Below are 115343 nucleotides of genomic sequence, written 5' to 3'. Positions count from 1 at the left end.
CGGGCCCAGCTGCGGGAAGCGGTCGCCGTCGACGACGCGCCGACCCTCGTCCGCTTCCCGAAGGAGTCGGTCGGACCGGAGATCCCCGCGATCGACCACGTGGGCGGCCTCGACGTCCTGCACCGCGCCACGGAGACCCCCGAGGTGCTCCTCGTCGCCGTCGGTGTGATGGCGCCGGTCTGCCTCCAGGCCGCCGAACTCCTCCAAGCGCGGGGCATCAACTGCACGGTCGTGGACCCCCGTTGGGTCAAACCCGTCGACCCGGCGCTCCCCGGCCTCGCCGCCGGGCACCGCCTCGTCGCCGTCGTGGAGGACAACAGCCGCGCCTCCGGAGTCGGCGCCGCCGTGGCGCTGGCGCTCGGGGACGCCGAAGTCGACGTACCCGTACGGCGGTTCGGCATCCCGGAGCAGTTCCTCGCACACGCCAAACGCGGGGAGGTGCTCGCCGACATCGGCCTCACACCCGTCGAGATCGCCGGACGGATCAGCGCAAGCCTGGCGGTCAGGGACACGAACGCCGGCACAGCCAAGGAGAAACCCGAATGACCAAGGAGTTCGACCTCACCGCGCTGCTGGCCGAGCGCGGAGCCGAGCGCTACGAGCTGCACGCCAAGTACCTCAACCACCAGCTCCCGCGCATGCTCCACACCATCGGCTTCGACAAGGTCTACGAGCGGGGCGAGGGCGCCTACTTCTGGGACGCCGAGGGCCACGACTACCTCGACATGCTCGCCGGATTCGGAGTGATGGGCCTGGGCCGCCACCACCCCGTCGTCCGCAAGGCGGTGCACGACGTCCTCGACGCCCAGCTCGCCGACCTCACCCGCTTCGACTGCCAGCCGCTGCCCGGCCTGCTCGCCGAGCGACTCCTCACCCACAGCCCGCATCTGGACCGGGTGTTCTTCGGCAACAGCGGTACGGAGGCGGTCGAGACCGCGCTCAAGTTCGCCCGCTACGCCACCGGGAAACCCCGCGTGCTGTACTGCGACCACGCCTTCCACGGCCTGACCACCGGCTCGCTGTCGGTCAACGGCGAGGACGGCTTCCGTGACGGCTTCGCCCCGCTGCTGCCCGACACGGCCGTACCGCTCGGCGATCTCGACGCCCTGGCGCGGGAGTTGAAGAAGGGCGACGTCGCCGCCCTCGTCGTCGAGCCGATCCAGGGCAAGGGCGTCCACGAGGCACCGCCCGGCTATCTGCGCGCCGCGCAGGAACTCCTGCGTCAGCACAAGGCGTTGCTCATCGCCGACGAGGTGCAGACCGGCCTCGGGCGCACCGGCGACTTCTACGCCTACCAGCACGAGGAGGGCGTGGAACCGGACCTGGTCTGCGTGGCCAAGGCGCTGTCCGGCGGGTATGTGCCCGTCGGCGCGACGCTGGGCAAGGACTGGATCTTCAAGAAGGTCTACTCGTCCATGGACCGGGTGCTGGTCCACTCGGCGAGCTTCGGGGCCAACGCCCAGGCCATGGCGGCCGGCCTCGCCGTGCTGTCCGTCATGGAGAACGAGCAGATCGTCGCCAACGCCCGTGCCACCGGGGACCTGTTGAGGACCCGGCTCGCCGCGCTGGTCGACACGTACGAACTGCTCGCCGACGTCCGCGGCCGGGGTCTGATGATCGGCATCGAGTTCGGCAGGCCCAAGTCGCTGAAGCTGCGCAGTCGTTGGACCATGCTGCAGGCGGCGCGCAAGGGCCTGTTCGCGCAGATGGTGGTCGTACCGCTGCTCCAGCGGCACCGGATCCTCACGCAGGTCTCCGGCGACCACCTGGAGGTCATCAAGCTGATCCCGCCGCTCGTCATCGGTGAGCGCGAGGTGGACCGGTTCGTGGACGCGTTCACCGCCGTGATGGACGACGCGCACAGCGGCGGCGGGCTGATGTGGGACTTCAGCAAGACCCTGGTGAAGCAGGCGGTGGCCAACCGGTAGGAGGCGCTGCCCGGCGAGGCACTGCCCGGCGCCGAGGGCGGGCCGCGAAGGTTTTTGCCCCTGAGGCAAGAAATTTGCCGCAGGGGCAAAAGTCGGGCTGAATGGAGGACATGAGCTCCTCCGAGACGTGGCCGGAACCGCCGGCCGGGCCGGCCGACGACCTGCCGGCCACCGTCGCACCACAGCTCCGCGCGCTGCGCCGCCGCGCCTCCCTCACCCTGGAGGCCGCCGCCCGCTCCGCCGGGCTCTCGCCCGCCCATCTCTCCCGTCTGGAGACCGGGCAGCGCCAGCCCTCGCTGCCGATGCTGCTCGCGCTCGCCCGTATCTACGGTACGACAGTCTCGGATCTGCTCGGCGAGACGGCCACCGACCGGGACTCCGTCGTCCGCGCCGCCGACATGGAACCGACCCGCGCGGGCGGCTGGACCTACTGGCAGGCCGGCGCCCCCGGCCGCGGGATGCAGTCCCTGCGCGTCCGTATCCCGCACGGTTCCCAGGGCGACATCGTGCGTGTCCACCCCGGTGAGGAGTGGCTCCACGTCCTGGCCGGCCGGCTGCGGCTGCGCCTCGGCGACACCGCGCACATCCTCGCGCCGGGCGACAGCGCCCACTTCGACTCGCTGACCCCGCACCGCCTCGCCGCCGCCGACGAGGACGGCGTCGAGGTCCTGTTCGTCCACACCCTGCTGCAGAGCCCCACGGCCACCCTGTGCCTGGGCCCGATCACCGGAGAGACGCCATGAGCGGCAACAACATCGAGGACAAGTTCCCGCGCGCCCTGTGGATCCGGCTCATCATCTACATCGCCGTCGGCCACCTCTTCGCGGCCTTCATCTACCTGCTGTTCTCGGTGGGCGCCAAGTAGCCCGCGGCGGCGGCCTGTCGAGCCGGCTCGGCCGCCGCGGCCGGTTCAGTCGAGCAGCCGCTCGCGCAGCCGCTCCCGGATCTCCGGGGTGATCCCGAGTCCCCGCTCCAGGTACGTGTCCACGTCGCCCCAGGTCTCCTCGACGGTCTCGAAGGCCGCCGTCAGATACTCGGCGCGGGCGTCGAAGAGCGGGCTGAGGAGCTCCATCACCTCGGGGGCGTAGGCCGCGGCGGAGGAGCCGCTGCGGTGCACCTTGTAGCGACGGTGCTTCGCGTTCGACTCCAGGTAGTCGGCCACGATCGCGTCCCGCTCCACGCCGACGGCGAGCAGGGTCACGGCTATCGACAGACCCGCGCGGTCCTTGCCCGCCGCGCAGTGCATCAGCGCGGGGACACTGTCCTCCGCGAGGGAGCGCAGCACCTGGGAGTGCTCGGCGGTGCGCTCCGTGACGATCGTGCGGTACGACGCGATCATCCGGGCGGCGGCCTTGCCGTCGCCGAGGATCTCGCGCAACTGCTCCATCTCGCCGTCGCGGACCATCTTCCAGAACTCGGAGCCGTCCGCCGGGTCGGTCAGCGGCAGGTTCACATTGCGCACACCCGGCAGCTCGACGTCGGGACCCTCCAGCTTCTGGTCCGACGCGTTGCGGAAGTCGAAGATCGTGTGCAGGCCCAGCGAGCCGAGGAACGCGGCGTCCTCCTCGGTCGCGTGCGCGAGATGGCCGCTGCGGAACAGCACCCCGTGCCGCACCCGGCGACCGTCCACCGTCGGAAGTCCGCCCACGTCCCGGAAATTGCGCACTCCGGACAACTCCGGCTCGGTCGACGGAATCTGCTGCGTCACGAGGACTCCTCCCACTCGGCCCGGCGGCGCGGCTCACCGGCGGGCACGTTCTCGACGATACGACATGAATTCCCCAGGCAATCAGTTGTCCACAGGCGTTGCCTCGCAGGCCCCGCGCCGTTGATGATGTTGGTGCTTGAGTGGACTTGTTCGAATCTGTGAGGGACTTGATGTTGGAGATCGCCGAGAACGGCCGTACATGGGTGCTGTCGGGCCCGACGAGCAGCTACGCCGTCCATCTCACCGAGCAGGACGAGCTGCTCCACCTGCACTGGGGCCCCTCGATCGCGCTGGCCGACGCCGAGGAGCTGGCGGCCCGCCCGCTGCCCGACGCCTCCTCCTTCGAGTCCCGGCTCGACGGCCGCGAGGAGTACCCCGTCGAGGGCGGCCCCCGCTTCGCCCGCCCCGCCCTCTCCGTGCGCACGCCCGAGCGACGCGGCACGGAGTGGGCCTTCGAGCGCCACGACACCGAGGGCGACGAACTGCGGCTGCGCTTCCGGGACGGCGGTCTCGTGATCACGCTGCACTACCGGACGCGCGGCGACGTCGTCGAGCGCTGGACGACCCTCGACAACGACGGCGCCGAGCCCCTGGAGCTGCTGCGCGCCGACTCCGCGACCTGGACGCTGCCCGAGCGCGAGGGCTGGCGGCTGTCGCAGCTGCACGGCCGGTGGGCCGCCGAGTCCCGGCTGGTGCGCTCCGACCTCACCTACGGGGAGAAGGTCATCGGCAGCCGCCGCGGCCACACCGGACACCAGCACCTGCCCTGGGTCGCCCTCGACACCGACGCGACCGAGGAGCGCGGCGAGGTCTACGGCTGCGCCCTCGGCTGGTCGGGGTCCTGGCGGCTCGCCGTGGCCCAACTCCCCGACGCGCGCGTGCAGATCACCGGCGGCGCCGGGTACGACGACTCCGGGCTGCTGCTCCTGGCGCCGGGGGAGTCGTTCACCACCCCGGTCTTCGCCGGCCTGTGGACCGACACCGGCCACGGCGGCGCCAGCCGCATCTGGCACGCGTACCAGCGGACGTACGTCATCCCGGACGCGGACCAGGACCGGCCGGTGCTCTACAACTCCTGGGAGGCCACCCAGTTCGACATCTCCGAGGACCAGCAGGAGGTGCTCGCGCGGCGGGCGGCGGCGATGGGTGTCGAGCTGTTCGTGGTCGACGACGGCTGGTTCGGCGCCCGCACCGGCGACCGCGCCGGGCTCGGCGACTGGACGCCCAACCCGGACCGCTTCCCCGCCGGCCTCAAGCCCCTCGCGGACCGCGTGCACGCCCTGGGCATGCAGTTCGGCATCTGGGTCGAGCCCGAGATGGTCAACGCGGACAGCGACCTGTACCGCGCACACCCCGACTGGGTGCAGTACCAGGAGGGGCGGAAGCGGACGGAGTTCCGCAACCAGCTCGTCCTGAACCTCGCGCGCGAGGACGTCCAGGAATACCTCTGGGAACAGCTCCACGGCCTGCTCTCCAGCGCCCCGATCGACTACGTGAAGTGGGACTTCAACCGCTGCTTCACCGACGCGGGCTGGCCGGGCGAGGGCTACCCGCAGCGCCTCTGGGTCGACCATGTGCGCGCCCTGTACGGCCTGTTGGACCGGTTGCGGGCGGCCCACCCGGGCGTCGCCTTCGAGTCCTGCTCGGGCGGCGGCGGCCGGATCGACCTCGGTGTCATGAGCCGCACGGACCAGGTGTGGACCTCGGACAACACCGACCCGCTGGACCGGCTCGCCATCCAGCACGGCTTCAGCCAGATCCACCCCGCGCGCGTGATGGCCGCCTGGGTCACCGACAGCCCCAACACCCAGCTCAACGGCCGCGTCAGCAGCCTGCGCTTCCGGTTCGTGAGCGCCATGGCCGGTGTGCTCGGCGTGGGCGGCGACCTCTCGGAGTGGACCGAGGAGGAGCTCGCCGAGGCCCGCCGCTGGGTGGACCTCTACAAGGAGATCCGGCCCCTGGTGCAGCACGGCGACCTCCACCGGCTCCGCCCGCCGACGGGCGGACTCAGCGCCGTGCAGTACGTCCGCGGCGACGAGACCGTCGTCCTCGCCCTCCTTCAGGCACAGCACTACGGCGAGCCCCTCCTGGCGCTCCGGCTGCGCGGGCTCGACCCGACGGCGTCGTACGAATGCCTCGAAACGGGCGAAGTCCACCGGGGTGCCGTGCTGTTGCACCACGGACTGCGGACCGGTCTGCGCGGTGACCTGGATGCGACGGTTCTCCGACTGCGTCGCATCTGATCCTTCTGTCCCAATTGCAGCCTTCGTTCCAACTCGCTCTGGAATAAAGGAACCTGGGGTTCGTGTACGTGAGCAGCGTCATATCCGTGACCGTGCGTCGTTAGTCATGTTCACGTAATTGACAAGCTTCCGCTGGGGAATTGAAGAGCGGAGTCCCGGGGGAATTCACGGAGGGTGACGGTGAATTCCTCCGGCGGATCACAAGAAACGCATATCCGTGGAACCTCCTGCTTGTCCCTTTGCGTCTTCCTCGCTTACGTTCGCCACCAATCCGGACGGACGCCCAGTCCTGCCGCCGACCGGACTTCGCATCCACTCACCCGTATGCGGCAGGAGCGGGGGACCCACAGGCAAGACGCCTGTTCCGGTCTCCGGAACGGGCTCGGGGTTAAGCCGCGTCCCGTGCGCGGCCGGGCATCTCCAGCCCGAACCCGACAGCTCACCTCGCAGGCGCCGGAGAGGAATTCGCCATGCCCGCGAAGGGTAAGCACCGCCGCCCGAAGCCCCAGCGCTTCACCCGCTCGATAGCCGTCGCCGGAACCGGCGGCGCGGCACTCGCCCTTCCGCTCATGGGTGCCACCGGCGCCCATGCGGCGACCACGACGTCCGCTCCGGAAAAGGCGGTTCAGTCCGTTCCGGCGGCCGAGAAGACGGCGGCCGAGAAGTCCACCTCCGCCAAGTCGGCGCGCGTCACGACGTATTCGGTGAAGTCGGGCGACTATCTCTCGAAGATCGCCGAGGAGCAGGACGTCACCGGCGGCTGGAAGAAGATCTACCGCGACAACCGCGAGGCCATCGGCGGCAACCCGTCGATGATCCACCCGGGCCTGAAGCTCTCCCTCGGCGAGAAGGCCACGACGAGCGGGACGGACACGGCCAAGTCGTCGACGCCGTCCGGCACTTCGTCGTCGTCCTCGTCTTCCTCGTCGTCCTCCGCTTCTTCCTCCTCGAAGGAGTCGTCGGCCACGCAGAGCTCCGACACCAGCACCTCCACCGGCTACGGCCTGCCCGTGGCCGGCGGCACCATCGGTACCGGCTACCGCGTCGCCGGCAGCATGTGGTCCAGCGGCTACCACACGGGCGTCGACTTCGTCGTCCCGACCGGCACCACCATCAAGGCGGTCGCCGCGGGCACGGTCGTCTCGGCGGCCTACGACGGCGCCTACGGCAACGAGGTCGTCATCCGCCACGCGGACGGCGAGTACTCGCAGTACGCCCACATGTCGCAGCTGTCCGTCTCGGCCGGCCAGACCGTCACCGAGGGCCAGCAGATCGGCCTCTCCGGCGCGACCGGCAACGTGACGGGACCGCACCTGCACTTCGAGATCCGGACCACGCCGTACTACGGCTCGGACGTGGACCCGGTCGCGTATCTCCGCTCGCACGGCGTCACCGTCGGCTGACATCGGGCCCGGCACGGGCACCCCACATCACCGAAGGCCGGACCCCGATCCCCGGGTCCGGCCTTCGGCGTATGGCAGTTCCGGCATCAACGCCCCTGGTCAGAGAGTTATTCCGACTTTGGACAACCCTTTACGAGTGGCTTATCTCACCGTCCGTCAACCCCTAAATACGATCGCGTAGGTCACAGGCGAGGGTGAATTATGGTTGCCGTGGCTAACGATTCGAAGAGTGACAGCAGAACAGTGATCGGGTCGTACGTGGCGGTGGGGGACAGCTTCACCGAAGGCGTCGGCGACCCCGGGCCCGACGGTGCGATGGTCGGCTGGGCCGACCGGTTCGCGGTACTGCTCGCGGATCGCCGGCCCGAGGGCGACTTCGCGTACACCAACCTCGCCGTGCGCGGGAAGCTGCTCGACCAGATCGTGGCCGACCAGCTCACCCGGGCCAAGGAGATCGGCCCCGACCTGGTCTCCTTCTGCGCCGGCGGCAACGACATCATCCGCCCCGGCACCGACCCGGACGAGGTCGCCGAGCGCTTCGAGCGCGCGGTCGCCGACCTCACCGGCGCCGTCGGCACCGTCATGGTGACGACCGGCTTCGACACCCGGGGCGTGCCCGTGCTCAAGCACCTGCGCGGCAAGATCGCCACCTACAACGGACATGTGCGCGCCATCGCCGACCGTTACGGCTGCCCGGTGCTCGACCTGTGGTCCCTGAAGACGATCCAGGACCGGCGAGCCTGGGACGGCGACCGGCTGCACCTCTCTCCCGAGGGGCACACGCGCGTGGCGCTCCGTGCCGGACAGGTCCTCGGCGTGGAGGTCCCGGCCGACCCGGACCAGCCCTGGCCCCCGCTGCCGCCGCGCGGCCCGCTCGACATCCGGCGCGACGACGTCCACTGGGCGCGCGAGTACCTGGTGCCGTGGATCGGACGCCGCCTGCGCGGCGAGTCCTCGGGCGACCACGCGGAGGCGAAGGGCGCGCTGTCTCCCGACGCCATCAAGATGCGGATCGAGGCGGTGGCCTGAGGCGAGGCCAGGGGAGAGGTCGATCAGGACGTCGTCAACGCGGCCCGGTCGAGCCCCAGTTCACGGGCGAGCGCCTCGTCGACCCACTCCAGGGCACGCGCCCGGGACACCGTTCCGGCGTACGCCGTCATCTGTACGGCGAGGCCGTCGAGGAGGGCCGTGAGGCGCAGCGCCGCACCGCTCGGGTCCGGGCAGTGGAACTCGCCCGCGGTCACCCCCTCGGCGACGACCTCGGCGAGGGCCCGCTTCCACTGCCGGTCGAGATCACGCGTGACGTCCAGGAGAGCGGGTTCGCGCAGCGCCGCCGCCCAGCCCTCTATCCACAGCCGCCACCCCTTGGCCTGCCCGGTCGGCGCGTACCAGCGCACCGCTGCCCGCAGCCGGCGCACCGCGGTCGTACGGCGGCCGAGGAGCTTGCGCAGATGCGCGAGGTCGTCCTCGGCGGCGAAGGCGAACGCGGCGGCGACCAGTTTCTCCTTGGTCGAGAAGTGATAGAGCACCAGCGCGTTGCTCACCCCGAGCGCAGAGGCCACGTCGGCGATCCTGACCGCCGCCACGCCCCGCTCCTCGATCTGCTCCACGGCGGCACGCAGCAACTCCGCCCGCCGCTCCGCCACGCCCAACCGCACTCTCGCCACGCGGTCACCCTAATCCGTCGCCCACTGGGGTATCGCCCCGTACGTCACCGGTACCAGCCGAACCGCTCCGCGATGACCGGCAGCCGGTCCGCGACGATCGCGTGCGCGGCGGCGCGCGGAGTCGTCCGGTCGGCCTCCGCGCGGGCCAGCATCAGGTCGATCAGGGCGCGCATCGACCGCCGGGTGTGGGCGAACGCCTCGTCCGCGTCGGCGCCGATGTCGCCGAAGAGGGTCCACCACCACCAGGCGTTCGTCCCGGAGTTCACGACGACGTCCGGCAGCACGACGACCCCGCGCGCGGAGAGCAGTTCCTCCGCCTCCGGGAGGACCGGCATGTTGGCGGCCTCGACGATCCAGCGGGCGGTGACTCCCCGCTGGTTGGTGGTGTCGACCGCGTACGACACCGCCGCCGGGACCAGGACCTCCGCGTCCACCGACAGCCAGTCCTCACCGGGCAGTTCGAGGTCGCCGGGGCGCAGCACGGCACGGTCCACGGTGCCGTACGCGTCCCGGGCCGAGAGCAGCGCGTCGATGTCCAGCCCGCCCGGGTTCACGATCGTGCCCTTGATGTCGGCGACGGCGACGAGCGTCAGCCCCGCGCGCGTGAGGAACCGCGCCGTGGCCCCGCCCATGGTGCCCAGGCCCTGCACGGCGACCCGCGTCCCCGTGTACGGCACGCCCGCCCGGTCCAGCGCCGCGAGCACCGACTCGGCGACCCCGCAGCCACCGACCAGTTCGTCCAGACCGATGCCGTCCACCTCGACCGCGAAGGCGTCGGCGAGCCGCCGCCGTGCCTCCGTCTCGTCGTCGAGCAGCGGATACACGGCCTGGATCGACGACACGAGCCCCGCCTCCGCGGCGGCCCGCTCGACCAGGTCCTGGGTGAGCCCGAGATCCTCACCCGTCGTCCAGAAGCTCTCGATGTACGGCCGCATGGCGCGCAGGTACCGCACGAGGACGCCGTACGACTCCGGGTCCTGGGGATCGCAGTCGATGCCCCCCTTGGCGCCGCCCAGCGGGACGTAGCGGCCCTCCGGGTCGTAGTGCAGAGCCTCTTTCATGGTCATGCCCCGGGCGAGCCCGGTGACCTCGGCGAGGGTGCAGCCCGGCCGCATCCGCAGGCCCCCGCTGGACACCCCGCGCACCAGCCGGTCGACGACCAGGAAGCCCTGGCGGCCGGTGACGTGGTCGGTCCAGGTGAGCGACATCAAGGGGGCGGTCATACGAGCTCCTCGGGGCACCGGCCGGCAGGACGCGTGCCGAAGCGGTCGACCGGACAGCGGTTACTGAACGGCGAGTCAGTATCGGAAGCGGTGTCCGGTCCTGTCAACGCGGGACCGGATCGCTCCGGAGCGGGGTCAGGCCCCTTCCGTACGAGGTCGAGCCCCTTCCGTACGAGGCCGGGTCCCCGCCCGCCGTGTCGTCCCCCGGCGCGGAACTTTGGGCTTTCTTTGGAAAGCGGGCTCCGTGAAGCCGATGCGACGGCGTTGTCACAGGGGTCGACCATAATGGAAAGCCTGACCGACTCCACCTGGAGGAACCGTGACCGGAATCCGTACCCTCAGCTCCGGGCTCCGCGCGCTGCAGCCCGAGGCCTTCGGCGCGGACCCGAGCGGCGAGCGCCTGGCACGCATCCGTAGATCCCCCCATTTCAAGGACGGGGTCTTCCAGAACCCCGGCGGCAACACGAGCGTCCGCCCCTCCGGCGGCGCCATGCGCGGGATGGGCAAGTCCTACCTCGACAAGGAGGAGCGCGCCCGCCGCGCCCCCACCGGCATCCTGCCCGTGCACGCCACCACCCTCGCCGACCTGGCCAAACCCGCGGCGACCGGCCTGCGGCTGACCTGGATGGGCCACTCCAGCGTGCTCGCGGAGATCGACGGCCACCGGGTCCTCTTCGACCCGGTCTGGGGCGAGCGCTGCTCCCCGTTCCCGTTCGCGGGACCCAAGCGGCTGCACCCGGTGCCCCTCCCGCTGGCCGCGCTCGGCCCGGTCGACGTCGTCGTCATCTCGCACGACCACTACGACCACCTGGACATGCCCACGATCAAGGCGCTGGCCGGCACGGACACCCTGTTCGCCGTCCCGCTGGGCGTCGGCGCGCACCTGGAGCACTGGGGCGTGTCCCCGGACCGGCTGCGCGAGCTGGACTGGCACGAGGAGACCAAGGTCGGCGGCCTCACCCTGACCGCGACCCCGGCCCGCCACTTCTGCGGGCGCGGGCTGCGCAACACCCAGCACACCCTCTGGGCCTCCTGGGTGGTCGCCGGTGACGAGCACCGGATCTACCACAGCGGTGACACCGGCTACTTCGACGGCTTCAAGGACATCGGCGCCGCGCACGGCCCGTTCGACGCCACGATGATCCAGATCGGCGCGTACAGCGAGTTCTGGCCCGACATCCACATGACCCCGGCGGAGGGCCTGCGCGCCCACCTCGACCTCCAGGGCGGTCAGCCGCACGGGGTGCTGCTGCCGATCCACTGGGGCACGTTCAACCTGGCGCTGCACCCATGGGCCGAGCCCGGGGAGTGGACCGCGGACGCGGGGGAGTCGGCGGGCCAGGCCGTGGCCACACCGAGGCCCGGCGAGCCGTTCGAGCCGGGCGGCACCCTGACGACGGACCCGTGGTGGCGCCCCTTCGGAGGCAGGGTCGACCGGCACTGGCACACCGCGACCCCGGCCGGGCCGGAGGCGGAGCAGTCGGCGACCCCGGCGGAGCTGGACCTCGCGAGCGAGCGCTGACCCCAGCCGGTCCGAGCCGGGAAAGCTCGCCCCGTCATCACTTTCCGTGATGTTCGGGGGTGTGACTGCGGGGGCCGAGCCCTCAGGGAAAGCCCCTCGCGATCCGGTCGCGGGTGGGTGGGACACGAACGTCAGGGGCCGGTGGGCGGCAATGCCCACCGGCCCCTGACGTTTTTTCATGACCGGTTCCGATCAGGCACGATCGGTTCTTTGTCCTTCTTCGGCATGTCGTCGAGGAGGTAATCGGTCTGTCGTCCGAGTCCTCATACCAGAGCGGGACGGTCTCCGGAGGAGTTTGTCAACTGCCCATCGCACCTGATGCGTTGGCGACTACTGTGAGTGTCCGTCGGGCGACACGGGGCCGAATTCTTCGGCTCCCTCGACCGGCACCGCGATGGCGTACGCCCGAATCGCGCACCCCGCGCGAACAAACCGGCCCGACGCACCACGTACGAGGACGCCGATGTCTCAACTCCGTGCACCGGCCGCACGCGCAGACCGCCGTGAGGGCGGCCGGCACGGGCGACCGGCCGCCCGCCCCGTGCCCGCACTGCCCGATACCCACATACGTCCCCAACTCCTGCGCCTGGCCGTGCTGCCGCCCGTCGCGGTCGCGCTGAGCGCCAGCGCGGCCGTGCTGTTCACCGTCCGATCCACCGGAGCACGGACCAGCCTCACCCTCTGGGGCGTCCTCGCCGGCGCCACGTCCGTGACCTTCGCCGGCATCCTGATCGCCGCCGTGGCCGCGGGCCGCGCCGCGAGTTCCGTCAGCGACCGCATCGGCGCCCTGCGCCGCAGCAGCGCGCGCGGCGAGGCCGACCTGCGCGACCTCGTCGAGGCACTCCGCCGAGGCGAGGGCCCGCCGGAGCGCACGCCGCGCGGCAGGCCCCCCGGGGACGCGGACGACTTCGACCTCCTCGCCGCCGACCTGGCACACGCGCACGACGGCGCCGTCACCGCCGTCGTCGCGGCCGCCCAGCTCTCCAGTCAGGCGGGCAGCGAACAGAAGGTCGAGGTCTTCGTCAACCTCGCCCGGCGCCTGCAGTCCCTGGTGCACCGGGAGATCTCCCTCCTCGACGAGCTGGAGAACGAGATCGAGGACCCCGACCTGCTCAAGGGCCTCTTCCACGTCGACCACCTCGCCACCCGCATCCGCCGCCACGCGGAGAACCTCGCCGTCCTCGGCGGCGCCGTCTCCCGCAGGCAGTGGAGCAACCCGGTCTCCATGACCGAGGTGCTGCGCTCCGCCATCGCCGAGGTCGAGCAGTACTCCCGGGTGAAACTCGTGCCGCCGATCGACGGCACCCTGCGCGGCCACGCCGTGGCCGACGTGATCCACCTGCTGGCCGAACTCGTCGAGAACGCCACGGTGTTCTCCGCCCCGCACACCCAGGTGCTGCTCCGCGTCAACCTCGTCACCTCGGGCCTCGCCGTCGAGGTGGAGGACCGGGGCCTCGGCATGCCCGCCGGTGAACAGAGCCGTATGAACGCCCTGTTGACCGACCCCGACCAGGTCAACGTCGCCAGCCTGTTGGCCGACGGCCGCATCGGTCTGTTCGTGGTCTCCCAGCTCGCCCGCCGCCACGGCATCCACGTCCGCCTGCAGACCAACATCTACGGCGGGACGCAGGCCGTCCTCGTCGTCCCGCAGGCCCTGCTGGGTACGGCGGCGGGCGCCCCCGGAGCCGTGGGGCAGCCGCAGGACACCCTGGGCGGAGGGCAGCAGCTCGTGCCGCCGCAGCAGGTTCCGCAGATTCCGCGTGGCGCTGCGCAGGGCGAAGCGCGGGGTGGGACCGAGGGCGGTGCTCGACAGGCCGTCTCTCAGGGCGCCCGGGGGCGGCATCAGCGTGAGGCCGGGTCACCGGGACGGCACCAGCGGCGGGACTCCGCACCGTCCGCCGCACCCGCATCCGCACCTGCACCCGCACCCGCGCCGAACGGTGGCGGACCGGTGCCGCTGCCCGTGCGCGGTGCCCACGCGGAGCGCCCGAACCCCTTGGAGGCCGTGCCCGGGATCCGCGCCGACGACCGGCGGACCGTGGCGGAGAACGTGACCGCGGCGCCCGTGCCGCGCGGCGGAGCCGTTCGCGGCACGATGGGCAAGCCGCCCCAACTGCCGCGCCGCCGTGCCCAGGAGCACATCGTGCCCCAACTCCGCGACGGCCCGGCCCCCCGTCAGGACACCGAGAACCCGGCCGGCCACGACCCGGGTCTGATGGCCGCGTTCCAGCGCGGGATCGGCCTCGCGGAGGCGCAGCAGCACATGGAGGCGGCGGAAGCCGCGGAGGCCGCGGGCGGGGCCGTGCCGCTGGACCGCCTGGACGGCGTCGAGGTGGCCGCATCGCACCTGGCGGCGGACCACATGCCGTCGGACCACATGGCCGCGAACCACATGGCCGCGAACCCCATGGCGGTCGACCATACGGCGGCGGCCCCCATGGAGAGCGGGCACATCAACGGGGCCGACACGACCGGCGGCGTCCACACCGGCGGTGTCTACATGAACGCGCTCCACGCGGAATCCTCCGCCCTGGACGCGCACACCCCCATGGACCCGTCGCACATGTCGGCCACCCACATGGGTTCCGGCTATATGGACACCGCGCTCCACCGCTACACGTCCCACGCGGCGACAGCGCACACCGAGACGGACCGGTTCACCCTCGCCCCCCACAGGGACGCGGCCCCCACGCCCGAAGCGCACAGCCATGTGTCCGGGCACGACCACGACCTCACCGTCCGGCACGACGGGAGCGCATCAGCCGGATGACCCCGCAGGCGCGTACCCCCACGCCCCCTCCTACCCACACCCCCACGCCCACCCACACCCCCACCCGCGCTCCCGCGGACCTTCGGACCCCAAGGAGTCGATCCACCATGGCGAGCGATGCGCCGACCGGCCAGCCGACCGGCCATGTATCCGATCTCGACTGGCTGATGAGCGGCCTCGTGCAGCGCGTGCCGCACACCACCAGCGCGGTCCTGCTCTCCTGCGACGGGCTCGTGAAGTCGGTTCACGGGCTCGACCCCGACAGCGCCGACCACATGGCGGCCCTGGCCTCCGGGCTGTACTCCCTCGGCCGGAGCGCGGGCGTCCGCTTCGGTGACGGCGGAGACGTCCGGCAGGTCGTCGTCGAACTCGACTCGACGCTCCTCTTCGTCACCACCGCGGGATCGGGCACCTGTCTCGCCGTGCTGGCCGGCCGCGAGGCCGACGCGGCCGTCCTCGGCTACGAGATGGCGATGCTGGTCAAGAGCGTCCGCCCCTACCTCGTGACCGCGCCCCGGCAGCACGCCGTCGATTCCCCTGCGATGAGGCCTTGAGCGTGGCGACGGCCGGCGACGGGCCTTGGTTGGACGACGCGGCCGGACGTCTTGTGCGCCCCTTCACGGTCAGCAACGGCCGTACCCGGCCCTCCGTCGCGCTCGACCTCCTGTCGCAGGTGATGGCCACCGGAGCCACCCCCCTCGGCTATCTCGGACCCGAGCACGCACAGGCCCTCGACCTGTGCCGCGCGCCCGTCTCGGTGGCCGAGGTCGCCGCCCATCTGAAGCTTCCGGCCGCGGTCACCAAGGTGCTGCTGTCGGACCTCGTCGACTGCGGGGCGCTGACCACCAAGCCACCCGAGTTCCACCACAACCCCACTGACCGGTCTCTTCTGGAGGCAGTGCTCGATGGACTACGACGACAGCTCTGACTACGAGAGCGGCCACGATCCCTTCCCCACCGCGCTGAAGATCCTGGTGGCGGGCGGCTTCGGCGTCGGCAAGACGACCTTCGTCGGCGCGGTGAGCGAGATCGCGCCGCTCAGCACGGAGGAGCTGCTCACCACGGTCAGTGCCGCGACCGACGATCTGGAAGGGATCGAGAACAAGGTCGAGACGACCGTGGCGATGGACTTCGGCCGGATCACCCTCGACCCGGAACACGTGCTCTACCTGTTCGGTACGCCGGGACAGGAGCGGTTCTGGTTCATGTGGGACGAGCTGTCCGAGGGCGCCCTCGGCGCGGTCATCCTCGCCGACACCCGCCGCCTGGAGGAGTGCTTCGCGGCCGTCGACTTCTTCGAGCAGCGCGGCCTCGGCTTCATCGTCGCGATCAACGAGTTCGACGGCTCCTACCGCTACGACCCCGAGGAGGTGCGCGCCGCCATCGATCTCGACCCCGGCATCCCCGTCGTGCGCTGCGACGCGCGGATCTCCAGTTCGGGCGTCCAGACCCTGCTGACCCTCGTACGCCATCTCATCGCCCACGCCCCGGCCCATGCGCCCAGCCATGGTGCCCATATGTGATCCCCGCACACCGCCACGGAGGTCCTCTATGACATACGTCCCCATGGACGGAGTTCGCCCATGAGCTACGACCCGCCGCGTCCGGCCGGTCGACTGCTGCTCACGCCGGAGGACAAGGAGGCTCCTCAACGGCGGCGCAGGCTGCGCGGGTTGGGCCTCGGGGCGCGTCCGGACCCGGCGCTCGACGCCTTCGCGGACCACCTCGCCGACCTGACCGGTGCGCCGTACGCGATGGTCAACTTCATCGACGAGAACCGGCAGTTCTTCGCCGGTCTGCACACTCCAGGCGGCGCCGGACTGCCCCGGCCCGGGTCGGGAGGGGAGCACGCCAAGCCGGAGGTGGGGCGGCAGCTGGCGCGTGACTATGGGTTCTGCCCCCATGTGGTGGTCCGACGCAAGGCATTGGTGCTGGAGGACGTCTGCGACTATCCGCGGTTCGCGGGCAATCCGGTCGTCGACGAGTTCGGCATCCGCTCCTATCTGGGGGCGCCCCTGCTCGACTCCACGGGGATGGTGCTGGGCACCGTGTGTGTCGTCGACACGGAGCCGCGGCCGTGGGGGAAGCCGGGTCTGGAGACGATCAAGTCGACGGCGGCGGAGCTGGTGGCCCGGCTCGAACTGCTCGGCGGGGGATAGTCCGCGAGTTCAGCGACCGGTGGACCGTACTTCCCGGGCGGGCGCGGACTGTCGTACCGCCATCGGTCGACGGCGGGGGAAGCCGAGCCGCAGGACGGCGGCGGCGACGGCCGCGGCGAGGACCACGGCGGCGGCCAGGAGCAGGGCCGGGCGGTAGCCGTCGTGCAGGAGCGGGGCCACGGCGAGCGGGCCGAGGATCTGGCCGACGGAGTAGCCGGCCGTCAACAGGGCCACGGAGCGCGGGAACCGCAGCTCCGCCCCGGCGGCCAGGGCGAGCGTGCTCACCCCGATGAAGGTCGCCCCGAACAGCACCGCCGAGACCAGGGCCGCCGCCACTCCGCCGACCAGCGCGGGCAGCGCGATCCCGACCGCCTGGATCACCAGCGCCGCGCACAGCAGACCGGGCCGCGACCGACGGCGCCCGAGCCGCGCCCACACCGCGGACGACGGTACGGCGGCCAGCCCCACGAGCACCCACGCGCCGCCGCCGATCCAGCCCGGGGCGCTCTGCCCGATCGCGGCGACGAGGAAGGTGCCGGCGACGATGTAGCCGACGCCCTCCAGCGTGTAGCTCGCGAACAGCGCGCCGAACCACGGGTCGACCACCGCGTCGGGGGCGCCGGCCGAGGGTGCGGGCACGGCCTCGGGCGACAGCTTCCACGCGGCGGTCGCGAGCACTGCGGCGAGGGCCGCCGAGGACCACCACGCGACCTGCCAGTCCGCCGCGGAGCGCACGGCGAGGACCAGCAGTCCGGACAGCGCGATACCGGCGCCCACGCCTCCGAAACCCCAGCCGGGCATGTGGGCGGGGTGGTCGCGCAGCCGGCCGAGGAGCGAGCTGACCGCGACCACGAAGATCAGCGCGCTCGCCACCCCCGCCAGCAGACGGAGGGCGATCCACACCGCGGTGCTGTGGGTGGCGGGCATCGCGGCCAGCGTGCCGACCAGCAGGACGAACGAGCCGCGCAGGACCGCGCGGGAGCGGACCAGGGCGGGCAGGAGGGTGCCCGCGAGGGCGCCGACGAGGTAGCCGGCGTAGTTGGCGGTGGCCAGGTGGGCACCGGCGCCGGTGGAGAGCCCGGCCTGTGTGTGCATCAGCGGGAGGATCGGGGTGTAGACGAAGCGGCCGACACCCATGCCCGCCGCGAGGGCAGCGGCGACCCGCGTGACGTGGGTCCAGGGAGACAGGAGGGGGCCGCCTCCCGCCCGGGGCGCGGGAACCGGGGCGTCATGGCTCATCGTGATGAAGTCCCTTATGGGTAGGGGGATTTACTCCGTGTGGCCCGGGTCGTTCGGGTGCGGTTCCAGAGGGGTGACGGCGAAGGTCATCCACGCGTGGAGGGGCAGGGTGCCGAGCACCTTCTCGTGGAGTTCCTCCTCGTCGGCGGCGCGCCACACGCCGATGCTGCGCCGTTCACCGACCGGGCGCCACAGCCGGACGAGACGGCCGGTCGCGGCCAGCTCGCGGGCGCGCTCGGCCTCGGCGGCGCGGCGGCGGCCGACCTCCTCCTCAGGGGTGCCCTCGGGGACCGTGGTGGTGATCTCGACCAGGAACTCTCGCAGCATGATCTCGCTCCGTTCGGGGCTCCACGGCGGGGCGCCGGATGTCCGTGCCCTCATCGTGGCCCGGGACCGGCCCGGCCGCCACGACGGGCTCGCTCCCTGCTGAGAGGCCCGGCCTCCCAGCCCGCGTAGCATGACGGACGTGGAGCTGCGCCAGCTGAGGTACTTCGTCGCCGTCGCCGAGGAGCTGAACTTCGGCCGGGCCGCCGACCGCCTCCTGATCGCCGGGCCCTCCCTCTCCCAGCAGATCAAGGCCCTCGAACGCGACCTGGGCGTACGGCTCTTCGACCGCGACCGCCGCTCGGTCGCCCTCACCCCGGCCGGCGCCGACCTGCTCCCGCACACCCGCGCCCTGCTGGAGCGGGCCGACGACCTCAGGCGCCGCGCCGGACGGCTCGCGGGCTCCGAGGCGGTCCGGCTCGGCTACGTCAACTGGCTTCCCGCGGACCTGGCGACGCGTACCGCCGGGGTGGCGCAGGTGCATGTCGACGCGTGGGTCGCGCCCTCGCACACACAGGCCGCCCGGGTCGCGGACGGCAGCCTCGACCTCGCCGTGTGCTGGGTGCGGGACGCGGACCTGGAACGGCACGGACTGAGCGCCCGGCTGCTCGGCGCCGACCGGCTGTACGCGGTGTCCACGGCCACCGGCACCGGCACCGGTGACGTGCGGGCCCGCGACACCACCGTCCTCCTCGACGACGACACCCATTCCTGGTCGTCCTGGAACGACTACGCCGAGCGGCTCGCCCACGACACCGGGGCGCACGCCGTGCCCATCTCCGACGGCGGGATCACCGGCCCCGCGTTCTTCGACCACGTCCGCCGCAGCCGCCGCCCGATCGTCAACTCGCCCAAGGGGCAGACCGCTTCGCTCCCGTCCGACCTGGTGCGCCGCGAGATCACGGAGCCGTCCGTGCACTGGACCTGGTCGCTGGTGCGGCGCGGGAGCGAGACCCGTGCCGCCGTGCTTGCTGCCGTGGACGCGCTCTGCGACGGCGTCGGCGACCTCGGGCTGCGCGCCCCCGACGCCTGGCTGCCCGAGGGCGACCCGCACCGCTGACGTGGGGCCGGCCGGCGGGCGGGATCGACCGGGAGCACATCCTCCACCGCCAGGCGTCACGCCTCCGAAGGCTGTGAAGGAAAGCTGCGGCACGGCTTAAGAAATCCTCGATGGACCCGGGCGCTCGGGTGGGGCAGATTGCTCACAGAATCCACCCCACCCCCGGAACGGGCCCGTTCGGCGTGCCCGCGCCCGGGACTCACCCTCAGGAGCCGTTGCGTTGAAGGCGCTGGTCAAGGAGAAGGCGGAGCCCGGGCTGTGGCTCGCGGACGTCCCGGAGCCCGCCGTCGGAACCGGCGACGTACTGATCAAGGTCCTGCGGACCGGTATCTGCGGCACCGACCTGCACATCCGGAACTGGGACGGCTGGGCGCAGCAGACGATCCGCACGCCGCTGGTGCTCGGCCACGAGTTCGTGGGCGAGGTCGTGGCGACGGGCCGGGACGTCGCCGACATCGCCGTCGGTGAACTGGTCAGCGGCGAGGGCCACTTGGTGTGCGGCAAGTGCCGCAACTGCCTCGCCGGGCGCCGCCATCTGTGCCGCGCCACGGTCGGGCTCGGCGTCGGACGGGACGGGGCCTTCGCGGAGTACGTCGCGCTGCCCGCCGCCAACGTGTGGGTGCACCGCGTCCCCGTCGACCTCGATGTCGCCGCGATCTTCGACCCGTTCGGCAACGCCGTGCACACCGCGCTGTCCTTCCCGCTCGTCGGCGAGGACGTCCTGATCACCGGCGCGGGCCCGATCGGCCTGATGGCGGCGGCCGTCGCCCGGCACGCCGGTGCCCGGAACGTCGTCGTGACCGATGTGAGCGAGGAACGCCTCGCCCTCGCCCGCAAGATAGGCGTGAGCCTCGCGCTGAACGTGACGGACGCTCAGATCGCCGACGGACAGAGCGAGTTGGGGCTCCGTGAGGGCTTCGACATCGGCCTGGAGATGTCCGGTCGCCCCGAGGCGATGCGCGACATGATCGCCAACATGACGCACGGCGGCCGGATCGCCATGCTCGGCCTCCCAGCCGAGGAGTTCCCGGTCGACTGGTCCCGCATCGTCACCTCGATGCTCACCATCAAGGGCATCTACGGCCGTGAGATGTTCGAGACGTGGTACGCCATGTCGGTCCTGCTGGAGGGCGGCCTCGACCTCGCGCCCGTGATCACCGGCCGCTACGGGCACCGCGACTTCGAGGCGGCGTTCGCGGACGCCGCGAGCGGCAGGGGCGGCAAGGTCATCCTGGACTGGACCGCGTAGATCCCTCCGGACGCGCAGATCCCCTCCGGGCCGCGCAACTCCCTTTCGGCGAAGGAACTTTAGGAGCTTCCCCCATGTTCGACTCCGTGCGCGACGACCTCCGCACCACCCTCGACGAGATCCGCGCCGCCGGGCTCCACAAGCCCGAGCGCGTGATCGGCTCACCGCAGTCCGCGACCGTGAACGTCACCGCGGGCGGCCGTCCCGGCGAGGTCCTCAACTTCTGCGCCAACAACTACCTCGGACTCGCCGACCACCCCGACGTCGTCGCCGCCGCACACGCGGCCCTCGACCGCTGGGGCTACGGCATGGCGTCCGTGCGGTTCATCTGCGGGACCCAGGAGGTGCACAAGGAACTGGAAGCCCGGCTGTCCGCGTTCCTCGGCCAGGAGGACACGATCCTCTACTCCTCCTGCTTCGACGCCAACGGCGGTGTCTTCGAAACCCTGCTGGGCCCGGAGGACGCGGTCATCTCCGACGCCCTCAACCACGCCTCGATCATCGACGGCATCCGCCTCTCCAAGGCCCGCCGGCTGCGCTACGCCAACCGCGACATGGCCGATCTGGAACAGCAGCTGAAGGAGGCGTCCGGCGCCCGCCGCAAGCTGATCGTCACCGACGGCGTCTTCTCCATGGACGGCTACGTCGCCCCGCTCCGCGACATCTGCGACCTCGCCGACCGCTACGGCGCGATGGTCATGGTCGACGACTCCCACGCCGTCGGCTTCGTCGGCCCCGGCGGCCGGGGCACCCCGGAACTGCACGGCGTCATGGACCGCGTCGACATCATCACCGGCACGCTCGGCAAGGCCCTCGGCGGCGCCTCCGGCGGCTACGTCGCCGCCCGCGCGGAGATCGTCGCGCTGCTGCGCCAGCGCTCCCGGCCGTACCTCTTCTCGAACACCCTCGCCCCGGTGATCGCCGCGGCCTCCCTCAAGGTGCTCGACCTGCTGGAGTCCGCGGACGACCTGCGCGTCCAACTCGCCGAGAACACCGCGCTGTTCCGCCGGAGGATGACGGAGGAAGGGTTCGACATCCTCCCCGGGGACCACGCCATCGCCCCCGTGATGATCGGCGACGCGGCGGTGGCCGGACGGATGGCGGAGCTGCTGCTGGAGCGGGGCGTGTACGTGATCGGGTTCTCGTACCCGGTGGTGCCGCAGGGGGCGGCCCGCATCCGGGTCCAGCTCTCGGCGGCGCACTCCACGGAGGACGTGAACCGGGCGGTGGACGCGTTCGTCTCCGCGCGGGCCGAACTGGCGGGGTGAGGTCGGGCCTCCGGCCCCTCCACCCCGGCCGCGCCCACACCCTCGGACATATTGCGATAATCGGTCCCATGATCGAAGCGCGGCGGCTCCACATCCTCCGTGCGGTGGCCGACCACCGCACCGTGACGGCGGCGGCCGCCGCGTTGTACCTCACCCCCTCGGCGGTCTCGCAGCAGCTCGCCGCGCTGGAGCAGGAGACCGGACACCGGCTGGTCGAGCGCGGCGCCAAGGGCGTACGGCTGACCCCGGCCGGCGAGATCCTGCTCAGTCACACCAACGTGGTCCTGGCCCAGCTGGAGCGGGCCGAGGCGGAGCTCGCCGCGTACGGCTCGGGCGCGGCCGGCACGGTGACCGTCGCCGCGTTCGCGACCGGTATCGCGGAGGTCGTGGCGCCCGCGGTGACCCACCTCTCCCGGCTGGCCCCCGGAATCCGCCTCCGCGTCCAGGACGCCGAGGGGGACGCCAGCCTGCCGATGGTGCTGGACCGCCAGGTGGACGTCGCCGTCGCCGTCGAGTACCGCGGCGCCCCGCCCGCCGACGACCCGCGCCTGACGCACCTCCCGCTCTACGCCGAGCCGTTCGACGCGGTCGTCCCGGTCACCCACCGCCTCGCCGACGCCGACGAGGTCCCCCTCGCCGAACTGGCCAAGGACCCCTGGATCGGCCCCTACCCCGGCAACCCCTGCCACGAGGTCGTCGTCCTGGCCTGCGAGAACGCCGGGTTCCAGCCCCGCCTCGAACACTCCTCGGACGACTTCCGCGCGGTGGTCGCCCTCGCCGCGGCCGACGCGGGCGTGGCCCTCGTCCCCCGCTCGGCCCTGCGCGGCACGGACCTGACGGGAGTCGTCGTCCGCCCTGTCGACGGGGTCGCCCCGACCCGCCGCGTCTTCGCCGCCGTACGCCGCGGCGCGGAGGAGCACCCGCTGATCCGCCCGGTACTGGACGCACTGGAGGAAGTGGCCCGGACGTAACCTGGATGTTTCATATCTGGGATACCGTCCCGGATATGAAACAGCACGAGGCGGAGACCGCCGTAGACCCCATGGATGCCCGGCTCGGCGCCCGGCTGGCTGCCCTGCGGGCCGAACGCGGCTGGTCCCTGGGTGAGTTGGCGGAGCGCAGCGGGGTGAGCCGGTCGACGCTCTCGCGTGCCGAACGCGCCGAGATCAGCCCCACCGCCTCCCTCCTCAACCGCCTCTGCGGCGTCTACGGCCGCACCATGTCCCACCTCCTCAGCGAGGTGGAGGCCGAACCCGCCCTGCTGGTCCGGGCCGCCGGTCAACCGGTGTGGGAGGACCGCACCGCCGGTTTCGTACGACGGACCGTGTCGCCCCCGCACGCCGGGCTGCGTGGCGAACTCGTCGAGGGACGGCTTCGCGCGGGCGCCGACATCGCCTACGACCGGCCGCCCGTGCCCGGCCTGGAACAGCACATCTGGGTCCTGGAGGGCGCCCTCCAGGTGACGGCGGCGGACGCCGAGCACGCGCTGGACACCGGTGACTGCCTGCGGCTGCGGGTGTGGGGGCCGACGCGGTTCCGGTGCCCGGGACCCGACGACGTGCGCTACGTCCTGGCGGTGGTGCTGCCGTGAAGACGACCGTACGGCGCCTCGACGCGCCCCAAGTCCTCGCTGCCGCCGATGAGTTGGCCGATCTACTGACCGACACCGTGGCCGACGGCGCCTCGATCGGGTTCCTCGCGCCCCTCGCGCGCACGGCTGCCGTCGACTGGTGGCGGGAGCGCGCCGACGCCCTGGCCGTCGGTCACCTCGCCGTCTGGGCGGCGCTGGGCGGGGACCGGATCGTCGGCACGGTGAGCCTGGCCTTCCCCGGCCGGCCCAACAGCCGCCACCGCGCCGAACTGGTCAAGCTGATGGTGCACCGGGACGCCAGGGGCGCCGGCCTCGGCCGCCGTCTCCTGACCGTCGCGGAGGACGCGGCCGTCGCCGCCGGCATCACCCTGCTCCACCTCGACACCGAGACCGACAGCCCCGCCGAACACCTCTACCGCTCCGCGGGCTGGACCCGGGCCGGCGTGATCCCGGACTACGCGGCGAGCCCGGCCGGGGTGCTGCGGCCGACGACGCTCTACTACAAGCGGGTGGGGACGGGCGCGGGGGCGGACGGTCGGCCGGCGCCGATGGACGGCCCCTCCGCGTGAGGGCGGCCACGCTCACCAGGTGATTGTCAGTGGCAGCCGCTATCTTGCGACGCATGCCGGATGCCGAAGACGTACGCCGTATCGCCCTCTCCCTCCCGGACACGACGGAGAAGATCGCCTGGAGCATGCCCACGTTCCGGGTCGCCGGGAAGATGTTCGTCACGCTGCCCGAGGAGGAGACCTCCATCGCGGTGCGCTGCCCCAAGGAGGAGCGCGACGAACTGGTCCTGGCGGAGCCGAAGAAGTTCTGGGTCGCCGATCACGAGGCGGCCTTCGCCTGGGTGCGGGCCTACCTCGCCGGGCTGGACGGCGAGGAGGAACTCCGTGACATCCTCGCCGACTCCTGGCGCCAGGCGGCCCCGCCCCGACTCCTGGAGGCCTACCCCGAGTTGGGTCTGCCGTCCGGCGAGTGACCTTCTCTCGGGCGTTGTCAGTGGCGCATGGCATCATCCGGAAGCGGGAGTGGGAGCCGGGACGGAGGGGGATCCGGCTCCCACCCGTACGGAGTTCATGAACACCGGCGGGGCGCCGCGGGGGCGGCGGTCGGGGGAGGGGGCGGTGCGGGATGACGGGGACGTCGTCGAATCCGGCAGACGAGGTGCCGGGCGGGGTGGTCGGCGGAGGCGGTGACATCGTTGCCGACGCGCTGCCCCGGCTGGTGCAGAAGAGCGACGGAGTTCGCGAACGGCCCGTCTGGTCAAGGGACTTCGCCCTGTTCTTCGTGGCCCGCGCCGTCGCCCGGCTCGGCGACACCATGCTGCCCGTGGCCCTCGCCGCCGGCCTGCTGGAACACGGGTACGGCGCGGGCGCGGTCGGCCTCGCCATGGCCTCGACGGCCGCCGCCTTCGCGGGACTCGTCGTCTTCGGCGGTGTGATCGCGGACCGCTTCAGCACCCGCAGGCTGATGATCGGCGCCGACCTGGTGCGCCTCGGCACCCAGTCCCTCGCCGCCGCGCTCTTCTTCACCGGCCACGTCGTGCTCTGGGAGATCTGCGCGATCGGCTTCGTCAACGGCGTGGCGGGCGCGGTCTTCCAGCCCGGCGTGGCGAGCACCGTGCCGAGACTCGCCTCCGACATCCAGGGCGCGAACGGCGCGATACGCATCGCCGAGTCCTCCGCCCAGCTCGCGGGTCCCGCCGTGGCGGGCGTACTCGTCGGACTCACCTCGCCCGGCGGCGTGTTCGCGGCCCACGCGGCCACCTACGCGGTCAGCGCCCTGTGCCTCCTACTGCTCCGGCTGCCCCCGCTCGCACCGGGCAGCCGCGAACCCGGCCACGGCTCGGGCGCCTTCAAGGCCGATCTGGCCGAGGGCTGGCGGGAGTTCAGGGCGCGCAGCTGGCTCTGGGGAGTCATCGCCGTCTGGTGCCTCTACATGATCGCCGTCTGGGGCCCGACCGTCCCGCTCGTGGCGACCCAGGTCGTACAACAGCACGGCCCACGCGCCTACGGCCTGGTCAACTCCGCCCTCGGCGCGGGCACCGTCGTGGGCGGTCTCCTCGCCCTGCGACTGCGTCCGCGCCGGATGCTGCGCGCCGGGGCGGTGGCCCTGTTCGCCTTCGCGGGTTTCCCGGCGACGGTCGGGGCGGGGCTCGGCGTCCCGGCGATGGCGGCCGGAGCGGCGGTCGCCGGGGTGGGCATGTCCTTCTGGGGAGTGATGTGGGCGACGAGCGTCCAGACCCAGGTCCCACCGGACGTCCTCAACCGCATCCACGCGTACGACGTGGCGGGCTCCCTCGCGATGATGCCGGTCGGCCAGGCGTTGGCGGGCCCCGCCGCCTCGGCCCTCGGCACCGACCACGTCCTGCTCGCCGCGGGCGCGATGAGCTTCGTGGTGCCGACCACCCTGCTTCTGATACCTGCCGTCCGCGGACTGATACGCGCCGACGCGATCACGACCGGCGCGAGCGCCTCCGGCACCGCGGCGCCACGTGAACGGGCGTGCCCGCAGGAGAGTTGACGGCACCAACGGGGTCCGGGTGCAGGTGCGGGCGTGGCCGTACGCCGGGCGCCGGTCCTGCCGGCCAGCGGCCGCCGCGTCCCCGTCATCCGCCCAGAAAGCCGCCGATCCGTTCGCGCAGGGTCCGCGGGTCGAGGCCGTGGGCGGTCAGGTGCTCGGTGATCGTGCCGTAGCGGCGGAGTTCGGCGCGTCCCACCCCGAGGCCGAGGACGCGGTGGGGTACGTCGGCGAGCGCGTCGTTGGCCGCCGTCGTCGAGGTGCCCGCGAGGTACGGCTCGACGAGGACGACGTCCGTGCCGGCGGCCCGGGTGGCGGTGCGCACCGCGTCCGCGTCGAAGGGCCGTACGGTCGTGGCGTACAGGACGGTGACGTCGAGGCCCTCCGTCGCGGCGAGGACGTCGTCGAGCATCGGCCCCACGGCGACGACCACACCGGAGCGGCCCTCGCGGACGGTGTGGAAGCGGGCGCCGTCGACCGGGCGGGCCTCGGCGTTCGACTGGACGGAGAGTCGTACGTAGACCTTGTCGTCGCCTGCCGCGACCGCGTGCCGGAGCAGGGTCTCGGCCTCGTCGGGGTGGCCCGGGACGTGCACGGTCCAGCCGTCCAGGGTGTCGAGGAGGGCCACATCGCCCGGCGCCATGTGCGTGACCCCGCCGGCGGGCCAGTCGAAGGAGGCCGCCGCGCTCACCAGGACCGCGCCGACGCCCTGGTGTCCGAGGTCCAGCTTGACCTGCTCGAAGGGCCGCTCGACGAGGAAGCTGGCGAAGGTGTGCACGATCGGGCGCATGCCGGTCAGGGCGAGGCCCGCTCCCGCCCCGACGAGCAGCTGCTCGCGGATGCCGACGTTGATCACCCGCTCCGGATGCCGGAGCTGGGCGTCCGCGAAGCCGTCCCTGCCGATCTCGGCGAGGACGACCGCGACCCGCGGATCCTCGTCGAGCAGCCGGGAGACGACGGGGGCGAACCGGTCACGCATGGTGTCCATGGAGAGCCTTTCTCGATGTGCCGGTGAGGGGGAGGGAGGTCAGGCGGACTTCGGCTCGACCCGGGCCACGACCACATGCGGCCGGCCGGGGTGCGGTGCCGTGAAGGCGGCGTACAGCGCTTCGTGGTCACGGCCGTCGACCGTCACCGCGGACCAGCCCGCGGCCTCGAAGCGGGCGGCGATGCCGCCGGGGCGGGCGTGGCTGGCGGAGGAGTTGTCGACGACGACGGTGTGCAGCCGGTCCAGTCCGGCGGGTCCGGCGAAGGCGATGGCCTCGTGGTTGCTGCCCTCGTCCAGCTCCGCGTCCCCGACCAGCACCCAGACCCGCGGTGCGGTGCGCCCCTGGGCGCGCAGCCCCAGCGCCGTCCCGACGGCGATCGGCAGCCCGTGCCCCAGCGAGCCGCTGCCGATCTCGGCGCCGGGCACCAGGACCCGGTCGGGGTGGTGGCCGAGCGGCGAGTCGTAGGCGCCGAAGTCCGGGAGCCACTCGGCCGGGACGAATCCCTTGGCGGTCAGCACGGCGTAGTACGCCATCGGCCCGTGTCCCTTGGAGAGCAGGAACCGGTCCCGCTCGGGGTCGTCCATCCGTTCCGGGGTGACCCGCAGGACCCGGTCGTAGAGCACCCACAGCACGTCGAGTGTCGAGGTCGCCGCCGGGCCGTGCTTCTCGTCGCCGGTCATCAGCCCCATGAGGCGGGGCAGGTCGCCGTGTGTGTACGTGCGGCTGTGTTCCGTCGTGGTCGTCATGCGGACGATCGTGCAACCTCAACCAAACTTCAGGTCAAGCGGCGAGAAGGATGTCGCGTCGAGTCGGCCGGAAGCCGGTCCCGTCCCGAAGAAAGGCGTGCGCGATCACCGACGGGAGTGCGGTATTGTTTCCCTGCGCGTTCAGCCAGGGGAAACCCCAGGTCAGACGGGCATCGGGACGTGGCGCAGCTTGGTAGCGCACTTGACTGGGGGTCAAGGGGTCGCAGGTTCAAATCCTGTCGTCCCGACTGGAGACAGTCGTCGATCAGGGCCGCTTTCGGAGGCATCCGAAAGCGGCCCTCGGTCGTTGTGGGGGACCGGAAGCCCCTCCGGCCGGAGCGGATCCGGCAGTCCGGCGGGCGATGAACAGGGCCTTCCGTGTGCCGCCGCCCACCTGGCGTGAAGCGGTTAACCAGAGGTGAATTATTGATTGCCTCCAGGCGTACAACCCTTCGCCCCGTCCTCGCGTCGAACTGGCGTGCAACGGCGCGCCGCCGTCGCGGGAAGTCCTGTGGGGGGATCCCTTGTCCATGATCGTCCGTTGGTTGTGTGCCGCCCTGCGTGTTCGCGGGAGAGCCGACCTTCTGCTCGTGTTGCTGTTCGCCGCCGGCTTCGCCGCGCTGCCCGTCTTCGCACTGCTGCCGTCCCTGTGGGGCTTCGCCGCCGCGTCCGCCGTGAGCTACCTCGTGGACGAGGCCCTGCACGTCCGGGCGCCGCAGTTCGTGCGCAGGCTCGCGGCCCTGCAGCTCGACCGCACCCTGCGGTTCGCCTTCCGGACGCTGATGCTGCTCGCCCTCGCCGACCGGATGGAGGCCCCGGACCGGATCCTGGTCGCCGGACTCGCCGTCTTCGGCGCCCACTTCACGCTCGTGATGCTGTATTCGGCGGTGCATCACGCGATCAGCCGCCGGCGCGTGCTGCCGGTGGCCGTGCGCAACCTCGACATGAGCGGGGCCGGCATCCAGAAGACCCCGCCGGCGTTCCTCTACCGGCGGTTCCTGCGCAAGCTGCTGCACCTGGACCTGCCCGCCCACGCGGGGCTGCTGGTGGCCCTCGGGGCCGGGGCCTGGTATCCGGCCGTGATCGGCTACGCGCTGACGGCCGTGGCGGCGGTGGCCGCCGTGGCGGTTCTGCTGATGGAGTTCCGCCGGGCCCGCCGGATGCCGGCGAAGGACCGGATGATCGCCGAGGTCAACCGGCAACTCGCCGGCTACCGGCCGGAAGTGGCCCTCTACTTCAGCTTCGCCGCGGTCTCCCGGGACTTCATGTACCAGGTCAACATGTGGATCGAGACGCTGGAGAAGCTCGACCGGCGCCCCGTGATCATCCTGCGTGAGCAGGCCTCGTTCCGGTACCTGAGCCGTACCTGGATCCCGGTCCTGTGCGTACCCAAGGCCGACGACCTGGCCGAGCTGGAACTGCCGGACGTCCGGGTCGTCCTGTACCCGGGGAACGCGGGCAAGAACGTGCACATGCTGCGGGTCGCCGAGGCCAAGCACGTCTTCATCGGCCACGGCGACAGCGACAAGCTCGCCAGCAGCAACCGGGTCAGCAAGGTGTACGACGAGATCTGGGTGGCCGGACGGGCCGGGCGCGACCGCTACCAGCGGGTGCGGCACGCGATCAGCGACGGCGCGATCGTCGAGGTGGGCCGCCCGCAGCTGTCGTCGATCCGGCTGCACGCCGACCACGTACCGGGCCCGGTGCCGGTCGTGCTGTACGCCCCCACCTGGGAAGGATGGAGCGACGACGACTGCCACACCTCCCTCATCCCGATGGGCGTGCCCCTGATCGAGCGGCTCATCGCGCAGAACGTACGCATCATCTACAAGCCGCACCCGCTCACCGGCCGCCGCTCGCCCGAAGCCGCCGCGGCGGACCGTGCCGTCCGCGAACTGCTGACCGCCGACAACGAACGGCGCGGTGCCGCACGGGCGCTGACCACGGTCGCCGTCGGAGCGCGGCTGCGGGAGATCCAGGACCGCATCGACGAACTGGCCGGACGGCGCAGCGGCGACTACACCCAGCAGACCCGCGACGCACGCATCCCCGACCGCGGCGACACCGCCGAGTGGCACGCCCTGCACAGCGAATGGCACCGGCTCTTCTGGGAGAGCCACGAGCCGCTCCGGCACCACGCCATCCTCGGCCAACTGCCCACGCTCTACGAGTGCTTCAACCAGGCGGACATGCTCATCAGCGACGTCTCCTCGGTCGTCGCCGACTTCGTCGCCAGCCTCAAGCCCTACGCCCTGACCAACGCCCACGACCTCCCCGACGAGGAATTCCGCGCCGCCTACACCACGGCCGGCGGCGCCTACCTCCTCGACCGCGCCTGCACCCGCCTGCCGGAGATCCTGCGCTCGATCCGTGAGCCGCGCCACGATCCGATGGCTCCGCACCGCTCCGACTTCAAGGAGTACGTCCTGGGCACGGACCGGCCCACCTCCATGGAGCGCTTCAACACCGCGGTCAACACCCTGTCCGAGAAGGCCGCGGCGGAGCGGGGCGAGTACGTGACGCACCGGGACCAGCACGCTGTCAGGGAGTCGGCGTAGGGAGTCGGCTCAGGTCGCGTTCCCAGGAAGTCCTGGTCGCGAGCCCCGCGCCCTGCCCGGTGGACCCCACCGGGCAGGGCGCGGGGCTCGGTCGTTCCCGGGTCGCCCTCGCTCCCTCCGTGATCACCAAGAGCTGTTAAAGAAGCGTCAAGAACATGTAAGGTTCCGAAGGGCTCCGGGGAAGCGGATCAGCGATGGGGCGATCACCGGCCGGAGGTCAACGGGCCTGCGGAGCGCCCGGGATGCGGGCGGTACCGCCGTGCGAAACGGCCGCTGTCGGCCCGCGCGCGCCACCCGGCACCCCGCCGAACACCGGCCGCCGCGACCGTCCCGACCGACCCGGCGTCGCCGGGCCCGGGCCCGCTGCCGGGCGGCCCCGTGCCGCGGTGAGCGACCGCGCCGGGAACCGACAGAGAGGAAGCAGGAGACAGACATGGGTACTCCACGCGTGAGCAGTACACCGCTGCCGGGAATCGGTGTCCGCTACGACCTGACGACACGCGAGCAGCGCCGCCTGTCGGTGGTCGCGCACCGGGACGGAGAGCGGACGCTGAACGCGTACCGTTCGGACGATCCGGACGCCTGTGCCCTGTCCGTACGGTTGACGACGGGAGAGAGCGCGGCGCTCATCGACGCGCTCCTGCCCGAGCACCACAGCCCGAACCTGCTGTCCACGACCGAACTCGGACTGGTCGCCGAACGCGTGCAGTTGTCGGCGCTGTCGTACTGGAACGGCCGGCTGCTGGGGGAGACCCGGATGCGTACCGAGACCGGCGTCTCGATCGTGGCCGTGCTGCGCCGGGCCGAGGCCATCCCGTCCCCGACCCCCGACTTCCGGCTGGCCGGCGGCGACACGCTGATCGTGATCGGCACCCGCGAGGGCGTCGAGGCGGCCGCCGCGATACTCGGGCGGGAGTGATCCGATGCATTCGTCCGCGAGGTTCCTGATCGAGTTCGGCGCGATCATCCTGGCCCTGGGACTGCTGGGCCGGTTCGCCGCACGCTTCCAGTTCTCCCCCATCCCCCTCTACCTGCTCGCCGGGCTCGCCTTCGGCGAAGGCGGGCTGCTGCCGCTGGGCACCAGTGAGGAGTTCGTCGCCATCGGCGCCGAGATCGGCGTCATCCTGCTCCTGCTGATGCTCGGCCTGGAGTACACGGCGAGCGATCTCGTCTCCAACCTCAAGACCCAGTACACCGCGGGTCTCGTCGACGCTGCCCTCAACGCCCTGCCCGGAGCCGCCATGGCCCTGCTGCTCGGCTGGGGTCCGGTCGCCGCTGTGGTGCTGGCCGGGGTCACCTGGATCTCCTCGTCCGGAGTCATCGCCAAGGTCCTCGGAGACCTGGGCCGCCTCGGCAACCGCGAGACCCCCGTCATCCTGAGCGTCCTGGTCCTGGAAGACCTCTCCATGGCCGTCTACCTGCCGATCATCACCGCGCTGCTGGCCGGCACGGGCCTCGCGTCGGGCAGCATCACCCTGGTCGTCGCCCTCGGCGCCGCCGCCCTCGTCCTCCTCGTCGCGGTCCGCTACGGCCGCCACATCTCCCGTTTCGTCTCCAGCGACGACCCCGAGAAACTGCTGCTGGTCGTGCTGGGCCTGACCCTGCTGGTGGCCGGTCTCGCGCAGCAGCTCCAGGTCTCCGCCGCCGTCGGCGCGTTCCTGGTCGGAATCGCGCTGTCCGGCGAGGCCGCGGAGGGCGCCCACAACCTGCTCTCGCCGTTGCGGGACCTGTTCGCCGCCGTGTTCTTCGTCTTCTTCGGCCTGCACACCGACCCCGCCAGCATCCCGCCGGTCCTGCTGCCCGCGCTCGCCCTCGCCGTCGTCACCGCCGGCACGAAGATCGCCACCGGCTACTGGGCGGCCCGGCGCGCGGGCATCTCCGCCAAGGGCCGTTGGCGGGCGGGCGGCACGCTGGTCGCCCGCGGCGAGTTCTCCATCGTCATCGCCGGACTCGCCGTCACCGCGGGCATCGAACCCTCCCTCGGCCCGCTGGCCACCGCGTACGTGCTGATCCTGGTCATCCTCGGACCGCTCACCGCCCGCTACACGGAACCCCTGGCCACCTTCCTGACCGCACGGCGGCGGGGCGGTTCCGCCCCCTCGGCCGACGCGGAGGAAGTCCCCAACAGCACCGCCCAGGAACCCCACGAGGTGGCGTAGAGCCGCTGCGTCCACCGCCCCGGACCTGCCCGCGGCCTTCAACGCCCCATGGGCGGAAGGCGGTTGACGGGCGGGACCGGGGCGGCGTGCGTGCGGGGGACCGGGTGAGGGTGAGGTGGAGGTGCGGACGCGCCTGTCGTCCCGGCTCTCGAAGGTCCAGGCAAGAGGCCGTTTTCCCGGCGACGGGAAGGCGGCCTCCGTCGTGTCCGCGGGGTGATGGCCGCGGGCCGGTGCGGGGCCGGTTCGCGGAGGCGTCGAGAGCGGTGGCACCGGAATCGCAGCCGCCCGGCCGGGCCCGGCGTCGGCTCTCGCGCGCTCCGGGTGAGCGGCTGCGAACGAAGCCGGCGGCGTCGTAGGCGACTTGGCGGGTGTGGTGCGGGTGGCTCGCGTGGGGCGGTCGGAGCGGTTCTCGTGGTGTCTCCGCGCGTCCGCCTCACCTTTTTTCGCCGGATCGGACGGCTCGTGAGGTGTGCCGTACGGGCGTGGGAATCGGCCGCTTCGGCACGTGGTGCGGTTGGGGCAGGTGTCGAGTGGGCATCGGAGGCGGTCCGTTCGGCGCGCACGATCATGGAGCGGACGGCGACGGTCCGGCCGAGGTCGTCCTCGACGTCTGCCTGCGCAAACGGAGCGGCGAATACCAGTACCGGGTGCCGTCGATCAGTGCCGGGACGCCCCGGGCCGCCGGTGCCGTCGGTGCGGCGGACTGCCGCCATCGCGGGGCGCAAGGGACATTTTCCGTCACCGAAGCACCCGCGAAAGTTCATCGATCCATGGACTCGCCTTTCAAATCTTGAGCACAAAATCCACACAGACCTCTCTTCAGGCGGCCCAAGATGGTCTAGATTGACCGTGCTTTCGCAGGGTGTGACACCGGGCGACAAAAGATGATCTATGGGTCCGGCGTTGTGGACGGCCGCCGGCCGCGCCTCTCGCACCGGACGTGGGGGTGATCAGTTCTTGGAGTTCGAGGGGGACGTGCAAGTCCGCTGCCGCCGGGGTCGTTGACGCAACTCCGGGACAGCCGGGATGCCATACGCCGGGGCGGTGGCTTTCCGAGGGGGAACAGCGCTGAGGGGGCCTCTCGAGGGGGAGGCGCAGTGCGGAGGGCGGGGACCCTCCGTAGGGGGCGAAACAGTGTGAGGCGGCGACGCCGAACCACTGGGGACCTTGGGGGGTTCTGTGCGACAGGGGGGAATGGTCGACCCATTTCCGTCGGCGCGTGGGCGTCTGACGGACGGGGCGATCAGCAGTCCGGCGACCGACTGGGAACAGCGGTACCGCCGCACCGTCATCTTCAGCGACACGGTGGCCACCGCCTTCGTGGTGGCGGCGATCGGCGACTTCTTCGGGGCGAGGGACGCGGCCAACTGGCATGAGAAGTGGGGGATTCTCGCCTTCGGCACCCAGCTGCTGGTGCTGGGCGCGCTGGCGGTGAGCCGCTCGTGGTCGCCGGCCGTACTCGGCCAAGGCGCGGAGGAATTCCGCCGGTTGGGACGTTCGCTGTTCACGGCGACCGTCGTGCTGGCGCTCGGCGGGATCGCTCTGACCTCGCGCAACATCAAGCTCTGGATCTTCGTCGCGATCCCGGCGATCGCGCTCGTCACGATGACCGAGCGGTACGTGCTCCGTCTCTGGCTGCACCGGCAGCGCAACGAAGGACGATGCCTGAGACCGGTGCTCGCCGCCGGGAGCCCGGCGACCGTGCGCGATCTGATCAGCCGGACCCGCAAGTTCCCGCACCTCGGCTGGCGGGTGGAGGCGGTGTGCACGACAGACGGCCGAGGCATCGACGGCGACCAAGGCGGCCTCGACGGCGACCAGTTGGACGGGGTGCCGGTCATCGGCAGGCTGGAGGACGTCGCCAAGTACGTCCGCCACGACGGCTACCGGGTCGTCGCCGTCACACCGGATCCGCACTGGTCGCCGCAGCGGCTGCAGCGGCTGGCGTGGAACCTCGAGGGCAGCGACGCCGAGATGATCGTGGCGCCCGTGCTGATGGAGGTGGCCGGCCCGCGGCTGCACGTCGACGCGGTGCTCGGGATCCCGCTGCTGCGGGTCAGCATGCCGACCTTCACCGGGGGCCGCCGGGCGATCAAGGGGGTCGTCGATCGGCTTGGCGCAACGATTCTGCTGGTGCTGTTCGCGCCGCTGATGATCCTCGTAGGACTGCTCGTGCTGATGGACAGCCGGGGCGGGGCCTTCTACCGGCAGCGCAGGGTCGGCAAGGACGGCCGCGAGTTCACCATGCTCAAGTTCCGCACCATGGTGGCCAACGCCCACCAGGCGCGTGCCGAACTGGCCGACCGCAACGAGGGCGCGGGCCTGCTGTTCAAGCTCCGCCGGGATCCGCGGGTGACCCGGGTGGGCACGGTGCTGCGCCGGTACTCGATCGACGAACTCCCGCAGCTCTTCAACGTGCTCACCGGAGAGATGTCGCTCGTCGGACCGCGGCCCCCGCTGCCGGAGGAGTCCGCCGAGTACGGCCCGGACATCCGAAGACGGCTGCTGGTCAAGCCCGGCCTCACCGGCCTGTGGCAGATCAGCGGACGCAGCGATCTGCCGTGGGAGGAGGCGGTCCGCCTCGACCTGCGCTACGTGGAGGACTGGTCGCTCGCCCTGGACACGGTGATCCTGTGGAAGACACTCCGCGCCGTGCTCCACGGGCAGGGGGCCTACTGATGCGCGGGGGTCGTCCGACCGACGCGCGGACCGCAGGCCGAAGGGGCCTGCATGGGGGGAGAGACCGGTCATGAGAGTCAGCGTCTTCGGGCTCGGTTACGTGGGCTGTGTGTCGGCCGCGTGCCTGGCCAGCATGGGCCACGAGGTCATCGGGGTGGACGTCAACCAGGTGAAGGTCGACCTGGTCAACGACGGCAAGGCACCCGTGGTGGAGGAACGCATCGGCGAACTCATCGCCGAGGTCGTGCGCACCGGCGCGCTGCGCGCCACCCGTGACGTCCGCGAGGCGGTCGCGGACAGCGAGGTGTCGCTGATCTGCGTGGGCACCCCCTCGGAGCCCAACGGCAGCCTGTGCACCACCTACCTGGAGCGGGTCACCGAGGAGATCGGCGCCGCGCTCGCCGAGCGGGGCGGACGGCAGACCGTCGTGTTCCGCAGCACCATGCTCCCCGGCACCTGCCTGAACCTGCTGGTGCCGATCCTGGAGAAGCACGTCGGCGGCACCGCCGGCGTGGACATCGGGGTCGCGGTCAACCCGGAGTTCCTGCGCGAGGGCACCAGCGTCAAGGACTTCTTCGACCCGCCGAAGACCGTCATCGGCGAACTCGACCCGGCCAGCGGCGACGCCGTGGCCGCGCTCTACGAAGGCCTGCCCGGCGAGGTGTTCCGGGTGCCGATCCCGACCGCCGAGGCCATCAAGTACGCGGACAACGCCTTCCACGGCCTAAAGATCGGCTTCGCGAACGAACTGGGCGCCGTGTGCCAGGCCCTCGGCGTGGACTCGCACCAGGTGATGGACGTCTTCCTCGCCGACCGCAAGCTGAACATCAGCCCCGCCTATCTGCGCCCCGGCTTCGCCTTCGGCGGCTCCTGCCTGCCCAAGGACCTGCGCAGCCTCGTCTTCGCCGCACAGCGGGCCGACGTCTCCGTCCCCATCCTGTCGCACGTGCTGGCCTCCAACGCCGACCACCTCCAGCGCGCGGTCGACCTCGTCGAGCGCACGGGCCAGCGCAAGGTGGGCCTGTTCGGACTGTCCTTCAAGCCCGGCACCGACGACCTCCGCGAGAGCCCGCTCGTCGAACTGGCGGAACGGCTCTTCGGCAAGGGCTACGACCTCAAGATCTACGACGCCAACGTCAGCCTCTCCCGGCTGCTCGGCGCGAACCGCGAGTACATCGAGAGCCGCCTCCCGCATCTCGCACAGCTGCTCGCCGACTCCGTCGACGAGGTGCTGGAACACGCCGACGTCTGCCTGGTCGGAACCAGGGACCCGGCCGTGCTGTCGGCGCTGCCCCACACGGGCGGACCGGCGATCGTCGATCTCATCCATCTCCCCGACGCCGACGCGCGCCGGGCCGAGCCGGGGTACATGGGCCTTGCCTGGTGACACGAACAGCGGCGACGGGACGAACCGGCGCGCGCTGATCCTGGTGGAGAACCTGTCGGTCCCCTTCGACCGGCGGGTGTGGCAGGAGTGCACCACCCTGCGCGACGCGGGCTGGGAGGTGCACGTCATCTGCCCCCGGGGAGAGAAGCGGGACACGGAGGCGGAGGCCGTGATCGACGGGGTGCGGATCCACCGCTACCCGTTGCGCGCGGCCACCGGAGGACCGGCCGGCTATCTGCGGGAGTACGGATCGGCGCTGTGGCACACCGTCCGGCTGGCCCGCAAGGTCGGCCCGGTCGACGTCGTCCACGCCTGCAACCCGCCCGACCTGCTGTTCCTGCCCGCCCTCTGGATGAAGCGGCGCGGCGCGCGCTTCGTCTTCGACCAGCACGACCTGGTGCCCGAGCTGTACCTCTCCCGGTTCGACCGCGGCGAGGACCTGCTCTACCGCGCCGTGTGCGCGCTGGAGCGGCGCACCTACCGGGCCGCGGACATCGTGCTCGCCACGAACGAGAGCTACAAGGACGTCGCGCTGCGCCGCGGCGGCAAGCGGCCGGAGGACGTCTTCGTGGTGCGCAGCGCGCCCGCGACCGACCGCTTCCAACCCGTCCCGCCGGAGCCGGAGTTGAAGCGCGGCAAGCCCCATCTGCTGTGCTACCTCGGCGTCATGGGCCCCCAGGACGGCGTCGACTACGCCCTGCGGGCCCTGGCGAAACTGCGCGACGAGCTCGGACGGACCGACTGGCACGCGGTCTTCGTCGGCGGCGGCGACGCCTTCGACGCGATGGTCGAACTGTCCCGGCAGCTCGGCCTCTCCGACCAGGTGCAGTTCACCGGGCGCATCCCGGACGCCGACCTGGTGCGCTACCTGTGCACCGCGGACGTGTGCCTCTCGCCCGACCCGTGCAATCCGCTCAACGACGTGTCGACGATGAACAAGGTCCTGGAGTACATGGCGATGGGGCGGCCGATCGTCTCCTTCGACCTCCGGGAGGCGCGCGTCTCCGCCGGTGACGCCGCCGTCTACGCGCCCGACGACGACGAGTCCCAGTTCGCCAAACTCGTCGCACTGCTCCTCGACGATCCCGAGAAGCGGACCCGGATGGGGAAGACCGGCCAGGAGCGGATCAGCGGACCGCTGTCCTGGAAGAACTCGCAAGCGTCACTGCTCGCCGCCTATGCCGCCGCCTGCCGGGACCACGCCCCGGTGTCCGCGGATGGGCCGCTCCGTACGGGGAAGAGGCCGCACCATTGAATGACGACACGATCCGCCTGGTCACGATCGGACGGATTCTCCGCCGGCGATGGCGGCTGCTGGCCGTCGTCGCCGTAGTGGGCGCGCTCTTCGGCTACGGCACCTCGGTGCTGCTGCTCCCGCCGCGCTACACGGCACAGGCATCGGTCCTGCTGCCCGGCCAGTGGGAAGAGCGCGAACTCCTGACCCAGGTGGACATCGCCACCAGTTCGGCGGTGGTCGACCGGGCCGCCGCCGCGCTCGACTGGAAAGGCGTGAACGGCACCGAGCTGCAGAAGGACGTGAGCGCCAAGGCGGACGACGGGAACATCATCAAGGTCTCCGGCACGGCCGACACCCCCGAGCGCGCACAGCGGCTCTCCGACCAGCTGGCCCAGCAGTTCGTCACCTTCGCCACCCGCATCGCGGGCGGCAGCACCGACCCCGCCGCGGACACGGCGACGGAGGCGCTGCGCAAGCAGGTGGCCGAGACCAACCGCCGTATCACCGAGCTGGCCGACTCGGCGGATCCGGGGCAGACCGTGGAGGGCGTGCAGGCCCGCACCGAACTGGAAGGCCTGCGCACCGGACTCCAGGACGCCATGAAGAAGCTGGAGGAGGCCAATCCGGCCACCGCCAAGGCCAGTATGGTCGTCATGGGACCCGCCCCCCGGCCGACCGGCGCCGCCGCTCCCACGAGGACGCAGCTCATCGGCGCCGGAGCACTGCTGTTCCTGCTGATCGCCGTCATCGCGCATCTCGCCGCCGCCCGGGTGAGCCGTCGGCTGCGCACCGAACCGGAGATCGCCGCCGCGCTCGGCTCGCCGTTCCTCGGCACCGTCGACGTACCCGGCGAACGGCACCGGCGCGAGGCCGGGGGCCACGGCGCACGGGCCCGGCTCCGCCGACTGCTCGGCACCGACGTCCGGTGGGACCTCCCGGCCCTCCAGCGCTCCGGCGACGAGGCCGAGCGGCGCCTCCGCTACCGGCGGGTGTGCTCCCGCCTGCGGGACCAACTTCCCTCTCCCCGATACCTGTTGGTCGTCGTACCGGAAGGCGACGAGGTCGCGCGGCTGGCCGCGGGACAACTCGTCTCCGAGGCCAAGGGCGACCCCCGGCTGCGGATCGTGGAGGTCTCGGTGGACCGGCCGATCGTGCCGGACCGCGCGACCGAGTCCGGTGCCCTCGCCGTCCTCAGCGCGGGGAACTGGACCGCCGCCGAACTCGCCGGCGTCGCCGAGGCGTGCGCGGACGGCGGCCACGAACTGGTCGGCGTCGTCGTCGCCGGCACGGTCCGCACCGGACCGCCGGAGACCGCCGACCGACTTTCCGACGACGCCACTTTGACGTTCGCGGTCCATGGCCACGCGACAGGAGATCCAGCGTGACGACGAGCACGACTGCGGAGTCGTCGGCCGCGACCCCGCTCATCGACCTCCAGGCCCTGGTGGTCGCGGTGCGCAGGCGCCGCCGCCTGTGGGGCGCCATGGCGCTCCTCGGAATGCTGGCCGGCGCGGCCGTTGCGGTCCTGATGCCGCCGGCCCCGGCCGCCGTGACCAAGGTGCTGGTCGCGCACCAGGAGGACCAGCCGAACGACACCGGGACGCTGATCCGCACCGACGCCCAGCTGCTGGCGACCTCACGGATCGCCGGCCAGGCCCTGAAGACCCTCAAGTCCCCGGAGAAACCGGAGGACTTCATGAAGGACTACCGGGGCACCGGACTGACCAACAACGTCCTCCAGATCGATGTGACGGGCAAGACCGACGCGGAGGCGGTGGCCCGCGCCAAGGCGCTGGCCGACGCGTTCGTCGCGGACCACGCCCAGCGCATCCAGGCCATCGCCGATGCCAACGCCCAGGGCCTGCTCGACCAGCGCGACCGCATGGAGACGGAACTCGCCGACGTCAACAAGACGATCGGCGGCCGGTCGCCCGACACCGACCCCAAGGACGCCGCGAACCTGGAGTCGCTCTTCGCCCGGCGGGCCGAACTCACCTCGCAGATCTCCGACTTCGGCCAGCGCGCCGAGGAGGCCCGCGTCGGCGCACCCCAGCTCGTCGCCGGCACGCAGATCGTGGACGCCCCGCGCGCGGTGGTGCACTCCCTGCCCAAGGCCCTCGTCACCGACGCCGTGGTCGGACTCGTCCTCGGGCTCTTCCTCGGGCTCGCGCTGGCCGCCGTCGGCGTGGTCGTCGCCGACCGGCCCGTGCTGCGCCGGGACGTCGCGGCCAACCTCGGCGCCTCGGTCATCGCCGAACTGCCGCGCCGCTCCGGCAGGTTGTGGCAGCGCAAGCGGACCCGGGCGGCCCGCGAACGCCTCACCACCACCCTGGCCCGCACCGCGCGCGGAGCGCCGGAACCGCTGTCGCTGCTGGAACTCGGCTGCGCGCGCAGCACCGCCGTGATCGCCCTCGGTCTCGCCCGGGCCCTGGGCGAGGACGGGCCGGTGACCGTCGTCGACGGCCTCCCCGGCACCCAGCTCTCCGGCCACCGGCCGAAACCGGGAGACCCCACGGTGGTCGGCGGCGAGCGCGCGGCGGCCATGTCCTCGCAGGACCAGCGGATCGGCGTCGGCTCGGTGGCGCCCGGCACCGCGTGGACGGACCTCCAGTACCTCGGCACCCGCACCGTGCTCGTCGTACGCGCCGGACACGCCAGCGCCTCCTGGCTGCACACCGTGGCCCGGCAGCTCGCGGACCAGGGCATCCCGGTCGTCGGAGTGGTGCTGATCGCCCCCGACCCGCGCGACCGGACCGACGGCACGCTGTGGGACGGGCTGGCCAACGCCCTGCGCGGCCGGACCGAGCGCCCGACCTGGCACAAGGCCGGGGGCGCCTCCCACGCCGTCCAGACGGCGGGGGAGGGCCGGCGGCGGCTCACCGAACGGCAGCCGATACGGACCGCACGGGTCCCCGACAACGACCAGGAGGTGAGGTAGCACGTGTGCGGCATCGCGGGCACGTACCGATGGCCTGACGGCAAGGCCGTCACCGACCGGCTCACCGACACCCTCGCCCACCGCGGCCCGGACGGCTCGGGCCGCTACGGCCACCCCCTGGGCGACGGCGAAGTACAGCTGGGGCACCGCCGGTTGTCCATCATCGACCTGTCCGAGACCGGCGCCCAGCCGATGGTGTCGGACGGCCTCGCCCTGACGTACAACGGCGAGCTGTACAACGCGCCCGAACTCCGTGCCGAACTGGCGGCCACCGGAGTGCGCTTCCGCGGCACCTCCGACACCGAGGTGCTCCTGGAGGCCTGGCGGCGCTGGGGCACGGACTGCCTGCACCGGCTGCGCGGGATGTTCGCGTTCGGCGTCTTCGACGAGCGGACCGGTGAACTCGTGCTGGCCCGCGACCAGTTGGGCATCAAGCCGCTGTTCCTGCTGCGGCGCGGCGGAGGCCTGATGTTCGCCTCCGAGCTCAAGGCGCTCGCCGCCGCGACCGGCAGGACGCTGGAGGTGGACCACGCGGCGCTGGTCGCCTCCCTCCTCTACTACTGGGTGCCGGACTCCCGCTGCGCGTTCCGCGAGGCGGAGAAGCTGCCGCCCGGGAGCTGGCTCAGGTGCCGTCCCGACGGACAGGTGGAACGCGGCAGCTTCTGGAACCTGAAGGACGTCGCCGCCGAGGGCCGGGAGCGGGCCCTGGCCGGTGACCGGCCGGACCTCGACGCCGTCGTCGAGGAGTCGACCCGGCGCCACCTCCTGTCCGACGTACCCGTGGCGACCTTCCTCTCCGGCGGCCTCGACTCCAGCTACCTGACCGCCCTGGCCGCCCGCCACCAGCCCGGGATCTCCGCCTACACGATCGGATTCCGCGCCGCGGACGCCAAGTTCGAGGCGATGCCCGACGACCTGCGCTACGCCCGCCAGGTCGCCGAGCGGTTCGGCGTCGACCTCCACGAGATCGAGATCGCCCCGAACGTCCTCGACCTGCTGCCGCAGATGACGTACAGCCTGGACGAGCCGATCGGCGACCCCGCCGCGATCAACACCTACCTGATCTGCATGGCCGCCCGGGAGGCCGGGGTCAAGGTGATGCTCTCGGGCATGGGCGCGGACGAACTGTTCGCGGGCTACCGCAAGCACTTCGCCAACCTGCTCGCGCTGCGCTACCAGCGCGTCCCGCGCCCGCTGCGGCGCGGAGTGTCCGGGATCGTGGACCGGCTGCCCGTCGCCTCGGCCAGCCGCGGCTACCGCTCGGTGCGCTTCGCGAAGCGGTTCCTGTCCTTCGCCAGCCTGCCCGAGGAGACCGCGTTCCGGCGCAGCTACACCATGTACGACCAGGACGAGCTGCTCGCCCTGATCGACCCGGACCTGGCCGGGACGGTCGACGACGTGATCACCGAGCACACGGACGTCTACCAGGACAACGACCTGGACGACTTCGTCAACCGCATGTGCCTGACCGACGCCCGCATGTTCCTGCCGGGCCTGAACCTCGCCTACACGGACCGCTCCAGCATGGCCGCCTCGACCGAGGTCCGGGTGCCGTACGTGGACGTCGAGGTGGTCAGGGCGGCGTTCGCGGTGCCCGGCAGCCGCAAGATCGTCGGCCGCCAGGGCAAGGCCGTCCTCAAGGAGGCGGCCACCTCGATCCTGCCCAAGGAGATCGTGTACCGGCCCAAGGGCCTGTTCAGCGCCCCGCTGCGGGCCTGGATGAGCCGGGACCTGGCACCGCTGGTGCGCGAGGTGGTCAACGACGGCGAACTCGTCCGGTCCGGGCTGCTGCGCCGCGACGCGCTGGCCCGGATGGTCGCCGAGGACGCCGCCGGACAGGCGGACTACTCCAAGCACCTGTGGCACGTACTGACCCTCGAGTACTGGTACCGCGACGCGACCTCGGGCACCGCCCAGAGCGCTCGGACGACGGCTTAGAAAACAGGAGTTCCGGTGAAGCAGGTTGTACAGAACTACAAGAGCGGCGAGCTGGCGGTGCTCGACGTTCCGGTACCGGGGTGCAAGCCGGGCGGGGTGCTGGTGCGCAGCGCCTACTCGCTGATATCCACCGGCACCGAGCTGATGAAGGTCTCCGAGGCCGGCATGTCGATGCTGGGCAAGGCCCGCTCCCGCCCGGACCAGGTGGCCAAGGTCATGCAGAGCGTGGCCACCAACGGACTGCCCGCCACCTACCGCAAGGTGATGGGCAAGCTGGACTCCTACACACCGCTGGGCTACTCGCTGTGCGGGGTGGTCGAGCAGGTCGGCGCCGGCGTCGACGACGTGAAGGTCGGCGACCTGGTGGCCTGCGCGGGCAACGAGCACGCGCTGCACGCCGAGGTCAACTGGGTGCCGAAGAACCTCTACGCCCCGGTCCCCGAGGGCCTCGCGCCGCGGCACGCGGCCTTCGGCACCGTCGGCTCGATCGCCATGCAGGGCGTCCGCCAGGGCGAGCCGCAGCTCGGCGAGGTGGCCCTCGTCATCGGCCTCGGTCTGATCGGGCAGCTGGTGGTGCAGCTCCTCACCGCCGCGGGAGTCCGCGTGGTCGGCGCCGACCCGGACCCGGCGCGCTGCGAGCTGGCCGAGCGCCTGGGCGCCGCTGCCTGCGGCGACCCCGCCTCGGCCGCCGTGGAGGCGGCGGTCGCCGAACTCACCGACGGCCACGGCGTGGACCAGGTCTTCCTGGCCGCCGGCGGCGGCAGCAACCAGCCCGTCGAACTGGCCGCCCGGCTCGCCCGGGACCGCGGCCGGGTCGTCGACATCGGCAAGTGCCGCCTGGACCTGCCCTGGAACGCGTACTACGAGAAGGAACTCGACGTCCGCTTCTCGCGCTCCTACGGCCCCGGACGCTACGACCCGTCGTACGAGCTGGAGGGCCGCGACTACCCGATCGGCTACGTCCGCTGGACCGAGCGCCGCAACCTGGCCTGCTTCCTCGACCTGATGGCCCGCGGCCGGGTCGACGTGGAGCCCCTGGTCTCCCACATCGCCGACTTCGACGACGCCGTCGAGACGTACCAGCGGCTCAAGGACGGCGAACTCAAGGCCGTGGCCGTGCTGTTCCGCTACCCCGGGCAGACGGAGGAGGCGGCGGAGCCGGCCGCCCCGGTGGTGACCGTGCCCGCGGTCCGCCGCGCCGGGGGCACGTCCGCCCCGGCCCGGACCGCCACGACCCCGGTGCGGCTCGCGTTCGTCGGCGCGGGCAACTACGCCACGTCCATGCTGCTGCCGCACCTGGCCCGGCGCGAGGGCGTCGAGCTGTCGACCGTCGTCACCACGACGGCGCTCTCCGGGGCCAACGCGCAGCGGAAGTTCGGCTTCGCCCGGGCGACCACCGACCTCGACGCCGTCCTCGGCGACAAGTCCGTCGACGCCGTGTTCGTGGTCACCCGGCACAGTTCGCACGCCGAACTGACCCGGCAGGCACTGCTCGCCGGCAAGACCGTCTTCGTGGAGAAGCCCCTCGCCCTCACCGAGGACGAACTGGCCGGAGTGCTCGCCGCCGTCGAGGAATCCGGCAACGACCGCCTCCAGGTGGGCTTCAACCGCCGTTTCGCACCGCTGCTCCAGGAGGCCAAGGACCGCTTCGGCGCCCGGACCGGCCCGGCGAACCTGCGCTACCTCGTCAACGCGGGCAAGCTCCAGCACGGCAGCTGGTACCTCCAACAGGGCGCCGAGGGCTCGCGGTTCGCCGGGGAGGGCGGCCACTTCATCGACACGGCGAGCTGGCTCCTCGACGCGGACCCGGTCTCCGTGTACGCGACGGCCGCACCCGGCAACGAGGACCTCCAGGTCGTCCTGCGCTACCCGGACGGCTCCACCGCCACCATCGGCTACGTCACCACCGGCGCCCCCGGCTTCCCCAAGGAGACCCTGGACCTGGTCGCGGACGGCAAGGTGCTGCGGCTCGACGACTTCGTCCGCGCCTCCGTCCACGGCCCGAAGAAGTGGGTCAGCTCGCGGCTGCCCAAGGCCCGCGACAAGGGCCAGAACGCCGAACTGGCCGCGTTCGTCAAGGCGGTTCGGACCGGCGGACCGATGCCGGTGCCGCTGGAGTCGCTGGTCGCCACCACGGCGGCCACCCTCGCCGTGCACACCGGCCTGGCCGGCGGCGCGCCGGTGACGTTGGCGAGGACGCCATGACCGTGACCTCGGGGAGCCCGGGCTGGTACCTGCGCCGGCTCTCCCGCATGGGCCCGCGCGAGATCGCGGGCCGGGCGGGCGACACCCTGCGCAGACGGCGCTGGCGGGCGACACCGCCCGACTGCCCGGCGGTCACCGGCGCCCGGTTCACCTCCGTCCTGCCCGCGGGCACGGTTGCCGAGGTGCCGCCGGACGCCGTGAAACGGCTCGTCGCCGAGGCGGACCGGCTGATGGGCGGGCAGGCCGAGTTCTTCGGTGTGATCCGAAAGGACCTCACCGACCCGGACTGGTTTCTCGACCCGAAGACCGGGCGCCGGGCCCCCTCGGGCTACGCCTTCGACGTGCCGTACCGCGACGAGGACCTGGCCGGGGACATCAAGCAGATCTGGGAGCCGTCGAGGCACCAGTACCTCACCGTGCTCGCCGCCGCCCACGCGGTCACCGGGGACGAGCGGTACGCCGAGCGGGTCGCCGCGCACCTGCGGGCGTGGTGGGCGGCCAACCCGCCGCTGCGGGGCGTGCACTGGATCAGCGGCATCGAGCTGGGCATCCGGCTGCTGTCCTGGGTGTGGATCCGCCGCCTCCTCGACGGCTGGCCGGGCGCGGCCGAGCTGTTCGAGGACAACCCGGTGGCCCACCAGCAGATCTGGCACCACCAGCGCTGGCTGGCCGCGTTCCCCAGCCGGGGCTCCTCGGCGAACAACCACGTCATCGCCGAGACGGCCGGGCAGGCGGCCGCGGCCTGCGCGTTCGACTGGTTCCCCTCGTCGGCGCGTTGGCGCTCCGACGCCCTGCGCTCGCTGGAGCGGCAGCTGCGCGCCAACACCTTCGTCTCCGGCCTCAACCGCGAACTGGCCACCGAATACCACGGACTCGTGCTGGAACTCGGCCTGGCCGCGCTGGCCGAGGCCGACGCCGCGGGCGTGCCGGTGCCCGGGGCGCTGCGGCTGGTGCTGCTGCGGATGACCGACGCGCTGGCCGCCGTGGTGGACAACCGGCTGCGCCCGCCCCGCCAGGGAGACGCGGACGACGGACACGGCCTGATCCTGGACGGTGCGGGCACCGACCGCTGGGGTTCGCTGCTGGCCACCGGCGAGGCGGTGTTCGGCCGGCTCGACTGGTGGCCGGAGGTGACCGGCACCGATGTGCGCACCCCGCTGCTGACCGCGCTCGTCGAGCCGTACGCGAAGGACGCGACCGCCCGGCCGGCGACCAGGCCCGACCGCTTCGCCGACGCCGGGCTCACGGTCCTGCACGGTCCGGAGGAGATCTGGTGCCGCTGCGACGGTGGTCCGCACGGCTTCCTGTCCATCGCCGCGCACGCCCACGCGGACGCGCTGTCCGTGGAGGTCCGGCACGACGGGACCGACGTGCTCGCCGACCCGGGGACGTACTGCTACCACGGGCAGCCCGAGTGGCGGCGGTACTTCCGGTCGACCCTCGGTCACAACACGCTGGAACTGGACGGGGCCGACCAGTCTGTCTCCGGCGGCCCGTTCCTGTGGACCCGGCACGCCCGCACCCGCGTCCTGGACGTGGACGACTCCGGTGCGGGAGTGGCCCGTTGGGCCGCCGAGCACGACGGCTACCAGGGCTCGGTGCACCGCCGCCGGGTCGAACTGACCGCCGTGAGCCAGGAGTTGACGATCGTCGACGAGGTGACCGGCCCGCGCCGGGACGTCCGGCTCGCGTTCCATCTCGGTCCCGCGGTCGCCGCCGACCTGGTGGGAAACCGCGCGATGCTCACCTGGATCCGGGAGGGCGAGGGCCGGTCCGCGGTGCTCGACCTGCCGCCGCAGCTGTCCTGGCGGGCGCACCGCGGCGAGAGCGAACCGCCGCTGGGCTGGTACTCCGCCGGATTCGGGCGCAAGGAACCCACCACCACGCTGGTCGGCACCGGCTTCACCGACGGCACGGACGGGTTCACCACCGTGCTCCGGTTCCGGGCCCAGGGGGGCGTGTGCGGAACATGAGAGTGCACCGGGCGCTGGCGGTCCTGCCGCTGGCGCTGCTCCTGCTGACGGCGACCGGCTGCGACAGCACGTCGAGCGCCCCGGCCGCGACGAAGCCGGACGCCGCGCCGTCCACGGACACCGCCGCCGCCCGGTCCGTGGCCCGGGTGTGCGCCAACCCCGCCGCCGGACCGGCCAAGGCGCCCGCGGGCGCGGTGACCGTGGACCCCGGAGTGGTCGGCGACCTGGCGGCGAAGACCAAGAAGAGCCCCCCGAACACCACGTTCTGGCTCAAGCCCGGTACCCACCGGCTCGAACGGGACCGCTACGCCCAGGTCATCCCCAAGAAGGGGGACCACTACATCGGCGCGCCCGGCGCGGTGCTCGACGGCGGGAAGGTCAACCAGTACGCCTTCACCGGCAACGCCCCCGACGTCACCATCCGCTATCTCACCGTGCGGGGATTCGTCGCGCCGCAGGACGAGGGGGTCGTCAACCACGACTCGGCCGACGGATGGATCGTCGAACACTCGACGATCAAGGACAACTCCGGTGCCGGACTGATGGCCGGTGCCCGTCAACAGGTCCGCGCCGACTGCCTGCGCGACAACGGCCAGTACGGCATGAACGCCTACAAGGGCAACGGCCCCCTCACCGGCCTGGTGGTCCAGGGCAACGAGATCACCGGCAACAACACCGGTGACTGGGAGCGGAAGCAGAAGGGCTGCGGCTGCACCGGAGGCATCAAGTTCTGGGAGGTCGACGGCGCCGACATCAGCGGGAACTGGGTGCACGACAACCGCGGCACCGGGCTGTGGGCGGACACCAACAACAACGACTTCCTCATCGAGAACAACGTGATCGAGGCCAACGACGGTGCCGCACTGATCTACGAGACGAGCTACAACGCGGTCATCCGCGACAACACGATCCGGCGGAACAACTGGGTCGAGGGCCGCAAGGCCGCCGACAGCGGCGACACCTTCCCCTACGCGACGATCTATCTGTCCGAGTCCGGCGGCGAACCACGGATCAAGGCCCGCACCCACAAGATCGAGATCTACGGGAACGTGCTGGAGAACAACTGGTCCGGGATCACACTCTGGGAGAACGCCGACCGGTTCTGCAACAGCCCGGCCAACACCTCGTCCGGTGACTGCACCCTCCTGGTGAAGAAGACGAGCACCTGTGTGAGACCGGCGATCACCAAGGCGCCGCTCTACTCGGACTGCCGGTGGAAGACCCAGTGGGTGGACATCCACGACAACCGCTTCGTGCTCGACGAGTCCGTCGTCAAGTGCACGGAGATGTGCGACCGCATGGCGGTGCTGTCCAACTACGGCACCTACCCGGACTGGTCGCCGTACCACGGCGACGGGGTGGCCGACGCCATCACCGGCAAGCAGCACAACCGCTGGCACCACAACGTCTACATCGGGCCGTGGAAGTTCGTCGCCGAGGACCAGGGCAAGGTGCTCGACTTCGGACAGTGGCAGACGGCGCCCTACCAGCAGGACCAGGGCAGCACCCTCGATCTCCAGGCCGGTGGTTGAGATGGAGGAGAACCTGACCCGCGGACCCGACACCGCACGGACGCCGTCCGACACCGCAGCGCGCCCGGCCGGCCCACCGAGGACCGTCGGGATCGTCTGGGGACTGCTGGTCCTCAACACGCTGGGCTCCGCCGGGGCCAGGACCATCGTGCCGCTGCCGCGCTCCCTGATCCAGATGGTCACCATGGGCTCGCTGGTCGCCGCGTTCGGACTGGCACTCCTGGTCAACCAGCGGGTGCGCGTCCGGCCCAGCGCCTACGTACTGCTGCTCAGTCTGCTGCTGGTGTCCAGCGCGATCTCCAGCGCGAGCCTGCAGTCCGGGATGGGCGCGCTGTTCCGCTGCTTCCGGCTGGCCCTCTTCGTCGGCACCCTGTGGCTGCTCAGCCGCTGGTGGGACGGCAGCACCACGTTCGTCCGCTACCACATCCGGGCCTACTTCGCGGTCCTCGCCTCCGTCGCCCTCGGCCTGCTCGTCGCCCCGGGCAAGGCCCTGCCCGGCCTCTACGGCGGACGCCTCGTCGGCGCGCTGTGGCCCCTCACCCCGCCGCAGATCGGGCAGTACGCGGCGGTCATCATCGGGCTCACCGCGCTGCTCGTCATCGGCAGACGGACCGACCGGACCAGCGCCGTGCTGGTCATCGTGCCCTCGCTGGTGCTGCTCGCGCTGACCCACACCCGGACGGCCACGCTCGGCCTGCTCCTCGGGCTGGTGCTGGCCATCGGCTCGCTCGTCCTGACCAGTGCCGCGGCCCGCCGCTTCTTCAGCTGGTCGGTGCTGGTCTCGGTGGTGGCCGCGGTCGGCTTCGCCTCCGCGCTCCAGACCTGGTTCCTGCGCGGACAGAGCCAGGAGAACTTCTCCAGCCTCACCGGCCGGGCCAAGGTCTGGCACGCCCTGCTGACCGCGCCCCGGTCCACCGCCGAGAAGCTGTTCGGCGTCGGCCTGGGCGACAAGTCGTTCGGCGGGCTGCCGATCGACAACAGCTGGCTGGCCGTCTACAACGAGCAGGGACTCATCGGCGTCACCCTCGTCGCCGCGTTCCTCGCCGTGCTCGGCGGCGTCGCGCTGCTGCGGCCGCCGTCGCTGGAGAGGGCCTGCGCGATCTTCCTCATCAGCTACTGCGCCATCGCCTCGTACACCGAGGCCGGTCTGGGCGACGCCTCGCCGTATCTGCTCCATCTCGCCCTGGCCGCCTCGCTGTTGGCCGCACCGGCGGCCCAGGCCGCCCCGCTCGTGCTGCCGCAGGCCCCGCGACGGCACGTCCCGCGCTGGGCCCGTCGATCGGAGGCGAAGTGAGCATGCACGTCCTCGTGGTGCACAACCGCTACAACTCGGCGCAGCCGAGCGGGGAGAACAACGTCGTCGACCAGGAGGTCGGGCTGCTGCGCTCGGCCGGCCACCGGGTCGAGGTGTTCGAGCGGCGCAGCGACGACATCGGCGCCCGCTCCCTCCTCGGCAAGGCCGCGGTGCCGCTCCTCGTGCCGTGGAACCCGGCGGTGCGCACGGAACTCGCCGCCCGGCTGCGCGCCGACCGGCCGGACGTGGTGCACGTCCACAACGTGTTCCCCCTCCTGTCGCCCGCGGTGCTGGCCGCCTGCGCCGACGCCGGGGTGCCCGCCGTCGCCACGCTGCACAACTACACCCAGGTCTGCCCGCCCGGCACACTCCAGCGGGACGGCCGACCGTGCACCGAGTGCGTCGGGTCGACACCGCTGCCCGCCGTCCGGCACGGCTGCTACCGCAACTCCCGGCTGGCCACCGTGCCGCTCGCGGTCAGCCTGTCGGTCAACCGGCGGCGCTGGTGGTCCGGCGTGGAGCGCTTCCTGTGCATCTCCGCGGCGCAGCGCGACGTCCTGGTGCGCTCCGGCATGCCGGCCGAGCGGCTGGCGGTGAAGCACAACTTCGTTCCGGAGCCGGGCAGTCGGCGGTCGGGCGACGGCGAGTACGTGCTGTATCTGGGCCGGCTCGCGGAGGCCAAGGGCGTGCGGCTGCTCATGACCGCGTGGGACGAGATCACGGCGGGCGGCGGGATCGGCGTACCGCTGATGATCGCCGGCACCGGGCCGCTGGAACCGGAGGTGACCGCCTGGGCGGCGGGCCGGGACGACGTGCGCTACGTCGGGCTGTACGACCCGGAGCAGTGCCGGCGGGCCGTCGCGCGGGCGGTCGCCGTGGTGGCGCCCTCGACGTGGCTGGAGGCGTTCGGCCTGGTGGTCGTGGAAGCGATGGCGGCCGGCGTGCCGACCGTCGCCGCCGGTCACGGCGCCTTCGTCGAACTCGTCGAGGACGGCGTCACCGGACTGCTGCACCGGCCGGGCGAGGCCGCCTCGCTCGCGTCCGGCATCCGCCGGATCGCGGCCGACCCGGCCCGCAACCGGGAGATGGGGCAGGCGGCCCGGCGCCGCTACGAGCAGGGATTCAGCCCGGCCGTCGGCCTGGATCGCCTGCTGGAGGAGTACCGGACCGCGATCGCGGGCCGGTCGGCAATGACTCGCGGTGGGGACACCCGCGCGAGCAGGGGGGATGGGGACAGAGCATGACACGATGCCGACTCTGCGGCTCGGAAGCGACCACGAGCGTCGTCGACCTCGGGGCGACACCGCCGTGCGAGAGCTTTCTCGCCGCGGACCAACTGGACCGGCCGGAGCAGACGTACCCGCTGAACCTGCGGGTCTGCACCGACTGCTGGCTCGCGCAGATCCCTCCGCTGATCACGCCGGAGGAGACGTTCAAGGAGTACGCGTACTTCTCCTCGTTCTCGACCTCCTGGGTCGAGCACGCCCGCACCTTCGTCGACGGCGCCGCGCAGCGCCTCGCTCTGGGCTCCGACTCCTTCGTGGTCGAGGTCGCGAGCAACGACGGATACCTGCTGCGGCACGTCGTGGACCGCGGGATCCGCTGCCTCGGCATCGAGCCGTCGGTGAACGTCGGTGCCGCGGCACGCGAGGCGGGGGTTCCCACGCTCACCGAGTTCCTGAGCCCCGACACCGGCTCCGCCGTCCGCGCCGAGCACGGCCCGGCGGACCTGGTCGTGGCCAACAACGTGTACGCGCACATCCCCGACGTGATCGGCTTCACCCAGGGGCTGCGCGCGCTGGTCGCCGACGACGGCTGGGTCTCCATCGAGGTGCAGCACCTGCTGACCCTGATCGAGGAGAACCAGTACGACACGATCTACCACGAGCACTTCCAGTACTACACGGTCGCCTCCGCGATCCGGGCCCTCGCCAGCGGCGGACTCACGCTCGTGGACGTCGAGTTGCTGCCCACGCACGGCGGGTCCATCCGGCTGTGGTCCCGGCCGGCCGAGGTCGCCGGGGAGCCCTCGCAGCGGGTGGCCGACGTGCTGGCCCGCGAAAAGGCCGCCGGACTGCAGGAGTTGTCGGGCTACACCGAGTTCTCCGCCCGGGTGGCCAAGGTCCGCCGGGACCTGCTGCGGTTCCTCGTCGAGGCGGCCGAGCGCGGTGAGACGGTCGTCGGCTACGGCGCCCCCGGCAAGGGCAACACCCTGCTCAACCACTGCGGCATCCGGCCCGACCTGCTCGCCTACACGGTCGACCGCAATCCGTACAAGCACGGCAGGTTCACCCCGGGCACCCGCATCCCGATCCTGCCGCCCGAGCAGATAGCCGCCGACAGGCCGGACTACGTCCTGGTCCTGCCGTGGAACCTGCGGGCCGAACTGGCCGAGCAGCTGTCGTTCGTGCACGAGTGGGGCGGCCGGCTGGTCTTCCCGATCCCGGAACTGAGCATCGTCGAGGGCGTCCTGAAGGAGGTCACAGCATGAAGGTCGTCCTGTTCTGCGGTGGTTACGGCATGCGCATGCGCAACGGAACCTCCGACGACGTGCCCAAGCCGATGGCGATGGTCGGCCCACGCCCGCTGATCTGGCACGTCATGCGCTACTACGCGTACTTCGGGCACACGGAGTTCATCCTGTGCCTCGGGTACGGGGCCCACCACATCAAGGACTTCTTCCTCAACTACGAGGAGACGACGTCCAACGACTTCGTGCTGCGGGGCGGGCGCACCGAGCTGCTGTCCACCGACATCGCGGACTGGACGATCACGTTCGTGCAGACCGGCATCGAGTCACCGATCGGCGAGCGGCTGCGCCGGGTCAGACACCATCTGGACGGCGACGAGATGTTCCTCGCCAACTACGCCGACGTGCTCACCGACGCCCCGCTGCCGGAGATGATCGACCGGTTCGCCGAGCGCGACGCGGGCGCGTCGATGATGGTCGTACCGCCGCAGTCGTCCTTCCACTGCGTGGAGTTGGGCGAGGACGGCCTGGTGGGCGGCATCACCGCGGTGAGCGACATGCCGCTGTGGGAGAACGGCGGCTACTTCGTGCTCCGCCAGGAGGTCTTCGACCACATACCGGAGAACGGTGACCTGGTCGCCGACGGATGCGCCCAACTGGCCAAGCGCGGACGGCTGGTGGCGCACCAGCACCGCGGCTTCTGGAAGCCGACCGACACGGTGAAGGAACGGGCCGCGCTCGACGAGGCCTACACCCGGGGCGACCGTCCGTGGGCCGTGTGGGAGCGGGACAGCGCCGGAGCCAGGGCGTGATCCGGCTCGGGGCCGGCCCCCTGGACCGGATCGTCGCGGTGGGCGCCCACTGCGACGACATCGCCATCGGCGCCGGCGGCACGCTGCTGACGCTGTGCCAGGACCGGCCGGGCATCCGCGTCGACGCGCTGGTGCTCTCCGGCGGCGGCAGCGAGCGGGAGCAGGAGGAGCAGGCCGCGCTCGCCGCCTTCTGCCCGGGCGCCGACCTGCGGCTGACCGTGCTCAAACTGCCGGACGGCCGGCTGCCCACGCACTGGGACGAGGCCAAGGCCGCGGTCGAGGAACTGCGCGAGCGGACCGACCCCGACCTGATCCTGGCCCCGCGCACCGAGGACGCGCACCAGGACCACCGCGGCCTGGCGCGGCTGATACCCACCGCGTTCCGCGACCACCTCGTCCTCGGCTACGAGATCGTCAAGTGGGACGGCGATCTCGGCCGTATGACGGCCTACCAGCCGCTGTCGCCGGAGACCGCCGAACAGAAGGTGCGGCTGCTCCAGGAGCACTACGCCTCGCAGCGGCACCGGCCCTGGTACGACCGGGAGGCCTTCCTCGGCCTCGCCCGGATCCGCGGTATCGAATGCCACGCGCGCTACGCCGAGGCCTTCGCCGCCACCAAACTCACGCTCAACCTGGGGGGTTGAACACCTTGCGCGTACTGCTGACCGGACACCAGGGCTATCTGGGCACCGTGATGGCACCCGTCCTCACCGCCGCCGGACACGAGGTCGCGGGCCTCGACTCCGGACTGTTCGCCGACTCCGTCCTCGGCCCGCGGCCCGCCGACCCGCCCGGCACGCGGGTGGACCTGCGCGACGTCACCGCCGAGCACGTGGCCGGTTTCGACGCCGTCATCCACCTGGCCGCGCTCTCCAACGACCCGCTCGGCTCACTGGCCCCCGAACTCACCTACGACATCAACCACCACGCGTCCGTACGGCTGGCGAAGCTGGCCCGCGACGCCGGAGTCGGACGCTTCCTGTACGCCTCGACCTGCTCCGTCTACGGCGCCTCGGGCGGCGACGGCCTGGTCACCGAGGACGCCCCGCTGCGCCCGGTGACGCCGTACGCGGAGTCGAAGGTCCGGGTCGAGGACGACGTCCACGCGCTCGCCGACGACGACTTCACCCCGGTGTTCATGCGCAACGCCACCGCCTTCGGCTACTCGCCCCGGCTGCGCGCCGACATCGTGCTGAACAACCTGGTCGGCCACGCGCTCCTCTCCGGCGAGGTGCTGGTCCTCTCCGACGGCACTCCCTGGCGTCCGCTCGTGCACGCCGCCGACATCGCCCGCGCCTTCACGGCCGCGCTGACCGCGCCGCGCGAGGCGGTGCACGACCGGGCCTTCAACATCGGCAGCGAGACCAACAACGTCACCGTCGCCGAGATCGCCGACCAGGTCGCCGAGGCGGTGGCCGGCGCGAAGGTCGTCATCACCGGCGAGAACGGCGCCGACCCGCGCTCCTACCGGGTGGACTTCTCCCGCTTCCGCACCGCCGTCCCCGACTTCGACTGCGAGTGGACGGTGAAGCGGGGCGCGCTCGAACTCGCCGACGCCTACCGGAAGTTCGGCCTGACCCAGGAGGACTTCGAGCAGCGCTTCACCCGCCTTGCCGTGCTCAAGGCGGCCTCCGGGAACGGCACCGTCGACGACACCCTGCGGTGGCGCCGATGACCGCAGTGGGCGAGGAGATGCACGCACTGGTGGAGCGGCTCTACCCGCTCTGCCGGAGCATCACCGGTGACGGGGTGCGCGCCACCCTGGACATCGTCGGCGAGTACGTCCCGTTGCGGGTGCACGAGGTGCCGACCGGGACCCAGGTCCTCGACTGGACGGTTCCGCAGGAGTGGAACATCCGGGACGCCTACATCGCCGACAGCACGGGCAGGCGGGTCGTCGACTTCGCCGCGTCCAGCCTGCACGTGCTCGGCTACAGCGTCCCGGTGTCGCGGACCATGCCGCTCGCCGAGCTGCGCGCACACCTGCACACGCTGCCGGACCACCCGAACTGGGTTCCGTACCGCACGAGTTACTACAAGCCGGAGTGGGGCTTCTGCCTGGCCCAGGAGACCCTGGACGCGCTGCCCGACGGCGACTACGAGGTGCGGATCGACTCCACCCTCGCCGACGGCCACCTCACCTACGCCGAGCACGTCGTGCCCGGACAGGTGGCCGACGAGGTCATCGTCTCCTGCCACACCTGCCATCCGTCGCTGGCCAACGACAACCTGGCCGGCATCGCGGTCGCGACCTTCCTGGCCCGCGCGCTGGCGGAGCGGACGCCGTACCACACCTACCGGTTCATCTACGCGCCCGGCACCATCGGGGCGATCACCTGGCTGGCCCGCAACGCGGAGCGCGTCGACCGGGTCAGGCACGGACTCGTGCTGGCCTGCGCCGGGGACGCGGGACAGCTGACGTACAAGCAGAGCAGACGCGGCGACGCGGAGATCGACCGCGTGCTGCGGCACGTCCTGACCGCGTCCGAACGCCCGCACCACATCAACGAGTTCACGCCGTACGGCTACGACGAACGGCAGTACTGCTCACCCGGGTTCAACCTCGGCGTGGGCTCGCTCAGCCGGACCCCGTACGCCGGGTACCCCGAGTACCACACCTCGGCGGACAACCCGGACTTCGTCTCCCCGGAGGCGATGGCCGACACCCTCGCGGTCTGCCGCGAGGCGTTCACCGTTCTCGACCGCAACCGGCGCTACCTCAACCTCAGCCCGTACGGCGAACCCCAGTTGGGCCGGCGGGGGCTGTACGACGCGCTCGGCGGCCGCAGCGACACCAAGCAGGCGCAGATGGCCATGCTCTGGGTGCTCAACCTCTCCGACGGCGAGCACAGTCTGCTGGACGTCGCCGAGCGGTCCGGGCTCCCCTTCGACAGCGTCGCCACGGCGGCCGACGCCCTGCACGAGGCCGGACTGATCAAGACATGACATCGACGACCGCCGACGGGGAGAAGGCCATGAAGCCGGCCCGGTCCGCCCGACGGGCCCTCGTCGGCCGGCTCTCCTGGGGACTGGCCGACCAGGCGGCCTCCAGCATCAGCAACTTCGCCGTCGGCATCTACGTGGCCCGCTCCCTCGGGGTCACCGCCTTCGGCGTGTTCAGCCTCGCCTGGGTGACCTACGGCGTGGTGCTCAACGTCTCCCGCGGCCTGGCCACCGACCCGCTCGTGGTCCGCTTCAGCGGAGTGCCCGAAGCGTCCTGGCGCGCGGCGGTGGCCCGCTCGACGGGCACCGCGCTGGGCGTCGGCACGGCTCTCGGAGTGCTCTGCCTGGCGGCCGGACTCGGCCTCGGCGGCCGGGTCGGGCCCGCCTTCGCCGCCCTCGGCCTCATGATGCCGGGGCTGCTGCTCCAGGACGCCTGGCGGTTCTCGTTCTTCGCCGCGGGCGACGGACGCAAGGCGTTCGTCAACGACATCGTGTGGGGCGTCGCGCTGATCCCCGCCATGGTGGTGGCGGCCCATGTCGACACCGTGGCCGCCTTCGTGCTCGCCTGGGGCGCCTCCGCCGCGGTCGCGGCGGGATACGGCTCCGTCCAGTCCGGCATCCGGCCCCGGATGGCACAGGCCCGCGGCTGGCTGCGCGAACAGCGCGACCTCGGCTACCGGTACCTGGTCGAGAACGTCAGCCTCAGCGGCGCGAGCCAGCTCCGGGCCTACGGCCTCGGCGTGATCGTCGGAGTGGGCGCGGTGGGCGCGGTACGCGGCGCCGAACTTCTGATGGGCCCCTTCCTCGCCGTACTGATGGGGCTCTCGCTGGTCACCGTCCCCGAGGCCGCCCGCGTGCTGCGCCGGGCCCCGCACCGACTGGGCAGGTTCTGCCTCTACCTCGGCGGGGGACAGGCCACCGGAGCCCTGCTCTGGGGCTCGGCGCTGCTGCTGATGCCGGGCCGGCTCGGCGAGCTGGCGCTCGGCGACGTCTGGCACGCCTCCTCGCACCTCCTCGTACAGATCACCCTCAGCGTCGCCGGGGCGGGCCTCGGCACCGGCGCCGCGGCCGGACTGCGCGCGCTCGGCGCCGCCAGGCGCAGCCTGCGCTGCCAGCTGTTCGCCTCCGCCTGCTACGTCGGCGGCGGGCTCGGCGGCGCGGCCGTCGGCGGCACGTCCGGCTCGGCCTGGGGCGTCGCCGTCGCGACCATCAGCGGCTCGGCCGTGTGGTGGCTGCAACTGCGCTCCGCCCTGCGCGAGCACCACCGCGATCCCATCCCCGAAGTGAGGACCTCATGACCGACCGACCGCGGCTGAGCATCGGCCTGCCCGTGTACAACGGCGAGGAGTACCTGGCCGAGTCGTTCGACGCCCTCCTCGGCCAGACCTACGAGGACTTCGAACTGGTCGTCTCCGACAACGCCTCGACCGACGGCACCGAGGCCATCTGCCGCAAGTACGCCGCGCAGGACTCCCGCATCCGCTACCTCCGGCTGCCCCGCAACATCGGCGCCACCCCGAACCACAACCACGTGCTGGCCGAGTCCCGCGGCGAGCTGTTCAAGTGGGCCTCGCACGACGACCTCTACGGCCGCGACCTCCTCACGCGCTGCGTGGAGGCACTGGACGAGCACCCGGACGTCATCCTCGCCCACACCGACCAGGCCGTCATCGACGGCGACGGCCAGGTGACCGTGCCCTACGAGTACACGCTCGCCACCGGCTCCCCGAGCGCGCCGGAACGCTTCCGCAGCCTGCTGTTCGAACCCGGCGGCGACGACTTCTACGGCGTCATCCGCGCCGACGTGCTGCGCCGGGTGAAACCGATGGACAGCTACCACCACGCGGACCGCACCTACGTCGCCGAGATCACCCTGCACGGACGCTTCCACCAGGTCCCGGAACTGCTCTACTTCCGCCGCGACCACCCCACCCGCGCCGAACGCGCCAACCCCTCCAAGCGCGCCCGCTGCGTCAACCTCGACCCGCGCCGCGCGGGCGTCCTGCACCCGACGCCCCGGCTGCTCACCGAGTACCTCTGGGGCTTCACGTCCGCGATCCACCGGGCACCCGTGTCCCCGGCCGACCGGCGCGCCTGCTACCGCCACCTGGCGTCCTGGCTGACCAGCCGGGTCCGGCCGGGCGCCGGCGAGCGGGTCGAGGACCGCGCCCCGGTCGACCCGGCCCAGCTCACGGTCTCCGTCGACGCCCTCGTCGCCGGACGCGAGGGGAGGCACGGATGACGTCGGCCCGCCAACGGCCGGTACGCGTCGGGGTGTTCGGCCTGCTCGGCTCCGGAAACCTCGGCAACGACGGCTCGCTCGAAGCCGTCCTCGGCCACCTCCGCGCCGACCACCCCGACGCGGTCGTGGACGCCCTGTGCGGCGGACCGGAGGCCGTGACGGCCCGGTTCGGGATCCCCGCCACCCGGATGCACTGGAACCGTGCCGAGTACCGCACCGCGTCCCGGCTCGGCTCGATCGCGTCGAAGGGCCTCGGCAAGTTCGTCGACATCTTCCGCACCGCCGCCTGGGTACGCCGCCACGACGTGGTGATCGTGCCGGGCATGGGCGTCCTGGAAGCCACCCTGCCGCTCCGGCCCTGGGGCTTCCCGTACTCCCTGTTCCTGCTCTGCGCGAGCGGCCGGCTGACCCGCACCCGGGTCGCGCTGGTCTGCGTCGGCGCCGCCGAGATCCGCAACCGGCCCACCCGCGCCCTGGTCCGCTGGTCGGGACGGCTGGCCGCCTACCGGTCCTACCGGGACGACCGGTCCCGGGACGCGATGCGGGCGATGGGCGTGGACACCGCGCGCGACGAGGTCTACCCCGACCTGGCGTTCTCCCTCCCCTCCCCGCCCGCGAACGCGCCCTCGGACGTGCCGGGCACGGTCTGCGTCGGCGTCATGGACTTTCACGGCGGCAACGACGACCGCGCCCGCGCCGACGAGATCCACGCCCGCTATCTCGACGGAACGATCCGGTTCGTCCGCACCCTCGTCGAGGAGGGCAGACCGGTCCGGCTGCTCACCGGCGACCGGTGCGACGACACGGTGGTCGCCGCGATCCTCGAAGCGGTGGACTCCCCGCTGGTCACCGCCGCCGAACCGACGTCCCTCGACGACCTGATGCACGAGATGGTCACCGCCGACACCGTGGTGGCCGTCCGCTACCACAACCTGATCTGCGCGCTGAAGACCGGAACGCCGGCGCTCGCGCTCAGCTACGCGGCCAAGAGCGACGCCCTCATGGACCGGATGGGCCTCGGCGCGTTCTGCCACCCGGCGCGCGAGGTCGACGCCGACCGGTTGCTGGAGCAATTCCGGGCGCTGGAGAAGCAGGCGCCCGAACTGCGGGCGACCCTCGTCGAGCGGAACCAGGCCGCCGCCCGCCAACTCGACGACCAGTTCGCCTCGTTGACCGCGGCGGTGTTCCCCGCCACCCACCACACGCACGCACGGCAGGAGTCTCCATGAAAGCCACCGAGGTCCCGGAGATCGCCGGCGCCTATCTCTTCGAGCCGACGCCCCACGCGGACGAACGCGGTTTCTTCTGTCGCACGTTCGACGCCGACGTGGTCCGCTCCGTGGGCCTCGACCCGGACGCCTTCGTCCAGGACAGCCTGTCCCGCTCGGTGCGGGGCGTGGTGCGCGGCCTCCACCTGCGCTCCGGCGCGGGCGAGGCCAAGCTGGTGCGCTGCTCGTACGGGCGGATCTTCGACGTCGTCGTGGACCTGCGGCCGGATTCCCCGACCTACCGCCATTGGACTTCCTTTGAACTGACAGGAGAATCACAACCAACTCTTTACATTCCGGCGGGATGCGCGCACGGTTTTCAGGCACTGACCGAAACGGCCGACACCTCGTACCGCATCGACCGCCCGCACGATCCGGCCGAGGACGTGACCATCGCCTACGACGACCCGGAGCTGGCCATTCCCTGGCCGCTGCCGGCCGCACTGATGTCCCAACGGGACCGGGAGGCACCGAGCCTCGCCCAGGTCCTGAAGCACAGAGAAAGATGAGGTCCCCGTGGACACCGAAGTGCTTGACCTGCCCCTGTCGCGGACCGCCAACGAACGGCTGCACACCATGATCCCCGGGGGCGCTCACACCTACGCCAAGGGCGACGACCAGTACCCCGAGAACCTGGCCCCGGTCATCAGCCACGGCAACGGTGCCCACGTGTGGGACGTCGACGGCAACCGCTACATCGAGTACGGCTCCGGCCTGCGGTCGGTCAGCCTCGGCCACGCCCACCCACGTGTGCTGGAGGCGGTGCGGCGGGAACTCGACCGCGGCAGCAACTTCGTCCGGCCGTCCATCGTGGAGGTCCAGGCCGCCGAGCGCTTCCTCGCCACGGTGCCGACCGCCGAGATGGTGAAGTTCGCGAAGAACGGCTCCGACGCCACCACCGCCGCGGTGCGGCTGGCCCGCGCCGCCACCGGGCGCCCGCGGGTGGCCATCTGCGGCGACCATCCGTTCTTCTCCGTCGACGACTGGTTCATCGGCACCACGCCGATGTCCGACGGGATCCCGGCCGCGACCAACGAACTCACCGTCGCGTTCCCCTACGGCGACCTGGCCGCCACGGAGCAGATTCTCAGCCGGTACCAGGGCGAGATCGCCTGCCTGATCCTCGAACCCGCCACCCACAGCGAGCCCCCGCCCGGCTACCTCGCCGGCCTGCGCGACCTGGCCCACCGGCACGGCTGCGTCCTGGTCTTCGACGAGATGATCACCGGCTTCCGCTGGTCCGAGGCGGGCGCGCAGGGCCTGTACGACGTCGTCCCCGACCTCTCCACCTTCGGCAAGGCGCTGGGCAACGGGTTCGCCGTCTCCGCGCTGGCCGGGCGCCGCGATCTGATGGAGCGGGGCGGACTGCGTCACTCCGGCGACCGGGTGTTCCTGCTGTCCACCACGCACGGCGCGGAGACGCACTCCCTCGCGGCGGCGATGGCCGTCCAGGCCACCTACGTCGAAGAGGGCGTCACCGCGCGGCTGCACGCCCTCGGCGAGCGGCTGGCCGCCGGGGTGCGCGAGGCAGCGGCCGGCATGGGCGTCGGCGACCACGTCCTCGTCCGCGGCCGGGCCAGCAACCTGGTCTTCGCCACCCTCGACGAGAACGAGCAGCCGTCGCAGCCGTACCGCACGCTGTTCCTGCGGCGACTCCTCGCGGGCGGGGTGCTGGCCCCCTCCTTCGTGGTGAGCAGCGCGCTCTCCGACGAGGACATCGACCGCACCATCGACGTGGTGGCCGAGGCATGTGCGGTGTACCGCAAGGCACTTGACGCCGCCGACCCCACCCCCTGGCTGGCCGGGCGCCCCGTGAAGCCCGTCTTCCGCCGCACGGCGTGACAGGTGACGTGATCCGACGTCAGCGGTGGTCCCGCCGACCGGGCCCGGGCATCCGGTCGGTGATCCGGTCGACCAGCCACGCGGTCGCCGGAACCACCGCCAGCGCGGTGGACCAGCCGCCGAGGGCGTCGGTCGGGTAGTGCGCGCCCAGCCCGACCTCCGCCCAGCCCATGATCGCGCCCGCCACCACGCCCGCCGCGAGCACCAGTGACGTACCGGCTCTTCCGCCCAGGCCGAGCCGGTCCGTCGCGAACAGCGCCGCCATGACGGCGAGCGCGGTCGCGAAGGCGGTGTGACCGCTCGGGTAGGACAGGTTGCCGGGCCCGTGGATGGTCCGCCCCACCACATGCTTGAGCACCGTGGTGGCCCCCACGGTCACGCCGGCGCCGACGACGACCAGCACCGCCGCACGGGGCCGCCGGAGCACCAGACAGCCGGCCACACCGGCCGCGATCACCATCGCCGACCCCACGGGTTCCCCCAGGAAGTCCAGGGCCAGGGCGACTTGGTGCCACGGCGCCCGCACACTGTCCGCCGTCGGCGGACGGATCCACCGGTCCACCGCCCCGGGTGCGCTGTGCCCGGCGTACAGGATCCCGAGCACGACCACCACCAGCGCGGCGAGGACCGCGACCGGCCCGAGCGACGGGCGCAGCGACGCCGGCAGCACCGACGGCACCGGACGGCCGGTCACCTCTGCATCGCGTCCGGCCGGCCCGGGGCGATGACCTTGTTCCGCTGAACGCCCGCCGTGATCCACCCCGAGCCCCCGTCGCATCCGGTCCACCCTCCACCGGCCACCCCGTGACCGCCCCGCGGACATCCGCTCCTGGGCTGTATGTCTCGGTGTGATCCCTCAGCACCCTAGCCGTTCCGGTCGGCGGAAACGGCGGGGGTGAGGGTGACGGTCTTGTACTCGACGTACTGGCCGAGCCCCACCGCTCCGTACTCACGGCCGATCCCGCTCGCCTTGTAGCCGCCGAAGGGGCCGTCGAAGGCGATCGGGGCCCCGTTGACCGTGACCGTGCCGGTGCGCAGACGACGGGCGACGGCGAGCGCGCGGTCCTGGTCGGCCGACCACACTCCGCCCGAGAGGCCGTACTCCGAGTCGTTGGCGATCCGCACGGCGTCGTCCTCGTCCTCGTAGGGGATGACGACGAGGACCGGGCCGAAAATCTCCTCCTGGGCGATCCGCATCGCGTTGTCGACGTCGGCGAAGACGGTCGGGGTGACGTAGTTGCCGCCTTCGAGGCCGGGCGGCACCTGCGGGCCGCCGGTGACCAGACGGGCGCCTTCCTCGATGCCGAGTTCGATGTACTCGCGTACGCGCTGCTGCTGGTCGGGTCGCACCATCGGGCCGATGAAGGTCTCGGGGTCGGCCGGATCGCCGACCTTGAGCGACTCGACGAGGTCCTTGAGGGCGGTCACGACCTCTTCGTAACGGCTGCGGGGTGCGAGGACGCGTGTCTGCGCGATGCAGGCCTCGCCGTTGTTCAGGAGGGACGCGAACTTCAGCCCCTGTACGGCCAGTCGGACATCGGCGTCGTCCAGGACGACGGCGGCCGACTTGCCGCCCAGCTCCAGGCTGACACGCTTGAGCTGCTCACCCGCGAGGGACGCGATCCTGCGGCCGGCCCGGGTCGAGCCGGTGAACGCGACCTTGTCCACATCCGGGTGCGACACCAGGTACTCGCTGGTCTCGCGGTCGGCGGGCAGGACGCTGATCACGCCCTCCGGCAGGCCGACGCGCTCCAGCAGTTCGGCGAGGAGTCCCATGCTCAGCGAGTTCTCCGGGGACACCTTGAGGACGACCGTGTTCCCGGCCAGCAGCGCCGGGACGACCTTGGCCAGAGCCGCCGAGAACGGCGAGTTCCACGGAATGACCGCCGCTACGACACCGATGGGCTCGCGGCGGACCACGCTCCGGGTGGGGGAGCCGGGGTCGGACGGCGTCAGCGTCTCCTCCCAGCCGAACTCCTCGGCCGCCTTGAGATACGCGCCCGCCTGACGGCCGAGCCCCGGTTGGCCGGCCAGTGTGAACCAGCTCGCCGAACCGTTCTCCGCGGAGATGAGCGCGGCGATCCGCTCGGCGTCGGCCGCGCGCAACGCGTCGAGCCGCCGGACGACGGCGATGCGTTCCGCGGGTGCGGTACGGGGCCACGGCCCCTCGTCGAAGGCGGCGCGGGCGGCGGCGACGGACCGGTCCACGTCGGCGGGGAGGGCCTGCGCGGCCCGGCCGATCACCGTGCGGTCGTGGGGCGACCGGATGTCGAGCAGGTCGGGGCTGCTCGGAACGGTCCACGAACCCGCGATGAAGAGGCGGTCGTAGGTGATCATGTGCGCTCTCCTGAAGGGCTGAGCTGCTGAAGGGCTGAGGGATTGCGGGGCTGCGGGGTGATCGAGCTGGGGCGGCCGGACAAAGGGGCGACCGTCTCAATAACTGTCACTTCAATGTAGCACTTGTACGTTGGAAGGCCACTCCACTGGGGTGGTACCTAGGTCAGGCTCCACATCGCCGACTATGCTTCGGCGGGTGAGAGCCGACGCCGTACGCAATCTCGAAGCCGTCCTGACGACCGGAGCGCGCATGCTCGCCGCCGATCCGGGCGCGAGCATCGCCGCCATCGCCGCCGAGGCGGGCGTCGACCGCCGTACCGTCTACCGGAGGTTCGCCTCGCGCGAGGAACTGCTGGCCGCGATCTACCAGGCGCGGGTCGAGGCCATCGAGCGGGCCGTCGAGGACGCCAGGCTGCGCGAGGCTCCCGTCGCCGTGGCCCTGCACCGGTATGTCGAGGGGATCGTCGGCGTCAACCGCAAGTGGCCCGTGGAACTCACCCGCATGAAGGCCGACGAGACGATCCGCGGACGGCGCGACGCCGTGATCCGGGAGGTCGACACCTTCCTGGAACGTGCCACCGGTGAGGGGCTGCTGCGCGCCGACACCCCTACGGCATGGGCGAGTTCACTGCTGCCGGAGCTCATGCACCTGGCCTCGCGGCAACTGCCCGAACTCACCGACGCCCAGGCCGCCGACATGGTCGTCGACACCTTTCTCCGGGGGCTCGGAGGCCGATGACGCCGGTGGCGCGCGCCGACCCGACTTCTTGACCCCCGTTCTGCCCTCCCTGATGCTGTGTTGCGACACGCGCGAGGCGTGCCGTAATGAGCAACATCGTGCTCAGGTCTCGAACCAGCCGAGGAGTGGCCATGACGCATCAGGTCCGTGCTGTCGTCGCGCGAAGCAAGGGTGCCCCCGTCAGTCTGGAGACGATCCTCGTTCCCGACCCGGGCCCGGGCGAGGCGGTGGTGAAGGTGCAGGCGTGCGGGGTCTGTCACACGGATCTGCACTACAGGCAGGGTGGTATCAACGACGAGTTCCCGTTCCTGCTCGGTCATGAGGCTGCGGGTGTGGTGGAGTCGGTCGGCGAGGGTGTCACCGATGTTGCCCCGGGCGATTTCGTGATCCTCAACTGGCGTGCCGTGTGCGGCAACTGCCGGGCCTGTCTGCGCGGACGTCCGCAGTACTGCTTCGACACCCACAACGCCAGGCAGAGGATGACGCTCCTCGACGGCACCGAACTCTCTCCGGCTCTCGGTATCGGTGCTTTCGCGGACAAGACGCTGGTGGCCGCCGGGCAGTGCACGAAGGTCGATCCGGCTGTGTCTCCGGCGGTGGCGGGGTTGCTGGGGTGCGGGGTGATGGCCGGTATCGGTGCGGCCATCAACACCGGGAACGTCGGTCGGGGTGACACGGTCGCCGTCATCGGGTGTGGTGGGGTCGGTGACGCGGCGATCGTGGGGTCGCTGCTGGCGGGTGCGGCGCGGATCATCGCCGTGGACATCGACGACCGGAAGCTGGAGAAGGCCCGCTCGATGGGCGCCACGCACACCGTGAACTCGGCGTCGGGTGATCCGGTGGAGGCGATCCGTGAACTGACCGGGGGCTTCGGCGCGGACGTCGTGATCGAGGCGGTGGGGCGCCCGGAGACGTACAAGCAGGCTTTCTACGCGCGGGACTTGGCGGGCGCGGTGGTCCTGGTGGGTGTGCCGACGCCGGAGATGAAGCTCGAACTGCCGCTCCTGGACGTCTTCGGGCGTGGTGGCTCGCTGAAGTCGTCGTGGTACGGCGACTGCCTGCCCTCGCGCGATTTCCCCATGCTCATCGACCTGCACCAGCAAGGGCGTCTGGACCTCGGCGCGTTCGTCACCGAGACCATCGCTTTGGAGGACGTGGAGAAGGCGTTCGAGCGGATGCACGGCGGCGACGTGCTGCGTTCGGTGGTGCTGCTGTGACGATCGCGGTGTTGCTGATGACGCGATGTGTTGCGTAGAAGGCAACGTCCGGTGAGGGCTTCGCGTGGCCTCTGAATGCCTTGACAACGGTTTGGGGCCGCCCTCAAACTGACGTTGCGCTTACCGCAATCCGTTTCGCTATACGCACCGAGGTGTCATGATGATTCCCGCGTGCCTTCTCGTGGATCTGCCGCGAGGCGAGGCCTACCGGCTCGACATCGATCCGCCGGTTTCGGTGTTCCACACCGAGGACGGCGAGGTCTTCGCCATCGACGACACGTGCACCCACCAGGACGCCTCCCTCGCGGACGGCTGGCTGGAGGGCTGCGAGGTGGAATGCCCGCTGCACGCCTCGAAGTTCGACCTGCGGACGGGAGCCGTCGACGCCCCGCCGGCGAAGCGCCCGGTGCGTACGCACGAGGTGCTCGTTCAGGACGGCATGATCTACGTCGTGCCGTCCACAGACGCCCCGAACCTGCCGCCCTGCGTCGCCGCCCGGCTCGCCGGGGGCCCCGCGTGAGGACCGTGGCCGTCGTGGGCGCCTCGCTGGCCGGACTGTCGGCGGCGCGCTCGCTGCGGAAACGGGGCTACGACGGACGGCTCGTCGTCATCGGCGACGAACCCCATCGCCCGTACGACAGACCACCGTTGTCCAAGGAGTTCCTCGCCGGGACCCTCGCCGAGGCCGACCTCGTGCTGGAGACGGAGGACGAGGACCTGCGCGCGGAGTGGCTGCTCGGCGTCCGTGCCGTCGGGCTCCGAGCCGACGGAGCCGAGCGGGTGGTGCTCCTCGCCGACGGGCGGGAGGTGCGGGCCGACGGTGTCGTCGTCGCGACCGGCGCGGTGGCGCGCAACCTGCCCGGCACGGAAGGCCTGGCCGGCGTGCACACCCTGCGCACCCTGGACGACGCCCGCGCCCTGCGGGACGAACTCGCCCTGGGCGGACGGCTGGTGGTGATCGGCGGCGGGTTCGTCGGCGCCGAGGTCGCCTCCACGGCGTACGCCCTCGGACTCGACGTGACGGTGATCGAAGCGGCTCCGACGCCCCTCGCAGGACCCCTCGGCGAGACCATGGGCGGGATCGTCTCCGCCCTCCACGAGGCCCATGGCGTACGGCTGTTGTGCGGTGTCGGGGTCAAAGGGCTGAGCGGGGAGGCCCGCGTCGACGCGGTACTCCTTGAGGACGGGCGGACGGTCCCCGCCGACACGGTCGTCGTCGGTGTCGGCGCGCGGCCCTGCGTCGAGTGGCTGGAGGGCTCGGGCGTCGAACTCGACGACGGCGTCAGGTGCGGCGCCGACGGCCGGACCGGTCTCGCCGGAGTGGTCGCCGTGGGGGACTGCGCCAACTGGTACGACCCGCAGACCGGTTCGCACCGGCGGGTCGAGCACTGGACCGGGGCCCGGGAGCGGCCCGACACGGCCGTGGGCGCGTTGCTGTCGTGGGGTGCGGAGGAGGCGGGGGCGCCGAGGCCGCCGTACTTCTGGTCGGACCAGTACGGCGTGCGGATCCAGTTCGCCGGTCACTCGGCCGGTGCCGACAGCGTGACCGTCGAGGAGGGCACCCCGGGCGACCGCAGTTTCCTCGCCGTCTACCGCAGGGCCGGACAGCCGGTCGCCGTGCTCGCGATGAACCAGCCGCGGCTGTTCATGCGGTGGCGCAAACAGCTTGCCGTGAAGCCGAGTTGACCCTTGTCCACGCCGTCCGGAGCCGCTCTTCCCGGCGTGTGCCCGACCGACCCACGACGTTCTCGGAGGAGTGCACTGTGACCTCGACCAGCCTGCCGGACAGCCTGATCGCCACCCTGCCCGGCTCCTCCTACACGGACCCCGGCATCTTCGCCCAGGAACAGGAGCGCATCTTCGAGACGATGTGGTTCTGCACGGTCCGCGCCTCCGACCTGGCCGCACCGGGCGCCTTCCGGACCGTCGACGTCGGCCGCGAGAGCATCCTGATCACCCGAGCCCGCGACCACTCGGTCCGCGCCTACTTCAACGTCTGCCGGCACCGCGGCGCCAAGCTCTGCACGGAGGAGTCCGGCGAGGTCAAACGCGCTTTCCAGTGCCCGTACCACGCCTGGACGTACGACCTGAACGGCAAACTCGTCGCCGCGCCCAACCTCACGAAGATGCCCGACGTCGGCCGTACCGAGTTCGGGCTCGTGAGTGTCGCGGTGCGCGAATGGCTCGGCTACGTGTGGGTCAACCTGGCGGAGAACCCGCCGTCGTTCGACGAGGACGTCATCGGCGAGGTGGTCACCCGGCTCGGCGACGTGGAGTCCCTCGACCACTACGACATCGACCATCTCTCGGTGGGCAGGCGCATCGTCTACGACGTGCGGGCCAACTGGAAGCTCATCATCGAGAACTTCATGGAGTGCTACCACTGCGCCACCATCCACCCCGAACTCACCGAGGTGCTACCGGAGTTCGCCGACGGCTACGCCGCGCAGTACTACGTCGGCCACGGCGCCGAGTTCGGCGAGGAGGTGCGCGGATTCACCGTCGACGGCTCGGAGGGCCTGGACCGGATCCCGGGGGTGAGCGACGACCAGGACCGCCGCTACTACGCGATCACCGTCAAGCCGCAGGTGTTCATCAACCTCGTGCCCGACCACGTGATCTTCCATCGCATGTACCCGGTGGCCGTCGACCGCACGGTCGTGGAGTGCGACTGGCTCTACCTCCCGCACGTCGTCGAGAGCGGCAAGGACGTCAGCCGGTCCGTCGAACTCTTCGACCGGGTCAACCGCCAGGACTTCGAGGCGTGCGAGCGCACCCAGCCCGGGATGAGCTCCCGGATGTACGCGAAGGGAGGCGTGCTGGTGCCCAGCGAGCACCACATCGGCGCGTTCCACGACTGGGTGAACGAGCGCCTGGGCATCGGGACCCACTAGGGGACCCAGAGCGAGGCTCCGGTTCAGCCCAGGTACCCCATGCGGTGGCTGATCTCCTCGGCCCCCTTCACCAGCACCGGAGCCAGCTCGTGCAGCCGCTCCTCGGTGAACCGGTACGCGGGGCCCGAGGCGCTGACGGCCGCGATGACCGCGCCGTCCCGGTCGCGCACCGGCGCGGCCACGGCGTGCAGTCCGACCTCCAGCTCCTCAAGAGTCCAGGCGTATCCGCGCTCCCGTGCCTCGGCGAGGTTCTTCTCCAGCTTGGTCTTCGAGGTCAGCGTGCGCGGGGTGACCTTCTTCAGGCCGGCCTCCGTCAGCAGCGCGGCGCGCTCCTTGGCGGGCAGGTGGGCCAGCAGGACCTTGCCGCTGGAGGTGGCGTGCAACGGGGTGAGTTCGCCCACCCAGTTGTGCGCGGTGACGGCGCCGGGGCCGCGTACCTCGTACAGGTTGATCGCGTACTGCTCCTGCATGACGGCGATGTTGACGGTCTCGCCGATCTCCTCGGCGAGCCGCTCGCAGACCGGGCGGCCCTGCTGCGTGATGTCGATACGGCCGGTGACCGCGCCCGCGAGCCGCACGATCCCGAAGCCGAGCCGGTACTTCCCGCGTTCGCCCGCCTGCTCCACCAGACCGCGTGCCTCCAGCGCCCCGAGCAGTCGGAACGCGGTCGACTTGTGCACGTCGATCTCGCCGGCCACCTCACTGACACCGGCCTCGCCGCGCTGGGCCAGGATCTCCAGCACGCTGATGGCACGGTCCACGGACTGCACTCCGCCGGACTGCGAACCTGACGTTTCAGTATCTGGACTGTAGTTGCTCACAGCGAAACTATACGCGTAGTGCGCTACAACGTGTTTACGGCGAGGACTCTGATCAGGCTCTTTTGCCTGGTAGGGCGCGGTGCGCGACCCCTCGACGGACGAGAGGTCACCGACGCCCCCCGTCGATGCGCCGCCCGCTGCCGCGCCCGACGCTGTCGCCTCACCGTCGCCTCGGCGCTGCCCTACCGCACAGGGGATGACGCGTCGCGCGAGGACGGCAGTTGGCCGACCGCCTCCTGCCAAGCGGCCTCAACTGCCTTACGTGCCTGGGTGGTTGCCTCGTCGATGTCGCCGGTGAGGTGTACGGGTTCGCCGACGTGGACATGGAGGTCGGGGCGGCGCAGCGGTGCGGTGACGACGCCGGCGATCTGCTTGATCCGACCGCCGGAGACGATCCGGCGGGCACCGGCGTGTCCGAGCGGGACGACGGGCGCGCCGGTGGCGAGTGCGAGCCGGGCCAGACCCGTACGGAAGGTGCCGGGTCCGTGGTCCGCGGAGTCCCGGCGGCGGGGGAGTCCGCCCTCGGGGTAGATCACCACGATCCGCCCGGCGGCGAGCGCCTCCGCCGCCAGATCCAGCGCCGCCGCCGCGCTACGGCTGCCCCGGTGCACCGGGATGTGGCCCTCGCGGGTGAGACGGGGGCCGAGGACGGGGACCTTCCACAGTCCCGCGGTGGCGAGGACGACCGGCTCGACACCCAGCCGGTGCAGCGCGGCCAGGACGAGTCCGGGGTCGGCGAGGGCAGTGTGGTTGGGCGCGACGATGCTGCCGGGGGCGATGGCGCGGGCCGTCCCGGCGGTGGTCACGGTCAGGCGGCCGAGAAGGGGGACGACGGTACGGGCGAAGGTGCTGAGCACGTGGTGCTGACTCTCTGATCTGCTGGTGGGGCCCGGAGTGTGGACGTTCCGTATCGTCACGCGACGGGGCGGCCGGGGGCATGAGTACGCGTACTCACCGCACCGGAAGTACGCCAGCCCGTGGACGGGATGCGGGCGGGAACGGGACGCCTCACCCGCTCCGGCACGGCATGCCTCACCCGCTCGGGAACGGCATTGTGAAGACTCCGCTGTCGTGCCCCACGACCACATCGGGACCCGCGAAGGCCAGGCAGGTGACGGCCACGTCCAGCAGCGTCTGCCGCACGGTGCCGGTCGTCGCCTCCCACACCCGCAGGCCATGTCCGTGCCGGCTGCCGCTGAGCAGGACGGTGCGGCCGTCGTGCAGCATGGTGGCGGCCATGACCGGAGGACCGGCGGTGCCCGTCGAGGGCGGCAGTCCCTCGCCCACCGGCGTTCCGGTGGCAGGGTCCCAGACCATGACCGCGCCGCGGGCGTCGCTGGTGGCCAGCAGGGTCCCGTCGACGGTGGGAACCGCCACGACAGCCGCCACCCGGTGTCCGGCGTCGCTGAGCGCGCGGTCCTTCAACTGCACGGCCGCGCCCGCGTCCCAGGGGTCGTCGACGGCCGGATCCCACAGGTGCACACCGCCCTGGGTGTCCACGGCCGCGACCAGTGTGCCGCCGCCGGAGACCGGGACCGCGGTGATCGAACCGATCGGACGCCCGGAGGGGTTGAGGCGCCCGACGGACTCGCCCGTGGCCGGGTCTCTGAGCCGGACCGCGCCCCGGGAGGTGGCGGTGACGAGGCGGGTGCGCCCGTCGGCCAGGGACACGCGGCACATCCCGGTCACCTCGCCGAGCCAGTTGGCCGCGGGTTCGAGCACGGGCCGTCCGGTGACGGCGTCCCACAGGCCGATCGACCCGCTGTCGCCTCCGCTCGCGAGCAGGACGCGGTCATCGCCGAGCGGCAGAGCCGTCAACGCGCGAACCCGGTCGGCATGCCCCGGCAGCGGGCCGTGGACGAGCCGGCCGTCGGCCGCGTCCCACAGACACACCCCGCCCCCGTCCCCGGCACCGGCTATGAGGGTCGCCCCACCGGGCACGGACACCACCGCCAGCGCGTCGACGCCGCCGGACGCACCCGGCACGGCTTCGGCGAACGCGGTCCTGCGACCCCAGGGCGCGCCGTCGGCCGTATCGAGCGCGTTCCCGTCCTGCCGTGGACCGGCCGGTGCCTCCGCCGCTTCAGCCGGTGCCCCGGCCGTATGCGGACGGGCGCCCTCCGGGCCCTCCACCAGGCCGTCGGCGACGGTCCAGCTCTGTTCGCAGTTCCAGCAGCGGAAATGGCCGGTGAGCAGGGCCAGTTGGCGGGCCCGTTCGGTTCCGGCCCAGTGCGGGGTGCCCTTGGCCGCGACCAGTCCGGCGACCAGGCAGAGGACGGCGGGACCCGGTGTCCCGGCGGGCACGCCCGCCGCCGCGACATCCTGTGCCACGCGCAGGAAGGGTTCCCATTCCTCACCCAGCGCGTCGGCCCGCAGCGCGTCGGCGACCTCGCCCCAGGGATGCCGTCCCTCACGGACGAGGTGCTCCAGATCGGTCAACTCCGGTGCTGCGAACGTCGGATGCACCGGGTCCACGAAGAACGTGAGGATCTCGGTGTCGTGCTCGCACCCGGGACACACCAACTGAAGGTAGCTCTCGCCGGGTTCGACATCCCACAGCGCCGCACCGATGTGGTGACCGGCGAAGGCGACGCAGCTCAGGGCGAGTTGGCCGCACACCCTCGCGGGCGCGCCGACGGTGAGGAGGCTCCGCAGGGCCGCCCGCTCGGCCAGCCGGAGCGCGCCGCCGAACCCCGCGTCCAGATCGGCCGGCACGGCGGGCCTGTCCTCCGCGGTCACGATGTAGCCCAGGTCCACCCAGAAGTCCACGGACTCCTCCGGTGGCAACGCCGCTGCCGCCTCGACGAGATGGGGCAGCGCGGCGTAGGCGCTGTCGGAGACGGTTCCGTCGGCCAGCAGGTCCTCCGTCATGGCCTCCCAGGTCTGCTTCCACCCGACGTCGGTGCCAGCGTGGGCCGTTGAGGACATGTGCGCCAGGAGCAGCCGCACCTCCTCGGCCGACACACCTTCGAGGTCACGCCAGCGCGGACTGTTCAGCGGCAACTTCGCAATCATGGGGTGAGTGTCGCAGCCGGCACCGACAACGGGCGGAGAGGCGGGGAGACGGAGGTGCCGGAGCGCCTCGGGCCGGGAAACAGAGCGGAAACCTGACCTCGCAGGTTGCGTGGCACGCAACCTAGTGCGTATAGCGCTACTCGTATTAGCATGCCTCGCGTATCTACGGCGCGAGCGAGACGAGAGATCATGGCTCCCCTGCAATACGACTTCGTCATCGTCGGCGGTGGATCCGCCGGCTGCGCACTGGCGAACCGGCTCTCCGCGGACCCGGCCCACCAGGTGCTCGTCCTGGAGGCCGGCCGGCCCGACTACCCGTGGGACGTCTTCATCCACATGCCGGCCGCGCTGACCTATCCCATCGGCAGCCGGTTCTACGACTGGAAGTACGAGTCGGAACCCGAGCCCCACATGGGAGGCCGGCGCGTCTACCACGCCCGCGGCAAGGTCCTCGGCGGTTCCAGCAGCATCAACGGCATGATCTTCCAGCGCGGCAACCCCATGGACTACGAGCGCTGGGCCGCCGACGCCGGCATGGAGAACTGGGACTACGCGCACTGCCTGCCGTACTTCCGGCGGATGGAGAACTGCCTCGCGGCCGATCCCGACGACGAGTTCCGCGGTCACGACGGGCCGCTCGTCCTCGAACGCGGGCCCGCCACCAACCCGTTGTTCGGCGCGTTCCTCGACGCCGTGCAGGAGGCCGGGTATCCGCGCACCGCCGACGTCAACGGCTACCGGCAGGAAGGGTTCGCGCCCTTCGACCGCAACGTCAGCCGGGGGCGCCGGCTGTCCGCCGCCAAGGCCTACCTGAAGCCCGTGCGCAAGCGGCCCAACCTCACCGTCACCACCCGCGCGATGGTCACCCGCGTCCTCTTCGAGGGCAAGAAGGCCGTCGGTGTCGAGTACCGCCACCGCGGCACGGTGCGGCAAGTGCGCGCCCGTGAGGTCATCCTGTCCGGCGGGGCGATCAACTCGCCCCAGTTGCTTCAGCTTTCGGGCATCGGCAACGCGAAGGAGCTGAGCGCGCTCGGCGTCGACGTCGTCCACGATCTGCCGGGCGTCGGCGAGAACATGCAGGACCATCTGGAGGTGTACATCCAGTACGCCTGCAAGCAACCCGTCTCCATGCAGCCGTACATGGCGAAGTGGCGCGCCCCCTTCATCGGGCTCCAGTGGCTCTTCCGGAAGGGGCCCGCCGCGACGAACCACTTCGAGGCCGGCGGGTTCGCCCGCAGCAACGAGGACGTCGACTACCCCAACCTGATGTTCCACTTCCTGCCGATCGCGGTCCGCTACGACGGGTCGTCGCCCGCGGGTGGCCACGGGTACCAGGTGCACGTCGGGCCGATGTACTCCGATGCGATCGGATCGGTGAAGATCAGGAGCAAGGACCCGCTGGAGCATCCCGCGCTGCGCTTCAACTACCTGTCCACGGAGCAGGATCGACGTGAGTGGGTCGAGTCCGTCCGGGTCGCGCGCGACCTGCTGAATCAGCCCGCGCTCGCTCCGTACAACGACGGGGAGATCTCGCCCGGGCCGTCCGTGGAGAGCGACGAGGAGATCCTCGCGTGGGTGGCCAAGGAGGGCGAGACGGCGCTGCATCCCTCCTGCACCTGCAAGATGGGGACCGACGAGATGGCGGTCGTCGACCCCGGGAGCATGCGGGTGCACGGGGTGGAGGGGCTGCGGGTGGTCGACGCGTCGGTGATGCCGTACGTGACCAACGGGAACATCTACGCGCCGGTGATGATGATCGCGGAGAAGGCGGCGGACCTGATCCTCGGGAAGGAGCCGCTGGCCGCGTCGGACGCCGTGTACTACCGGCACCGGGACGCCGCCCTGGGCGCTCCGCCCCCGGAGCCCCGACGACCCTGAAGGGGCCTAGGGGGTGTCCGCAAAGTCCTGTCTGACGGCCTGACCGTGCCGTCCGGCGTGTCAAGTCCCGCTCCCCGAAGCCGTATACGGCCCACCCTCACCGGAACACGACCGTACGGTTCCCGTCCACCATCACCCGGCTCTCGCTGTGCCACTTCACCGCGTGCGCCAGCACCTGCGCCTCCACGTCCCGCCCGACCGTGACCAGTTCGTCCGGGTCGAGCGAGTGGTCGACCCGGACCACGTCCTGGTCGATGATCTGGCCCTCGTCCAGTTCCGGCGTGACGTAGTGCGCGGTGGCGCCCACGAGCTTCACGCCTCGGTCGTACGCCTGCTGATAGGGGCGGGCGCCCTTGAAACTGGGGAGGAAGGAGTGGTGGATGTTGATGGCGCGGCCCTCCAACTGCTTGCAGAGGTCGTCGGAGAGGATCTGCATGTAGCGGGCCAGCACGACCAGGTCGACGTCCAACTCCCGCACCAGATCGAGGAGTCGGGCCTCCGCGTCCGCCTTCGTGTCCCTCGTGACGGGGATGTGGTGGAAGGGAATGCCGTACGTCGTCGCCAGGCCCTCGAAGTCCCGGTGGTTGGAGACGATCGCCGGGATCTCGATGTTGAGGGCTCCCGTGCGCCGGCGGAACAGCAGGTCGTTCAGGCAGTGGCCGAACCTGGACACCATGATCAGGGTCCGGGTGGGGGTGGAGGCGTCCCGGAGGGTCCAGGAGATGCGGTGCGCCTCGGCGACCGGGCCGAACCGGTAACGCAGTGTTTTCAGGTCGGCGTGCGGATCGGAAACGTCGAAGTGGACCCTCATGAAGAAGCGGCCCTTGAGCCGGTCGTCGAATTGCTGGCTTTCGAGGATGTTGCCGGAGTTCCGGACGAGAAAGCCGCTCACGGCGTGGACCAGCCCGGCGCTGTCCGGACACGAGAGGGTGAGGACGAATTCGCGGCCAGGGTGCGGTCGAGGGGACATGAGCGGCCTCCGTCGGTGCGTATTGCACAACAAGGTGAGCGATACGCAACATGGTTGAGCTCTGCGCCGCTCTCGGTCAAGAGGCGGCCGGGCAACGGGCCGCATGGTGAAATCGTCATCCGCCAACCCCTTGACGTATGTCTGCACATTCGCCAGGGTGTTCCACCACAAGCAATTCGGTGCACGATGCGCAACGGAATTCGCTCGAAGGGCTCCACACGTGGCAGACCTGTATGTGGACGGAGAATGGCGCGACGCGTCGGCCGGCGGGCACCGTGACATCCGCTGTCCCGCGGACGGTACGCTCACCGCGACCGTGTCCGAGGGAACGCGTCCCGACACCGAGGCCGCGATCGGTGCGGCCCGCCGCGCCTTCGACGAAGGGCCCTGGCCGCGCACCTCCGAACGGGAGCGCGGAGCCCTGCTGTCGCGCACCGCCGACCTCATCGAGCGTGACGCCAAGGAGTTCGCCCGCGCCGAGTCCCTGGACACCGGCAAGCGGCTGGTGGAGAGCGAGTACGACATCGCCGACGTCGTCTCCTGCTTCCGCTACTACGGCGGGATCGGGGGCACCGACGCCGGACGCGTCATCGACACCGGGCGCGACGACGCCGTGAGCCGCGTCGTCTACGAGCCCGTCGGGGTCTGCGGACTGATCACGCCCTGGAACTACCCACTGCTGCAGGCCAGTTGGAAGGTGGCTCCGGCGCTCCTCGCGGGCAACACCGTCGTCCTCAAGCCGAGTGAGCTGACCCCCTCCACGTCCATCCTGCTGATGCGCGCGCTGGAGGAGGCCGGGCTGCCCGCCGGGGCCGCCAATCTCGTGCTCGGCGCCGGGCCCGAGGCGGGGGCGCCGCTCTCCGAGCATCCCGACGTCGACATGGTCTCCTTCACCGGCGGCCTCGGCACCGGCAAGCACATCATGGCCACCGCCGCCGCGACCGTGAAGAAGGTGGCGCTGGAGCTCGGCGGCAAGAACCCCAACGTGGTGTTCGCCGACGCCGACTTCGAGACGGCCGTGGACTTCGCGCTCACGGCCGTATTCCTGCACTCGGGCCAAGTCTGTTCCGCCGGCGCCCGGTTGATCGTCGAGGACGCGCTGCACGACCGGTTCGTGGACGAAGTGGTGCGGCGCGCACGGCGGATCAGGCTCGGCGGACCCTTCGACCCCGAGGCCGAGACCGGGGCGCTGATCTCCGCCCGGCACCTGGAGAAGGTCGAGGCGTACGTCGCGGCGGGCGTCGCCGAGGGTGCCGTGCTGCGCTGCGGTGGCCGACGGCCGGACGAACCCGCCCTCGCCGACGGGTACTTCTACCCGCCGACCGTCCTCGACGGGTGCACGCAGGACATGCGCGTGGTGCACGAGGAGTCCTTCGGACCCGTGCTGACCGTCGAGCGCTTCACCGGCGAGGACGACGCGGTACGCATCGCCAACGACACCGAGTACGGGCTCGCCGGCGCCGTCTGGACCCAGGACGCGGGCAGGGCCCAGCGGGTCGCCCGGCGGCTGCGGCACGGCACCGTGTGGATCAACGACTACCACCCCTATGTGCCGCAGGCGGAATGGGGTGGCTTCGGACACTCGGGCGTGGGCCGGGAGCTGGGACCGACCGGCCTGGACGAGTACCGAGAGCCCAAGCACATCTGGCAGAACATCCAACCCAGGCCGCAGCACTGGTTCCGCGGCTGAACGCCGAAAAGAGGTCGATCGTGACCCCAGCACAGACCGAGGTGCCGCAGCGGCGCGGCACGCCCCAGGACTCGGGCCCCACCCCGGTCATATCCGTGCGCGAGCTGTGGAAGGTGTTCGGGCCGAAGGCGGAACAGGTACCCGGCTCCGAGGAACTGTGCGGGCTCACCCGCCGTGAGCTGATGGACCGCACCGGCTGCACCGCCGCCGTACGCGATGTGAGCTTCGAGGTCTCGCCCGGCGAGGTCTTCGTCGTCATGGGCCTGTCCGGCTCGGGGAAGTCCACTCTCGTGCGATGTCTGACCCGGCTGATCGAACCCACCGCCGGTGCGATCGTCTTCGAGGGCGAGGACATCCGGGACGCGGACGCGAAGCGGCTGCGCGAGTTGCGGCGGCACAAGTTCTCCATGGTCTTCCAGCACTTCGGGCTGCTGCCGCACCGCCGGGTCGTCGACAACGTGTCGTTCGGCCTGGAGATCCGCGGCATGAGCAAGGCCGAGCGCGGCAGACGGGCCCTGGAAGTCGTCGAGTTGGTCGGACTGTCCGGCTACGAGAACTCCTACCCCGACCAGCTCTCCGGCGGAATGCAGCAACGCGTCGGTCTGGCACGGGCGTTGGCCGGTGACCCGGACGTCCTCCTCTTCGACGAACCGTTCTCCGCGCTCGACCCGCTGATCCGCCGGGACATGCAGAACGAGGTCATCCGGCTGCACCACGAGGTCGGCAAGACCATGGTGTTCATCACCCACGACCTCTCCGAGGCCCTCAAGCTGGGCGACCGCATCCTCATCATGCGCGACGGCAGGATGGTGCAGTGCGGGACCGGCGACGAGCTGGTCGGCGCCCCCGCCGACGACTACGTACGCGAGTTCGTGAAGGACGTGCCGCGCGGCGACGTCCTCACCCTGCGCTGGATCATGCGGCCCGCCGTGGACGAAGACGCCCTCGACGGGCCGGAGTTGGGGCCGGACGTCGTCGTGCGCGAGGCCACACGCGCGGTCCTGGCGGCGGACCGGCCCGTCAAGGTCGTCGAGAACGGCAAGCTGCTCGGCATCGTCGGCGACGAGGAGATCCTCGCGGTCGTCGCCGGGCGGGAAGGCGACGCGTGATGACCGTCGCCGTGGAGAAACCGGAGCCCGCACAGCAGGTCGCGGACACCGCACCGGAGGTGAAGGGCGTACGGCGCACGGTGAGCCGGCCGATGATGGTGGCCGCGATCGTCGTCGTATGGCTGGTGCTGTTCGCCGTGCTGCGCGGGAAGCAGACGCTGACCCTGGCCGCGGCCGATCTCACCGGACTGCACCGCTGGTTCAACGACCTCAACGACTCGATCGGCGCCAACCGCAACTCCAACCCGCTCTTCCTCTACTTCTTCAACGAGATCCGGCTGGTCATCAACAACCTGGTGACCTTCGTCCAGGACCTCATCTCCCAGCCGAGCGGCGACCGGCCGGTGCCGCAGATCGGCTGGCTCGGGGTCGTCGGCATCGCCGGCTTCGTCTCCTGGGCCGTCGGCAACTGGCGCGTCGCGCTCCTCGCCCTGGCCGGGTTCGCCTTCTTCGGGCTGCAGGGGCTGTGGCAGGAGAGCATGGACACCCTGGCGCTGACCCTCTCCGCGGTCCTCGTCGCGCTGCTGTTCGCGATCCCGCTCGGGGTGTGGGCGGGACTCTCCGACCGGTTCAACCGGATCATCACGCCCTTCCTCGACTTCATGCAGACGATGCCGACCTTCGTCTACCTCGCCCCCCTCACCCTGATCTTCCTCATCGGCCCGGCCTCCGCCGTGATCGCCACGGTGATCTACGCCGCCCCGCCCGCGATCCGCATCACCGCGCACGGCATCCGCTCGGTACCGGAGACGACCGTGGAAGCGGCCGACTCGATGGGGTCGACGCGGTGGCAGTCGCTGCTCAAAGTGCTGCTGCCGATGGCCAAACGGACCGTGGTCATGGGCGTCAACCAGACGATCATGGCCGCCCTCGCCATGGTCACCATCGCGGCCCTGATCGACGCGCCCGGCCTCGGCAAGACCGTCATGCAGGCACTGCAGTCCCTCGACGTCGGTACGGCCTTCAACGCGGGCCTCTCCATCGTCGTCATGGCGATCGTCCTGGACCGGGTCACCACCGCGTCCAGCACGCGTGCGGAACAGGCCCGCGACTCCAGCGGGCGCTTCCTCGCGTGGCGCCGCCCGCTGCTCGGTTCGGGCGCCGTCGGCGTGGTGGTCCTCGTCTATCTGTCGCACACCTACCTCTGGGCCGCGCAGTTCCCCGGCGACGGCACCACCGGCACCCACATCGCCGACGCGGCCGACAGCGTGACCACCTGGGCGCAGGACAACCTGTCCGGGATCACCAACGCGTTCCGCGACGCGATCACCAACGGACTGCTCAACCCCTTCCAGTCCCTGCTCACCGACTCCCCGTGGTGGCTCGTCGGCGCGGCCCTCGTCGGGATCGGCGCCGTGGTCGGCGGCTGGCGCTCCGGGGTCACGACCGCCGTCTGCGTGGGCCTGCTCGTCGGCACCGGCGTGTGGTCGGACGCCATGACGACACTCGCCTCGACCGTCGTGGCGACGGTGCTGGTGATGGTGCTCGGCATCGCGTTCGGGGTGTGGATGGGGCGGAGCATGCTGGTGGACCGGGTGCTGCGGCCCACCCTGGACGCGGCGCAGGTCATGCCGCCGTTCGTCTACCTCGTGCCGTTCCTCGCCCTGTTCGGCGCGACCCGCTTCACCGCGATCGTCGCCGCCGTCGTGTACGCCGTACCGGTCGCCATCAAGATCACCGCGGACGGGGTGCGGGCCGTGCCCGAGACCACCGTCGAGGCGGCGACAGCGGCCGGGTGCAACACCTGGCAGATCATCACCAAGGTTCAACTCCCCATGGCACGCGGCGCCTTGACCCTGGCCACCAACCAGGGCCTGATCTACGTGCTGTCGATGGTCGTGGTGGGCGGCCTGGTGGGAGCCGGCGCCCTCGGCTACGACGTCGTGGCCGGATTCTCGCAGGGCGAGCTGTACGGCAAGGGACTGGCGGCGGGGCTCGCCATCGTCCTGCTCGGAGTCATGTTCGACCGGATCACTCAGGCGGCCGCGCGCCGAACCCGCGCTTAAAGGAGCACGACACCATGGCACGACACTGGCGAACCGGCGCGGCCGGCCTGGCCGTTCTCGGCCTCACCCTCACCGCCTGCGGCGGGGCGAAGGTCGGCGACACCTCATCGGGATCGAGCGGCGACAGCTCGGGCAAGTGCGGCACCTTCAACCTCGCGGTCAACCCATGGGTGGGCTACGAGGCGGACGCGGCCGTCGTCGCGTACGTCGCACAGCACCGGCTCGGCTGCACGGTCAACAAGAAGGACCTGAAGGAGGAGATCGCCTGGCAGGGCTTCGGCACCGGCGAGGTCGACGCCATCCTGGAGAACTGGGGTCACGACGACCTCAAGAAGAAGTACATCACCGGCCAGAAGACCGCCGTCGAGGCCGGCCAGACCGGCAACAAGGGCATCATCGGCTGGTACGTGCCGCCGTGGCTCGCCAAGGCCCACCCGGACATCCTGAACTACAAGAACCTCAACAAGTACGCGTCCGAGTTCAAGACCTCCGAGTCGGGCGGCAAGGGCCAACTCCTCGACGGGGACCCGTCGTACGTCACCAACGACGCCGCGCTGGTGAAGAACCTGAAACTCGACTTCAAGGTGGTGTACGCGGGCAGCGAGACCGCGCTCATCCAGGCGTTCCGCACCGCCGAGAAGAACAAGAAGTGGGTCATCGGCTACTTCTACGAGCCGCAGTGGTTCCTCTCCGAGGTCCCGCTGAAGAAGGTCTCCCTGCCGACGTACACGACCGGCTGCGACGCCGACGCGGCGAAGATCGCCTGCGACTACCCCGTCTACGACCTCGACAAGATCGTCAGCGCCAAGTTCGCCACATCGGGCGGCCCCGCCTACGACCTGGTGAAGAACTTCCACTGGACCAACGACGACCAGAACACCGTCGCCAAGTACATAGCGCAGGACAAGCTGTCCGACGACGCGGCGGCGAAGAAGTGGGTCGACGCCAACAAGGACAAGGTCGACGCCTGGCTCAAGTAGCCCTGGCGGAACTCCGGTCGACCATGCCCGGTGGGCGGTGCGCGCGGGTGCGCACCGCCCACCGGGCATTGCCGTGCGCAGCCCCCGTACGGCCCTGTCCAGGCCGGTGTTCCGGGCTGTTTCCCGACGTCGAGGACCCCTTGACACCCGCTCCTCGCGCCGGGCACATTGAGTTGCGCAACCTGAAGCATGTTGCGCAGACAGCAACCGGATTGCTTTCGAGCCGGAGGTGCGGCGATGGCGGGACCCCGAGTGGTCATCATCGGAGCGGGCGTCGTGGGGGCGGCACTCGCGGACGAGATCTCCGCACGAGGCTGGACCGAGGTGACCGTGGTCGACCAGGGCCCGCTGCCCGCCACCGGCGGCTCCTCCTCGCACGCGCCAGGACTGGTCTTCCAGACCAACTCCTCCAAGACCATGACCGAGTTGGCCCGCTACACGGTCGAGAAGTTCTGCTCCCTCGACGTCGACGGCAAGCCCTGCTTCCTCCAGGTCGGCGGCCTCGAAGTGGCCACCACCCCCGAGCGCGTCGCCGAACTCCGGCGCCGCCACGGCTGGATCACCGCATGGGGCGTCGAAGCCCGCCTGCTGAGCCCCGAAGAGTGCGTGGAACAGCACCCGTTGGTGAACCCCGACCGCGTGCTCGGCGGCCTCCTGGTCCCCACCGACGGCCTCGCGAAAGCCGTCCTCGCGGTGGAGGCCCAGATCCGCCGGGCCACCGGACGCGGCGTGACCTTCCTCGCCCGCCACGAAGTCCTGGACGTCCGGCAGGCCGACGGCCGGGTCACCGGAGTCCTCACCGACCAGGGCGAGATCCCCGCCGACATCGTCGTGTGCTGCGCCGGCATCTGGGGCCCGAAGATCGCCCGCATGGCCGGCATGAACCTCCCGCTGACCCCGCTCGCCCACCAGCTCGCGTGGACCGGTCCCGTGCCCGCCCTCGCCGGCCAGACCGAGGAAGCCGTCCGCCCGATCCTGCGCCACCAGGACGCCGACCTCTACTACCGCGACCGCTTCGACGCCATCGGCATCGGCTCCTACGGCCACCGCCCCATGCCGGTCTCCGCCGACGACATCCGCCCGTTCGACGAGGCCGAGGCCATGCCCTCCGTCCTCACCTTCACCGAGGGCGACTTCGCCGACGCCTGGACCGAGACACAGTCACTCCTCCCCGCCACCAAGGACGCGAAGATCGAGGAGGGCATCAACGGCCTGTTCTCCTTCACCACCGACAACTTCCCTCTCCTCGGCGAGAGTTCGGAGGTCAGGGGCTTCTGGGTCGCCGAGGCCGTCTGGGTCACGCACTCGGCGGGCGTCGGCCGCGCGATGGCCGAGTGGCTGGTCGACGGACACTGCTCCTCCTTCGACCTCCACGAGTGCGACGTCAACCGCTTCGAACAGCACCAACTCGCGCCCGCGTACGTCCTGGCCCGCGACTGCCAGAACTTCGTCGAGGTCTACGACATCCTCCACCCGCTCCAGCCGTCCGGAGATCCGCGCCCGATCCGCACCAGCCCCTTCCACACCCGCCAGCAGGAACACGGCGCGGTCTTCCTGGAGGCGGCCGGCTGGGAGCGCCCCCAGTGGTACGAGGCCAACTCGGCACTCCTGGAAGGCCGTTCGATCCCCACCCCGAACGACTGGGCCGCACGGTACTGGTCGCCCATCGTCGGCGCCGAGGCCCAGGCCACCCGCGAGACCGTCGCGATGTACGACATGACGGCCCTCAAACGCCTGGAGGTCACCGGCCCCGGCGCCGCCGGCTTCCTGGAGGGCCTGGTCACCGGCAAGGTCGCCAAGTCGGTCGGCTCGGTGACGTACACGCTGCTGCTGGACGAGGACGGCGGCATCCGCAGCGACATCACCGTCGCCCGCCTGGCCCGCGACCGCTTCCAGGTCGGCGCCAACGGCAACCTCGACCTCGACTGGCTCACCCGCCACCTGCCCGCCGACGGCACGGTCCAGGTCCGCGACATCACCCCCGGCACCTGCTGCATCGGCCTCTGGGGACCACTGGCCCGCAAGGTCCTCCAGCCCCTGACGGACGAGGACTTCACGAACGAGGGCCTCAAGTACTTCCGCGCGAAGCAGGCCTACATCGGAACGGTCCCGGTCACCGCCATGCGCCTGTCCTACGTCGGCGAACTCGGCTGGGAGCTGTACACCACCGCCGACCAGGGCCAGAAACTCTGGGACACCCTGTGGCGGGCGGCCCAGCCCCTCGGCGGCGTCATCGCCGGGCGCGGCGCCTTCAACAGCCTCCGCCTGGAGAAGGGTTACCGCTCCTTCGGCACCGACATGACCTACGAACACGACCCCTACGAGGCCGGCGTCGCCTTCGCCGTCAAGCTCGACAAGGGCGACTTCCTCGGCAAGGCGGCACTGGAACGCCGGAAGACCTCCGTACGGCGGCAGTTGACCTGCCTCACCATCGACGACCCGCACTCCGTCGTGATGGGCAAGGAACCGGTCTACGACGGCGAACGCGCCGTCGGCCACGTCACCAGCGCCGCCTACGGCTACACGATCGGCAAGGGCATCGCCTACGCCTGGCTCCCGGCCGGACTCGCCACCCCCGGAACCCCGTTGCACATCGGCTACTTCGACCGACGCGTCGAGGCGGTCGTCGCCGCGGAGCCGCTGTTCGACCCGACGATGTCCCGTCTCCGTGGCTGACCGGAAGGACACGAACGCCGTATGAACGCGCTCAACACCCCCCTGGCCGCACTCGACCCCGAGGTCCACGCCGCACTCCGCGCCGAACTGCGCCGCCAGCAGTCCACGTTGGAGATGATCGCCTCCGAGAACTTCGCACCCTCCGCCGTCCTGGAGGCGCAGGGCTCGGTCCTCACCAACAAGTACGCCGAGGGGTATCCCGGCCGCCGCTACTACGGCGGCTGCGAACACGTCGACGTCACCGAGCGGCTGGCGATCGAGCGGGTCACGTCCCTGTTCGGGGCGGGCTTCGCGAACGTCCAGCCGCACTCGGGCGCGCAGGCCAACACGGCCGTGTTCTTCGCCCTGTTGAAACCCGGCGACACCGTCCTCGGCCTCGACCTCGCCCACGGCGGCCACCTCACCCACGGCATGCGCCTCAACTACAGCGGCAAGATGCTGAACGTGGTCCCGTACCACGTGGGGGAGACCGACAACCTCGTCGACATGGACGAGGTCGAGCGCCTCGCCAAGGAACACCGGCCGCGGATGATCATCGCCGGATGGTCGGCGTATCCGCGGCAGTTGGACTTCGCCGCCTTCCGCAGGATCGCCGACGAGGTGGGCGCCCTACTGATGGTCGACATGGCGCACTTCGCGGGCCTCGTCGCCGCCGGCCTGCACCCCAGCCCCGTCCCGCACGCCCACGTGACCACGACCACGACCCACAAGACCCTCGGCGGCCCGCGCGGCGGAGTGATCCTCACCAACGAGGCCGACCTCGCGAAGAGGATCAACTCGGCCGTGTTTCCCGGCATGCAGGGCGGCCCGCTGGAACATGTCATCGCCGCGAAGGCGGTCTCGTTCAAGGTCGCCGCGTCCCCGGAGTTCGCGGAACGGCAGTCGCGCACGCTCACCGGCTCCCGCGTCCTCGCGGAACGCCTCACCCGACCCGACGTGGCGGCCACCGGCGTGAAGGTCCTCACCGGCGGCACGGACGTCCACCTCGTCCTGGTCGACCTGCGCGACGCGGAGCTGGACGGCAGGCAGGCGGAAGACCTGCTCCACGAGATCGGCATCACCGTCAACCGCAACGCCGTGCCCTTCGACCCACGCCCGCCCATGGTCACCTCCGGCCTGCGCATCGGCACCCCCGCGCTGGCGACCCGGGGCTTCACCGAGGAGGACTTCGCCGAGGTGGCGGACGTGATCGCGCTGGCCCTCCAACCGGCCCCGGACATCGCCGACTTGAGCGCCCGCACGCAGGCCCTGGCGGCGAAGCACCCGCTGTACCCGCACCTGTCCGAGGAGGGCGACCCCCGATGACCCCCCGCACCCCCGGCGCTGACCTCCCCGAACACCCCGACCGGCTCTGGCGCACCCCCGAGCCGAAACGCTCGTACGACGTGGTGATCGTGGGCGGCGGCGGCCACGGCCTGGCCACCGCCCACTACCTGGCCAAGAACCACGGCATCACCGACGTCGCGGTGCTGGAGAAGGGATGGCTCGCGGGCGGCAACATGGCTCGCAACACCACGATCATCCGCTCCAACTACCTGTGGGACGAGAGCGCGGGCATCTACGAGCACGCGCTCAAGCTGTGGGAGGGCCTGGAGGAGGAGCTGGACTACCCGATCCTCTTCTCGCAGCGCGGCGTCCTCAACCTCGCCCACAGCCTCCAGGACGTCCGGGACAGCGTGCGCCGCGTGGAGGCGAACCGCCTCAACGGCGTGGACGCGGACTGGCTCGACGAACGGCAGGTGAAAGAGGTCTGCCCGATCGTCAACACCTCACCGGACGTGCGCTATCCGGTCATGGGAGCCACCTACCAGCCCCGCGCCGGAATCGCCAAGCACGACCACGTGGCATGGGGACTGGCCCGTTCCGCCGACGCGGCCGGCATCGACCTCATCCAGAACTGCGAGGTCACCGGCCTCGACATCGTCGACGGCAGGGTGGTCGGCGTACGGACCACACGCGGCCCGATCGCGGCGGGCAAGGTGGCGCTCTGCTCGGCGGGCCACACATCGGTGCTGGCGGCGATGGCGGGCATCCGACTCCCGCTCCAGAGCCATCCGTTGCAGGCCCTGGTGTCGGAACTGCTGGAGCCGGTCCACCCGACGGTGGTCATGTCCAACGCGGTCCATGTGTACGTGAGCCAGGCGCACAAGGGCGAGCTGGTGATGGGCGCGGGCATCGACTCCTACAACTCGTACACGCAGCGCGGCGCGTTCCACATCATCGAGGAGCAGATGGCGGCGGCGCTGGAGCTGTTCCCGGTCTTCGCCCGCGCGCACGTCCTGCGCACGTGGGGCGGCATCGTGGACGTCACCCCGGACGCGTCCCCCATCGTCGGCCTCACCCCGGTGGACAACCTGTACCTCAACTGCGGCTGGGGAACGGGTGGTTTCAAGGCGACCCCGGGCGTCGGCTGGGTCTACGCGCACACCATCGCCCACGACACGCCCCATCCCCTCAACGCCCCCTTCTCGCTCGACCGTTTCACCACAGGCGCGCTCGTCGACGAGCACGGTGCCGCCGCGGTGGCCCACTAGGGAGCCCGAACGATGCTGCTGATCCCCTGCCCCTGGTGCGGGCCCCGCGACGAGGCCGAGTTCCACTACGGCGGCCAGGCCCATGTCGCCTACCCGGAGACTCCGTCCGAACTGACCGACGAGGAGTGGGCGCGCTACCTCTTCTTCCGCGCCAACCCGAAGGGCCCGTTCGCCGAACGCTGGAGCCACGCGGCGGGCTGCCGCCGCTGGTTCAACGCGGTCCGGGACACCGGCACGAACGAGATCCTCGCGGTGTACCGGGCGGGGGAGGAGCGGCCTGCCCCCGCCGAACGAGGGCCGGCCTCCGCAGCCCGTCCGGCGTTTGCGGACGAGGCCCTTCCGGGGCCGACGGGAGTCCAGGGGGCGGAGCCCTCTCGCAGCGGGGCCGAAGGGGCGGCGCCCCTGGAGGACGGGACGGACAGCGGCACCGCGCCCATCACCGGCCCGGCAGCGGGCCACCCGTTCCGCCACCCCACCCACGGCCGAATCCACCGGGACACCCCCCTCACCTTCACCTTCGACGGCACCGCGTACCAGGGCTACAAGGGCGACACCCTCGCCTCCGCCCTCCTCGCCAACGGCGTCATCCAGACCGGCACCAGCATCAGACTCGGCCGCCCCCGAGGCATCTTCACCGCCGGCGTCGAAGAACCGAACGCCGTCATCCAGATCGAGGAGCCCTTCCCCGAACCGATGCTCCCCGCCACGACGGTCGAGCTGTACGACGGCCTGGCGGCCACCGGCCTCCCCGGCCAGGGCCGCCTGGCCACCGACCCGGACCCGGCACGCTACGACGCGCTCCACGCCCACTGCGACCTCCTGGTGGTGGGCGCGGGCCCGGCCGGCCTCGCGGCGGCGTCCGCCGCAGCCGGCACCGGAGCCCGGGTCATCCTCGCCGACGACCGCCCGGAGCTGGGCGGCAGCCTGCTGGACACGGCCGAACTCCTGGACTGGGTCGACGAGGTGAACGACAGACTCGGCACCGCCCCCGATGTCCGCGTCCTGCGCCGCACCACCGTCTTCGGCCACTACGACGACAACCACCTCCTGGCGGTCGAACGCCGCACCAACCACCTCGGCGCCGCGGCCCCCGCCCACCTCTCCCGCGAACGCGTCTGGCGCATCCGAGCCCGCCGGGTGGTCCTCGCGACGGGCGCCCACGAACGCTCACTCGCCTTCCCGGACAACGACCGCCCCGGCGTGATGCTCGCCGCCTCGGCCCGCGCGTACCTCCACCGCTACGGCGTCCTCCCCGGCCGCGCCGCCGTCGTCTTCACGACCAACGACACTGCGTACGCTGCCGCGTTGGACCTCGCGGCGGCAGGAGTGGAGATCGCGGCGATCGTGGACACCCGCCCGTCGGAGCCGGAGGGGTGGGCGAGCCGGGCCCGGGCAGCAGGCATCGAGGTACTGCCGGGACACGCGGTCACGGGCACCGAGGGCACCCCGCGCCTGACCACCGTGACCGTCACGCCGTACGGCGAACCCACCGGCACGGCACGGCAGTTCACCGCCGATCTGCTCCTGGTCTCCGGCGGCTGGAACCCCGTCGCCCACCTCTTCAGCCAGGCGGGCGGCACGCTCCGCCACGACGACGCCCTCGGCGCCTTCGTCCCCGACACCTGCCGTCAGCAGGTCGAGGTCGCGGGCAGCGCGAACGGCGTGCCGGACCTCCCCGGAGCACTCGCGCAGGGCGCGGCCGCGGGCGCCCGGGCGATCGAGGCGGAGGGCTACACCGCCGGAACACCTGCCCTGCCCGAGGTCCCCGCGGCACCCCACACCCCCGCCATGCGGGTCTTCCTCGTCCCCGGCACCACCGACACCGACGGCCCCCGCTTCGTGGACCTCCAACGGGACGTCACCGTCGCCGACTTGACCCGCGCCACCGGCGCAGGACTCGACTCGGTCGAACACACCAAGCGCTACACGACGGCCGGCACCGCCAACGACCAGGGCAAGACCTCAGGAGTCCTGGCGAGCGGTGTGGTCGCCGAACTGCTGGGCGTGGACGTGTCGTCGCTCGGCACCACCACGTTCAGGCCGCCCTACACACCCGTCTCCTTCGCCGCCCTCGCGGGCCGCGACCGGGGCGCGCTGCACGACCCGGTCCGTACCACCGCCCTGCACGACTGGCACGTCATGCAGGGCGCGCTGTTCGAGAACGTCGGCCAGTGGAAACGGCCTTGGTACTACCCGCGCGACGGCGAGGACCGGGAGACCGCCGTCCTGCGCGAGTGCGCGGCGGCCCGCGAGTCCGTCGCCCTCATGGACGGCTCCACCCTCGGCAAGATCGACGTCCAGGGCCCGGACGCACCCGTCTTCCTGGACCGGCTCTACACCAACATGATGAGCAACCTGAAGGTGGGCATGGTCCGTTACGGAGTCATGTGCCGCCCGGACGGCATGGTCTTCGACGACGGCACGGCCATCCGGCTCGCCCCGGACCGCTACCTGGTCACCACGACCACGGGCAACGCCGCCGCCGTACTCGACTGGATGGAGGAGTGGCACCAGACCGAGTGGCCCGAACTCCGCGTCCACTGCGCCTCGGTGACCGAACAGTGGGCCACCGTCGCCCTGGTCGGCCCCCGCTCCCGCGAGGTGCTCGGCTCACTCGCGCCCCGACTCGATGTGAGCAACGACGACTTCCCGTTCATGGCATGGCGGGACACGACCGTGGCCGGCATCGACGCCAGGGTGTGCCGGATCAGCTTCTCCGGTGAACTCGCCTACGAGATCAACGTGTCACCGTGGGAGGCCCTCGCCCTGTGGGAGGCGCTGTACGAGGCGGGCGCCGCCTTCGGCATCACCCCGTACGGCACCGAGACCATGCACGTCCTGCGCGCAGAGAAGGGCTACCCGATCATCGGCCAGGACACCGACGGAACCGTGACTCCCCAGGATCTCGGCATGAGTTGGGCGGTGTCGAAGAAGAAGCCCGACTTCATCGGCAAACGCTCCTACGCCCGCGCCGACGCCGTACGCCCCGACCGCAAACACCTCGTCGGCCTGCTCCCCGAGGACCCCGCCGCGCTCCTCCCCGAGGGCACCCAGCTCATCGCCGACAGCGTGCTCCCGGCCCCGCCCGTGCCGATGCTCGGCCACGTCACCTCCAGCTACCGCAGCGCCGCCCTCGGCCGCACCTTCGCCCTCGCCCTGATCAAGGCAGGCCGCGACCGCATCGGCGAACGCCTCTACGCCCCCGTGGGCGACCGGTTGATCCCCGTCACCGTCGCCGGCCCCGTCCTCTACGACCCCGAGGGAGCCCGCCGCGATGGCTGACACCGCCCTTTCCGTCCCGCGCCGCAGCCCCCTCGCGGGCGCCGCCGGCCGGCTGGCGGCCGTGACCCGCTCCTCCCGGGGCACGCTCCGGCTGGCCGAACTCCCCTTCCTGGCCCAGGTGAACGTCCGCCTCGACGCGAAGGGCGCGGCGGCGGACGCCGTAGGACTCGCGCTCGGGCTGCCGTTGCCCCTGGAGCCCAACACCGTCGTGCGGACCAGGGAGTCGACCGTGCTGTGGCTCGGTCCCGACGAATGGCTCGTGGTGGGGGCGCCGGACACCCAGCGGGACCTGGAGCGCCGGATCCGGGAGGCGGCCGGTGACGAACACGTGGCCGTCACCGATGTCTCGGCCCAGCGGACCACGCTCCTCGTCTCCGGCGCCCGCGCCCGGGACCTGCTGGCCCACGGCTGCCCGCTGGACCTGCACCCCCGCGCCTTCGGCCCCGGCCGCTGCGCCCAGACCATGCTGGCCCGCGCTCAGGTCGTCCTGGTCGCACGGGACGAACTCGGCGCCGGATTCTGGGTGTTGGTCCGCTCGTCGTTCTCCGGGTACCTGACGGACTGGCTGCTGGACGCGGCCACCGAGTACGTCGCGGAGACCTGAGGGGCCGTAGGTCCGAGCCGGCCGCGGTGCCCAGAGCCCGCCGCTGCCCAGTCCTCGGTGCACCGAGGGCCGTTCGCCCGCCACCGGGGGAACGGCCCTCTCGGCTCGCGGACTTCAGACGGCCTGGCCGGCCTCCACCTCGTCGAGGCGCTTGCTCTTGGGGATCAGGGTGACGAACAGCGCGCCCACGGCGACGCAACCGACCACGAGCCAGAGCCCGTTGGTGAAGCCGGCGTCCAGGTAGAACTGGGTGCCCTTGAGGATCGCCCCGTGCTGGGCCATCACGACGAAGGCCAGCTGGGAGACGACGATCTGGGCGACGCCCTGTCCCAGGGTCTGGACTCCGTTGGCCAGCGCCTGTTCCTCGGGGGTGACCACCTCGATGATCATGATGGGCACGATCGCCATGACGATGCCCGTGCCGAGCCCGGCGATCACGCCCATCTCGATGATCTGCGGGGCGCTGTGGTGCAGATGTGTGCCGAGGCCGTAGCCGATGACCGCGAGCGCGGCGCCGGTGCCCAGCAGGACGCGGCCGTCCACACGGCGGGCGACGACACCCGTGCCCACGGCCCCGATGATGATCATGGCGCTGATCGGGCTGGTGACGATGGCGTTGTGGGTCCCGGACCAGCCGAGGCCCGCCGAGACGGTCGGGATGTTCGGCATCAGGATCAGCAGCTGGATCACCACGCCGACGGCGCTGAGCGAGCCCGCCGCGATGGACGTGGCCAACAGGACCGTCCACACCGGGCGGCGGCGGGTCATGGAGAGCGGGAACAGGGGCTCCGCGACCCGGCGCTCGACGAGGACGAACACGATCAGCGCGAGCGCCGCACCGACGACGTAGGCGATGAACCTCCCACTGTCCCAGCCCCAGTGCGAGCCCTGGCCCACGGCGTAGACGACCGCCGTGACCCCGCCGCCGAGAAGGACTCCACCGATCCAGTCCATCCGGCCGGTCGCCGCCCGGACCGGGCTCTCCGGCACACAGGCCGCGACGAGGACGAAGCTGACGGCGGTGCTGATGGCCATGAACCACAGGACACCGCGGAAGCCGTAGTCGTCCAGCAGCCAGCCGGACAGGAACGGTCCGCCGAACGCGACGAGCCCCACGCCGCCGGCCAGGATGCCGCTCGCGAGGCCGACCCACTTGCGGGGGAACACGTCGCGGGTGATGGCGTAGGCGAGCGGGGCGCTGGCGGCGTAGATGCCCGCGATGCCGCGGCCGATCAGCAGGGTGCGGTAGTCGGTGGCCACGGCGGCGACGAGGTCGCCGACGAAGCCCAGGCCCGTGGCGACGAGCAGGACGCGCTTCTTGCCGAACAGGGCGGCGGCCTTGACCACGAACGGCAGGAAGAACGTCCCGGTCAGCAGGGTCATCAGGGTGAACCACGCGATCTCGGTGGTCCGGAAGTGGATCGCGATGTCGGCCTGCGCGATCCCGGACAACGCGGCGATGAGCGCGACCAGTTGGACGGTCCACACGAGAGCGACGACGTCGAGGACGTTGCGTGTGGCGGAGGGCGGTCTTTCGTCTGCCGGCGGGGGAGTGAGCTGGGTCTGGGACATCGGCGGCCTTCCGTGAGTGAGCGGAGCGGAGGTCCAGAGAGCCGATAAATTAGACCTAACGGTCGGTACAATCAATGGAACGCGCAGAAAAAGAGCCCCGGCGGCCGAAGCGCCGGGTGAGCGGCAAGCGGATCGTCGGCAGGGCGAGGAAGTGACCACGCGCTGGACTAGGGTGCGGACATGCGAGGCTTCGGCGAGGACACGGCGCACGCCGGCCGTACGGCAGACGGATCCGGGGAGTGGTGATGGGCGGTTCGCGGCGGGTGACGCTGAACGATGTCGCCGCGGCGAGCGGGGTGTCCCGGGCCACCGTGAGCTTCGTCCTCAACGACGACCCGAACCAGACGATCTCCGCGGCCACCCGGGACCGCGTGAAGGAGGCGGCGCGCGACCTCGGATACGTCCCGCACGGCATCGCCCGCGCACTGCGCGAAGGCTCGTCCCGGATCGTCGTACTGAACATCGACTGGGGTCTGGAGGGCAACTACTCGCGCAGCTACGTCCGCGGGCTGGACGACGAACTCGCCGCGCACGACCATGTGTTGCTCGTCCGGCACGGCCACTCGGCACCCCAGTCGACCCAGCAGGTCCTGGACACCATCGCGCCCCGCGCCGTACTCCGGTTCGCCGAGGCCTACTTGAGCGGGCACGAGCCCGACGAGGAGGACTGGAAGAACGGCTTCGCCGCCCACGCGGCCCTGCAGATCGGGTACGTGGCCGATCGCGGACACACCCGTGTCGCGATGGCGCTGCCCGCCGAGGACACCCCGCTGACCGCACTCCGTCAGCGCTTCGCCCGCGCGACCACGGACCGGCTGGGGCTCCCGCCCCTGACACCGTTCGTCGTGCCGAGGCCACGGGACGCCGGAACCGCCGCCGTCAGGGCCTTCCTCGCCGCACACGACGAGGTCACCGCCGTCGCCGCCTTCGACGACGACATCGCCCTGCGCACACTGGCCGCGCTGCAGGATCTCGGCGTGCGCGTCCCGCTCGACATGGCGGTCATCGGCTACGACGACACCGAGTACGGGGCCCTCGTCGCGCCCGCGCTCACCACCGTCCACATCGACGCCGAGGGCCACGGCCGGGCAGCCGCGCGGACCGCGCTCGGTCTCGACACCACCGGGATCACACGGACCCCCGGCCGGGTCATCGAGCGCGGCTCGGCCTGACCGCACCACCGACTCCCTGGCCGCCGCGCGGCACGCGGACGGTCAGGACACACAACCCACGTGCGCCAGCGCCTGCTTGAGCAACACCCCGTGCCCGCCCGGCATTTCGCTGCGCAGCGCCTCCGAGGCGGCCTCCTGCGGGCTGAACCACACCAGGTCGAGAGCGTCCTGCCGGGGCCGGCAGTCACCGGTGACCGGCACGACGTAGGCGAGGGACACCGCGTGCTGGCGCGGGTCGTGGTACGGCGTGACACCGTGCGTCGGGAAGTACTCGGCGACGGTGAACGGCTGCAGCGAGGTCGGGATGCGCGGCAGCGCGACCGGGCCGAGGTCCTTCTCCAGATGCCGCAGGAGGGCGTCACGGACCCGCTCGTGGTGCAGGACGCGGCCGGAGACCAGGGTGCGGTTCACCGTGCCGTCCGGGCCGATGCGCAGCAGCAGGCCGATGCTGGTCACCTCACCGCTGTCGTCGACGCGGACGGGCACCGCCTCCACGTAGAGGATCGGCATGCGGGCGCGTGCCTGCTCGAGGTCGTCGGCGGACAGCCAACCGGGCGTGGTATCGGTCATGTCAGACATTGCTTGATCATACTTTCAGTGTCCGTCGGATAGCCGGTAGACCCGGCGGGCATTGTCGGCCCCGGCCCAGCGTGCCATTCGCAGCGCGTCGGGCAGGCCCAGTTCGTCGGCGTCCACCCGTTCCTGGAGAAGATCCCCCAGTCCCCGGCGGAACGCCAGCGCGCCGAGCCCGTAGAACTCCGCCAGACCATAGGCGTCGGAGCTGTACAGCAGTTTGCGGAACGGTGCGATCTCCAGCGCCTCCGCCAGCACCGCCCGTGCCCTGACCGGTCCGACGTGGTGCAAGGTGAGCCCCACGTCCAGGTACACGTTTTCGAAGACGGCCGCCAGGTAGCCGGCCTGACGCTGGTACGGCCAGCAGTGCAGGAGCAGCACCGGGATCGCCCCGGCCACCGCGTGGAGCCAGTCCGTCAGCAGGGCGGGGTCCGCGCGGTGCAGCCGGATGTCGTTGTCGCCGAAGCCCGTGTGCAGTTGGAGAGGCAGACCGAGATCCACCGCGGTCCACAGCAACTCCCGTACCAGGACCGGGTCGTCGAGCCGCCCGCCGCGCGCCGACCAGCCCCGCGCCGCCGTGGTCACCTCCGCCGCCGAGGGCCGGCCCGGGTCGAGACCGAACCCCGTCCGGTACGCGGCCACCGACTTCACCGCCACCACCCCCGGCCGCCGCACCGCGTCCAGCACGGCCGCCCGGAACGCGTCGGCGTACCCGTCCGGCTCGACCCCGCGCGCGGCCACGGACTCCGCGACCGTCTCCAACCGTACGACCTCATGGGCCACCGCGCCCGCGGCGACGGCGAGTTCGGCGGGCGCGGTGACGCGCTGCGGGGCGAAGCCCGTGTCGACGCAGAGGACGTTCGCGCGCGCGGCGGCCAGGAAACGCCGGTTGACCTCGTCCGGCCCCAACTCGGCGCGCCGGGCGAGGTACACGTCCGCGGGAGCGTGCCGGTCCAGGTCCAGCACCGGTGCGCAGTGACGGCGTACGGCGATCCCGACCGGGGTGTCGAAGGACGAGACACCGCTGCCGGGCCGGACGTCGCCCTCGGTGAGCAGCGACTCGAAGGCCGTGCGGTCCAGCGCGCCGGTGACGACGCCGTGGCAGTGGTGGTCCACCAACTCCAGCGCGGCGAGCGCCTCGTGGACCGGTCCGCCGCCCATCGTCAGTACTTCCAGCGGTAGGCCGCCGCGATCCGCTCGTCGTCCAGCCCGGCCACGGCCGCGATCTCGCCCTCCCGTACGGCGATCACCGCGTCGGCCAGGACCGGTCCCAGCGCGGCCCGAAGTTGCGCGTCCGCACGGAACTCCGCGACGGACTCGGCGAGGGAGGTCGGCAGCCGTCGTACCCCACGGGCCGTCGCCTCCGGCGCGCCCAGGTGCGCGGGGTCCCCGGTGGTCTCCTCGGGCAGGACGGCCGCGGTGGTCAGGCCGTCGAGGCCGGCGGCGATGAGGCAGCCGAGGGCGAGATAGGGGTTGGCGGCCAGGTCGACCGGCTTGACCTCCAGGTTCGCCGACCGGGCGCGCAGGCCCGCCGTGCCGGTGACGATCCGTACCGCGGCCTCGCGGGTCTCGCGACCCCAGGCGGTGAACACCCCCGCCCACTGCGAGGGTTGGAGCCGGAGACGGCTCGCCGGACTCGGGGCGGTGACGGCCGTGAGGGCCGGGAGGTGGGCGAGGACACCGGCCGCGAACGACTCCGCGTCCGCCGTCATGCCGTAGCGGCGGTCGCCCCCGGCGTGCAGGTTCACGCCGTCGCGCCACGCCGAGAGGTGGATGTGGCCGCCGTTGCCGACGCCGTGCGCGAGGACGGCCGGGCTGAACGAGGCGCGCAGACCGTGCCGTTGGGAGATCGCGCGGACGGTCTGCCGGACGAGGACACTGAGGTCGGCCGCCGCGACCGGGTCGAGCGCGCTCACCGACAGTTCGAACTGCCCGGCCGCGTACTCCGGGTGGAACTGCTCCACGTCCACGCCCTGGGTCGCCAGGGCCGACAGCAACTCGGCTCCGTAGTCGCTCAGTTCGACCTGCCGGGCGGCGCTGTACGCCGGAGCGGTGGTGGCGGGGACGAACGCGCCGTCGGGTGCGGGGTCCAGGCCGAGCGACCACTCGATCTCGATGCCCGCCCGGAAGGTGAGCCCGTGCCGCCGCTCCGCGTCGACGACCGTGCGGCGCAGGAAGGTGCGGCTGCACCCCGGGTGGCGCTCGCCCTCCTGGGTGATGCGGTCCACCGGGGCCCAGGCCCAGCCGGGCTGGCCGGAGAGGAAGGCCAGTCGGGTCAGGTCGGGGTAGAGACGGAGATCGCCGTCCGGGGAGCCGAGGACGTCGGTGGTGACGATGGAGTCGTCGGAGAGGAAGGTGTCGAACACCGGGGACATGCCGACACCCCAGGCCGCGGCCGACGCGAGCTTCGCGGTCGGGACCGTCTTCACCCGGCCCACGCCCGCCGTGTCGACGTAGGCCAGGACGATCCCGTGCACCCCGCGCCCGGTCAGCTCTGCGGCCAGCGCGGTGGCGCGCTCGACCTCACCGGGACGGCCGCCGGGCAGGGGGTCGGCAAGAGTGGTCATACGTCCTCCACGATCGCGTCCCGCACGCTCGGCGGCTCCGGTCAGGGTTTCATGGCCACCGCGCCGAACTGCGGTACCACGGCCGGGGAGTCGGAGTCCGGGCGCCACCGCGAGCACGGCACCAGGCCCGGGTCGAGGAGGTCGAGGCCCGCGAAGAACGCGGCGACGTCCTCACGGCTGCGGGCGGTGATCGGGGGAGTGGCGTTCTCGTTCCAGAACTCCATCGCCGGGACGTTGCCCTCGCCGCCGAGGTCCGCGTCGAACGTCGGGTGCGTCAGCACGAGGTAACTGCCCGACGGGATCGCGGACATGACCTTGCGCACGACGTCCCGGGCGTCCTCGGTGTCGAGGATGAAGTTCAGGATGCCGAGCATCATCACCGCGACGGGACGCTCGAAGTCCAGCGTGCCCGCGGCCTGCCGGACGATCGCCTCCGGGTCGTGCACGTCCGCGTCGATGTAGTCGGTGACACCCTCGCGGGTGCTCGTCAGCAGGGTGCGGGCGTGGATCAGCACCAGCGGGTCGTTGTCGACGTAGACGATCCGCGCGTCCGGTGCGACGCGTTGCGCTATCTCGTGCGTGTTGTCGACCGTCGGCAGTCCGGTGCCGATGTCGAGGAACTGCCGTACGCCGCGCTCGGCGGTCAGGAAACGCACCGCCCGGCCGAGGAAGTCCCGGTCCGCGCGGGCCACTTCACGGATCACCGGGAACAGTCCGGCGACGTGCTCGCCGACCTGCTGGTCGATCTCGTAGTTGTCCTTGCCGCCGATCCAGTAGTTCCAGACGCGCGCGTTGTGCGCCACACCGGTGTTGAGCCGGGTCGGTCCCTCTGCCGGGGTGTCGCTGTCACTCACGTCGTCGCTCCTCGTCGCCCGTACGGTCGTCGACTCCATTGTGCCGTCCGGTGATCACTCGGCCCACCGGTTCGCGACGATCGGGCACATGTTCTCCGCGAAACGCGAACTGTCAGTCCAGGTGGCCGGGTTGGGCGGCCGGAGTCCGTCCGGCCAGGACGTCCTTCAGGTTCGCGGTGCCCTGCTGCACGGCGGCCTTGGTGGTGTCCGTCTCCGTGCCGCCGAGCCCGCCGGACGTGACCGTGATGGCGTCGGTGCCGACCCGGACGACCGCCAACTGCAGGGTGAGCGTGACGGGTTGGGTGCCGCTCGTGCCGGTGACGGTGACCTGGAGACCCTGGCGGGCGTCGCCCACGGAGGGCACCGGATCCTCGATGACCTGGACCGTCCGATGGCCGCCCTTGGAGTCGGTCGCGGTGAACTGGTCGCACTTCACCGGCAGCGTCTTCAGCCAGTTCAGGGAGGCGCCGAGCCCGGCCCGGTCGTAGGCGGCGACCTGGTAGAGCAGCCGGGACTCGCTCTGCTCGAACCCGGTCAGCGCGGACGCGCCCGACGGCTTGCCGAGGAGCGTGTCGTCGTAGAGCGCGTCGAGGAGTTTCTGGCAGTCGGCCGCGTTCGTCTTCGCGGTGAGGAGGGCGGCGACGTCGACCTTCCCGATGAGCAGCGTGTCGCCCCAGGACGCCGCGTCCTTGACCTGGGTCCAGTTGTCCTCGATGTCGGCCTCGGTGATCAGCGCGGCCTTGGCCCCGGCGGGGGTCAGGACACCGGCCGACTTCTCGGCGCGCGGTGACGCGGACCTCCCGCCGCGGGGCGAGGCGAGCGGGGACTCGGCCGCGAGCGGGGAGGCGGCGACGTCCGCGGCGCTGTCAGCGCGCCCGCCGCCGCCCTCGCTCCTGCTCTCGCCGGAACAGGCCGCGCAGGTCAGCAGCGTGCCCACCGCGAGAGCCGAGAGGAGCACACGGGCGGGTCGGGAGGGCGGGCGACGGTGCATAGCGGGGCCTCCAGGGGGAGTGGCGGTTCCCCCACAGCGCACCACCGGGGCGGCCGGGCCTCCAGCGCAGGGGGCCGTCCGGGTGAGTCACGCTCGGTCAGCGGCACTCAGCGCGGCTCGTCCTCCGGCGGGCCGGAATGCCGGTGCGGAAGACGCAGCCGGTGCTCGCGCGGCGGCTGCGGCTCGTGCTCGGCGCGGCGGGCCCGCTGGGCGAGCCCGGCCTCCAGCACATGCACCGTCCGCCCGCCGCACTTGGGGCAGATCGCGTCGGCGAGGGGCGACCTGAGGGCCTTCCCCTCCTCGTCGACGTACTCCTGCGTGGTCAGGCCGGTGGTGTCGTTCGGGTCGGTGAAGAACATCACCTGGAAGGTGGCCTCCCAGCAGTGGCCGCAGTCACCACAGGTGAACGCGAAGGTCTCCGGCACGGCTCGGGGTTCCGCGGTCATGGCGGGCTCCTCCGTCGGGTGGGGCGGACGATCAGGGCGGGAACAGTGCCCCCAGCGCACAACGCGGCAGGCCGTACGGCAACTCGAACGCCCCGCCCGGCATGCCCGCGCCCCCGCACGCCCCGACACTGGCCCCAGGCCGGGACGAGGACCGGCCGCCCGGCACCCTCGCGCGAAGGAGTGACCATGCTGCCCGGATTCCTCACCAGGGCGGTCGAGTTGCTGCTCGGCCGGGAGGGCCGCTCGCTCCACCTGAAGGCGGCGGGCGGCGCGACGGCGGTCCTCGGCGTGGTCATGCTCGTCGGCTCCTGGGCGGTCGTCGCCGCCGAACACGGAGCGCGCGGCGCCAATCTGACCTCGTACCCGAGGGCTCTGTGGTGGTCGATCGAGACGGCGACCACGGTCGGCTACGGCGACTTCTATCCGGTGACCCTCTGGGGCCGGGTCGTCGGCTCGGTGGTGATGGTCGTCGGCATCACCACCTACGGCCTCGTCACCGCGGCCCTCGCCACCTGGTTCGTCGGCCGGGAACAGCGCCGCCGGCATCATCTCGCCCACGGCGCCGAGCAGTTGGGGGAGGAGGCGGTGCGGGCCCTGCACGAGCGCTTCGACCGGCTGGAGCGGCTGGTGGCGGGGAAGGGCGAGGGGCCGGGAGGGCGGAGGTGAGGGGGCAGGGAGAGCTCCGGTGCGGGTGCGGGTGCGGGGCGGTAGCAGGGTGGGTGGCCGGTCGCGGGCTCACCGGACGGCGGCTGACGGCCCGGCGGACCGCCCCTGCCCCCCTCTACCCGAGCAACGGCAGCGCCCCGAACACATGCCCCTCCCACAGCCGCCGCGAAGCCTCCTCGGGATAGGCCGCGACCACGGGCTCCGCGTCCAGTACCTGCACCTGCCGGTGCTCGGCGTCGAACGCCGGCCAGCCCGGATCGCCGGTGCGGGCGAAGGCCGTCCAGGACGCGCGGAAGCGGGACGAGAGTGCCAGTGCCTCGGGGCCGGGCTCGACGTCGGCGAACAGCAGGTTGCCGAGGTCGGCGGTGAAGGTGCCGAAGAGCAGCGGGATGTCGAGGCCGTGGCAGGAGCCCAAGACGCCGCCCAACCCCGGTGCGGGCCAGGTGAGTTCGTAGACGTGCACGCGTCCGCCCGCGGCGAGCTGCGCCTCGGCCAGGTGGAGGCAGGGCATGCGGAACACCCGGTCGGAGTGGACGAGTTCGTGCAGCTCGCCCGGGGAGGCGTCGGGGAAGGCCGTGCGGTAGGCCTGTTCGGGGTCGGCGCCCGGTCCGAACCGGCGCAGGGCGATCGCCGCGTCCTCCTCGGTGATCTTCCCCAGCTCTCCGCCGAGGGCGGTGAACAGGCGGAACTCGTCCCGGTTGTGACCGACGATCAGTTCCACGTCCCGGGCCGCGCCCGCCGCGAGGCCCTGCCAGGGCGCGGTCGGCAGGACCTCGCCGTCGACGACGGGCGCGAAGGGGCTCACGGTGTGGGCGACCACGCCCCAGCGGTCCGCGTGCCGATGCATCGTGGTGGTCAACGTCTCGCCCGCCGTGGGCAGTTGACGGGGGTCCACGGTCGCGAGGTCGGCGGCCGTGGGGCGCAGTCCCGTCTCGGCGGCGATCGCGGCGGCGATGTTCCTCGCCAGCTCGTCGGAGAAGAACGAGCCCGGCACGCTCTGCGCGACGGCCCGGTGGAACAGCCCGGCCGCGCTCGGCATCACCAGCAGTGAGGCGACCGACCCGCCACCGGCCGACTCGCCGAAGACGGTGACCTGTTCGGGGTCCCCGCCGAACGCGGTGATGTTCTCCCGCACCCACTCCAGTGCGGCGACCTGGTCGAGCAGCCCGCGGTTGGCGGGGGCGCCGTCGATCCGGGCGAACCCCTCGACGCCGACACGGTAGTTGAAGGTGACGACCACCAAGTCGCCGTCGCGGGCGATGCGTCGGGCGTCGTAACCCGGGCTGCCCGCGTGGCCCAGTTTGTAGGCGCCGCCGTAGATCCACACCATGACCGGGCGGCGGGCCGCCGGATCTGGGGCCGGTGTCCACACGTTGGCGGTCAGCCAGTCGTCGCCCGTCGCCGTCTTCAACACGCCCCGGCGGCCCTGGAATCCGGACTCCTGCGGAGGCGGCGGCCCGAAGGCGAGGGCGTCCCGCACGCCGTCCCAGGCGCGCACGGGACGCGGTGCCTGGAACCGCGCCTCGCCGACCGGCGGTTGCGCGAACGGGATGCCGCGGAAGACCGACAGTCCGTCCTCCCACCGCCCGCGCACCGCACCGGCGGCGCACCGCACCACCGGCGCCTCGGCCGAACCGGCGTTCCTGCCGGCGGAGTCGGATGTCGTCACGGTGGGCTCCTCGCTGTGTGCCGGGGGACGTGCGGGGCGCGGAGGGCGGTCGCCGTCCCGTGTCGCGGGGGACGGCGACCGCCGTGTGTTCGATGGCCAGGATGCCTTACACCGCGGCCTCGGAGATCTCGTGAGCCGTGGCCGGGGTCCCGTCGGCCGGGTCCTCGACGGCCTTGCGGGTCCTCGGGATCAGGCTCGCGAGGAAGAAGGCCAGCAGTGCGGCTCCGGCGCCGATCGCCATGACCACCTTGAAACCGTTCTCCGAGGGGAGGGCCGTACCGCCGAAGTCGGTGGTCATCTGGGCGAGGATCACACCGGCGATGGCGCTGGCGAAGGACGTGCCCAGGGACCGCATCAGGGTGTTGAGGCTGTTGGCCGCGCCGGTCTGGGACGGGTCGACCGCGCCCATGATCAGGGCGGGCAGGGCGCCGTAGGTGAAACCGACGCCGGCGCCGATGACGCAGGACACCAGGATGAGGTGCCAGACCTCGGACATCAGCAGGATGTTCAGGGCGTAGCCGGAGGCCACGATCAGCGCGCCGATCATCAGGGTGACCTTGGGGCCCTTGGCCCTGGTGACCCGGGCGGACACGGCGGACATGGCCATCATGACCAGGCCCTGCGGGGCGAGCACCAGGCCGACCGTGAGCATCGACTTGCCGAGGCCGTAGCCGGTCTGCGTGGGAAGTTGGAGCAGCTGGGGGAGGACCAGGGACATCGCGAACATCGAGAAACCGAGCGCGATCGAGGCCAGGTTGGTGAACAGCACCTGCGGCTTGGCGGTCGTGCGCAGGTCCACCAGCGGCTGCGGGCTGCGCAGTTCGTACCAGCCCCAGGCGAGCAGGATCGCGACGGCGGCGACGCCGAGGACCAGGGTCGTCGCGCTGGTCCAGCCCCAGTCGGAGCCCTTGGAGATGGCGAGCAGCAGGGAGACCAGTCCGGCGGACAGGCCGAGCGAGCCGACCAGGTCGAAGCGGCCGCCGGTGCGGACCTCGGACTCGGGCACGAGCAGCAGGACCAGCAGGAAGGACAGGGCGCCGAGGACGGCGGAGACCCAGAACAGGATGTGCCAGTTGTAGTGGTCCGCGATGAACGCGGCCGAGGGCAGGCCCAGGGCGCCGCCGACACCGAGCGAGGCGCTCATCAGCGCGGTGGACCCGGCCAGCCGCTCGCCGGGCAGCACGTCCCGCATGATGCTGATGCCGAGCGGCACGACCGCGGCGGCCAGGCCCTGGAGCGCGCGGCCGATGACCATCGGGACCAGCGAGTCGGCCAGGGCGCACACGATCGAGCCGCTGACCAGGAGCACGACGCTGGTCAGCAGCATGCGGCGCTTGCCGAACATGTCGCCGAGGCGGCCCACGACCGGGGTGGCCACGGCGGCGGCCAGCAGGGTGGCGGTGACCGCCCACGCCGTGTTCGACGCGGAGGCGTCCAGGTACTTCGGCAGCTCCGGGATGATCGGGATGACCAGGGTCTGCATGAGCGAGACGACGATTCCGGCGAAGGCCAGCACCGCGACGACGGCGTTCGACCTCGGCGGAGCGGAGGAACCCGCTTCGGCGGGTCGGGCAGGGGCGTCGGACATGGCGGAGCCTCCATCTGGAACGGCAGCGATGATCTGCGGCAAAAAGTGACGATCCGGAGCGAGTGACGACGGTCCGGGGTGAGTGGTGATGAAACGGGGTGAGTCGACTTGCTTGACTCACTCAATCATAATGAGATTGATTGACTTACGCAAGTGAATTCTGGGTGTGGGGCGGGAGCGGCAGTTCGGTGGCGACCTCGTAGCCGCCCTGGGGCCGGTGCCCGGCCCGGAGCCGGCCGCCCGCCGACCGGGCGCGCTCACGCATGCCGATGACGCCGTAGCCCCCGGTCGGGGCGGGGGAGGAGGGCGCCGTCGTACCGCCGTGGTCGGTGACGGTGATGCCCAGCCGGTCGTGCGCGTAGCGCAGCCGCACCTCGGCCGAGCCGGTGCCCGCGTGCTTGGTCACGTTGGTGAGCGCCTCCTGCACGATGCGGTACGCCGTGAGGTCGGCGCCGGCCGGCAGCGGCTGCGGCCTGCCCTCGACGGTGACCGTCACCGACAGCCCCGCGGGCTCGAACGAGGCCGCCAGATCGGCGAGTCGGGCCAGCCCCGGAGTGGGACCCGACGGGGTCTCCGAGTCGTCGGCGTGCCGCAACAGGCCCACGGTCGCCTTGAGTTCGCGGACGGCCGACGCGGTGGTGCCGGCGAGTTCACCGGCGATCCGCTCGGCCTCCTCGGGACGGGTGCCCAACAGCCGTACGACGGAGCCGGCTTGGAGGTTGGCGAGGATGAGGTGGTGGGCGACGACGTCGTGCAGGTCGCGGGCGATCCGCATGCGTTCCTCGGTGACCCGGTGCCGGGCCTCCTTCTCGCGCATCCGCTCCGCGTGCTCCGCCCGGGCCTGCACGGCCTCCAGGTAGGCGGCCCGCAGCCGGGTCGTGGTGCCGAGGGAGGTCGGCAGCAGCAGCCAGAAGGCCGGGCCGAGCAGCTTCAGGACCAGCGGTTCGCCGCCGGCGTCGACCAGCAGGGACGTGCCCGCGAGCAGGACGATGCCGGAGGCGGTGAAGAGGTTCGCCGTGGTCCGGTCCGAGAGCCGGGCCAGGGTGTAGAGCGCGACCATCAGCGGGCCGATCACCAGGACCGTGAGGAGACAGCCGAGCCCGGCCACCACCGTCGCGCCGCACAGGGTGGCCACCACCGTGGTGCGCGGCAGGGTGTGCCGCCAGAACACGGCGAGGGAGCAGAGACCCGCGACCAGGACGCCGGGCCACGACGTGACGCCCGGATCATGGCCCGGGAGCGTCATCCGACTGCCCGGGAAGAAGCAGGCGAAGAGGGCCGCGGCGACGACCAGGTCGACGGCGCGGGGACGGCGGGGCAGCAGCCGTCGCAGGCTGTGGATCATGGCGTGGGGGTTCCTGTCCGAGGGGGTCGGCCGACCGCGGGCCGGGGCCGTCGACCGCGGCCGGCGACCGGAAACCGCGGGCCCGCGCCTACTCGTCGAAGGTGACGACGATCTTCTCCGCCGCGCCCGGTGTCAGCGCCAGCTCGAAGGCCCGCCCGACCTCGGAGAACGGCACCCGGTGACTGATCAGCTCGGCGAACCGCTCGTGGTGCTCGACGATCTCCCGCGTGACCTCGAAGATCTCGGTGGGGTAGCCCTGCGAGGCGATCAGCGTCAGCTCGCTGCGCAGCATGCCGCCGAGATCGATGTCGGCGCCCTTCTTCTGTACGGCGACCATGACCAGCTTGGCGCCCCACTTCGCGGAGTCGACCGTGGTGTTGACGACCGCGGCGGCACCGGCGGCGTCGATGTAGATGTCGGTACCCGCGCGCGGCTGGCCCAGCGCGTTCGCGGCCTGCCCGTGCAGCTCGGTCAGCCGGGCGGTGACGTCCTCCTCGGCGGAGTCGATCACCGCGTCCGCGCCGACGGCGAGTGCCGTCTTCAGGCGCGCGGCGATGACGTCCACGACCACGACGTGCTCGACCCCGCGCAGCTTCAGCCAGATCGCCGCGCCCAGACCGATCGGCCCGGCGCCGAAGATGACGACCTTGTCGCCGGGCTTCGCCTCGGACCGGTTGACGGCGTGCCGGGCCACGGCCATCGGCTCGTTGAGGGCGGCCACGTCGAAGGGCACGGTGTCGGGGAAGACGGTGACGCTCTTGCCGGTCTCGCAGTCCTCCAGGAGCAGGTAGTCGCTCATGGCGCCGTGCTTGCCGCCGCAGCCGATGATCCCGGAGGGCGCGCCCTGCGGGTTGACGACCACGCGGTCCCCGACCTTCAGTCCGTCGACCTCCGCGCCGACCTCGACGATCTCGCCGGCCGGTTCGTGCCCGAGGGGGACCGGGGCCATCGCGCCGCCGGGCCCGAAGGGGCCGCCGCCGAGGTGGAGGAAGAAGGTGTCGGTGCCGCAGATCCCGCATGCGCGGATCTTCATGAGGGCGTCCTTCGGTCCGGGTACCGGACGTTCGACGTCGACCACGTCGATCGCGTCTACGGCACCGGTCTGCACGGACTTCATCGTGGCCATGACGGGGCTCGCTTTCCATGTGCGTGAGGGGTGTCACCGGCCCCGGCGGCGGACGGGGGGAGTGCTCCGGCCTCGGGGCCGGTGACGGCGCCGCACTCCGTCCCCACGGTGCGCGGCGCTACGGGGACACCTCCGCTTCGGCGGCCCCGGCTCTGGACTTGCTTGAGTTAGGCAACCATAGCTGCGTTACTTAAGTCAAGCAAGCATCTTGGTCTTGCTTGAGTCAGGCAAGCAGCTGTTACGGTGAACACATGTCCACACCGCCACCCGTGACAGCGCCCGTTCCGGAGGACGTCGCCGAGATCGAGCGGGTCCTCACCCGTATCTCCTACCTGGCCGGGCGGGCCCGGCAGCACGAGCGTCTGATGGCCGAGGCCGGGCTGCCGCTGGACCGGGCCGCCGTGGCGATCCTCCGGTACATCGCCGAGAGCGAACCGCTGCGCCCCGGCGTACTGGCGGTCCGGATGTCCGTCGAGGCGTCCCATGTCACCCGCCAGCTACGGCAGTTGGAGCAGCTCGGGTACGTGGTCAGGATCCAGGACCCCGACGACGGCCGCGCCCAGCGCGTCCAGCTCACGGACAGCGGACTGGCCGCGGTCGGCCGCCTCCGCGACGCGAGCCGGAGCGGCATCGAGAGGGCGCTGGCCCACTGGTCGCCCGAGGACCTGCGGCAGCTCGCCGGGCTCTTCCACCGGCTGGTCGACGACTTCGTCACCCATGCGGAGGCCGCCGTGGACCTCGGAACCCCCGCCTGACGGCGTAGAAAGCGGGCCGCATCCGACCGCGGCTCGGCGGCGGCCCGGTCTCTGGGCCGTCAGGCCGGGTGGTGGGGCGCGTCGGTGAGTACGTCGTCGAGGAAGCGGGTCAGGTCGGCGAAGACCTCGGTCCGGTTCGTCTCGTGGAAGACCTCGTGGCGGGCGCCCGGATAGACGTGCCGGGTCAACCGCCCGCCGCTCAGCCGCTCGACGCCGGCGCGGCTGCCGGCGAGCGGCACGAGCCGGTCGTCGGCGCCGTGCAGCCAGAGGAGGGGAAGGGCGCCGAGGTCGCCCGAGGCGGTGACCGTCTCCAGGGTCCGCGCGAAGGCCTCCACCGTCGGCCGTTTCATCGGACCGTGCCAGACCAGCGGGTCCGCCGCGTACGCCGTGCCGACGGCGGGGTCCCGGGACAGCGCGGCCGGGCCGACCGGGATGTCCGGGATCTCGTCGAGGGCGAGCAGCCGGCCCGGGAGCTCCCAGCCGCCGGTCACCGGCCCGGACAGTACGAGCGCGGCCGGCTCGGCGCCGTACCGCTGGGCGAAGCGGGACGCGATCAGGCCGCCCATGGAGTGGCCGACGAGGACGAGGGGCGCGCCGGGGTGGGTGGCGCGGGCCAGGCCGGCGACGGAGCGCAGGTCCGTGACCACGTCCTCGAAGTCCTCGATCAGGACCCGCTCGCCGGCCGACCTGCCGTGGCCCTGGTGGTCGGGACCGAAGACGGCCGCGCCGTGCGACCGCAGTACCGAGGCCAACTCGGCGTATCGGCCCATGTGTTCGCCGTATCCGTGCGCGACCAGGGCGACGAACCGCGGATGTTCCCGCGGCCACTCGTGTGCGGTGATCGTGCCCCGGGTGCCGGTGAGGTGGTGCTCGCGGGTGTCGTCCACACCCGGAAACTAGCACCGCTCACCAAGTCCACCGGGCCACCGTCGCGCGGTGCAGGGGCCAACTGACGAGACACTCCTTACGCGGCGAGATGTAAGGACATAGCATCGGTGCTCGCATGAACACGATGACGCTCTGGCACATATCCGGCTGGGAATTCGCCGCGCTCGCCGCCGCGGCCCTGCTCGTCGGCTTCTCCAAGACCGCCGTGAGCGGGGCCAACACGGTCAGCCTCGCGATCTTCGCGGCCGTCCTGCCTGCCCGCGCCTCCACCGGCGTACTGCTCCCGATCCTGATCGTCGGCGACGTCCTCGCCGTCCTCACCTACCGGCGGCACGCCCACTGGCCCACGCTGTGGCGGCTGTTCCCGGCGGTCGCGGCCGGTGTCGTGATCGGGACGCTGTTCCTGGTGTGGGCCGACGACGCGGTCGTACGGACCTCGATCGGCGCGATCCTGCTGCTGATGGCCGGGGTCACGGTGTGGCGCCGGCGTACGGCGGAGGCGGGCACGGACGACGAGCCCGATGCCGTCGGCACCCGGTCCGGGCGGGCCAAGGCACGCTCGTACGGTGTGCTCGGCGGCTTCACCACGATGGTCGCCAACGCGGGTGGCCCGGTGATGTCGATGTACCTGCTCTCCGCGGGCTTCCGGAAGCTGGGCTTCCTCGGCACGTCGGCGTTCTTCTTCCTGATCGTCAACGTGACCAAGGTGCCCTTCAGCGTGGGCCTCGGTCTGATCGACGGGCACTCGCTCCTCCTCGACGCGTCGCTCGCGGTGTTCGTCGTGCCCGGTGCGTTGATCGGCAAGTGGGCTGTGAACCGAATCAACCAGCGATTGTTCGAGCAGCTCGTGATCGCGGCGACGATCATCGGCGGCCTGCAACTCCTCCTCCGCTGACACACCGGCCCGTGACCCCGTGACGCCGTGACTTCACGACCTCGTACGCTCGCCGCATGTCCCCGCACATCCTGATCCTCGGCGGCACCACCGAGGCACGTGAACTGGCCGCCGAGCTGACGGCGCGGCTGCCCGAGTCGCGGGTCACCACGTCTCTCGCCGGACGGGTGTCACGCCCGGGTGCGCTGCCGGGCGACGTACGGATCGGAGGGTTCGGCGGCGCCGAGGGGCTGGCCGCGTGGCTGCGGGAGCACCACGTGGACGCGGTCGTGGACGCCACGCACCCCTTCGCCGAGACGATCACCGCGAACGCGGCGCTGGCCGGTGCGGCGAGCGGAGTACCCGTGGTGGTGCTGCGCCGGCCGGGCTGGCAGCCGGGGCCCGGGGACCACTGGCACCCGGTCGACTCACTGGCGCGGGCCGCGGACGTACTGCCGGGACTCGGGCGCCGGGTCCTGCTCACCACCGGCCGCCTCGGCCTCGCCGCCTTCGCCCGTCTGGACCGACTGCACTTCGTCGTACGGTCGGTGGAGCCGCCCGGGCCGCCGATGCCGCCGGACGTCGAAGTGCTGCTGGCGCGCGGGCCGTTCACCGTGGCGGACGAGGCGGCGCTGTTGCGCGGGCACCGGATCGACGTCGTGGTGACGAAGGACAGCGGGGGAGCGGCGACGGCGGCGAAACTCACGGCAGCCCGGCAGGCGGGGATCCCGGTCGTGGTCGTACGACGGCCCGCGTTGCCCGACGGGGTGGGCGCGGTGCCGGATGCCGCCGGGGTGCTGGCGCGGCTGGGGCTCAGCCCGGGGCGATGACCGTGGCCCGGAGCCGGTCCACCGAGCGCAGCACCTCGTCCCGGTTCTTGGCGCTCTTGATCCAGGCCGGGAGACGGGCGACGAGGGTCATCTTCCGGCCGTGGTCGTACCAGGGCGCCCGTTCACGCAGGCCGGCGGCGACGAACCGCCTGATCAGGTCCAGGTGCGGGAGGTTGTACGCCCACAGTTCCCCGTGCCTGGTGTCGGCCCGCAGCCACAGGGCCGGACAGGAACAGGCGGTGGGGTGGCGCGAGGAACGGAGCGGACGGCCGTCGTCCCGGCACAGGCCGCAGGACCGGCAGACGAGGCGGGGCCGCGAAGGCACCCCGCCGTCCGCGCCCGGCGGGGTGCGCGGACGCCGTTCGACGTGGGCGATCCGCTCGCAGCGCGGACACCGGACCAGGATCGACGACGTGAAGTCCGCGCGCGTGGCGCCGGGGTCGTGGAAGCGGGCGGGCGTCGGGGACATGCCGTGAGTATGACCACGGCGCCTGGCGCCGGGCACCCCGTTTTCACGACGCCCGGCTCGGCTCCAGCTCCGCCGCGCGCTGCGGCAGTCCGGAGGTCAGGTCCTCGACCAGGAGCCGCTTGGCGATGGAGTCGACCGCGGCGCGCAGGTCCGTGCCCGAGGGACGGCCGATGTCCTGCTGGACGCGGTCCTCCAGCCAGCTGCCCCACGCGTGGCCGATGACCTCCGCCTCGCGTTCGCCGGCCGCGGTGTGGGAGAGGAGGTTCCCGGTGCGGGTCAGATAGCCCTCCTGGACCATGCGGTCGAAGACCGGCAGGAGCACCTCCGGCGGCAGATGGCGGCGGGCCGCGATCAGGCCGAGGCTCGCGTGGCCGACCATCCTGCCGAAGAGCTCGACCTGCATGACGGCCCAGGCACCGGCGACGTCGAGCCGGGTGTCGGAGGCGATGATGATGCGCCGCGCGGTGTCGAGGTCCGTGCTGCCGATGACCTTGCCGACGGCCGCTTCGAGGAGCCGCTGCGAGTCGCCGCCGCGCGGGGACGCGAAGCCCTCGCCCATGTCGGTGGAGCCCTTCCGCGCGCTGTCCCGCAGTTCGACCTGCTTGAGGAACAGGGCGACGACGAAGCCGACCACCGCGACCGGGATCGTCCACCGGAACACCGTCTGGATGGTGTCGGCGTAGGCGTTGATGATCGGCACGGCGGTGGCGTGCGGCAGCTTGTGCAGGCCCTCGGGGCTGGTCGCCGCCTTGGTGATCACGGCCGGGTCCAGCACGCCGGTCCTCGCCGCCGAGGCGATCCCGTCCTTGAGGTTGGGCCCGAGGCTGTTGGCGTAGATCGTGCCGAAGACGGCGGTGCCGAACGAACTGCCCAGCGTACGGAAGAAGGTGACGCCGGAGGTGGCGGTGCCGAGGTCGGCGTACTCGACGGTGTTCTGCACGGCGATCGTCAGCACCTGCATGCACAGCCCGATGCCGGTGCCGAGCACGAACATGTACACCGACTCCAGGAACGCGCCGGTGCCCGGACCCATGAGGGACATCAGATACAGGCCGACGCCCATCACCGCGGAGCCGACGATCGGGAAGACGCGGTACCGGCCGGTCTTGCTGACCACGTTGCCGCTGAACACGGACGCGATGAGCAGCCCGATCACCATGGGCAGGGTCCGTACGCCGGAGATCGTGGCCGAGTCGCCGTCGACGTACTGCAGATAGGTCGGCAGGTAGGTCAGCGCGCCGAGCATCGCGAAGCCGACGACGAAGCTGAGGATCGAGCAGACCGTGAACACCGGATTGGCGAACAGCCGCATGGGGAGCATGGGTTGTTCCGCGCGGGTCTCCACCCAGCAGAACAGGCCGAGCGCGACCGCGCCGCCCACGAACAGGCCGATGATGGTCGACGAACCCCACGCGTACTGGTTGCCGCCCCAGCTCGTCGCCAGGATCAGGGCGCTGGCGCCGATCGCGACGAGCGCGATGCCCAGGTAGTCGATGACGGGCCGGGTCGCCGACTTGACCACGGGGATGGTGCGGGCCGCCGCGATGACGACGACGATCGCGATCGGCACGTTGACGTAGAACGCCCAGCGCCAGGTCAGGTGGTCGGTGAACAGGCCGCCCAGGAGCGGTCCGATGACCGTGGCCACGCCGAACACCGCGCCGATCGCGCCCTGGTACTTGCCGCGTTCGCGCAGCGGGATGACGTCCGCGATCAGCGCCATCGCCGTCACCATCAGACCGCCCGCGCCGACCCCCTGCACGGCCCGCCAGATGATCAGCAGCGTCATGTTGGTGGAGAAGCCGCACAGGAACGAGCCCGTGATGAACACGATCGCCGAGACCTGGAAGACCACCTTGCGGCCGAACAGGTCACCGAACTTGCCGACGAGGACGGTCGCCACGGTCTCGGCCAGCAGATAGGCGGTGACCACCCACGACATGTGCGCGGCACCGCCCAGGTCCGACACGATCGTCGGCAGGGCCGTCCCCACGATCGTCTGGTCGAGGGCCGCCAGGAGCATGCCCAGCATGATGGTCACGAAGACGACGTTGCGGCGGCGGGAGTCCAGCACAGGGGGCTGCTGCGCGGCAGGCAGCGCGGTTTCCTCGGCGACTGTCACGAGGTCACTTTCACACCGCGGGCCCCCTCCTGCATACGGGGCGGTCCACTCGGGTGCCGCCCCTGAAACCCTGCCTCCCAGTCCCGGCCCGCGCCCGCTACTCGTCCTCGGGACGCCTGCGCAGGAGGTACGTGTCCATGATCCAGCCCTTGCGCTCACGGGCCGCCGCGCGCAGCCGCTCGATGCGCGGGCCGGCCTCGGCTATCGGACCCGACGCGAGGATCTCGTCCGGAGTTCCCAGATAGGCGCCCCAGTAGATGTCGATGTCCTGGTCCGCGTACCGCGTGAACGCCTGGTGCGCGTCCAGCATCACCACCACGTCGTCCACCCCGTCAGGGAACCCCTCGGACAGCCGCCGGCCCGTGGTGATCTGCACCGGGCGGGCGACCCGGTTCAGCCCCGTGCGGTGCCGGGCGACGAGCGCCGAGACACTGCTGATGCCGGGCACCACGTCGTACGCGAACTCCACCGTGCCCCGCTCCAGGATCTCCTCCAGGACGCCGAGCGTGCTGTCGTACAGCGCGGGGTCGCCCCACACCAGGAAGGCGCCGCTCTCGTCCTCGCCCAACTCCTCGGTGATGAGCCGCTCGTAGATGTCCGCGCGGGCACTGCGCCAGTCACCCACCGCCGGGGAGTACGCGGCACCGCCGGCCTTCCGGTCGCGCTCCGGGTCCCGCGCCTCGACCACGCGGTACGTCCCCTCCGGGACATGCGCGTCGAGCATGTCCCGGCGGAGTCCGGTGAGGTCCGACTTCACCTCGCCCTTGTCGAGGATGAAGAACACGTCCGTGCTCCGCAGCACCCTGACCGCCTGCAAGGTCAGCTGCTCCGGGTCGCCCGCACCGATACCGATGACATGAATCTTTCGCACACCCCCGAGTCTGCCCCACGCCACTGACAGCCCGCGCACCGCACCGACCCCCGCACCCCTCCGCTACGACGTCCCGCGCAGCCGGGGAGCCCGCGCCCGCGCGTCCACCGTCCCGCCGCCCCGCTCCACGTCGTCCCCGAGCCCCCGCGCCCAGGCCGCGACCCCCGCGAGATCCAGCCCGTACGGCCGCTCCCGCCCCGACACGGACGCCCACTCCTCGACGCCACCGGCGCCGCGCCGCAGCAGCCGGACCCCGCCGGTGGCATTGCCCCGGGCCGCGTGCGTGAGGCCGACCGCGAGCTGGGCGAGGCCGCGCCACAGGGCACGCTCCGCATCGGGCCCCGACTTCCAGGCGTCCTCGAAGACCTCGTGCGCGTGGAACGGTTTCCCTTCGTCGAGCAGCGCCTGCGCCTCGGCGACGGTGTCCTCCGGCGCGCGCACGACCCCCTCGGGCTGCCGTGCCACGCCGTCGGCGTCGTAGGGCAGCGGTCGCCCGAGCCCGTCCCGGGGCCGGGCGTTGCGCGCCCGCCCCTCGCCGTCCCGGTCCCGCGAGTCCGTCGTACCGCCTGCGGTCGTGTCGCCCATACGACGATTGTCCCGCGCCCGGCACCGGCTTCGGGGCACCCCCGGGTGTGGGGTAAAGTGCTCTTCGCGCACTTACGCGGTTCTCCGCGAACAGCGCATCGGGACGTGGCGCAGCTTGGTAGCGCACTTGACTGGGGGTCAAGGGGTCGCAGGTTCAAATCCTGTCGTCCCGACTCTATGGAGTCGCAGGTGAGGGGCGGTTTCGGAGCAATCCGAAACCGCCCCTCACTCGTTGTTCGGGGACCAGCCGGGGATCAGTCGGGGACCAGCGGTTCCGACCGGTGTCAGCGGGTGAGCGCGGCGGCCACCCCTCACAGGCTCTGGGCCGTGCCCCCCAGCGACCCGTCGCACAGCGCCGTCCACATGACGCGGCGCCGGGGTTTGCCGCTGGAGGTGACGGCGATGCCGGTGCGCGGGACGGCGACGGCCGTCAGTTCCGTGTCGGTGAGGGACTCGCGCAGGACGGTGCCCGCCAGGTCGTACCACTCCGGCTTCGGCGCCTCCAGGACCACGGTCGCCGTCGGGGTGCCCTCGCGGTTGCCGAGCAGGACGGCGACCCGGCGTTCCGGTATGCCCCGCTCGATCAGCTGGGCCTCCAGGCTCTCGGCGAAGACCATCCGGCCGTGCATCTTGAGGCCGTCCCCGAGGCGTCCGACGACGAAGAGCTGCCCGTCGTGGAGGAAACCGGCGTCGCCGGTGCGCAGCATGCCGTCCTCGATGCTCGTACCGGAGGCGGAGCCCGGGTCGCCGACGTAACTGGTCGCCACCGAGGGGCCGTTGACCACGATCTCGCCGACCGCGCCGTCCGGCACCGACTGTTCCTCGTCGTCCACGATGGTGACCGTCATACCGTCGAGGGGACGCCCGCAGCCCACGATCCGGCCCCCCGCCGAGGAGGCCGCACCGCTGTGTTCCGGTGACAGGGCCGTCCAGCCCTCGCCGAGCGGGAGCCCGGTCACGGCGAGCGTCGCCTCGGCGCCGCCGTACGCCGGCAGCAGGGCCCGGCGGTCGAAGCCGTACGGCTCCAGCAGCGCGGCGAACTTCTCCAGCACCGTGGGGTCGATGCGTTCCGCGCCCAGGATGATCGAGCGCAGCGAGTCGAAGCGCAGCCCGTCGAGGTCCGCCGCCCGCACCCGCCGCAGGATGTAGGCCAGGCCGAAGTTCGGCATCGCGGCCAGGCCCACGCGCTGCTCGCTGATGCAGCGCAGATAGCGCTGCGGGGAGCGGATGAAGTCCTCCGGCTGGAGCATCCAGCCGTCGCAGCCGGTGGTGACGATGTTCAGCAGGCAGCCGATGAGGCCCATGTCGTGGTGGACCGGCAGCCAGGCGATGCCCGGCAGGTCGGGCGACCAGTCGAGCCAGCGCCGCATGGCGGTCACGTTGGCGCGCAGCGCGGCGCCGGTCACCCGGACGCCGCGGGAGAAGCCGCTGGAGCCCGAGGTGAACTGAAGGAGCGCGAACTCCGCTGCGGGGAAAGGCTGTTGGGCCGGGCTGACGCCGTCGACGAACGCGTCGAAGAGCACCGGCTCCGGCAGTCCGAGATTCGCCGTGATCTTGCGTACCTTCTCGAGGGAGTCCTGGTCGCAGAGGGTCACGGTGGGCCGGGCCGTACCGAAGAGATGCGTGACGTGCTTCTCGTAGTCGTCGGCGCGCTGGAACGCGAACGGCGGGGCGATCGAGCACGCGGTGCCGCCCGCGGCGATCGCGCCGAACAGACCCGCCGTGAAGCCGGGGCTCGAACGCTGGACGACGGCGACCACCTCACCCGTGCGCAGCCCGTGCGCACGCAGCGCCGCCGCCGTGCGAAGCGTCAGCTCCGCGAGATCCGCGTACGAGTGGAAGTCCCAGCCGTCCCCGGCGCCGGCGAAGTGCAGCCCCCGGTCGGCGGACGGCTGCTGGAGCCACTGGAGAAGAGCCTTGTCCGGGACGTTCAACGTGATCTCTCCTCGGGAAGGTCGTGGCACGGGTCGGGGCCCGGTCGAGCGCGGGGAACGGAGTGCGAGCCGCTCCGGCGGGCGGCCGGCGCCCGCCGGAGCGGCTCTCGGGAGGCGCCGCCGCGGGGGAACAGACGGCGCCCCGGGCATCTCGACGCTCCGATCATGCGGCCCTCGGGACCGCCGATCCAGGCAAGGACCCGGCAATACGCGAAGCGCGTGCCGCGGCCGACCAGCAACGCCGATTGCCGGTCGCCTTCCTGGCCCGCGCCGGTGCCCGCCGGACAGCATCGGCAGGACCGGAGACACAGGTGGGGCGAGTACCCCGTACTCGTCGGGAAAGGCGGTCGCAGTCCCATGAATTCGCAGGGCGCACGGAGCGGGGAGTTCCCGTTGACCACGGCTCAGCGTGGGGTGTGGTTCGCGCAGCGGTTCGACCCGGCGGCGACCACGTTCAACTCGGGCCACTATCTGGACATCCACGGTCCCGTGGACGCGAACCACCTGCGCGAGGCGATCCGGCGGGCCGAGGAGGAGTGCGGCAGCTACGGCGTCCGGCTGATCGACGGCCCGCAGGGCCCCCGGCAGCGGCTCACCGCGGCCGGCACACCGCCGCTGCAGAGCGTCGACCTCACCGCCGCGGCCGATCCGCACGCCGCCGCGCTCGCCTGGATGGACCGTGACCACCGGACGCCCCTGGACCTGCTGCGTGACGACCTGTCACGGGACGCGCTGCTGAAGGTGGGCGCGGAGCGGTACCTCTGGTACCGGCGCTGCCACCACATCCTCACCGACGCGTTCGGCGGCGTCGCCCTCACCCGGCGGGTCGCCGAGCTCTACGCGGCGGCCGTACGCGGGGAGCCCGCCGCGGGCGTCCCGCTCGGGCACCTGTCCGCGCTGCTCGCGGACGAGACGGCGTACCTGGAGTCCGAGCAGTACACCCGCGACCGCGCCTACTGGACCGGACGGTTCGCCGACCGGCCCGAGCCCGTGAGCCTCTCCGAGACCCCGGTGGACACCCCGCCGGCGGGCCCCGTCTCCCGTACGGTCACCCTGACCGAGGCCGACATGGCCGCCCTGCGTACCGCGGGGCGGGCCGCACGCACGCCCTGGACCGTCCCGGTCATCGCCGCCGTGGCCGCGTATCTGCACGGCATGACCGGCGTACGCGACCTCACCCTCGGGGTGCCGGTGACCGCCCGGCGCGGACCGGGGACCCAGAACGTGCCCGGCATGGTCGCCAACCAGCTGCCGCTGAAGCTCACCGTCGACCCGGCGCGGACCTGGGGACACCTCCTCACCCAGGTCGCCCGGGAACTGGGCGAGCTGCTCGTCCACCAGAGCCTTCCGTACGAGGAGCTGCGGCGCGAGCTGGACCTCGTACGCGACGACGGCCAGCTCTTCGGCATCGTCGTCAACGTCCTTCCGCTCCGCGGCGACCTGCGCTTCGGCGGACATCCGACCCACCCCCGGCCCCTGCCCGGCGGCACGGTCCTCGACCTCAACATCAGCGTCCGCCGGGGGCCCGGCGGCGAGATCCTGCTCGTCGACTTCGAGGCCAACCCCGGCCGGTACACACAGCAGCAGCTCGACGCCCATCAACGG

Annotated in this window: 96 protein-coding genes, 2 tRNA genes and 1 riboswitch (2 of these 99 cut by a window edge); of the genes, 68 read left to right on the top strand and 30 right to left on the bottom strand. The window is 71.7% G+C overall.

The features are described 5' to 3' along the window. From dxs to ACIPTO_RS00925, 4 genes are all read left to right on the top strand, one after another. A protein-coding gene (gene dxs, locus ACIPTO_RS00940) for a 1-deoxy-D-xylulose-5-phosphate synthase (RefSeq protein WP_401188258.1) crosses the window boundary here: on the top strand, nt 1-546 show its 3' portion. It extends 1362 nt beyond the left edge of the window; only the last 546 of its 1908 coding nucleotides appear in the window; its start codon lies off the left edge, out of view; its stop codon occupies nt 544-546. After that, nucleotides 543-1928 (top strand): aspartate aminotransferase family protein, encoded by a 1386-nt coding sequence (locus ACIPTO_RS00935; RefSeq protein ID WP_401188256.1) that lies wholly within the window; start codon nt 543-545, stop codon nt 1926-1928. Before dxs ends, ACIPTO_RS00935 begins: the two co-directional genes overlap by 4 nt. Before the next feature lie 110 nt (nt 1929-2038). Beyond that, nucleotides 2039-2671, top strand: coding sequence for a helix-turn-helix domain-containing protein (locus ACIPTO_RS00930; RefSeq protein WP_401188253.1), 633 nt, complete (start codon nt 2039-2041; stop codon nt 2669-2671). Next, nucleotides 2668-2793, top strand: coding sequence for a DUF6126 family protein (locus ACIPTO_RS00925; RefSeq protein WP_266766518.1), 126 nt, complete (start codon nt 2668-2670; stop codon nt 2791-2793). Before ACIPTO_RS00930 ends, ACIPTO_RS00925 begins: the two co-directional genes overlap by 4 nt. Nucleotides 2794-2838: 45 nt before the next feature. Here ACIPTO_RS00925 and ACIPTO_RS00920 read toward each other — a convergent pair whose 3' ends face one another. Beyond that, nucleotides 2839-3636 carry a tyrosine-protein phosphatase gene (locus ACIPTO_RS00920; protein WP_401188249.1) on the bottom strand — a complete coding sequence of 266 codons (798 nt, stop codon included), beginning with the start codon at nt 3634-3636 and terminating at the stop codon, nt 2839-2841. Between the two features lie 170 nt (nt 3637-3806). On the opposite strand from ACIPTO_RS00920, the gene ACIPTO_RS00915 reads away from it, so the two are divergent. From ACIPTO_RS00915 to ACIPTO_RS00905, 3 genes are all read left to right on the top strand, one after another. After that, nucleotides 3807-5879 (top strand): alpha-galactosidase, encoded by a 2073-nt coding sequence (locus ACIPTO_RS00915; RefSeq protein ID WP_401188247.1) that lies wholly within the window; start codon nt 3807-3809, stop codon nt 5877-5879. A gap of 303 nt (nt 5880-6182) precedes the next feature. Further along, a riboswitch (cyclic di-AMP (ydaO/yuaA leader) is annotated at nt 6183-6345 on the top strand. Nucleotides 6346-6349: 4 nt separating this feature from the next. Continuing rightward, nucleotides 6350-7282: a peptidoglycan DD-metalloendopeptidase family protein gene (locus ACIPTO_RS00910; RefSeq protein WP_401188244.1), complete on the top strand. Its 933-nt coding sequence runs from the start codon at nt 6350-6352 to the stop codon at nt 7280-7282. Between the two features lie 243 nt (nt 7283-7525). After that, the gene (locus ACIPTO_RS00905) at nt 7526-8311 is read left to right on the top strand and encodes an SGNH/GDSL hydrolase family protein (RefSeq protein ID WP_366324645.1); all 786 of its coding nucleotides are present in this window, start codon (nt 7526-7528) and stop codon (nt 8309-8311) included. A 23-nt stretch (nt 8312-8334) separates the two neighbouring features. Here ACIPTO_RS00905 and ACIPTO_RS00900 read toward each other — a convergent pair whose 3' ends face one another. Together ACIPTO_RS00900 and ACIPTO_RS00895 are read right to left on the bottom strand one after the other, a co-directional pair. Further along, nucleotides 8335-8949 carry a TetR/AcrR family transcriptional regulator gene (locus ACIPTO_RS00900; protein WP_366324457.1) on the bottom strand — a complete coding sequence of 205 codons (615 nt, stop codon included), beginning with the start codon at nt 8947-8949 and terminating at the stop codon, nt 8335-8337. 44 nt (nt 8950-8993) lie between these two features. After that, a complete protein-coding gene (locus ACIPTO_RS00895) occupies nt 8994-10172 on the bottom strand; it encodes a Glu/Leu/Phe/Val dehydrogenase dimerization domain-containing protein (protein ID WP_401188242.1) in 1179 nt (392 codons plus the stop codon). Between the two features lie 319 nt (nt 10173-10491). Between ACIPTO_RS00895 and ACIPTO_RS00890 the strand changes: the two genes are divergently transcribed. The 6 genes from ACIPTO_RS00890 to ACIPTO_RS00865 all read left to right on the top strand — a co-directional run bounded on the left by ACIPTO_RS00890 (nt 10492) and on the right by ACIPTO_RS00865 (nt 16623). Continuing rightward, entirely contained in the window at nt 10492-11694 is a 1203-nt protein-coding gene (locus ACIPTO_RS00890; RefSeq protein ID WP_366324461.1) for an MBL fold metallo-hydrolase, read from the top strand. A gap of 463 nt (nt 11695-12157) precedes the next feature. Beyond that, the gene (locus ACIPTO_RS00885) at nt 12158-14464 is read left to right on the top strand and encodes a sensor histidine kinase (RefSeq protein ID WP_401188240.1); all 2307 of its coding nucleotides are present in this window, start codon (nt 12158-12160) and stop codon (nt 14462-14464) included. A gap of 107 nt (nt 14465-14571) precedes the next feature. After that, nucleotides 14572-15018 (top strand): roadblock/LC7 domain-containing protein, encoded by a 447-nt coding sequence (locus ACIPTO_RS00880; RefSeq protein ID WP_266766511.1) that lies wholly within the window; start codon nt 14572-14574, stop codon nt 15016-15018. A gap of 2 nt (nt 15019-15020) precedes the next feature. Beyond that, nucleotides 15021-15392, top strand: coding sequence for a DUF742 domain-containing protein (locus ACIPTO_RS00875; RefSeq protein ID WP_033281763.1), 372 nt, complete (start codon nt 15021-15023; stop codon nt 15390-15392). Further along, entirely contained in the window at nt 15370-15987 is a 618-nt protein-coding gene (locus ACIPTO_RS00870) for an ATP/GTP-binding protein (RefSeq protein ID WP_033281764.1), read from the top strand. Before ACIPTO_RS00875 ends, ACIPTO_RS00870 begins: the two co-directional genes overlap by 23 nt. 60 nt (nt 15988-16047) lie before the next feature. Continuing rightward, on the top strand, nt 16048-16623 hold the full coding sequence (locus tag ACIPTO_RS00865; RefSeq protein ID WP_366324465.1) for a GAF domain-containing protein: 576 nt from the start codon (nt 16048-16050) through the stop codon (nt 16621-16623). A gap of 9 nt (nt 16624-16632) precedes the next feature. On the opposite strand, the gene ACIPTO_RS00860 is transcribed toward ACIPTO_RS00865, so the two are convergent. Then, nucleotides 16633-17862, bottom strand: coding sequence for a YbfB/YjiJ family MFS transporter (locus tag ACIPTO_RS00860; RefSeq protein ID WP_401188237.1), 1230 nt, complete (start codon nt 17860-17862; stop codon nt 16633-16635). A gap of 30 nt (nt 17863-17892) precedes the next feature. Then, nucleotides 17893-18186, bottom strand: coding sequence for a muconolactone Delta-isomerase family protein (locus ACIPTO_RS00855; RefSeq protein ID WP_366324647.1), 294 nt, complete (start codon nt 18184-18186; stop codon nt 17893-17895). Between the two features lie 133 nt (nt 18187-18319). Here ACIPTO_RS00855 and ACIPTO_RS00850 point away from each other — a divergent pair, with 133 nt between their 5' ends. The 8 genes from ACIPTO_RS00850 to ACIPTO_RS00815 all read left to right on the top strand — a co-directional run bounded on the left by ACIPTO_RS00850 (nt 18320) and on the right by ACIPTO_RS00815 (nt 25880). Then, entirely contained in the window at nt 18320-19246 is a 927-nt protein-coding gene (locus tag ACIPTO_RS00850; RefSeq protein ID WP_401188234.1) for a LysR family transcriptional regulator, read from the top strand. Between the two features lie 220 nt (nt 19247-19466). Then, a complete protein-coding gene (tdh, locus tag ACIPTO_RS00845; RefSeq protein ID WP_366324471.1) occupies nt 19467-20495 on the top strand; it encodes an L-threonine 3-dehydrogenase in 1029 nt (342 codons plus the stop codon). A 74-nt stretch (nt 20496-20569) separates the two neighbouring features. After that, nucleotides 20570-21763 carry a glycine C-acetyltransferase gene (locus ACIPTO_RS00840; protein WP_401188230.1) on the top strand — a complete coding sequence of 398 codons (1194 nt, stop codon included), beginning with the start codon at nt 20570-20572 and terminating at the stop codon, nt 21761-21763. Between the two features lie 68 nt (nt 21764-21831). After that, nucleotides 21832-22734, top strand: a complete 903-nt coding sequence (locus ACIPTO_RS00835) for a LysR family transcriptional regulator (protein ID WP_366324475.1) — start codon at nt 21832-21834, stop codon at nt 22732-22734. 35 nt (nt 22735-22769) lie between these two features. Beyond that, nucleotides 22770-23354, top strand: coding sequence for a helix-turn-helix domain-containing protein (locus ACIPTO_RS00830; protein ID WP_401188228.1), 585 nt, complete (start codon nt 22770-22772; stop codon nt 23352-23354). Next, the gene (locus tag ACIPTO_RS00825) at nt 23351-23923 is read left to right on the top strand and encodes a GNAT family N-acetyltransferase (protein WP_401188225.1); all 573 of its coding nucleotides are present in this window, start codon (nt 23351-23353) and stop codon (nt 23921-23923) included. Before ACIPTO_RS00830 ends, ACIPTO_RS00825 begins: the two co-directional genes overlap by 4 nt. A 53-nt stretch (nt 23924-23976) precedes the next feature. After that, a complete protein-coding gene (locus ACIPTO_RS00820; protein WP_366324481.1) occupies nt 23977-24336 on the top strand; it encodes an MmcQ/YjbR family DNA-binding protein in 360 nt (119 codons plus the stop codon). A gap of 152 nt (nt 24337-24488) precedes the next feature. Further along, entirely contained in the window at nt 24489-25880 is a 1392-nt protein-coding gene (locus ACIPTO_RS00815) for an MFS transporter (protein ID WP_401188222.1), read from the top strand. 85 nt (nt 25881-25965) lie between these two features. Here ACIPTO_RS00815 and ACIPTO_RS00810 read toward each other — a convergent pair whose 3' ends face one another. Together ACIPTO_RS00810 and ACIPTO_RS00805 are read right to left on the bottom strand one after the other, a co-directional pair. After that, the gene (locus ACIPTO_RS00810) at nt 25966-26865 is read right to left on the bottom strand and encodes a transketolase family protein (RefSeq protein WP_401188220.1); all 900 of its coding nucleotides are present in this window, start codon (nt 26863-26865) and stop codon (nt 25966-25968) included. A 39-nt stretch (nt 26866-26904) separates the two neighbouring features. Beyond that, a complete protein-coding gene (locus ACIPTO_RS00805; protein WP_366324485.1) occupies nt 26905-27612 on the bottom strand; it encodes a transketolase in 708 nt (235 codons plus the stop codon). 174 nt (nt 27613-27786) lie between these two features. Here ACIPTO_RS00805 and ACIPTO_RS00800 point away from each other — a divergent pair. The 25 genes from ACIPTO_RS00800 to ACIPTO_RS00680 all read left to right on the top strand — a co-directional run bounded on the left by ACIPTO_RS00800 (nt 27787) and on the right by ACIPTO_RS00680 (nt 61089). Further along, a tRNA-Pro gene (locus ACIPTO_RS00800) sits at nt 27787-27860 on the top strand. 342 nt (nt 27861-28202) lie between these two features. Beyond that, a complete protein-coding gene (locus ACIPTO_RS00795; RefSeq protein WP_401188217.1) occupies nt 28203-30170 on the top strand; it encodes a hypothetical protein in 1968 nt (655 codons plus the stop codon). Between the two features lie 433 nt (nt 30171-30603). Beyond that, the gene (locus ACIPTO_RS00790) at nt 30604-31089 is read left to right on the top strand and encodes a TrkA C-terminal domain-containing protein (RefSeq protein WP_366324489.1); all 486 of its coding nucleotides are present in this window, start codon (nt 30604-30606) and stop codon (nt 31087-31089) included. A gap of 4 nt (nt 31090-31093) precedes the next feature. After that, the gene (locus tag ACIPTO_RS00785) at nt 31094-32329 is read left to right on the top strand and encodes a cation:proton antiporter (RefSeq protein ID WP_401188213.1); all 1236 of its coding nucleotides are present in this window, start codon (nt 31094-31096) and stop codon (nt 32327-32329) included. A 1179-nt stretch (nt 32330-33508) separates the two neighbouring features. Next, complete coding sequence (locus tag ACIPTO_RS00780) at nt 33509-35008, top strand: sugar transferase (RefSeq protein WP_401188211.1); 1500 nt, start codon at nt 33509-33511, stop codon at nt 35006-35008. 70 nt (nt 35009-35078) lie between these two features. Beyond that, nucleotides 35079-36395 (top strand): nucleotide sugar dehydrogenase, encoded by a 1317-nt coding sequence (locus ACIPTO_RS00775; protein WP_401188208.1) that lies wholly within the window; start codon nt 35079-35081, stop codon nt 36393-36395. After that, nucleotides 36385-37650, top strand: a complete 1266-nt coding sequence (locus tag ACIPTO_RS00770) for a glycosyltransferase family 4 protein (RefSeq protein WP_366324497.1) — start codon at nt 36385-36387, stop codon at nt 37648-37650. The genes ACIPTO_RS00775 and ACIPTO_RS00770 overlap by 11 nt, the downstream gene beginning before the upstream one ends. Beyond that, nucleotides 37647-39017, top strand: a complete 1371-nt coding sequence (locus ACIPTO_RS00765) for a Wzz/FepE/Etk N-terminal domain-containing protein (RefSeq protein WP_401188205.1) — start codon at nt 37647-37649, stop codon at nt 39015-39017. The genes ACIPTO_RS00770 and ACIPTO_RS00765 overlap by 4 nt, the downstream gene beginning before the upstream one ends. Further along, nucleotides 39014-40570 carry a Wzz/FepE/Etk N-terminal domain-containing protein gene (locus ACIPTO_RS00760; RefSeq protein WP_401188203.1) on the top strand — a complete coding sequence of 519 codons (1557 nt, stop codon included), beginning with the start codon at nt 39014-39016 and terminating at the stop codon, nt 40568-40570. Before ACIPTO_RS00765 ends, ACIPTO_RS00760 begins: the two co-directional genes overlap by 4 nt. A gap of 3 nt (nt 40571-40573) precedes the next feature. Further along, nucleotides 40574-42508 (top strand): asparagine synthase (glutamine-hydrolyzing), encoded by a 1935-nt coding sequence (gene asnB / locus ACIPTO_RS00755; protein WP_401188200.1) that lies wholly within the window; start codon nt 40574-40576, stop codon nt 42506-42508. Nucleotides 42509-42523: 15 nt separating this feature from the next. Then, nucleotides 42524-44713: a bi-domain-containing oxidoreductase gene (locus ACIPTO_RS00750; protein WP_366324505.1), complete on the top strand. Its 2190-nt coding sequence runs from the start codon at nt 42524-42526 to the stop codon at nt 44711-44713. Then, nucleotides 44710-46686, top strand: a complete 1977-nt coding sequence (locus ACIPTO_RS00745; RefSeq protein ID WP_401188197.1) for an alginate lyase family protein — start codon at nt 44710-44712, stop codon at nt 46684-46686. Before ACIPTO_RS00750 ends, ACIPTO_RS00745 begins: the two co-directional genes overlap by 4 nt. After that, nucleotides 46683-48218 carry a right-handed parallel beta-helix repeat-containing protein gene (locus ACIPTO_RS00740; protein WP_401189652.1) on the top strand — a complete coding sequence of 512 codons (1536 nt, stop codon included), beginning with the start codon at nt 46683-46685 and terminating at the stop codon, nt 48216-48218. Before ACIPTO_RS00745 ends, ACIPTO_RS00740 begins: the two co-directional genes overlap by 4 nt. Nucleotide 48219: 1 nt before the next feature. Beyond that, nucleotides 48220-49512 (top strand): O-antigen ligase domain-containing protein, encoded by a 1293-nt coding sequence (locus ACIPTO_RS00735; protein WP_401188195.1) that lies wholly within the window; start codon nt 48220-48222, stop codon nt 49510-49512. Nucleotides 49513-49514: 2 nt separating this feature from the next. Then, complete coding sequence (locus ACIPTO_RS00730) at nt 49515-50756, top strand: glycosyltransferase (protein ID WP_366324655.1); 1242 nt, start codon at nt 49515-49517, stop codon at nt 50754-50756. Then, entirely contained in the window at nt 50753-52003 is a 1251-nt protein-coding gene (locus ACIPTO_RS00725; protein ID WP_401188193.1) for a methyltransferase domain-containing protein, read from the top strand. Before ACIPTO_RS00730 ends, ACIPTO_RS00725 begins: the two co-directional genes overlap by 4 nt. Next, a complete protein-coding gene (locus ACIPTO_RS00720) occupies nt 52000-52794 on the top strand; it encodes a glucose-1-phosphate cytidylyltransferase (protein ID WP_366324511.1) in 795 nt (264 codons plus the stop codon). Before ACIPTO_RS00725 ends, ACIPTO_RS00720 begins: the two co-directional genes overlap by 4 nt. Beyond that, complete coding sequence (locus ACIPTO_RS00715; protein ID WP_401188190.1) at nt 52791-53438, top strand: PIG-L deacetylase family protein; 648 nt, start codon at nt 52791-52793, stop codon at nt 53436-53438. Before ACIPTO_RS00720 ends, ACIPTO_RS00715 begins: the two co-directional genes overlap by 4 nt. Nucleotides 53439-53443: 5 nt before the next feature. Further along, entirely contained in the window at nt 53444-54469 is a 1026-nt protein-coding gene (locus tag ACIPTO_RS00710; protein ID WP_366324657.1) for an SDR family oxidoreductase, read from the top strand. After that, nucleotides 54457-55740: a DUF4910 domain-containing protein gene (locus ACIPTO_RS00705; protein ID WP_366324515.1), complete on the top strand. Its 1284-nt coding sequence runs from the start codon at nt 54457-54459 to the stop codon at nt 55738-55740. Before ACIPTO_RS00710 ends, ACIPTO_RS00705 begins: the two co-directional genes overlap by 13 nt. Beyond that, nucleotides 55737-57035 (top strand): hypothetical protein, encoded by a 1299-nt coding sequence (locus tag ACIPTO_RS00700; protein ID WP_401188187.1) that lies wholly within the window; start codon nt 55737-55739, stop codon nt 57033-57035. The genes ACIPTO_RS00705 and ACIPTO_RS00700 overlap by 4 nt, the downstream gene beginning before the upstream one ends. After that, nucleotides 57032-57979 carry a glycosyltransferase family 2 protein gene (locus tag ACIPTO_RS00695; RefSeq protein ID WP_366324519.1) on the top strand — a complete coding sequence of 316 codons (948 nt, stop codon included), beginning with the start codon at nt 57032-57034 and terminating at the stop codon, nt 57977-57979. The genes ACIPTO_RS00700 and ACIPTO_RS00695 overlap by 4 nt, the downstream gene beginning before the upstream one ends. Further along, nucleotides 57976-59208, top strand: a complete 1233-nt coding sequence (locus tag ACIPTO_RS00690; RefSeq protein WP_401188184.1) for a polysaccharide pyruvyl transferase family protein — start codon at nt 57976-57978, stop codon at nt 59206-59208. Before ACIPTO_RS00695 ends, ACIPTO_RS00690 begins: the two co-directional genes overlap by 4 nt. After that, entirely contained in the window at nt 59205-59756 is a 552-nt protein-coding gene (gene rfbC, locus ACIPTO_RS00685) for a dTDP-4-dehydrorhamnose 3,5-epimerase (protein WP_366324523.1), read from the top strand. The genes ACIPTO_RS00690 and rfbC overlap by 4 nt, the downstream gene beginning before the upstream one ends. Nucleotides 59757-59763: 7 nt before the next feature. Continuing rightward, complete coding sequence (locus tag ACIPTO_RS00680) at nt 59764-61089, top strand: glutamate-1-semialdehyde 2,1-aminomutase (RefSeq protein ID WP_366324525.1); 1326 nt, start codon at nt 59764-59766, stop codon at nt 61087-61089. A gap of 19 nt (nt 61090-61108) precedes the next feature. Here the strand turns inward: ACIPTO_RS00680 and ACIPTO_RS00675 are convergent, their stop codons facing one another. Together ACIPTO_RS00675 and ACIPTO_RS00670 are read right to left on the bottom strand one after the other, a co-directional pair. Continuing rightward, nucleotides 61109-61783, bottom strand: coding sequence for a phosphatase PAP2 family protein (locus tag ACIPTO_RS00675; RefSeq protein ID WP_401188180.1), 675 nt, complete (start codon nt 61781-61783; stop codon nt 61109-61111). 170 nt (nt 61784-61953) lie between these two features. Next, nucleotides 61954-63426: an aldehyde dehydrogenase gene (locus ACIPTO_RS00670; RefSeq protein ID WP_401188178.1), complete on the bottom strand. Its 1473-nt coding sequence runs from the start codon at nt 63424-63426 to the stop codon at nt 61954-61956. A 250-nt stretch (nt 63427-63676) separates the two neighbouring features. Between ACIPTO_RS00670 and ACIPTO_RS00665 the strand changes: the two genes are divergently transcribed. The 5 genes from ACIPTO_RS00665 to ACIPTO_RS00645 all read left to right on the top strand — a co-directional run bounded on the left by ACIPTO_RS00665 (nt 63677) and on the right by ACIPTO_RS00645 (nt 68276). Next, a complete protein-coding gene (locus ACIPTO_RS00665; protein WP_401189650.1) occupies nt 63677-64165 on the top strand; it encodes a TetR/AcrR family transcriptional regulator in 489 nt (162 codons plus the stop codon). Nucleotides 64166-64296: 131 nt separating this feature from the next. Then, nucleotides 64297-65382, top strand: a complete 1086-nt coding sequence (locus tag ACIPTO_RS00660) for an S-(hydroxymethyl)mycothiol dehydrogenase (RefSeq protein ID WP_401188176.1) — start codon at nt 64297-64299, stop codon at nt 65380-65382. Nucleotides 65383-65539: 157 nt separating this feature from the next. Beyond that, complete coding sequence (locus ACIPTO_RS00655; protein WP_366324533.1) at nt 65540-65902, top strand: bifunctional 3-phenylpropionate/cinnamic acid dioxygenase ferredoxin subunit; 363 nt, start codon at nt 65540-65542, stop codon at nt 65900-65902. Then, nucleotides 65899-67068 carry an NAD(P)/FAD-dependent oxidoreductase gene (locus ACIPTO_RS00650; RefSeq protein ID WP_401188173.1) on the top strand — a complete coding sequence of 390 codons (1170 nt, stop codon included), beginning with the start codon at nt 65899-65901 and terminating at the stop codon, nt 67066-67068. The genes ACIPTO_RS00655 and ACIPTO_RS00650 overlap by 4 nt, the downstream gene beginning before the upstream one ends. A 77-nt stretch (nt 67069-67145) precedes the next feature. After that, on the top strand, nt 67146-68276 hold the full coding sequence (locus ACIPTO_RS00645) for an aromatic ring-hydroxylating dioxygenase subunit alpha (protein WP_366324537.1): 1131 nt from the start codon (nt 67146-67148) through the stop codon (nt 68274-68276). Between the two features lie 23 nt (nt 68277-68299). Here ACIPTO_RS00645 and ACIPTO_RS00640 read toward each other — a convergent pair whose 3' ends face one another. The 3 genes from ACIPTO_RS00640 to ACIPTO_RS00630 all read right to left on the bottom strand — a co-directional run bounded on the left by ACIPTO_RS00640 (nt 68300) and on the right by ACIPTO_RS00630 (nt 72112). Then, nucleotides 68300-69046, bottom strand: coding sequence for an IclR family transcriptional regulator (locus tag ACIPTO_RS00640; protein ID WP_366324661.1), 747 nt, complete (start codon nt 69044-69046; stop codon nt 68300-68302). Between the two features lie 233 nt (nt 69047-69279). Further along, nucleotides 69280-69954: a lysophospholipid acyltransferase family protein gene (locus ACIPTO_RS00635; protein WP_401188170.1), complete on the bottom strand. Its 675-nt coding sequence runs from the start codon at nt 69952-69954 to the stop codon at nt 69280-69282. Between the two features lie 175 nt (nt 69955-70129). Next, a complete protein-coding gene (locus ACIPTO_RS00630; RefSeq protein WP_401188167.1) occupies nt 70130-72112 on the bottom strand; it encodes a WD40 repeat domain-containing protein in 1983 nt (660 codons plus the stop codon). 189 nt (nt 72113-72301) lie between these two features. Between ACIPTO_RS00630 and betA the strand changes: the two genes are divergently transcribed. Further along, nucleotides 72302-73990, top strand: a complete 1689-nt coding sequence (betA, locus tag ACIPTO_RS00625) for a choline dehydrogenase (RefSeq protein ID WP_401188164.1) — start codon at nt 72302-72304, stop codon at nt 73988-73990. Nucleotides 73991-74087: 97 nt separating this feature from the next. On the opposite strand, the gene purU is transcribed toward betA, so the two are convergent. Beyond that, entirely contained in the window at nt 74088-74960 is an 873-nt protein-coding gene (purU, locus tag ACIPTO_RS00620) for a formyltetrahydrofolate deformylase (protein ID WP_401188161.1), read from the bottom strand. A gap of 220 nt (nt 74961-75180) precedes the next feature. On the opposite strand from purU, the gene ACIPTO_RS00615 reads away from it, so the two are divergent. From ACIPTO_RS00615 to ACIPTO_RS00575, 9 genes are all read left to right on the top strand, one after another. Then, nucleotides 75181-76650, top strand: coding sequence for an aldehyde dehydrogenase family protein (locus ACIPTO_RS00615; RefSeq protein WP_401188158.1), 1470 nt, complete (start codon nt 75181-75183; stop codon nt 76648-76650). 20 nt (nt 76651-76670) lie between these two features. Then, the gene (locus ACIPTO_RS00610; protein ID WP_366324548.1) at nt 76671-77759 is read left to right on the top strand and encodes a glycine betaine/L-proline ABC transporter ATP-binding protein; all 1089 of its coding nucleotides are present in this window, start codon (nt 76671-76673) and stop codon (nt 77757-77759) included. Between the two features lie 479 nt (nt 77760-78238). Next, complete coding sequence (locus ACIPTO_RS00605; RefSeq protein ID WP_401189648.1) at nt 78239-79765, top strand: ABC transporter permease; 1527 nt, start codon at nt 78239-78241, stop codon at nt 79763-79765. Between the two features lie 14 nt (nt 79766-79779). After that, entirely contained in the window at nt 79780-80745 is a 966-nt protein-coding gene (locus ACIPTO_RS00600; protein ID WP_401189647.1) for an ABC transporter substrate-binding protein, read from the top strand. A 237-nt stretch (nt 80746-80982) separates the two neighbouring features. Then, nucleotides 80983-83421 (top strand): FAD-dependent oxidoreductase, encoded by a 2439-nt coding sequence (locus ACIPTO_RS00595; protein ID WP_401188155.1) that lies wholly within the window; start codon nt 80983-80985, stop codon nt 83419-83421. Nucleotides 83422-83442: 21 nt separating this feature from the next. Beyond that, nucleotides 83443-84726 (top strand): serine hydroxymethyltransferase, encoded by a 1284-nt coding sequence (gene glyA / locus ACIPTO_RS00590; protein ID WP_401188152.1) that lies wholly within the window; start codon nt 83443-83445, stop codon nt 84724-84726. Continuing rightward, the gene (locus ACIPTO_RS00585) at nt 84723-85955 is read left to right on the top strand and encodes a sarcosine oxidase subunit beta family protein (RefSeq protein ID WP_401188150.1); all 1233 of its coding nucleotides are present in this window, start codon (nt 84723-84725) and stop codon (nt 85953-85955) included. The genes glyA and ACIPTO_RS00585 overlap by 4 nt, the downstream gene beginning before the upstream one ends. Before the next feature lie 12 nt (nt 85956-85967). After that, entirely contained in the window at nt 85968-89237 is a 3270-nt protein-coding gene (locus tag ACIPTO_RS00580) for a sarcosine oxidase subunit delta family protein (protein ID WP_401188147.1), read from the top strand. Then, nucleotides 89230-89841 carry a sarcosine oxidase subunit gamma gene (locus tag ACIPTO_RS00575; protein ID WP_401188145.1) on the top strand — a complete coding sequence of 204 codons (612 nt, stop codon included), beginning with the start codon at nt 89230-89232 and terminating at the stop codon, nt 89839-89841. The genes ACIPTO_RS00580 and ACIPTO_RS00575 overlap by 8 nt, the downstream gene beginning before the upstream one ends. Nucleotides 89842-89955: 114 nt before the next feature. Here ACIPTO_RS00575 and ACIPTO_RS00570 read toward each other — a convergent pair whose 3' ends face one another. After that, nucleotides 89956-91413, bottom strand: coding sequence for an MFS transporter (locus ACIPTO_RS00570; protein WP_401188143.1), 1458 nt, complete (start codon nt 91411-91413; stop codon nt 89956-89958). A 245-nt stretch (nt 91414-91658) separates the two neighbouring features. Between ACIPTO_RS00570 and ACIPTO_RS00565 the strand changes: the two genes are divergently transcribed. Continuing rightward, nucleotides 91659-92585: a LacI family DNA-binding transcriptional regulator gene (locus ACIPTO_RS00565; protein WP_401188141.1), complete on the top strand. Its 927-nt coding sequence runs from the start codon at nt 91659-91661 to the stop codon at nt 92583-92585. 42 nt (nt 92586-92627) lie between these two features. Here ACIPTO_RS00565 and ACIPTO_RS00560 read toward each other — a convergent pair whose 3' ends face one another. The 6 genes from ACIPTO_RS00560 to ACIPTO_RS00535 form a co-directional block, all read right to left on the bottom strand. Next, complete coding sequence (locus ACIPTO_RS00560) at nt 92628-93155, bottom strand: NUDIX hydrolase family protein (RefSeq protein ID WP_328834173.1); 528 nt, start codon at nt 93153-93155, stop codon at nt 92628-92630. 24 nt (nt 93156-93179) lie between these two features. After that, nucleotides 93180-94319 (bottom strand): amidohydrolase family protein, encoded by a 1140-nt coding sequence (locus tag ACIPTO_RS00555; RefSeq protein ID WP_401188138.1) that lies wholly within the window; start codon nt 94317-94319, stop codon nt 93180-93182. A 2-nt stretch (nt 94320-94321) separates the two neighbouring features. Beyond that, nucleotides 94322-95725, bottom strand: coding sequence for a glutamine synthetase (locus ACIPTO_RS00550; protein ID WP_401188135.1), 1404 nt, complete (start codon nt 95723-95725; stop codon nt 94322-94324). Between the two features lie 41 nt (nt 95726-95766). Beyond that, the gene (locus ACIPTO_RS00545) at nt 95767-96579 is read right to left on the bottom strand and encodes an SAM-dependent methyltransferase (RefSeq protein ID WP_401188133.1); all 813 of its coding nucleotides are present in this window, start codon (nt 96577-96579) and stop codon (nt 95767-95769) included. 112 nt (nt 96580-96691) lie between these two features. After that, nucleotides 96692-97570, bottom strand: a complete 879-nt coding sequence (locus ACIPTO_RS00540) for a hypothetical protein (protein WP_401188130.1) — start codon at nt 97568-97570, stop codon at nt 96692-96694. Between the two features lie 107 nt (nt 97571-97677). Beyond that, on the bottom strand, nt 97678-98016 hold the full coding sequence (locus tag ACIPTO_RS00535; protein WP_366324575.1) for a hypothetical protein: 339 nt from the start codon (nt 98014-98016) through the stop codon (nt 97678-97680). A gap of 186 nt (nt 98017-98202) precedes the next feature. Between ACIPTO_RS00535 and ACIPTO_RS00530 the strand changes: the two genes are divergently transcribed. Next, nucleotides 98203-98682: a potassium channel family protein gene (locus tag ACIPTO_RS00530; protein WP_401188127.1), complete on the top strand. Its 480-nt coding sequence runs from the start codon at nt 98203-98205 to the stop codon at nt 98680-98682. 115 nt (nt 98683-98797) lie between these two features. Here ACIPTO_RS00530 and ACIPTO_RS00525 read toward each other — a convergent pair whose 3' ends face one another. From ACIPTO_RS00525 to ACIPTO_RS00510, 4 genes are all read right to left on the bottom strand, one after another. Then, complete coding sequence (locus tag ACIPTO_RS00525; RefSeq protein WP_401189645.1) at nt 98798-100300, bottom strand: carboxylesterase/lipase family protein; 1503 nt, start codon at nt 100298-100300, stop codon at nt 98798-98800. Nucleotides 100301-100457: 157 nt separating this feature from the next. Next, complete coding sequence (locus ACIPTO_RS00520; RefSeq protein WP_401188124.1) at nt 100458-101939, bottom strand: MFS transporter; 1482 nt, start codon at nt 101937-101939, stop codon at nt 100458-100460. 145 nt (nt 101940-102084) lie between these two features. Beyond that, on the bottom strand, nt 102085-103284 hold the full coding sequence (locus tag ACIPTO_RS00515) for a sensor histidine kinase (protein ID WP_401188121.1): 1200 nt from the start codon (nt 103282-103284) through the stop codon (nt 102085-102087). Nucleotides 103285-103372: 88 nt separating this feature from the next. Continuing rightward, on the bottom strand, nt 103373-104410 hold the full coding sequence (locus ACIPTO_RS00510; RefSeq protein ID WP_401188118.1) for a zinc-binding dehydrogenase: 1038 nt from the start codon (nt 104408-104410) through the stop codon (nt 103373-103375). Between the two features lie 251 nt (nt 104411-104661). Between ACIPTO_RS00510 and ACIPTO_RS00505 the strand changes: the two genes are divergently transcribed. Beyond that, nucleotides 104662-105165, top strand: a complete 504-nt coding sequence (locus ACIPTO_RS00505) for a MarR family transcriptional regulator (RefSeq protein ID WP_366324587.1) — start codon at nt 104662-104664, stop codon at nt 105163-105165. A 59-nt stretch (nt 105166-105224) separates the two neighbouring features. Here ACIPTO_RS00505 and ACIPTO_RS00500 read toward each other — a convergent pair whose 3' ends face one another. Beyond that, nucleotides 105225-106052 (bottom strand): lysophospholipase, encoded by an 828-nt coding sequence (locus tag ACIPTO_RS00500; RefSeq protein ID WP_401188115.1) that lies wholly within the window; start codon nt 106050-106052, stop codon nt 105225-105227. A 116-nt stretch (nt 106053-106168) separates the two neighbouring features. Here ACIPTO_RS00500 and ACIPTO_RS00495 point away from each other — a divergent pair, with 116 nt between their 5' ends. Further along, nucleotides 106169-106948: a sulfite exporter TauE/SafE family protein gene (locus tag ACIPTO_RS00495; RefSeq protein WP_401188112.1), complete on the top strand. Its 780-nt coding sequence runs from the start codon at nt 106169-106171 to the stop codon at nt 106946-106948. 56 nt (nt 106949-107004) lie between these two features. After that, nucleotides 107005-107757: a cobalt-precorrin-6A reductase gene (locus ACIPTO_RS00490; protein ID WP_401188110.1), complete on the top strand. Its 753-nt coding sequence runs from the start codon at nt 107005-107007 to the stop codon at nt 107755-107757. On the opposite strand, the gene ACIPTO_RS00485 is transcribed toward ACIPTO_RS00490, so the two are convergent. The 4 genes from ACIPTO_RS00485 to ACIPTO_RS00470 form a co-directional block, all read right to left on the bottom strand. After that, complete coding sequence (locus ACIPTO_RS00485; protein WP_401188109.1) at nt 107741-108226, bottom strand: hypothetical protein; 486 nt, start codon at nt 108224-108226, stop codon at nt 107741-107743. The genes ACIPTO_RS00490 and ACIPTO_RS00485 overlap by 17 nt on opposite strands. A gap of 43 nt (nt 108227-108269) precedes the next feature. Next, nucleotides 108270-110348, bottom strand: a complete 2079-nt coding sequence (locus ACIPTO_RS00480) for an MDR family MFS transporter (protein WP_401188107.1) — start codon at nt 110346-110348, stop codon at nt 108270-108272. Nucleotides 110349-110445: 97 nt separating this feature from the next. After that, entirely contained in the window at nt 110446-111219 is a 774-nt protein-coding gene (cobF, locus tag ACIPTO_RS00475) for a precorrin-6A synthase (deacetylating) (RefSeq protein ID WP_401188104.1), read from the bottom strand. 63 nt (nt 111220-111282) lie between these two features. Next, nucleotides 111283-111804, bottom strand: coding sequence for a DUF309 domain-containing protein (locus tag ACIPTO_RS00470; protein ID WP_401188102.1), 522 nt, complete (start codon nt 111802-111804; stop codon nt 111283-111285). A 99-nt stretch (nt 111805-111903) separates the two neighbouring features. Between ACIPTO_RS00470 and ACIPTO_RS00465 the strand changes: the two genes are divergently transcribed. Further along, a tRNA-Pro gene (locus tag ACIPTO_RS00465) sits at nt 111904-111977 on the top strand. A gap of 138 nt (nt 111978-112115) precedes the next feature. On the opposite strand, the gene ACIPTO_RS00460 is transcribed toward ACIPTO_RS00465, so the two are convergent. After that, the gene (locus ACIPTO_RS00460) at nt 112116-113738 is read right to left on the bottom strand and encodes an AMP-binding protein (RefSeq protein WP_401188099.1); all 1623 of its coding nucleotides are present in this window, start codon (nt 113736-113738) and stop codon (nt 112116-112118) included. Between the two features lie 393 nt (nt 113739-114131). Here ACIPTO_RS00460 and ACIPTO_RS00455 point away from each other — a divergent pair, with 393 nt between their 5' ends. Beyond that, nucleotides 114132-115343, top strand: partial view of an amino acid adenylation domain-containing protein gene (locus ACIPTO_RS00455; RefSeq protein WP_401188096.1) — the beginning only. It continues 5142 nt past the right edge of the window; only the first 1212 of its 6354 coding nucleotides appear in the window; its start codon is at nt 114132-114134; its stop codon lies beyond the right edge, outside the window.

Source organism: Streptomyces sp. NPDC090083, assembly GCF_044747445.1.
In the GTDB taxonomy this organism is placed as follows: domain Bacteria; phylum Actinomycetota; class Actinomycetes; order Streptomycetales; family Streptomycetaceae; genus Streptomyces.
Note: the sequence above shows the minus strand (reverse complement) of the source record. Positions and strands in the feature narration are given on the sequence as shown.

Coding starts and splice junctions, on each gene's coding strand:
- ACIPTO_RS00830 (WP_401188228.1), top strand. CDS start 22,770: ATGAAACAGCACGAGGCGGAGACCGCCGTAGACCCCATGGATGCCCGG.
- ACIPTO_RS00630 (WP_401188167.1), bottom strand. CDS start 72,112: ATGATTGCGAAGTTGCCGCTGAACAGTCCGCGCTGGCGTGACCTCGAA.
- ACIPTO_RS00815 (WP_401188222.1), top strand. CDS start 24,489: ATGACGGGGACGTCGTCGAATCCGGCAGACGAGGTGCCGGGCGGGGTG.
- ACIPTO_RS00885 (WP_401188240.1), top strand. CDS start 12,158: ATGTCTCAACTCCGTGCACCGGCCGCACGCGCAGACCGCCGTGAGGGC.
- ACIPTO_RS00835 (WP_366324475.1), top strand. CDS start 21,832: ATGATCGAAGCGCGGCGGCTCCACATCCTCCGTGCGGTGGCCGACCAC.
- ACIPTO_RS00850 (WP_401188234.1), top strand. CDS start 18,320: ATGACGGACGTGGAGCTGCGCCAGCTGAGGTACTTCGTCGCCGTCGCC.
- ACIPTO_RS00605 (WP_401189648.1), top strand. CDS start 78,239: ATGGACACCCTGGCGCTGACCCTCTCCGCGGTCCTCGTCGCGCTGCTG.
- ACIPTO_RS00695 (WP_366324519.1), top strand. CDS start 57,032: ATGACCGACCGACCGCGGCTGAGCATCGGCCTGCCCGTGTACAACGGC.
- ACIPTO_RS00870 (WP_033281764.1), top strand. CDS start 15,370: ATGGACTACGACGACAGCTCTGACTACGAGAGCGGCCACGATCCCTTC.
- ACIPTO_RS00735 (WP_401188195.1), top strand. CDS start 48,220: ATGGAGGAGAACCTGACCCGCGGACCCGACACCGCACGGACGCCGTCC.
- ACIPTO_RS00655 (WP_366324533.1), top strand. CDS start 65,540: ATGATGATTCCCGCGTGCCTTCTCGTGGATCTGCCGCGAGGCGAGGCC.
- ACIPTO_RS00510 (WP_401188118.1), bottom strand. CDS start 104,410: ATGGCCACGATGAAGTCCGTGCAGACCGGTGCCGTAGACGCGATCGAC.
- ACIPTO_RS00865 (WP_366324465.1), top strand. CDS start 16,048: ATGAGCTACGACCCGCCGCGTCCGGCCGGTCGACTGCTGCTCACGCCG.
- ACIPTO_RS00660 (WP_401188176.1), top strand. CDS start 64,297: ATGACGCATCAGGTCCGTGCTGTCGTCGCGCGAAGCAAGGGTGCCCCC.
- ACIPTO_RS00880 (WP_266766511.1), top strand. CDS start 14,572: ATGGCGAGCGATGCGCCGACCGGCCAGCCGACCGGCCATGTATCCGAT.
- ACIPTO_RS00595 (WP_401188155.1), top strand. CDS start 80,983: ATGGCGGGACCCCGAGTGGTCATCATCGGAGCGGGCGTCGTGGGGGCG.
- ACIPTO_RS00785 (WP_401188213.1), top strand. CDS start 31,094: ATGCATTCGTCCGCGAGGTTCCTGATCGAGTTCGGCGCGATCATCCTG.
- ACIPTO_RS00925 (WP_266766518.1), top strand. CDS start 2,668: ATGAGCGGCAACAACATCGAGGACAAGTTCCCGCGCGCCCTGTGGATC.
- ACIPTO_RS00575 (WP_401188145.1), top strand. CDS start 89,230: ATGGCTGACACCGCCCTTTCCGTCCCGCGCCGCAGCCCCCTCGCGGGC.
- ACIPTO_RS00580 (WP_401188147.1), top strand. CDS start 85,968: ATGCTGCTGATCCCCTGCCCCTGGTGCGGGCCCCGCGACGAGGCCGAG.
- ACIPTO_RS00745 (WP_401188197.1), top strand. CDS start 44,710: ATGACCGTGACCTCGGGGAGCCCGGGCTGGTACCTGCGCCGGCTCTCC.
- ACIPTO_RS00555 (WP_401188138.1), bottom strand. CDS start 94,319: ATGGGCGGCGGACCGGTCCACGAGGCGCTCGCCGCGCTGGAGTTGGTG.
- ACIPTO_RS00560 (WP_328834173.1), bottom strand. CDS start 93,155: ATGACCGATACCACGCCCGGTTGGCTGTCCGCCGACGACCTCGAGCAG.
- rfbC (WP_366324523.1), top strand. CDS start 59,205: ATGAAAGCCACCGAGGTCCCGGAGATCGCCGGCGCCTATCTCTTCGAG.
- ACIPTO_RS00860 (WP_401188237.1), bottom strand. CDS start 17,862: ATGAGCCATGACGCCCCGGTTCCCGCGCCCCGGGCGGGAGGCGGCCCC.
- ACIPTO_RS00540 (WP_401188130.1), bottom strand. CDS start 97,570: ATGCACCGTCGCCCGCCCTCCCGACCCGCCCGTGTGCTCCTCTCGGCT.
- ACIPTO_RS00520 (WP_401188124.1), bottom strand. CDS start 101,939: ATGTCCGACGCCCCTGCCCGACCCGCCGAAGCGGGTTCCTCCGCTCCG.
- ACIPTO_RS00930 (WP_401188253.1), top strand. CDS start 2,039: ATGAGCTCCTCCGAGACGTGGCCGGAACCGCCGGCCGGGCCGGCCGAC.
- ACIPTO_RS00805 (WP_366324485.1), bottom strand. CDS start 27,612: ATGACGACCACGACGGAACACAGCCGCACGTACACACACGGCGACCTG.
- ACIPTO_RS00505 (WP_366324587.1), top strand. CDS start 104,662: ATGTCCACACCGCCACCCGTGACAGCGCCCGTTCCGGAGGACGTCGCC.
- ACIPTO_RS00775 (WP_401188208.1), top strand. CDS start 35,079: ATGAGAGTCAGCGTCTTCGGGCTCGGTTACGTGGGCTGTGTGTCGGCC.
- ACIPTO_RS00530 (WP_401188127.1), top strand. CDS start 98,203: ATGCTGCCCGGATTCCTCACCAGGGCGGTCGAGTTGCTGCTCGGCCGG.
- ACIPTO_RS00810 (WP_401188220.1), bottom strand. CDS start 26,865: ATGGACACCATGCGTGACCGGTTCGCCCCCGTCGTCTCCCGGCTGCTC.
- ACIPTO_RS00670 (WP_401188178.1), bottom strand. CDS start 63,426: ATGATCACCTACGACCGCCTCTTCATCGCGGGTTCGTGGACCGTTCCG.
- ACIPTO_RS00820 (WP_366324481.1), top strand. CDS start 23,977: ATGCCGGATGCCGAAGACGTACGCCGTATCGCCCTCTCCCTCCCGGAC.
- ACIPTO_RS00585 (WP_401188150.1), top strand. CDS start 84,723: ATGACCCCCCGCACCCCCGGCGCTGACCTCCCCGAACACCCCGACCGG.
- ACIPTO_RS00895 (WP_401188242.1), bottom strand. CDS start 10,172: ATGACCGCCCCCTTGATGTCGCTCACCTGGACCGACCACGTCACCGGC.
- ACIPTO_RS00740 (WP_401189652.1), top strand. CDS start 46,683: ATGAGAGTGCACCGGGCGCTGGCGGTCCTGCCGCTGGCGCTGCTCCTG.
- purU (WP_401188161.1), bottom strand. CDS start 74,960: ATGTCCCCTCGACCGCACCCTGGCCGCGAATTCGTCCTCACCCTCTCG.
- ACIPTO_RS00730 (WP_366324655.1), top strand. CDS start 49,515: ATGCACGTCCTCGTGGTGCACAACCGCTACAACTCGGCGCAGCCGAGC.
- glyA (WP_401188152.1), top strand. CDS start 83,443: ATGAACGCGCTCAACACCCCCCTGGCCGCACTCGACCCCGAGGTCCAC.
- ACIPTO_RS00725 (WP_401188193.1), top strand. CDS start 50,753: ATGACACGATGCCGACTCTGCGGCTCGGAAGCGACCACGAGCGTCGTC.
- ACIPTO_RS00790 (WP_366324489.1), top strand. CDS start 30,604: ATGGGTACTCCACGCGTGAGCAGTACACCGCTGCCGGGAATCGGTGTC.
- ACIPTO_RS00720 (WP_366324511.1), top strand. CDS start 52,000: ATGAAGGTCGTCCTGTTCTGCGGTGGTTACGGCATGCGCATGCGCAAC.
- ACIPTO_RS00915 (WP_401188247.1), top strand. CDS start 3,807: ATGTTGGAGATCGCCGAGAACGGCCGTACATGGGTGCTGTCGGGCCCG.
- ACIPTO_RS00490 (WP_401188110.1), top strand. CDS start 107,005: ATGTCCCCGCACATCCTGATCCTCGGCGGCACCACCGAGGCACGTGAA.
- ACIPTO_RS00840 (WP_401188230.1), top strand. CDS start 20,570: ATGTTCGACTCCGTGCGCGACGACCTCCGCACCACCCTCGACGAGATC.
- ACIPTO_RS00485 (WP_401188109.1), bottom strand. CDS start 108,226: ATGTCCCCGACGCCCGCCCGCTTCCACGACCCCGGCGCCACGCGCGCG.
- ACIPTO_RS00700 (WP_401188187.1), top strand. CDS start 55,737: ATGACATCGACGACCGCCGACGGGGAGAAGGCCATGAAGCCGGCCCGG.
- ACIPTO_RS00690 (WP_401188184.1), top strand. CDS start 57,976: ATGACGTCGGCCCGCCAACGGCCGGTACGCGTCGGGGTGTTCGGCCTG.
- ACIPTO_RS00665 (WP_401189650.1), top strand. CDS start 63,677: ATGCTCGCCGCCGATCCGGGCGCGAGCATCGCCGCCATCGCCGCCGAG.
- ACIPTO_RS00495 (WP_401188112.1), top strand. CDS start 106,169: ATGAACACGATGACGCTCTGGCACATATCCGGCTGGGAATTCGCCGCG.
- ACIPTO_RS00910 (WP_401188244.1), top strand. CDS start 6,350: ATGCCCGCGAAGGGTAAGCACCGCCGCCCGAAGCCCCAGCGCTTCACC.
- ACIPTO_RS00535 (WP_366324575.1), bottom strand. CDS start 98,016: ATGACCGCGGAACCCCGAGCCGTGCCGGAGACCTTCGCGTTCACCTGT.
- ACIPTO_RS00600 (WP_401189647.1), top strand. CDS start 79,780: ATGGCACGACACTGGCGAACCGGCGCGGCCGGCCTGGCCGTTCTCGGC.
- ACIPTO_RS00515 (WP_401188121.1), bottom strand. CDS start 103,284: ATGATCCACAGCCTGCGACGGCTGCTGCCCCGCCGTCCCCGCGCCGTC.
- ACIPTO_RS00470 (WP_401188102.1), bottom strand. CDS start 111,804: ATGGGCGACACGACCGCAGGCGGTACGACGGACTCGCGGGACCGGGAC.
- ACIPTO_RS00550 (WP_401188135.1), bottom strand. CDS start 95,725: ATGACCACTCTTGCCGACCCCCTGCCCGGCGGCCGTCCCGGTGAGGTC.
- ACIPTO_RS00570 (WP_401188143.1), bottom strand. CDS start 91,413: ATGTCCCAGACCCAGCTCACTCCCCCGCCGGCAGACGAAAGACCGCCC.
- ACIPTO_RS00565 (WP_401188141.1), top strand. CDS start 91,659: ATGGGCGGTTCGCGGCGGGTGACGCTGAACGATGTCGCCGCGGCGAGC.
- betA (WP_401188164.1), top strand. CDS start 72,302: ATGGCTCCCCTGCAATACGACTTCGTCATCGTCGGCGGTGGATCCGCC.
- ACIPTO_RS00935 (WP_401188256.1), top strand. CDS start 543: ATGACCAAGGAGTTCGACCTCACCGCGCTGCTGGCCGAGCGCGGAGCC.